General features: G+C 34.7%; 94 protein-coding genes (2 of these 94 running past the window's edge). 45 read left to right on the forward strand and 49 right to left on the reverse strand.

The features are described from left to right. On the forward strand, positions 1-1300 hold the 3' portion of the coding sequence (gene mtaB / locus ACQY44_RS07740) for a tRNA (N(6)-L-threonylcarbamoyladenosine(37)-C(2))-methylthiotransferase MtaB (protein ID WP_428229810.1). The gene continues 35 nt to the left of window position 1, outside the view; 1300 of the gene's 1335 nt are visible here — the last part of the coding sequence; its start codon lies beyond the left edge, outside the window; the stop codon is at positions 1298-1300. 225 nt (positions 1301-1525) lie between these two features. On the opposite strand, the gene ACQY44_RS07745 is transcribed toward mtaB, so the two are convergent. The 7 genes from ACQY44_RS07745 to ACQY44_RS07775 form a co-directional block, all read right to left on the reverse strand. After that, complete coding sequence (locus ACQY44_RS07745) at positions 1526-2035, reverse strand: hypothetical protein (protein ID WP_428229811.1); 510 nt, start codon at positions 2033-2035, stop codon at positions 1526-1528. A 127-nt stretch (positions 2036-2162) separates the two neighbouring features. Then, complete coding sequence (locus ACQY44_RS07750) at positions 2163-2879, reverse strand: 3-ketoacyl-ACP reductase (protein ID WP_428229812.1); 717 nt, start codon at positions 2877-2879, stop codon at positions 2163-2165. Between the two features lie 112 nt (positions 2880-2991). Beyond that, positions 2992-3579 carry a phospholipid scramblase-related protein gene (locus ACQY44_RS07755; protein ID WP_428229813.1) on the reverse strand — a complete coding sequence of 196 codons (588 nt, stop codon included), beginning with the start codon at positions 3577-3579 and terminating at the stop codon, positions 2992-2994. A gap of 136 nt (positions 3580-3715) precedes the next feature. Further along, on the reverse strand, positions 3716-4036 hold the full coding sequence (locus tag ACQY44_RS07760; protein ID WP_428229814.1) for a TonB-dependent receptor plug domain-containing protein: 321 nt from the start codon (positions 4034-4036) through the stop codon (positions 3716-3718). 89 nt (positions 4037-4125) lie between these two features. Further along, positions 4126-5100 carry a hypothetical protein gene (locus tag ACQY44_RS07765; RefSeq protein WP_428229815.1) on the reverse strand — a complete coding sequence of 325 codons (975 nt, stop codon included), beginning with the start codon at positions 5098-5100 and terminating at the stop codon, positions 4126-4128. 2 nt (positions 5101-5102) lie between these two features. Continuing rightward, entirely contained in the window at positions 5103-5603 is a 501-nt protein-coding gene (locus tag ACQY44_RS07770) for an RNA polymerase sigma factor (RefSeq protein ID WP_428229816.1), read from the reverse strand. A 359-nt stretch (positions 5604-5962) separates the two neighbouring features. Beyond that, on the reverse strand, positions 5963-6799 hold the full coding sequence (locus ACQY44_RS07775) for a DUF6929 family protein (protein WP_428229817.1): 837 nt from the start codon (positions 6797-6799) through the stop codon (positions 5963-5965). 208 nt (positions 6800-7007) lie between these two features. On the opposite strand from ACQY44_RS07775, the gene ACQY44_RS07780 reads away from it, so the two are divergent. The 6 genes from ACQY44_RS07780 to ACQY44_RS07805 all read left to right on the forward strand — a co-directional run bounded on the left by ACQY44_RS07780 (position 7008) and on the right by ACQY44_RS07805 (position 14454). Further along, positions 7008-7889 (forward strand): PPK2 family polyphosphate kinase, encoded by an 882-nt coding sequence (locus ACQY44_RS07780; RefSeq protein ID WP_428229818.1) that lies wholly within the window; start codon positions 7008-7010, stop codon positions 7887-7889. 196 nt (positions 7890-8085) lie between these two features. After that, positions 8086-9540, forward strand: a complete 1455-nt coding sequence (locus ACQY44_RS07785) for a hypothetical protein (RefSeq protein WP_428229819.1) — start codon at positions 8086-8088, stop codon at positions 9538-9540. 96 nt (positions 9541-9636) lie between these two features. After that, a complete protein-coding gene (locus ACQY44_RS07790; RefSeq protein WP_428229820.1) occupies positions 9637-11418 on the forward strand; it encodes a cytochrome-c peroxidase in 1782 nt (593 codons plus the stop codon). A gap of 336 nt (positions 11419-11754) precedes the next feature. Next, positions 11755-12351, forward strand: coding sequence for a porin family protein (locus tag ACQY44_RS07795; protein WP_428229821.1), 597 nt, complete (start codon positions 11755-11757; stop codon positions 12349-12351). Positions 12352-12548: 197 nt separating this feature from the next. Beyond that, positions 12549-13517: a sensor histidine kinase gene (locus tag ACQY44_RS07800; protein WP_428229822.1), complete on the forward strand. Its 969-nt coding sequence runs from the start codon at positions 12549-12551 to the stop codon at positions 13515-13517. 223 nt (positions 13518-13740) lie between these two features. After that, positions 13741-14454, forward strand: coding sequence for a LytR/AlgR family response regulator transcription factor (locus tag ACQY44_RS07805; RefSeq protein WP_428229823.1), 714 nt, complete (start codon positions 13741-13743; stop codon positions 14452-14454). A gap of 2 nt (positions 14455-14456) precedes the next feature. Here the strand turns inward: ACQY44_RS07805 and ACQY44_RS07810 are convergent, their stop codons facing one another. Next, positions 14457-15392, reverse strand: a complete 936-nt coding sequence (locus ACQY44_RS07810; RefSeq protein WP_428229824.1) for a DUF6268 family outer membrane beta-barrel protein — start codon at positions 15390-15392, stop codon at positions 14457-14459. A 168-nt stretch (positions 15393-15560) separates the two neighbouring features. Continuing rightward, positions 15561-16076 (reverse strand): hypothetical protein, encoded by a 516-nt coding sequence (locus tag ACQY44_RS07815; protein ID WP_428229825.1) that lies wholly within the window; start codon positions 16074-16076, stop codon positions 15561-15563. 188 nt (positions 16077-16264) lie between these two features. On the opposite strand from ACQY44_RS07815, the gene ACQY44_RS07820 reads away from it, so the two are divergent. The 3 genes from ACQY44_RS07820 (at position 16265) to ACQY44_RS07830 (ending at position 20029) form a co-directional block, all read left to right on the forward strand. After that, positions 16265-17650 carry an MATE family efflux transporter gene (locus ACQY44_RS07820; protein ID WP_428229905.1) on the forward strand — a complete coding sequence of 462 codons (1386 nt, stop codon included), beginning with the start codon at positions 16265-16267 and terminating at the stop codon, positions 17648-17650. A 132-nt stretch (positions 17651-17782) separates the two neighbouring features. Continuing rightward, a complete protein-coding gene (locus ACQY44_RS07825) occupies positions 17783-18010 on the forward strand; it encodes a hypothetical protein (protein ID WP_072961795.1) in 228 nt (75 codons plus the stop codon). Between the two features lie 84 nt (positions 18011-18094). After that, complete coding sequence (locus ACQY44_RS07830; RefSeq protein WP_428229826.1) at positions 18095-20029, forward strand: LTA synthase family protein; 1935 nt, start codon at positions 18095-18097, stop codon at positions 20027-20029. Between the two features lie 69 nt (positions 20030-20098). Here the strand turns inward: ACQY44_RS07830 and meaB are convergent, their stop codons facing one another. The 3 genes from meaB to ACQY44_RS07845 form a co-directional block, all read right to left on the reverse strand. Then, positions 20099-21196, reverse strand: coding sequence for a methylmalonyl Co-A mutase-associated GTPase MeaB (meaB, locus tag ACQY44_RS07835; protein WP_428229827.1), 1098 nt, complete (start codon positions 21194-21196; stop codon positions 20099-20101). A 260-nt stretch (positions 21197-21456) separates the two neighbouring features. Then, on the reverse strand, positions 21457-22098 hold the full coding sequence (locus ACQY44_RS07840; RefSeq protein ID WP_428229828.1) for an NAD(P)-dependent oxidoreductase: 642 nt from the start codon (positions 22096-22098) through the stop codon (positions 21457-21459). Positions 22099-22155: 57 nt separating this feature from the next. Beyond that, positions 22156-22563: an RrF2 family transcriptional regulator gene (locus tag ACQY44_RS07845; RefSeq protein WP_428229829.1), complete on the reverse strand. Its 408-nt coding sequence runs from the start codon at positions 22561-22563 to the stop codon at positions 22156-22158. Positions 22564-22738: 175 nt separating this feature from the next. Between ACQY44_RS07845 and ACQY44_RS07850 the strand changes: the two genes are divergently transcribed. The 3 genes from ACQY44_RS07850 to ACQY44_RS07860 all read left to right on the forward strand — a co-directional run bounded on the left by ACQY44_RS07850 (position 22739) and on the right by ACQY44_RS07860 (position 25544). Beyond that, positions 22739-23821 (forward strand): serine hydrolase domain-containing protein, encoded by a 1083-nt coding sequence (locus ACQY44_RS07850; RefSeq protein ID WP_428229830.1) that lies wholly within the window; start codon positions 22739-22741, stop codon positions 23819-23821. Positions 23822-23880: 59 nt separating this feature from the next. Then, positions 23881-24792, forward strand: coding sequence for an AEC family transporter (locus ACQY44_RS07855; protein WP_428229831.1), 912 nt, complete (start codon positions 23881-23883; stop codon positions 24790-24792). 113 nt (positions 24793-24905) lie between these two features. After that, complete coding sequence (locus ACQY44_RS07860) at positions 24906-25544, forward strand: peroxiredoxin (RefSeq protein ID WP_428229832.1); 639 nt, start codon at positions 24906-24908, stop codon at positions 25542-25544. Positions 25545-25648: 104 nt separating this feature from the next. Here the strand turns inward: ACQY44_RS07860 and ACQY44_RS07865 are convergent, their stop codons facing one another. The 3 genes from ACQY44_RS07865 to ACQY44_RS07875 form a co-directional block, all read right to left on the reverse strand. After that, positions 25649-27898 (reverse strand): cation:proton antiporter, encoded by a 2250-nt coding sequence (locus ACQY44_RS07865; RefSeq protein ID WP_428229833.1) that lies wholly within the window; start codon positions 27896-27898, stop codon positions 25649-25651. A gap of 279 nt (positions 27899-28177) precedes the next feature. Continuing rightward, positions 28178-29524 carry an adenylosuccinate lyase gene (purB, locus tag ACQY44_RS07870; protein ID WP_428229834.1) on the reverse strand — a complete coding sequence of 449 codons (1347 nt, stop codon included), beginning with the start codon at positions 29522-29524 and terminating at the stop codon, positions 28178-28180. Positions 29525-29757: 233 nt separating this feature from the next. After that, positions 29758-30459: an SIR2 family NAD-dependent protein deacylase gene (locus ACQY44_RS07875; protein WP_428229835.1), complete on the reverse strand. Its 702-nt coding sequence runs from the start codon at positions 30457-30459 to the stop codon at positions 29758-29760. A 184-nt stretch (positions 30460-30643) separates the two neighbouring features. On the opposite strand from ACQY44_RS07875, the gene cysC reads away from it, so the two are divergent. The 4 genes from cysC to ACQY44_RS07895 all read left to right on the forward strand — a co-directional run bounded on the left by cysC (position 30644) and on the right by ACQY44_RS07895 (position 33585). Then, complete coding sequence (gene cysC, locus ACQY44_RS07880; protein ID WP_428229836.1) at positions 30644-31174, forward strand: adenylyl-sulfate kinase; 531 nt, start codon at positions 30644-30646, stop codon at positions 31172-31174. Positions 31175-31197: 23 nt separating this feature from the next. Continuing rightward, positions 31198-31881 carry an aspartyl/asparaginyl beta-hydroxylase domain-containing protein gene (locus ACQY44_RS07885; protein WP_428229837.1) on the forward strand — a complete coding sequence of 228 codons (684 nt, stop codon included), beginning with the start codon at positions 31198-31200 and terminating at the stop codon, positions 31879-31881. Between the two features lie 10 nt (positions 31882-31891). Further along, positions 31892-32851, forward strand: a complete 960-nt coding sequence (locus ACQY44_RS07890; RefSeq protein WP_428229838.1) for a sulfotransferase family protein — start codon at positions 31892-31894, stop codon at positions 32849-32851. A gap of 71 nt (positions 32852-32922) precedes the next feature. Beyond that, entirely contained in the window at positions 32923-33585 is a 663-nt protein-coding gene (locus tag ACQY44_RS07895; RefSeq protein ID WP_428229839.1) for a TrmH family RNA methyltransferase, read from the forward strand. A gap of 93 nt (positions 33586-33678) precedes the next feature. Here the strand turns inward: ACQY44_RS07895 and ACQY44_RS07900 are convergent, their stop codons facing one another. The 11 genes from ACQY44_RS07900 to ACQY44_RS07950 form a co-directional block, all read right to left on the reverse strand. Then, positions 33679-35274 carry a PepSY domain-containing protein gene (locus tag ACQY44_RS07900; RefSeq protein ID WP_428229840.1) on the reverse strand — a complete coding sequence of 532 codons (1596 nt, stop codon included), beginning with the start codon at positions 35272-35274 and terminating at the stop codon, positions 33679-33681. A 115-nt stretch (positions 35275-35389) separates the two neighbouring features. Then, the gene (locus tag ACQY44_RS07905) at positions 35390-37549 is read right to left on the reverse strand and encodes a TonB-dependent receptor (protein WP_428229841.1); all 2160 of its coding nucleotides are present in this window, start codon (positions 37547-37549) and stop codon (positions 35390-35392) included. A gap of 93 nt (positions 37550-37642) precedes the next feature. Further along, positions 37643-38020 carry a hypothetical protein gene (locus tag ACQY44_RS07910; protein ID WP_428229842.1) on the reverse strand — a complete coding sequence of 126 codons (378 nt, stop codon included), beginning with the start codon at positions 38018-38020 and terminating at the stop codon, positions 37643-37645. 244 nt (positions 38021-38264) lie between these two features. Next, positions 38265-39224: a transporter gene (locus ACQY44_RS07915; RefSeq protein WP_428229843.1), complete on the reverse strand. Its 960-nt coding sequence runs from the start codon at positions 39222-39224 to the stop codon at positions 38265-38267. 273 nt (positions 39225-39497) lie between these two features. After that, the gene (locus ACQY44_RS07920) at positions 39498-40538 is read right to left on the reverse strand and encodes a cytochrome-c peroxidase (protein WP_428229844.1); all 1041 of its coding nucleotides are present in this window, start codon (positions 40536-40538) and stop codon (positions 39498-39500) included. A gap of 247 nt (positions 40539-40785) precedes the next feature. After that, positions 40786-41589, reverse strand: a complete 804-nt coding sequence (locus ACQY44_RS07925; protein WP_428229845.1) for an MbnP family protein — start codon at positions 41587-41589, stop codon at positions 40786-40788. A gap of 118 nt (positions 41590-41707) precedes the next feature. Then, the gene (locus tag ACQY44_RS07930; protein WP_428229846.1) at positions 41708-42085 is read right to left on the reverse strand and encodes a hypothetical protein; all 378 of its coding nucleotides are present in this window, start codon (positions 42083-42085) and stop codon (positions 41708-41710) included. A gap of 180 nt (positions 42086-42265) precedes the next feature. Next, positions 42266-45610 (reverse strand): preprotein translocase subunit SecA, encoded by a 3345-nt coding sequence (secA, locus tag ACQY44_RS07935; protein ID WP_428229847.1) that lies wholly within the window; start codon positions 45608-45610, stop codon positions 42266-42268. Between the two features lie 88 nt (positions 45611-45698). Beyond that, entirely contained in the window at positions 45699-45920 is a 222-nt protein-coding gene (locus ACQY44_RS07940) for a DUF2795 domain-containing protein (protein WP_007138072.1), read from the reverse strand. Between the two features lie 252 nt (positions 45921-46172). Then, complete coding sequence (locus tag ACQY44_RS07945; RefSeq protein ID WP_428229848.1) at positions 46173-46742, reverse strand: cob(I)yrinic acid a,c-diamide adenosyltransferase; 570 nt, start codon at positions 46740-46742, stop codon at positions 46173-46175. 88 nt (positions 46743-46830) lie between these two features. After that, positions 46831-47517: an ABC transporter ATP-binding protein gene (locus ACQY44_RS07950; protein ID WP_428229849.1), complete on the reverse strand. Its 687-nt coding sequence runs from the start codon at positions 47515-47517 to the stop codon at positions 46831-46833. A 312-nt stretch (positions 47518-47829) separates the two neighbouring features. Between ACQY44_RS07950 and ACQY44_RS07955 the strand changes: the two genes are divergently transcribed. After that, positions 47830-48489 (forward strand): DUF6565 domain-containing protein, encoded by a 660-nt coding sequence (locus ACQY44_RS07955; protein ID WP_428229850.1) that lies wholly within the window; start codon positions 47830-47832, stop codon positions 48487-48489. Between the two features lie 101 nt (positions 48490-48590). Further along, positions 48591-49109, forward strand: coding sequence for a hypothetical protein (locus tag ACQY44_RS07960; RefSeq protein ID WP_428229851.1), 519 nt, complete (start codon positions 48591-48593; stop codon positions 49107-49109). Here ACQY44_RS07960 and ACQY44_RS07965 read toward each other — a convergent pair. After that, the gene (locus ACQY44_RS07965) at positions 49106-49885 is read right to left on the reverse strand and encodes an O-methyltransferase (RefSeq protein WP_428229852.1); all 780 of its coding nucleotides are present in this window, start codon (positions 49883-49885) and stop codon (positions 49106-49108) included. The two genes, ACQY44_RS07960 and ACQY44_RS07965, sit on opposite strands and share 4 nt — an antisense overlap. Before the next feature lie 171 nt (positions 49886-50056). Between ACQY44_RS07965 and ACQY44_RS07970 the strand changes: the two genes are divergently transcribed. Next, entirely contained in the window at positions 50057-51607 is a 1551-nt protein-coding gene (locus ACQY44_RS07970; RefSeq protein WP_428229906.1) for an SDR family oxidoreductase, read from the forward strand. A gap of 97 nt (positions 51608-51704) precedes the next feature. Here the strand turns inward: ACQY44_RS07970 and ACQY44_RS07975 are convergent, their stop codons facing one another. From ACQY44_RS07975 to ACQY44_RS07985, 3 genes are all read right to left on the reverse strand, one after another. Continuing rightward, positions 51705-52247 carry a hypothetical protein gene (locus ACQY44_RS07975; protein WP_428229853.1) on the reverse strand — a complete coding sequence of 181 codons (543 nt, stop codon included), beginning with the start codon at positions 52245-52247 and terminating at the stop codon, positions 51705-51707. Positions 52248-52467: 220 nt separating this feature from the next. Further along, positions 52468-52929, reverse strand: a complete 462-nt coding sequence (locus ACQY44_RS07980) for an FKBP-type peptidyl-prolyl cis-trans isomerase (protein WP_428229854.1) — start codon at positions 52927-52929, stop codon at positions 52468-52470. Positions 52930-53066: 137 nt separating this feature from the next. After that, positions 53067-54929, reverse strand: coding sequence for an ABC-F family ATP-binding cassette domain-containing protein (locus ACQY44_RS07985; protein WP_072961700.1), 1863 nt, complete (start codon positions 54927-54929; stop codon positions 53067-53069). Positions 54930-55400: 471 nt separating this feature from the next. Here ACQY44_RS07985 and ACQY44_RS07990 point away from each other — a divergent pair, with 471 nt between their 5' ends. Further along, on the forward strand, positions 55401-57698 hold the full coding sequence (locus tag ACQY44_RS07990) for a hypothetical protein (protein WP_428229855.1): 2298 nt from the start codon (positions 55401-55403) through the stop codon (positions 57696-57698). A 25-nt stretch (positions 57699-57723) separates the two neighbouring features. Beyond that, positions 57724-58512, forward strand: a complete 789-nt coding sequence (locus ACQY44_RS07995; protein WP_428229856.1) for a histidine phosphatase family protein — start codon at positions 57724-57726, stop codon at positions 58510-58512. Between the two features lie 226 nt (positions 58513-58738). On the opposite strand, the gene ACQY44_RS08000 is transcribed toward ACQY44_RS07995, so the two are convergent. From ACQY44_RS08000 to ACQY44_RS08035, 8 genes are all read right to left on the reverse strand, one after another. Then, positions 58739-61690 (reverse strand): FAD-binding and (Fe-S)-binding domain-containing protein, encoded by a 2952-nt coding sequence (locus tag ACQY44_RS08000; protein WP_428229857.1) that lies wholly within the window; start codon positions 61688-61690, stop codon positions 58739-58741. Positions 61691-62003: 313 nt separating this feature from the next. Further along, the gene (locus ACQY44_RS08005) at positions 62004-64301 is read right to left on the reverse strand and encodes an aminotransferase class III-fold pyridoxal phosphate-dependent enzyme (RefSeq protein ID WP_428229858.1); all 2298 of its coding nucleotides are present in this window, start codon (positions 64299-64301) and stop codon (positions 62004-62006) included. 133 nt (positions 64302-64434) lie between these two features. After that, positions 64435-66570 (reverse strand): beta-galactosidase, encoded by a 2136-nt coding sequence (locus ACQY44_RS08010; protein ID WP_428229859.1) that lies wholly within the window; start codon positions 66568-66570, stop codon positions 64435-64437. A gap of 226 nt (positions 66571-66796) precedes the next feature. Further along, positions 66797-68803, reverse strand: coding sequence for an MGH1-like glycoside hydrolase domain-containing protein (locus ACQY44_RS08015; protein ID WP_428229860.1), 2007 nt, complete (start codon positions 68801-68803; stop codon positions 66797-66799). A 215-nt stretch (positions 68804-69018) separates the two neighbouring features. Then, positions 69019-70518 (reverse strand): RagB/SusD family nutrient uptake outer membrane protein, encoded by a 1500-nt coding sequence (locus ACQY44_RS08020; protein ID WP_428229861.1) that lies wholly within the window; start codon positions 70516-70518, stop codon positions 69019-69021. Between the two features lie 18 nt (positions 70519-70536). Beyond that, on the reverse strand, positions 70537-73659 hold the full coding sequence (locus tag ACQY44_RS08025) for a SusC/RagA family TonB-linked outer membrane protein (RefSeq protein ID WP_428229862.1): 3123 nt from the start codon (positions 73657-73659) through the stop codon (positions 70537-70539). A gap of 161 nt (positions 73660-73820) precedes the next feature. Further along, positions 73821-75374, reverse strand: coding sequence for an L-piperidine-6-carboxylate dehydrogenase (gene amaB / locus ACQY44_RS08030; RefSeq protein ID WP_428229863.1), 1554 nt, complete (start codon positions 75372-75374; stop codon positions 73821-73823). Between the two features lie 110 nt (positions 75375-75484). Further along, the gene (locus tag ACQY44_RS08035; protein WP_428229864.1) at positions 75485-76300 is read right to left on the reverse strand and encodes a DUF1338 domain-containing protein; all 816 of its coding nucleotides are present in this window, start codon (positions 76298-76300) and stop codon (positions 75485-75487) included. 188 nt (positions 76301-76488) lie between these two features. Between ACQY44_RS08035 and ACQY44_RS08040 the strand changes: the two genes are divergently transcribed. Further along, entirely contained in the window at positions 76489-76959 is a 471-nt protein-coding gene (locus ACQY44_RS08040; protein ID WP_428229865.1) for an Lrp/AsnC family transcriptional regulator, read from the forward strand. A gap of 137 nt (positions 76960-77096) precedes the next feature. On the opposite strand, the gene ACQY44_RS08045 is transcribed toward ACQY44_RS08040, so the two are convergent. Further along, a complete protein-coding gene (locus ACQY44_RS08045) occupies positions 77097-78065 on the reverse strand; it encodes a T9SS C-terminal target domain-containing protein (RefSeq protein ID WP_428229866.1) in 969 nt (322 codons plus the stop codon). A 147-nt stretch (positions 78066-78212) separates the two neighbouring features. On the opposite strand from ACQY44_RS08045, the gene ACQY44_RS08050 reads away from it, so the two are divergent. Continuing rightward, the gene (locus tag ACQY44_RS08050; protein WP_428229867.1) at positions 78213-79631 is read left to right on the forward strand and encodes an undecaprenyl-phosphate glucose phosphotransferase; all 1419 of its coding nucleotides are present in this window, start codon (positions 78213-78215) and stop codon (positions 79629-79631) included. On the opposite strand, the gene ACQY44_RS08055 is transcribed toward ACQY44_RS08050, so the two are convergent. Continuing rightward, the gene (locus ACQY44_RS08055; RefSeq protein WP_428229868.1) at positions 79628-80368 is read right to left on the reverse strand and encodes a tyrosine-protein phosphatase; all 741 of its coding nucleotides are present in this window, start codon (positions 80366-80368) and stop codon (positions 79628-79630) included. The genes ACQY44_RS08050 and ACQY44_RS08055 overlap by 4 nt on opposite strands. Positions 80369-80485: 117 nt before the next feature. Between ACQY44_RS08055 and ACQY44_RS08060 the strand changes: the two genes are divergently transcribed. Further along, entirely contained in the window at positions 80486-81676 is a 1191-nt protein-coding gene (locus ACQY44_RS08060) for a DUF5009 domain-containing protein (protein ID WP_428229869.1), read from the forward strand. Between the two features lie 297 nt (positions 81677-81973). Here ACQY44_RS08060 and ACQY44_RS08065 read toward each other — a convergent pair whose 3' ends face one another. Then, complete coding sequence (locus ACQY44_RS08065; RefSeq protein WP_428229870.1) at positions 81974-82375, reverse strand: hypothetical protein; 402 nt, start codon at positions 82373-82375, stop codon at positions 81974-81976. A 7-nt stretch (positions 82376-82382) separates the two neighbouring features. Further along, positions 82383-82973 carry a hypothetical protein gene (locus ACQY44_RS08070; protein ID WP_428229871.1) on the reverse strand — a complete coding sequence of 197 codons (591 nt, stop codon included), beginning with the start codon at positions 82971-82973 and terminating at the stop codon, positions 82383-82385. 218 nt (positions 82974-83191) lie between these two features. Between ACQY44_RS08070 and ACQY44_RS08075 the strand changes: the two genes are divergently transcribed. The 13 genes from ACQY44_RS08075 to ACQY44_RS08135 all read left to right on the forward strand — a co-directional run bounded on the left by ACQY44_RS08075 (position 83192) and on the right by ACQY44_RS08135 (position 93607). Next, complete coding sequence (locus ACQY44_RS08075; protein WP_428229872.1) at positions 83192-84295, forward strand: hypothetical protein; 1104 nt, start codon at positions 83192-83194, stop codon at positions 84293-84295. Between the two features lie 30 nt (positions 84296-84325). Continuing rightward, entirely contained in the window at positions 84326-85489 is a 1164-nt protein-coding gene (locus tag ACQY44_RS08080; RefSeq protein WP_428229873.1) for a glycosyltransferase family 2 protein, read from the forward strand. An 84-nt stretch (positions 85490-85573) separates the two neighbouring features. Continuing rightward, on the forward strand, positions 85574-86899 hold the full coding sequence (locus tag ACQY44_RS08085) for a dihydrolipoamide acetyltransferase family protein (RefSeq protein ID WP_428229874.1): 1326 nt from the start codon (positions 85574-85576) through the stop codon (positions 86897-86899). Positions 86900-87116: 217 nt separating this feature from the next. After that, entirely contained in the window at positions 87117-87887 is a 771-nt protein-coding gene (locus tag ACQY44_RS08090; RefSeq protein WP_428229875.1) for an exonuclease domain-containing protein, read from the forward strand. A gap of 89 nt (positions 87888-87976) precedes the next feature. After that, positions 87977-88588, forward strand: coding sequence for a fumarylacetoacetate hydrolase family protein (locus tag ACQY44_RS08095; protein WP_428229876.1), 612 nt, complete (start codon positions 87977-87979; stop codon positions 88586-88588). Next, a complete protein-coding gene (locus tag ACQY44_RS08100) occupies positions 88588-88932 on the forward strand; it encodes an Hpt domain-containing protein (RefSeq protein WP_428229877.1) in 345 nt (114 codons plus the stop codon). The genes ACQY44_RS08095 and ACQY44_RS08100 overlap by 1 nt, the downstream gene beginning before the upstream one ends. 218 nt (positions 88933-89150) lie before the next feature. Further along, positions 89151-90404, forward strand: coding sequence for a CinA family nicotinamide mononucleotide deamidase-related protein (locus ACQY44_RS08105; protein WP_428229878.1), 1254 nt, complete (start codon positions 89151-89153; stop codon positions 90402-90404). Positions 90405-90475: 71 nt separating this feature from the next. Next, complete coding sequence (gene rpmB, locus ACQY44_RS08110; protein WP_008468080.1) at positions 90476-90712, forward strand: 50S ribosomal protein L28; 237 nt, start codon at positions 90476-90478, stop codon at positions 90710-90712. 27 nt (positions 90713-90739) lie between these two features. Beyond that, complete coding sequence (gene rpmG / locus ACQY44_RS08115; RefSeq protein ID WP_047778459.1) at positions 90740-90922, forward strand: 50S ribosomal protein L33; 183 nt, start codon at positions 90740-90742, stop codon at positions 90920-90922. 102 nt (positions 90923-91024) lie between these two features. Next, positions 91025-91177 (forward strand): DUF4295 domain-containing protein, encoded by a 153-nt coding sequence (locus tag ACQY44_RS08120; RefSeq protein WP_072961632.1) that lies wholly within the window; start codon positions 91025-91027, stop codon positions 91175-91177. 259 nt (positions 91178-91436) lie between these two features. Continuing rightward, the gene (gene ftsY, locus ACQY44_RS08125; RefSeq protein ID WP_428229879.1) at positions 91437-92390 is read left to right on the forward strand and encodes a signal recognition particle-docking protein FtsY; all 954 of its coding nucleotides are present in this window, start codon (positions 91437-91439) and stop codon (positions 92388-92390) included. 502 nt (positions 92391-92892) lie between these two features. After that, on the forward strand, positions 92893-93333 hold the full coding sequence (locus ACQY44_RS08130; RefSeq protein WP_428229880.1) for a lipocalin family protein: 441 nt from the start codon (positions 92893-92895) through the stop codon (positions 93331-93333). Further along, complete coding sequence (locus tag ACQY44_RS08135; protein ID WP_428229881.1) at positions 93314-93607, forward strand: DUF721 domain-containing protein; 294 nt, start codon at positions 93314-93316, stop codon at positions 93605-93607. The genes ACQY44_RS08130 and ACQY44_RS08135 overlap by 20 nt, the downstream gene beginning before the upstream one ends. A gap of 162 nt (positions 93608-93769) precedes the next feature. Here ACQY44_RS08135 and ACQY44_RS08140 read toward each other — a convergent pair whose 3' ends face one another. The 3 genes from ACQY44_RS08140 to bshC form a co-directional block, all read right to left on the reverse strand. After that, entirely contained in the window at positions 93770-94189 is a 420-nt protein-coding gene (locus ACQY44_RS08140; protein WP_428229882.1) for a nucleoside-diphosphate kinase, read from the reverse strand. Positions 94190-94459: 270 nt separating this feature from the next. Beyond that, positions 94460-95731: an acyltransferase family protein gene (locus ACQY44_RS08145; RefSeq protein ID WP_428229883.1), complete on the reverse strand. Its 1272-nt coding sequence runs from the start codon at positions 95729-95731 to the stop codon at positions 94460-94462. 204 nt (positions 95732-95935) lie between these two features. Continuing rightward, entirely contained in the window at positions 95936-97525 is a 1590-nt protein-coding gene (gene bshC, locus ACQY44_RS08150; RefSeq protein ID WP_428229884.1) for a bacillithiol biosynthesis cysteine-adding enzyme BshC, read from the reverse strand. Between the two features lie 271 nt (positions 97526-97796). Between bshC and ACQY44_RS08155 the strand changes: the two genes are divergently transcribed. From ACQY44_RS08155 to ACQY44_RS08170, 4 genes are all read left to right on the forward strand, one after another. After that, positions 97797-99074, forward strand: a complete 1278-nt coding sequence (locus tag ACQY44_RS08155) for an MFS transporter (protein ID WP_428229885.1) — start codon at positions 97797-97799, stop codon at positions 99072-99074. A gap of 108 nt (positions 99075-99182) precedes the next feature. Continuing rightward, complete coding sequence (locus ACQY44_RS08160; protein ID WP_428229886.1) at positions 99183-99437, forward strand: autorepressor SdpR family transcription factor; 255 nt, start codon at positions 99183-99185, stop codon at positions 99435-99437. 2 nt (positions 99438-99439) lie between these two features. Then, the gene (locus ACQY44_RS08165; protein WP_428229887.1) at positions 99440-100102 is read left to right on the forward strand and encodes an SdpI family protein; all 663 of its coding nucleotides are present in this window, start codon (positions 99440-99442) and stop codon (positions 100100-100102) included. 26 nt (positions 100103-100128) lie between these two features. Continuing rightward, the gene (locus tag ACQY44_RS08170; protein ID WP_428229888.1) at positions 100129-101493 is read left to right on the forward strand and encodes an alpha/beta hydrolase family protein; all 1365 of its coding nucleotides are present in this window, start codon (positions 100129-100131) and stop codon (positions 101491-101493) included. A gap of 55 nt (positions 101494-101548) precedes the next feature. Here the strand turns inward: ACQY44_RS08170 and ACQY44_RS08175 are convergent, their stop codons facing one another. Continuing rightward, a complete protein-coding gene (locus ACQY44_RS08175) occupies positions 101549-108094 on the reverse strand; it encodes a T9SS type B sorting domain-containing protein (RefSeq protein WP_428229889.1) in 6546 nt (2181 codons plus the stop codon). A gap of 124 nt (positions 108095-108218) precedes the next feature. On the opposite strand from ACQY44_RS08175, the gene ACQY44_RS08180 reads away from it, so the two are divergent. Beyond that, on the forward strand, positions 108219-110423 hold the full coding sequence (locus ACQY44_RS08180; RefSeq protein ID WP_428229890.1) for a B12-binding domain-containing radical SAM protein: 2205 nt from the start codon (positions 108219-108221) through the stop codon (positions 110421-110423). A gap of 1 nt (position 110424) precedes the next feature. Here the strand turns inward: ACQY44_RS08180 and ACQY44_RS08185 are convergent, their stop codons facing one another. The 3 genes from ACQY44_RS08185 to ACQY44_RS08195 form a co-directional block, all read right to left on the reverse strand. Next, positions 110425-111189, reverse strand: coding sequence for an MBL fold metallo-hydrolase (locus ACQY44_RS08185; RefSeq protein WP_428229891.1), 765 nt, complete (start codon positions 111187-111189; stop codon positions 110425-110427). A 115-nt stretch (positions 111190-111304) separates the two neighbouring features. Continuing rightward, on the reverse strand, positions 111305-111988 hold the full coding sequence (locus ACQY44_RS08190) for a response regulator transcription factor (RefSeq protein ID WP_428229892.1): 684 nt from the start codon (positions 111986-111988) through the stop codon (positions 111305-111307). Continuing rightward, on the reverse strand, positions 111985-113247 hold the full coding sequence (locus ACQY44_RS08195) for a sensor histidine kinase (protein WP_428229893.1): 1263 nt from the start codon (positions 113245-113247) through the stop codon (positions 111985-111987). Before ACQY44_RS08195 ends, ACQY44_RS08190 begins: the two co-directional genes overlap by 4 nt. 159 nt (positions 113248-113406) lie before the next feature. On the opposite strand from ACQY44_RS08195, the gene ACQY44_RS08200 reads away from it, so the two are divergent. Then, positions 113407-113823: a DUF1573 domain-containing protein gene (locus ACQY44_RS08200; RefSeq protein WP_428229894.1), complete on the forward strand. Its 417-nt coding sequence runs from the start codon at positions 113407-113409 to the stop codon at positions 113821-113823. A gap of 187 nt (positions 113824-114010) precedes the next feature. Beyond that, a protein-coding gene (locus tag ACQY44_RS08205; RefSeq protein WP_428229895.1) for a L,D-transpeptidase family protein crosses the window boundary here: on the forward strand, positions 114011-115343 show its 5' portion. The gene runs 248 nt beyond the window's last position; the window shows 1333 of its 1581 coding nt (coding positions 1-1333); the start codon lies at positions 114011-114013; the stop codon falls past the right edge of the window.

Genomic DNA, 115343 nt, shown 5'->3' on the forward strand with positions numbered 1-115343 from the left:
TGGTTGCAAACTGAATTTTTCAGAAACTTCTACAATCGCCAGAAACTTTAATGACGAAGGTTTTGATCGTGTTGATTTTGAAGAGATAGCAGACATTTATGTCATTAATACCTGTTCTGTTACAGAGAATGCAGATAAGCAATTTAAGCAGGTAGTAAAAAAAGCAATGAAACTCAATGATAAGGCCTTTGTTGCTGCAGTTGGTTGTTATGCACAATTGAAACCGGAAGAACTGGCTGCGGTTGATGGTGTTGATTTAGTTTTAGGAGCTACTGAAAAGTTTAAAATTACCGATTATATTAATGATTTGAGTAAAAACGATATGGGTGAAGTGCACTCATGCGAAATTGCTGAAGCTGATTTTTATGTTGGAAGTTATTCAATTGGAGATCGTACCCGTGCTTTCCTGAAAGTTCAGGACGGTTGCGATTATAAATGTACTTATTGTACGATTCCGTTAGCAAGAGGAATTTCGAGAAGTGATGCTTTAGAAAATGTCCTGCAAAATGCCAAAGAAATTTCAGCACAAAACATCAAAGAAATTGTTTTAACCGGAGTAAATATTGGTGATTACGGAAAAGGAGAATTCGGAAATAAAAAGCATGAACATACTTTTCTTGATTTAGTTCAGGCTTTGGATGAAGTAGAGGGAATTGAGCGCTTGCGAATTTCATCGATTGAACCTAATTTATTGAAAAACGAAACAATAGAATTTGTTTCTAAAAGCAGGACTTTTGTACCTCATTTTCATATTCCGCTACAATCCGGAAGTAATGATATTTTAAAATTAATGAAACGTCGTTATTTACGTGAAGTGTATACAGAACGAGTAAATAAAATTCGTGAAGTAATGCCGCATGCGTGTATTGGTGTTGATGTAATTGTTGGTTTCCCTGGTGAAACGGATGAGCATTTTTTAGAAACTTACCATTTTCTTAATGAAATGGATATTTCGTATTTACACGTATTTACGTATTCAGAAAGAGACAATACCGAAGCTGCCAATATGCAAGGAATTGTTCCGGCAAATGTGAGAGCAAAGCGCTCTAAAATGCTACGCGGATTATCCGTTAAAAAGCGACGTGCTTTTTATGAAGGTCAATTGGGATCTAACAGAACGGTTTTGTTCGAAAGTGAAAATAAAGAAGGATACATTCATGGTTTTACCGAAAATTATGTAAAAGTAAAAACGCCATGGAATCCTGAATTGGTAAACACCTTACAAGAAATCAATCTGACTAAAATTGACGAAGACGGAAGTGTTCGTTTAGCATTTTTAAATAAATTGGCGGAAGCTTAATTCAATATTTAAGACACTGCGAGGAACGAAGCAACCTCACTAATAATAAGCAATGTAATTCGACAGTTTTGTCATTTCGACCAAAGGGAGAAATCGCACTAGAAGTTCTGTAAAGAAAATCGTCAATCTTTGTCGAATCACGAGTGTGATTTCTCCCTTTGGTCGAAATGACAAAAAACAGAAAAGCCCTTTTTATAAAAAAGGGCTTTTCTGTTTTTTAAATAATTATTTCTGATCTTGCGGAATTACCAATTTCAAAGAATTAATATAATCCGTATCAAATTCAATAACTCTTATTTTTTCCGGATTAAAACTCAATTCACCACCAAACTGGCCTTTTATATCCAGGAAATCAATGGTTAGTTCTTCGTCGTTTAGTTCGAGTAGTTTTCCTAAATAAGCTGATTTTGCTGATTTTTTAGAAATTTGAAAAATGCCATATTTGCTATTTACATAATTCAGGATTGTACTTAAATCCCTAATCGGAATAATATCTTCGGCATTTGTCTTTATACCTTTCAGGCGAATAACTTTTTCTGTAAATTCGAGATCGTGATCTCTGTGAACGGCTTCGATATTTTTGTTTTTCAGAATTACAAACCCATCCAGTATAAAATCCTCGGGATTGTTTCTGAGTAAAATCCAGTCATCAGAATAATCAATTAGAAATCCGGTAAAAAGTTCTTTTTTATCTGTAAATTCTATTGAAATTAATTGTCTTAAATATTTTTCCATGCGGTTTTTTATTAAGGCTGTTAAGAACTTTGTCAAAGTTTTAAACTTTGTCAAAGTTTGTTAGAGATTGGAATTTAGAATTTATCCCATCCCGAAGTTTCGGAATTGGAATCTATTATTTATATTTTTAAGGATTTGTAGACCAAATACTACTGTTTTTTATAAAAACTCTACGGCTTAATTTCAATTGAGCAATAATTAGTTCTGCAACATCTTCAGATTGCATTACTTTATCCGGATTACCATCTGTCAGGTTTAAATCTTTTGCCATATCTGTTGCAACAGTACTTGGTGTTAACGCTGTAACGCGAATATTGTGTTTTCTCATTTCCTGCATCAAAGAATCTGTTAATCCTAAAACAGCAAATTTTGAAGCACTGTAAGCGCTCGTTAATGCATTTCCGTTAAGTCCTGCCGTAGATGAAATATTGATAATGTCACCAGTCTGTCTTTCGATCATATTAGGGATAACGGCACGAGTGGTATAATAGGTTCCCATTAAGTTTACCTGAATGATCCTCTCCCAGGCATCTGGTTCTAACTCTAAAAATTTTCCGAAAGAAGCAATTCCTGCACTATTAATCAAAATGTCTATAGTTTTAAATTCAGCTAAAGCTTTTTCTACAGCACTATTGATAGAGTTGATGTCTGAAACGTCAGCAGATAATGCTAAAGATTTTACACCAAAGGCAGCAGTTTCAGTGGCCAATTGATCAACGTCAGACTGAGTTCTTGCTACTAAAATTACGTTTACACCTTCTTTGGCAAGTGCTATCGCAATTGCTTTTCCAATTCCTTTTCCTGCGCCTGTAATTAGGGCATTTTTATTTTTTAAGTCTGTCATGATTTATTTTTTAGAAATGCAAAAAGCATCATTTTAGTTACACAAAAATACAGTTTTTGCTTCCTAAAATGATGCTTTTAGCTATTTTCTTAATCTAAGTTTAACAACTTATTTATTCTTTCAGAACCATATCGATACACATTACTGCCGCCAGAATTAATTGTCTAAGCGGACTATCGGCTGCAACAGTTTCTTCGATTTGTAATACATAATTATCAGCGCTGGTAAAAAACTCTTTGCCAATTCCTGCCCATTTTTTATTGACCTGAGCCAGTTGTTTGTTTTCATGACTGAATTTAAAATCCCAACCGGTCCACTTTCCCTGAAGCGTTGCAGCTGTTCTTTCGTTTTTATCCAGAATTTCAAACTTTCCTCCAATGGAAAATATTTTTTGTTTAAATGTTCCCACTAAACGATCTTTTTCATCAAAAACGGAAACAGTTGAACGAAACCAGGCAATACCACGTTTTACAGAAATCAATTTTTCACCCGAAGCTGTAGTAATTTCAATATCAAAAGGGGTCATTCTTTTATAATCTGTAAAACGGAGTACTTTAGTAAAAAAGCCCAGATTATTTTCTCTGCAATTCATTATAATCTGATTGCTTTCGGGATCATAAATATCATAATTATTAGCGGCTTTGAACATCCCGATGTGTTCTTTTACAAGAAATATGTTTTGATTTAAAATAGGGTTCATTAAATTTTATTTGATATTGATTTGTATATTTTTTACTTGAATAAGTTTTGAATAATTTTCAAAAGGAGGTCAAATGTAAAAATAATTTTGTTAATAAATCAACATTAAATCAATAATGAAAGGACAAATTAGAACCTTACTTTTTTTCTTTTGTGGTAATAATGATTGCTCCGTTTATAGCTTTATTTCCGTATACAGATGTTGCATCGATTCCTTTTAGAACTTTAATGCTTTCTATATCATTAGGGTTTACTTTCGAAAATTTTTTGGCATCTATTGTAATTCCATCGAGAATGGTTAATGGTTCATTGATTAAAGGTCTGGATGGTGCACAGATTACTATTTTATTATTTAAGGTTGATTGTAAGGTATCTTTTGTAGTGGTTTTTTCCTGTGCTTTTGCTACGAAACATAGGAGCATAGAAAAGGCTAATGAAATAAACTTTATGTTTTTCATGATTGAAATTTTAAAAAAAAATGAGTTAATCTTTGTCACAGTTTACAACTTTGACAAAGATTAATAATACTGAGTTTTGAGTTTTTATTCTATTTTTTAGGAGTTGGTTTACCTGTTTTAGTCGTAATTATTACAACACCTTTTTTGCCTTTTTCGCCATATTTTGACGTCGCTTCTAAGTCCTGAAGAACGGTAATTGCTTTAATTTCCTGTTTATTCAAAGGTGCATAAGGACTTGTAGGATTGGTATCAAATAAATCATTTTCAGTATAATAAATACCATCAATAATATATAACGGAGCATCTAAAACCACTAGAGAATCTACATTTTCAGGTTGCAAATTAGGAAGTTGTTTATGCATCATTTGATCTCGTTTTTCGTCGTCGCTATGAGAAATTGCATTTCCGTTGAGAACAATTAACGGCGCACTTTTTTTAGCCATTTGTGGTTGGCTGTCAGCAAAAGCAACTTTAGCCGATTCTCTGGCTGGGGCTCTTGAATATCCAACGTCTAGAATAGCTTTGTCTTTATTAGAACCAAAACTTTCTTGTTCCTCGTCAGCATAAGTAGGTTCTACTGGTGCAGCGACAATAACTTCGGCTCCCATTTTTGCAACTGGAGCATGAACTGTGGCAGGTGCACTGGATAGAGAACCTTGTACGTTATATGCAACGACTTCTTGTTGCTGTTTAATTTGTTTGTCCAAAATTTTAGCAGCTTCGGCTTGCGGTACTATTGGCGATTCTGACGAAACAATGGCATTATTTTTTTCTTTTCCAGGATTTTGAATCATTTTTTCTTCAGATTCATGAACGACAACTTTATCATCTGAAGTATGAACCGTTTTATCTGATTTTATAAACTGAAATCCTATCGAAATTAATAATAAAAGAGAAGCGGCAATGGCAATTTTTTTCCATAACGAAATGTTTTTTTTGTCTTCTTTTTTATCGAGTTTGTCTTCAACGCGTGCCCAGACTTTATCCATTCCGGGAAAGTCTTTTTGTTCCGAATTTTGTGCGGCTTCTTTAAATTTATCGAATATTTTATCTTGATTGTCCATGACTATTTAGCTTTTTGGTAATACAATTTATTTACTAATTCCTTTAGCTTGGTTTTTGCGGCATTCAATTGTGATTTTGATGTGCCTTCAGAAATGTTCAGCATTACGGCAATTTCTTTGTGTGCGAAGCCTTCGATAACAAACAGGTTAAAAACAGTTTTACAGCCGTCCGGAATATGGTTGAGTAAATTGAGTAAATCTTCTTCTTCTAATGTATTAATTTCATCTGTAAAAGGTTGCGAAAGCAATTTGACATCATCAAGATACATGTTGAAGTTGGTCTTTTTCTTGATGGTGGCCAAACAATGGTTAACGGTTATTTTTCTCGCCCAGGCCTCAAAAGCCAAAATTTCTTTGAGTTGTTCCAGTTTTGTAAATATGGTATAGAAAGCGTCAGCCATAGCTTCTTCTATTTCTTCTTCCTTTTTTAAGTATCGTTTGCAAAGGCGATACAGCTTTGGAGCCATGTGCTCATAAACCTGACGCTGCGCATCGCGGTTCATTTTTTTGCAGTTAGAAATTAGTGTTTCGTTTATCACAATTGTTGTCTTTATACTAAAGAGGGTTAAAAAGATAAAAAGGTTGGGACGGGTTTAAAAAAATTTTTTTTTAAAGGTTCAAAGTGGCAAAGGAACAAAGGAACAAAGATTTTATCGTGTAGACCTACAGCTATGCGTTTTCGTTTGGTACATCTTCGTTCTACTGTTTTACTGGCGGATATTCTTTGTGGGAGACGCACTGCTGTGCGCCTCTGCGTTATTTAGGAGTGTTTAATGCACTAATCTTTGTGTATCTCTCTGAAAATTTTGAGAATCTTTGTGTTATAATTATGTCATAGAGGTTTACAAAGTTTTGCAAAATTTTATTTAAGCGGCAAAGTCAATTTAAAAATCTTCGTCTCTAACAACTCCGTATCATTATCCTCGCAAAGTAAAAACTCAATTTTATCATTTGAATTTTTATATAAAGTCAGACCTTCGAATTTGTTTGTCGATGTTATTTTTTGAGTAAAATCTATTTTCATGGATTTAAGATCGATTCTGCCAATAAAACTTCCAAGGATTTCACCGTCATCGTAAGTTGATTTGATATCTTCTGCAGTGGATAGAAAATAGATTTTGTCTTCGACCAGAATAGCGTCGGTAAAACTGGAGCGGACGCCTTTTATTTTTGGCAGTTTATAATTGGTTGCCACCAATGCAAATTCTTCCCCCAGATTTTTAGCATGAATGGTAAAAATGGTGTTTTTGTTGGTGATTCCGTTTCCCCGATTGAATAAATACCAGTTTTCCCCATCGAAAATGGAGCCTTCCAAGTTGAAATCTGCCGGTTTTATTTCGCCAAAACTTTGCATTAAACCGTATAAATCAACAAGATTATTTTTCTGTAAAACAGTTTTGTTTTTCAGATCAAAGGCAATCATTTTGTTTCGCTTTTCTGTAGAACCGGAACCAAAAACATAAAGTGTATCGTTATGATTGGTTAGAGACTCAAAATCGGGTTTTAGGTTTTTGGGAATGTTTTGTGTTGGATTGTCAATTAAAGCGTGTTGGTCTAATTGCTGATTTTGCATATTGTATTCGTATAGAAATCCGCTGTTGTCGCCAATGATATACAATGAATCATTATTTAAAAATAATCCTGATGCCGAACCGATTCCGATGATTTGAAATAATATCTCTAATGTAAATTTTTCCATGAATGTTGTTTTGAATACTAAAATCTAGCCCTGATAGTAATGAAAATCCTTTGAGAAGAAATTGTATTTTTTCCTGACAAAACAAAGCGACCGGAGGAAGCTCTTGTTGTGGCTTGGAAAAAAACGATTTATCGAAAAGTATTGCAATGAATAGCAGGAATATGCTTCGTAAAATTAGTATATTTACTATTATAAAAACTCATAAATTATGAAATCTATAGACCCGGACCATTTTAAAGTTACAGATAAAATAAAATTATCAAAGATTCCGACTTTGTTGGAGACTCATGCGGATGATAAAGAGAAAGTAGTGAAACTGGATAAGGTGCAATCTAAATTGAGTAAACTGCAAGATAAAATGTATGCGCATAACAGGTATGGGGTTTTGATTTGTTTGCAGGGAATGGATACTTCGGGAAAAGACAGTTTGATTCGTGAGGTTTTTAAAGAGTTTAATCCGCGTGGTGTTGTGGTTCATAGTTTTAAAACGCCAACTTCGACGGAGTTGGAACATGATTATTTGTGGCGACATTATATGGCTTTGCCTGAAAAAGGAAAATATGCGATTTTTAATCGTACGCATTACGAGAATATTTTGGTAACGCGTGTGCATCCTGAATTTATACTGAATGAGAATTTACCGGGGATTGAGACGGTAGAAGATATTCCGAAGGATTTTTGGAAGAACAGAATTGAGCAAATTAATAATTTTGAAAAGCATATCACGCAAAACGGAATTATTGTCTTCAAGTTTTATTTGCATCTCAGTAAAGAGGAGCAACGCCAAAGATTATTGCGACGTTTAGAGAAAGAAAAGCATAACTGGAAATTTTCAGTGGCAGATTTGAAAGAACGCGGACATTGGGATGAATATCAGGAATATTATGAAGAGGCCATTAATAAAACGTCTACCAAAGATGCTCCGTGGTATGTTGTTCCTGCTGATGATAAACAAATGGCACGTTATATTGTGGCTAAAATCATTTGGGAAACTATGCAGAAGCATACGGACATTCAGGAGCCAGAACTGCCTGAGAATATAAAAGAGAATATTGGAATTTATAAACAACAATTAGAAAACGAGTCTTAGAAATAAGGCTCTTTTTTTTTGCTTTTATGTTATTGTAAGTTTATGAGTATTTCGTATTACTAATTTAATGTTAATTTTTTTTAGCATTTTGCGAATTTTTGATCACAGTATTGTTTTTTTGATAATATCAAAATCATTTTAAGTTAAAGAGTAGGGATTTACTTTGTAAAAAAAAATAAAACCAATTTTTAACAAAATGAAAAAAATTATTCTACCCCTAATTTTTTTAGGTTCGTTACTTACATCTTGTAACAACAACGACTCTAAAGATGAGACAGAACCAACAAGTGTTGTATTGAAGGATCAATCTGTAACGCCAAGTTTATTGACGGCAAAAGCAGGTTTTGAGAGTCTGAAGATTTATTCTCTTTTTAGTTCAGACGATGTTTTTGCAGACAGTCCAAAATTTGTTTTTGGAGGTTCTGCAGATGGTTCAGGTTTGTTGAAAAACACTGACGGAACTTTTACTTTTTTAGTAAACAACGAAGACAACTTTGCAGTTTCGAGAATTACACTAGACAAAACATTCAAACCTACTAAAGGGGAGTATTTGTTGAATTCCAGCGGAGGAACCTGGAGATTGTGCGGTGCTACTATGGCTACAAAGGAAGAACATGGTTTTGGTCCGGTATATTTGACTTGTGGAGAATCGGGAGAAGAATCTCGTACACATGCTTTAGATCCTTACGGAAGTGTTGGTTCAGCATCTGTATCTAAAGAATTGGCTGGCTTTGGACGTTTAAGTGCTGAAAATGCCCTTCCATTGCGCTCTACTGCTTATAAAGGTAAAACAGTTGTCGTAATTGGTGATGATGATTCAGGTACTTACGGTGGACAGGTTTTTATGTATGTAGCGAACTCTGTTGGTGATTTAACCAGTGGCGCTTTGTACATGCTAAAAAGAAATGACGACAACCAAAGAGAAAAAGATATGGAAGTAAGCAAAACTTATCCTGTTTCTTTTGTGAAAATAGACAATCATACAACTCTTACAGGTGCTCAAATAAATGCGTCTGTAAATACGTTAAAAGCCATAAAATTTGGACGTGTAGAAGATTTGGATTACCGTAAAGGTGGCGCTAATGCAGATCGTGAATTGTATTTTAATGTAACCGGACAAAATACAACCGGAACAAACGCTGATGGTTCAAGAACGAAATATGGTAGAGTGTACAGATTAAATCTTGATGCTGCTGACCCGCTAAAAGGAACTCTTGAAGTGATTTTGGATGGAGATAATCGTTCTGGTATTGCTGGTAAATTTCAAAATCCGGATAACATTTGTGTGACTAAAAACTATGTTTATGTTCAGGAAGATGCGAACGGATACGGTGATGAAACGCATGACGCTTATATCTATCAATACAATATTGCAACAAAAGAGTTGAAAGTTGTAGTAGAATTAGACCACCGTCGTACTCAGGCTGATGCTGCTAAATACAATGTAGGCGGATTATCTAAATTTGGAGATTGGGAATACGGTGCCTTGATTGATGTGTCTGATCAGGTTGGTATTCCGGATACTTTTATGTTAAGCGTACAACCACATACCTGGACTGGTGAAAAATACAGAGGTGTTGATGGAGGTACAAATCGCCCTAAAGAAGAACAAGCAAGTCAAATTTTAGTACTTAAAGGTTTAGCGAGATAAATTTTTAAGTCATTATAAAACAGTCATCCACTATTTCAATTTGAGGTAGTGGTTTCTGTTTTTCTGAGTATTCCCCTTTTTAATTGTTAGTGTACCATGAAAAAAATATACTGTTTGTTGTTGCTGGTGGCCTTTGTTGCTTGCCAGAAAAAAAGCAAACATCAGGAAGTCAATAAATTGTTTCAGTCTGATATTACTTTATTGATTGAAAAAGTAGCCAAACTCAAATATTCGGTACAATCAGATTCTACCGAAGTACAAATTCAAAGACAATTTCTCGAAGCCCATAAAGCTTATAAAAAAGTCGAGATGATAGGGGAGTATTACTCGCCCGCAGTTTCTAAAGCAATAAACGGACCTGCGATACCTGAATTTGAAGAAAATGATAAAGTGACTGTTCCGCCCGAAGGTTTTCAGGTTATTGAGGAATTGGTTTTTCCGAAATACCATAAAGAGAGTAAACAAGAACTGCTTGAGGAATTAGGCGTTTTATCGGCTAATTTAACCCGGTTAGAAAAAGTTTCGAATTCTAATGAACTGACCGATGCCCATGTTTTTGATGCGATGCGATTAGAAGTATATCGAATTATTACTTTAGGCATTACCGGATTTGATTCGCCTGTTGTACTGAATTCAATCCCCGAAGCATCAGTATCTGTGGAAACGATCGAAAAATATTACCGCATTTATGCTGAAGATAAAAAGGTTTCGAATGCGAAACAAGTACTTGATATTCTAGAGAAAGGAAAAAAATATTTAAAAGCAAATAACAATTTTAATGCTTTTGACCGGGCACATTTTATCAAAGAAATTTTAAATCCGTTAAATAAAGGACTTTTTAAAACACAAGCCGAATTAGGAATTTCGTTGATGAAGGAACAAAGAGGTTTGAAAGTAACGGCACAAACCTTATTCGATAAAGATGCTTTTGATGCAGAAGCGTTTTCCGGGTTTCCTGATTATAAAACAACGCCTGAAAAAATTGCTCTAGGCAAAAAGTTATTCAATGATCCTGTTTTATCAGGCAACAATACACGTTCTTGTGCTTCGTGCCATCATGCGGAAAAAGCGTTTACCGATGGATTGGAAAGGGCCGTTGCATTGGACGGAAAATCGATGATTCAGCGTAATACGCCAACATTGACCAATATCGCTTTTCAGCGGGTATTTTTTGCAGATTCGCGCGTAAGTTATTTAGAAGATCAGGCTGTTGCGGTTATTAAAAATGAAAATGAAATGCACGGATCTCTGGAGAAATCGGCTTTGGCCATTCAAAAGAATCCGGATTATGTGAAAGATTTTAAAAAGGCTTTTCCGAAAGGGGAAATTAATGAATTTGAAATCAAAAACGCTTTGGCATCCTATATTCGTTCGCTGAGTCATTACGATTCAAAATTCGATGCTTACATGCAAAACAAAACAAATTTTACAACAGATGAAAAAGTAGGATTTAATTTATTTGCCGGCAAAGCCAAATGTGCAACCTGTCATTTTATTCCGTTAACGAACGGAACTGTTCCTCCAAATTTTGACCGGTCTGAAAGTGAAGTTTTAGGTACTCCAAATAAAGCTAAAAAACTGGATGGAGATTTAGGAAAGTTTGTCATCACGCAAGCTGCAATTCATAAATATTCATTTAAAACTCCTACGATAAGAAACATAGAACTTACCCCTCCGTACATGCACAATGGTGTTTATAAAACTCTCGAAGAAGTAATAGATTTCTATAACGAAGGAGGAGGACGAGGTTTAGGATTTGATCTACCAAACCAAACTTTACCCGAAGACAAATTAAATTTATCAGATAAAGAGAAAAAACAACTAGTCGCTTTTATGAAAACGTTGACGGATAACAGGTATTTGGAGAATAGAGAATAGAGAATAGAGAATAGAGAATAGAGAATAGAGGAAAGAGGAAAGAGGAAAGAGGAAAGAGGAAAGAGGATGAGGAAAGAGGATGAGGATGAGGAAAGAAAGTTTTATGGAGTTTTGCCTTAAATTTTACGCATAGCTTTGTGAACTTTGCGTAAATCTTTGCGCACTTTGCGGTTAATTTTTTCAGCCAGAGATTTCACAAATTAATTCGTGCTAATTCGTGAAATTTGTGGCTAAAAAAAAATCCGTTGGTCAAAACACGAATGTAGTTCATCAAACTAATTTTAATAGCGTTTTTGGTTTTTGCTCTTTTGCATCAAATTAATAAAAACTATTATCATGAACATGAACAAATTATTATTGTTGACTACCATTTTCTTATTAGGATTAGCTTCTAAAATTAATGCGCAATCTCCGCTTCCAATTCATATTGGTATAAAGGGAGGATCTAATTATTCTGAATTGCCGGTTTCAGATGACTTTAGTTCAAAATATGCTATTGGTTACTTTGGTGGAGCTATGGCCCGATTTGATTTTAAAAGGTTTTATATTCAGAATGAACTTTTATATAGCGAGAAATCTTCTAAAATTGAAAAAACTACAATCTCAGGATCTAAAAATGCAAAATGGAGAAGTCTTGAAATGCCTTTAGTTATTGGGTACAAAGTAATTGATCTTTCGGCTTTGAACGTAAGGGTTTTTGCAGGCGGAATTTACTCTTATGTTCTCGATGAAAATTTTTCATCTGTAAATCAATTAAAAGACTCCTATACCAAATTTGATAAATCGAATATAAGTTATCAGGTTGGAGCAGGAGTTGAGGTATTGAAGTTTACTGTTGATTTGACGTATCAGGGCGGATTAAACAATGTAAACAAAAATTTCAGTTCTAAACCCAATTCTTTTACCGTTGGGGTTGGTTATTTTTTCTTATAACTTCAAACTTTATTGTTTAAGACTATACGCAGCAAAGAATCTTTTTGGTTCTTTGCTGTTCGTTTGAAAAATATAAGGTTAATTTTGAATATAAATTTTCTTATAAATTATTTTAGATGATTGCAATTAATAAAAATAGACATTGGATATTTTTAATCTTTTTTTGGTGCTTATTGGGTATCACAATCTGGGCACAAATGATCGAAGACTTCGATTTTTGGTCGGCTACTTATCAGGCCGTTTTAGTGTTAATATGCTCTGTTTTTTTAGCTCATTTTTTGAGCGATGTTATATTACCAAATGCATTGAAAAAAAACAAAATGAATTGGTTTGCTATACAAAGCGTTCTTGTTATACTACTTTTATCATTTTGTCTCGCTTTGATTTATACTATTTTTTCAGATGAAATTTCAAGGGTTCGGGCCTATCCTGGTGATGGTGATTTAAGCTCTTTTCATTTTTTATGGTCACGATTTTGGGGCAGTATTCCGGCAGCTATTTTAATAAACGGAACTGCTTGCGGACTTCGGTTTTATCAGGAACATAGTGTTATTGAAAAAGATCACGCACAATTACAACAAGTTCATCTGGAGGCTCAAATCAAAATTTTACAAGATCAGATCAATCCGCATCTGATGTTTAATGTCTTAAATCATATTCATATTTTAATGCAAAGTGACGTACAATTGGCTTCGGTTTTATTGGTTCAGTTTTCGGATATTTTACGTTATCAATTGTACGAATGTAATAAAGAATATGTACCCTTACATCTTGAAATCAAATACCTGAAAGATTTAATTGCCGTTGAAGAAACCCGTTGGGGGAATGAATTAGAGGTAAAAAGCAAATGGAATATCGAAGACGGGCAATTGCAAATCGTTCCGTTATTGTTGGTTCCATTGATCGAAAATGCCTTTAAACACGTTTCGAGATTGCCCAATCAAAAAGGTTATGTGCATTTATCATGTGAACAATCAGGGAAACAATTGCATTTTAAAATCGAAAATTCACATACGGAACAATATAAAATCCCCTCTAAAAGCCAGGGATTAGGGCTTGAAAACGTAAAGAAAAGACTCGCAATTCAGTATCCTGAAAAGCATCAGTTAAGTATCAACAAAACCGATTCTGATTTTACAATTACTGTAGGTTTAGATTTAAAATGATTTTTTTAGCCACGAATTACATGAATTGTCACGAATTTTTTATCTGCAAAATCTTAACATATTGCTTTGTGATCTTAGCATCCTAATAAAATTAAAACTTTGCGAACTTTCCGTAAATCTTCGTACTCTTTGCGGTTAAATTTTTTTTGCCACAGATTATAAAGATTAAAAGGATTTGTTCATTACCCTGAAACAAAGAAAACCTGAAACAAAATATAAAGACATGAACATGAAATGCCTCGTTATCGACGATGAACCCATTGCAAGAAAAGGAATAGTAGATTTTGTTTCTAAAATTGATTTTCTGGAAGTAATAGGTAGCTGTGCTTCTGCATTAGAAGCAACATCATACATTCAGGAAAAGCAGGTCGATTTGTTATTTCTGGATATTAATATGCCTTATCTCTCAGGGCTGGAATTTTTAGAATCGCTGGATAACCCGCCTTTGGTTATTTTTACAACAGCTTATTCTGAACATGCTTTAGACGGATATCGTTTGCAGGTCGTAGATTATTTATTGAAACCTATTACGTTTCAGCGTTTTTATCAGGCTTCTTTAAAAGCAAAACAATGGTACGAAATGCTTCATTCTTCGAAAAAAAAACAATTAGATCCGTTTTTATACGTGCGTCAGGAAGAAGGATTTCAGAAAATTTCCTGGGTAGATATTCTTTATATAGAAGGAATGCAGAATTATGCTAAGCTTCATTTTAAAGATAAGGTTATTGTGATTCATCAAACCATGATTTCACTGGAAGAAACATTGCCAAAGGAGATTTTCTTTAGAATTCACAAATCCTTTTTAGTAAACATTACCCATATCGATTCCGTTTCAGGTGGGCGATTGTTTATAAAAGGACAAGAACTACCTATTTCAAGAACCCGTCGTGAGGAATTACTGAAAGAGGTAGTCTATAAAAATCTTTTAAGCAGATAGCTCTAGAATTTCCATTTTAGGGCTAAAGCTCCATAAAAAGTAGTAGTGAATCTTGGATCTGCAATATCTTTTTCTTTAAAAATATCTTTAATTTTTCGGTTAGTGGTAGAAAAAGATCGCACTAAAGTCGTTCCGGCAGTAGGCTCTAAGGTCCAGTGTTCACCAAACTTTAGTTGAGGTTTTAGGCCTGCAATAATTTGTTGATATCCTAATAGCATTGATTTATTTCCGACTTTAGTTTCTGCAGTCATTCCGCTTAATTCTACAACAGCTTTTAAATCGAAAGTATCAGACATTCGATACCCTACTTCTAAACCTTCTGGAAAAGCGACCTTAAAATGCAAAGCTCCTTTAGATTCCCAATTAAAATAAATTCCGGGAAGTACCATCGGAACACCAAAACTATTGGTTAAAACTGGTCCTAAACCTAACGCCAGATTAGGATTGAATTGTTTGATAAAAAGCACACCACCTTGTATCAGCACATCATCCTTATTGATCTCAACCATATCGGTATAAACCCCAACAGATGCCATTATCAACAAAGACCAGGAAGGAGAAATCGATCGTAAATGTTTAACTCCAATTTGTGCATTCAATAATTCAGTCGGAAATCCGTCCTGAAATTGTACCGGAAGATCTTGAATTTCGTAATTTTTGTTTTCCATTCTGGCATAACTTCCATTGAGAAAAACAGACCAAAGTCTGGGATGATTGTATTTGTCCATTTCTAAAGAAAGTGGAATTTCAAAAGCGATTTGAGCTCTTTTAAAATTACTTTCCGCATTTGTTTTAGTACTGTCCATTGGCCGTACGTATTTAGAAAAAGGAACGTAATCGACCTTGAATTCACCTGAAATTCCGGATTGTGATCTTGCAGTAATTGTAACTAATAAAAAAAAGAAAAGTTGCGAGAGATAAAAAACTGTTTTGTTCATGATTGGATTAATTTTTCTGCGAATTACCGCGTTCTAAATCAATCCTAAAAAATCATTTGACTAATGACACTTTTGTTTTGACCAATGGTATAAAAACAACTAAACCCGAGAGACTATGCGATCTCTCGGGTTTATACCAAAAACAAAAAAATAAAATAAACCTAAATTTTATAATTTAAAACCATAGGCTAAACGTAAAGCCACCTGATTGGTATTAAATTTATCATAGTCCTCATAACGGACACTAATGTCAATGTATTTGTTGGCATACCCAATTCCAGGCGCCCATAAAAAAGTAGTGTCATCATAACCGTTCGTCACGGCAAAACCAGCACCAACTTCTCCTAAAAGATAAAATTGATCTTCCCAAACAAAAACTTTAAAACCAGCTTTTGCCGGAATAAATCCAAGATCTTTGGCTTCAACTCCATCTTTATCTTTCATAAACAAGTTAGTGAAACCTGTAGTTAAGGTCAATGAAGTTTTTTTAGATAAATCATATTGTAAACGAACATCTCCACCAAGGGACCATCTGTAATCATTGTCAGTTGGAATTCCACCATTCACACCAAAACCTAATCTAAAACCCTGATCATAATTTTTAATTTCACTTTCCTGAGCGAAAGTTGTATTGGCGTATAATAAAGCGAAAGCTGCTAGGCATATAATTTGTAATTTTCTCATGACAGTTTTTTTATGATTTTTAATATTGTAAAAATACTTTCAAGGTCTTAGGGGCTTGTTATATAATTTTAAAAATTTGTTATATAATATCAGGGTTAATGAAAAAGGCCTTAATATTTGCTTATGTTTTTAATAATATCAAAGAATCCAAAGCTTCTGATTATCTTTGCCGACTAAAAAGAGTAGAATTGAATTTAAAGCAGTATACCAAAGAGTTTTCATATAATTTAAGATTAGCATATCCTATTATATTAGGAATGGTAGGGCATACTTTAATTGGTATTGTCGATAACATAATGGTAGGGAAATTAGGAAGTACAGAGTTGGCAGCCGTTTCATTAGGAAACAGTATGATTTTTATAGCGATGTCGTTAGGAATTGGCTTTTCTACAGCCATTACTCCAATTGTTGCCGAAGGTGACGCTGAGAAGAATGACAACAAAATTCGTTCTGCCTTTCATCACGGATTATTTTTGTGTACCGTTTTAGGATTGGTACTTTTTGGTGTAATTGTTTTGGCAAAGCCAATAATGGAATTGCTACAACAACCTGCTGATGTAATTGCGCTTGCCAAACCGTATTTGGATTGGGTGGCTTTCTCGTTGATTCCGCTTATCATGTACCAGGGGTACAAACAATTTGCTGACGGATTATCGTTGACAAAATATTCGATGTATGCGATGATTATGGCCAATGTGCTACATATAGGAATGAATTATGTACTAATTTATGGTATTTGGATTTTTCCTAAAATGGGAATTATCGGCGCAGCGCTTGGAACCGTGATTTCAAGAATATTCCTGGTGATGTTCATGCATATAATGTTGTCAAGAAGAAATGATTTAAAACGCTTTTTTAAAAATTTCAGTTTTGATGAAATAAAAAAAGAAACTATCAAAAAAATAATAAGTATAGGATTTCCATCTGCCATGCAAATGCTTTTTGAAGTGGTGTTGTTTACCGCATCGATCTGGCTTTGTGGTAATATTGGTAAAACCAGTCAGGCAGCCAATCAAATTGCGTTGAGTCTGGCTTCACTTACTTTTATGTTTGCGATGGGATTAAGTGTTACTTCGATGATTCGGGTAAGTAACCAAAGAGGTTTACAGGATTTCAAAAACTTAATTGTTGTGGCTCGTTCTATTTTCTTACTCGCTATTATAATAGAAACGATTTTTGCCATTCTGTTCGTGGCTTTCCATAATTTCCTGCCTCATATCTTTTTGAATATGGAAAACGGAGGACAAGTTCTGGATAATACAGAAGTAATAAGTATTGCATCAAAATTACTTTTGATAGCAGCCGTTTTTCAAATTTCTGACGGAATTCAGGTAGTGGTACTTGGTGCTTTGCGCGGATTGCAAGATGTAAAAGTCCCAATGTATATTACATTTGTGGCCTACTGGATTATAGGTTTTCCTATTTCGTATTACTTGGCAGAATATACTGATTTAAAGGCTCAAGGTGTCTGGATCGGACTTTTGGCAGGATTAACAACAGCTGCAATTTTCCTTTATATTCGCTTTCATTACCTAACTAAAAAATTAATCCAAAATTCACTTTCAAATAGTTAAATTTGAAACTTGTAAAATAAATAGATAGACAAAAGTTTACATGGATTCGCACAGATTATAAAACTCTTAATCCAGAGATCCCGATAGCTATCGGGATTGGCAAGAAAAAATAAAAACAAAAAATAAATAGAAATGGAATTACCTAAATTTTTACTCGGAGATAATACTGATTTTGCAGATGATATTTTCATCATTCACCTTGATTATCCAAGATTTATAATCAACTTAAAAGATGATGAGGTGGAGTTTATGGAAGAAGCGGAAGATCTTGACGAAGCAGAATTAAATGCTGAAATGGAAGGTTTAATTGTTCAGGCAAATGAGTTTTACGACAGAGAAATAAAGCGTTACGAGGAGTAAAGGCGAATTGCAGTACATCTTAATTAATTGTATAATAGCCTGCTTTTACCTTATTTCTGAACAAAAAACATTTAAATCTTTCTAATGAAAAAATTAAGTTTTTTAAACCCTATTTTTAATTTCATAGCAATCGGATTGCTAATTACTACTTTAAGTAGAATCTTTTTGTTTTTTCTTTTTAAAGACAGAGTAGTAGAAACACCAAATTTCTGGTATATTTTTCCAATCGGACTTCGAATGGATTTGATCTTATTGTGTTATTTATCATTTCTACCTGCCGTTTTAATTACGTTTCTGCCCAATAAAGCGCTGAAGTTTACCAATAATTTTTTGGTGATTTATAGCTTTTTATTCCTGTTCCTGATACTCTTTGTAGAATTGGCAACGCCGGATTTTGTAAAACAATACGACACACGTCCAAATAAGATTTTTTTAGATTATCTGATTTATCCTAAAGAAGTAGTTGGGATGCTTTTAAAAAGTTACCTGACTTCTATTATTGTTACTTTTTTAATTTTAGGAGTTGTCCTGTATTTTGCTTTCAAAAAAGGAAAGAAATATTTCTATACGACAAGTACGGAGTATAAATTCAAATTGATGGTTTTTCCATTAGTGGCTTTTTTATTATTTTTTGGGGCACGTTCCAGTCTTACTTCAAAACGTCCGATAAATGCCAGTAATGCCGTTTTCTCGACAGATCAGTTGACTAATACGCTAGGATTAAATTCATTTTATACGGTAGCTTTCGCGGCTTATTCAATTAAAAACGAAGGAAATACCAAGATGTATGGTAAAATGGATGAAGCCGAAGCGATTGCTCGTGTAAAAAAATACATGATTGCCGGACCAAATGATTTTACAGATGCTGAAATTCCGTTTCTGCATGTACAACAGCCGGATACAATCCTGAAGAAACCTTACAATCTGGTGATTTTTTTACAAGAAAGTTTAGGAGCGGAGTACGTTGGAATTTTAGGCGGAAAACCATTAACCCCGGAATTTGACAAATTATCAAAAGAAGGTTTATTGTTTACCAATTTATATTGCACAGGAACAAGAAGTGTTCGTGGAATTGAAGCTGTTGTAACCGGATTTTTGCCGTCACCATCAGAAAGTGTGGTCAAGTTAGGAAACTCGCAACAAGGATTTTTTACTTTGGCTGAAGCTTTAAAACAAAAAGGATACGACACCAGTTTCATTTATGGCGGAATGGCGAATTTTGATAACATGGCTTCGTTTTTCAACGGAAATGGTTTTGAAGATATTGTAGATCAGGAAGATTTTGATTCTGATGGAAACAAATATGCTTTCAAAGGAACCTGGGGGTATTCTGATGAAGATTTAGTGACCAAAGCCAATGCTTATTTTAAAGCTAAAGGAGATAAGCCATTTTTTTCACTAATGTTTTCGACTTCCAATCATGAACCTTTTGAATATCCTGCGGGAAGAATCAAACCTTATGATGTGAAACCTGCAACGGTAAACAATGCGATGAAATATGCTGATTTCTCGATTGGGAAATTCTTCGAAATGGCGAAGAAAGAACCTTATTTTAAAAACACTGTTTTCATCGTAATTGCAGATCATAATACGAGAACTTACGGAAAGAATTTAGTACCAATAAATAAATTTCATATTCCGGCTTTAATAATAGGGCCTGGAGTTCAAAAAGGAGTTTCTTATAGTAAACTGGCAAGTCAGATTGATATTCCACCAACATTATTGAGTTATTTGGGACTTCCGTTTGAAACACCTATGGTAGGTAGAAATCTAAATAAATTAGATCCAAAAACGCAAGGAAGAACGATCATGCAATTTAATGATATCAATGCGTTTAGAGTAGAAAATCAGGTTGTAATCATGCAGCCTAATTTGAAACCTTTACAATTCGAAATTAAAAACGATACCACTTTAATTCCAGTAAAGTTAAACGAAGAATTAGCAAAAGATGCTTTGGCACATGTTATAACTGCAGGCAATTTGTATAAGGAGAATAAATATAAACTTAGGAAGAAATAGGTTCAGAGCGACAAAGTAACAGAGGTTCAAAGAAACAGGGTGCAGAACCTTTGTTGCTTTGAACCTTTGTTACTTTGAACCTTTTTCAAAATAAAATTTTAATAAACTCTGAGCGGCAGCAAAAGGTGATATTTCATCATTTTGTACCGCTTTTTTAATTTGTTCCAATTGGGCAATAATCCCAGGCTGATTGTAAAAGTTTGATTTCAAATGTTCATCGATAGTTTCCATCATCCAGAACTGATTTTGTTCTTTTCGTTTTTCGGGAAAGAAACCGGATTCATTTGTCTGTATGAAATATTGAGAAATAGTATCCCATATTTCTGAAATCCCATCTTTTGTAATGGCGCTGCAAGTTGTAACTTTTGGCTGCCAGTTTGATTTTTTGGGAGGAAATAAATGCAAAGCTCTGTTGAATTCCAGTTTCGCCTGATTGGCTTTTTTGATATTATCTCCGTCCGCTTTATTGATAACAATAGCGTCTGCCATTTCCATAATACCGCGTTTAATACCCTGAAGTTCATCGCCGGCACCGGAAATTTTTAATAATAGAAAAAAATCTACCATACTGTGAACGGCAGTTTCGCTTTGTCCAACACCAACCGTTTCTATAATTATAGTATCAAAACCAGCGGCTTCGCATAAAATAATAGATTCGCGTGTTTTGCGCGCCACACCGCCCAAAGTATCTCCCGAAGCACTTGGTCTGATAAAAGCATTTTCATCTTTTACCAATTCTTCCATACGGGTTTTATCGCCCAAAATACTTCCGTGAGAAAGTGAACTACTTGGGTCAACCGCCAAAACAGCGACTTTTTTACCTAATTGTGTCAGGAAACTTCCAAAAGCTTCAATAAAAGTACTTTTTCCAACGCCGGGAACTCCCGTAATTCCTATTCGGATTGATTTATTGGCGTAAGCTAAACAGCCATTTATCACTTCATTTGCTTTTGCGGCATGTTCAGGATTTGTACTTTCAACCAAAGTAATAGCACGGCTAAGAGCAGTTCGGTTTCTGTTTAAAATTCCATCAATTAATTCGGTTGAAGAGGGCTGTAGCCTTCTGTTTTTCTTAATTTGATTGATTGCAGAAACATTGGTGATTTCAGGAGGCGAAATTCCGGCTTTTTCTTGTAAACTACTGGATTGTTTTTTTGAACTTGACAAAATGTACTTTTTGATAGTGTAAAAGTACAGAAAACAAAAACAGTTTCAAAAAGTTAGTTTGCCACGAATTACACGAATTTTCACGAATTTGTAGCGCATTTTTGTCATCCTGATAGAGGAAGGATCTTCGCAGGAAACTCCGATTCAAAATCTCCAATCTTTGTCGAGCTGCTTACGGAGATCCTTCCTCTATCAGGATGACATATAGTACTGAAGTCTAATTCGTGAAAATTTGTGTAATTCGTGGCTAAAAATAAAAATTAATAACCCGCAGTAAATCGAACCTGGTGATGTTTTGGAGTTTCGGTTTCATCAGCTATAACAACCGCTAAATCTTCTACAGAAAGAATACTTCTTTGTTCGTCATTAAAAACCGGATTTTCTAAACCTAAACGGTATCTTCCTGTTCTTCCGGTTGTAATACCAGCGTGCATTTCGAAAGCAGGACTAAAAAAGGCCCAATCCAAATCTTTTTCTTCCTTAATAACGTTGAGGTAATCTCTCGCAGCAGATGCCGCATCATGATATTCTTTTGGGAAATCAGGAGTATCAACTGCTTGTACGCCTGGAGCAACGAATAAACTTCCGCCACCTCCAATAGTGATAAAACGTTTTACGCCAGATTTTTTTGCAGCTTCCTGAATTGCTTTTGATCCATTCTTGAAATCATCAGTATAGTTAGGATTTGTCCAACCCGGATTATAAGCGTTAATAATAACATCATTTCCTTTAAGAGTTTCAGCCAAAGAGTCTATATTAAAAATATCTGCTTTTACCCATTTAACGTTTTTGGTATCGTTTGGAGTTCTGGCAATGGCAGTAATGTCGTGATTTCTGCTTGCTAATTCATTTAAAATGGTTGAGCCAACAAATCCTGTTGCTCCAATAATTGCGATTTTCATAATATATAAATTTAATTAGTAATAAAAAACGTTACAGTTTTATGTAAAAAAATAGTTTTAGAATTGATTTGAAAAATCTTCTAAGGAAATACCTTCTAATTGTAAACTAACTTTTTGATTCATATCAGCATATAAGGAACTTAAGTTCTCATTTATTTTTTTTCCAACGGGACAAGCCGGATTGGGCTGATTTTTAGCATAACCTAAATTAATGGTTTCAAAAGTCATTTCAAATATTTCTTTTAACGTAATATTCGAAGGATCTACTGATAGTTTAGTACCGCCGTTTTTACCTTCTTTACTTTCTACAATATGATGCGCTTTCAGGTTTGCAATTTCTTTTCGAACCAAAACAGGATTTAAATTTATACTTCCCGCAATATGCTCAGATGATAAATAATCATTTGGGTATTTAGTGAGTAAAGTTAGAATGTGAATCGTTATGGCAAATTTACCTGAAATCATACTGTAATAAAATATGTTACAAATGTAGTTAGGTTTCACTCGATAAAAAAAGATTTTAACGAAAAATTAATTTTTGTGATTAAACTTTAAAGAGAAAGAAAATAAAACAACTTCAACCCGTGCTTCTTTTTTATTAATATTAGATTTGTAGTCGGTAAACTAATCACCTCTTAGAATGAAACTTAAATTAGGATTTATTTTTTTCTATTGCTTGTCAACTTTTATGTACGGGCAGGACCATGCTCAATATGCTGATTCAGTTCGCATATCAAATGCTATTCCCGAACTAAGCTATGCAGTCGTAACCGGAGACAAGATTTTAGAGATTAATACTGCGGGACGGCATTCTGTAGATTTAACGGATGCAGCCACTTTAAATGATCGGTTTCATATAGGTTCAAATACAAAAGCAATGACTGCTTTTATCATTGCTAAATATGTTGAAAAAGGAAATTTGAAATGGGACACAAAATTCTTTGCTGTTTTTCCGGATTTGAAGAAAACATCAAAAGCTGTTTATTATGATATAACACTCGAAAAATTAGTATCGCATCAGGCCGGTATTCAGCCTTTTCAGGGCGAAAATGATCCTTTGGTTCCTGATTTTAAGGGAAATAGTCAGCAAAAAAGAAATCAGTTCGGGAAGTTTGTATTAACATTAAATCCTGCCGAAATTGATTCAGAACATAAATATGTGTATTCTAATGCAGGCTACACGCTGGCTACCATGATGCTCGAAAAAGTGACCAGAAAAAGTTGGGAACAATTAGTTGATAAAGTGTTTAATGAGGATTTAAAACTGGATGTTAAATTGTCCTGGCCGGAAAATATTAGTGCCAAAGATACCTGGGGACATTCATTTGAGAATAATAAATTAAGCCCCGTTCCTTCGAACACAGATTATCGTTTAGATTATACAGAACCTGCCGGCGATATTAATGTAAAACTGACTGATTATATAAAATTTATTCAGCTTAATATTCAAGGACTTCAAGGTCATGATAATTATTTAAAAGCAAGTACTTATCATTTTATTCATAAAGGAATAGAAGGATATTCGCTGGGTTGGTTTAATAGTTATGAGAATAATCAGGATTTCTCGACGCATTCAGGAACTGCCGGAACCTATTATACAATTGCTGCTATTGACAGGAAAAAGTTTATTGGTTATATTATTTTTACCAATTCCTTTAATGAGGCTACTGTCAATGGTGTCAGAATGGTAATGAGGAAATTAAAAAAAGACTATGGAAGCTAAAATGTTTGGTTGCTTTAATCTTGCAATTTGTATAACGTATTTTTGATGTTTTTGGCGCCATGAACAATTTTATTCTGATATTTTTCTTTCTTGCCCTGGGTTTGATTCTGCAACATATTAAGCAATTTCCAACCCATATTTATAAGGTGTTAAATAAGATTGTAATTTACATCTGTTTGCCGGCAATTACTTTATATCACATTCCGAAGATAAAATGGAGTAATGAATTACTGTTTCCCATATTAGCGGGGTGGATTAGTTTTTTATTGGCCTTTGTCTTTTTTCATTTTTTAGGAAAGAGATTGGGTTGGTCTAATAAACTCATTGGTTGTTTAGTCCTGACAGCAGGATTAAGTAATTCATCCTTTCTTGGATATCCTATCATCGAAGCTTTATTTGGTAAGAAAGGTTTAGAAACAGCCATTCTTGTGGACCAGCCCGGAACTTTTGTAGTGGTCTCAACTTTAGGAGTATTTGTAGCGGCTTTTTATTCAAAAGGAAGTCCGGACACTTTTAGCATTTTAAAAAAAATAATCTTTTTTCCGCCCTTCATTACTTTTGTTGTCGCGTGTTCAATGAATATTTTTCACTACGATTTAGATTTAAATCTTCAATCTGTTTTACTGAAAATCGGAGGTTTGGTAACACCGCTGGCTTTATTATCCGTAGGATTGCAATTGACTTTTGACCGAAAAAGCCAACATTGGCGATTTCTGCGACTCGGACTTTTCTTCAGACTTATAATAACGCCATTTATAATTTTGGTTTTGTATGTTTTTGTTTTTAACCAACATTCTGAAGCGATTAAAATAACAATTATAGAAATGGCCATGGCACCCATGATTACCGGTGCAATTTTGGCATCGACTTATGGGTTAAAGCCAAAATTAAGCAGTATGATGATAGGTTTTGGAATTCCGATTTCCTTTATAACCCTCGCTATTTGGTACTTTGTGGTACGTTTTATTTAGTTTTAAAATATTAATTCGATAGAGAAAATAGAATTTTAACTTTTTTTTTTAAAATCCGTGTTTTCTTTATGCCTTTTTTGACTAATTTTAGAGGAACTAAAAAAAATATACTTATGTCAACCTTAAGATTAGGAGATATTGCTCCGGATTTTCATGCAGAAACAACCGAAGGCCCAATTCAATTTCATGAATGGTTAGGCGATTCCTGGGGTGTTTTATTTTCACATCCTGCAGATTTTACACCTGTTTGTACAACTGAATTAGGGACAGTTGCCAATTATGTTCCTGAATTTAAAAAAAGAAATACTAAAGTTATTGCTTTAAGTGTTGATGGCCTGGAGTCTCATAAAGAGTGGATCAAAGACATCAACGAAACCCAAAATACAGTAGTTAATTTTCCAATAATTGCTGACGAAGATAAAAAGATAGCAACTTTATACGATATGCTGCATCCTAATGCAAGCGAGAAGTTTACAGTGCGTTCTGTTTTTGTAATTGGGCCAGATAAAAAAATAAAGTTAACACTGACTTATCCGGCTTCTACAGGAAGAAATTTTGACGAATTGCTTCGTGTTATTGATAGCTTGCAATTAACGGCAAATTATAGCGTGGCAACTCCTGCGAATTGGAAAGACGGACAAGATGTAGTCATTACACCAGCTGTTCCGGATAGTGATATTCCGGCAAAATTCCCAAAAGGACATACACCTATAAAACCGTATTTGCGAATGACACCGCAACCGAATAAATAAGTTTATAAGTTGCTGAGGTATTAAGTTTCTAAGATTTAAACAGTTTTTATATAAAAAAACGTAGTGTCTTAGAAACTTAATACCTTAGCAGCTTTATATGCATGTTATAATGCTACATGTACACTGCCTTTCATCAAATCGTTCATTCGTTTTTTATCTCCAACGACCCAGATAATATCATTTTTCTCTAAGATCAGGTGCGATTCCGGATTTAAAATTCGATTACCGTTTCGCTCAATTCCAACAACAAGCCCACCCGTTTTTTCTCTAAATTGACCAATGCTTTTTTGAATAAAATTTTCATTAGAAATCTCTAATTGACGTAATACAATTTCTGATTCTTCAAGGTTTTTAGTCGCTTCAACTTCACTTTGAAGATAATTGGTAAATTGTGCAATTTGCTCATCTGTACCAATAACACAAATTTCATCGCCAGGAAACAAACGTTCGTTTTTAGTCGGAATTGGGATTGTGATTTCACCACGTCTGATAAAAGCAATGTTGATTCCCATATTTTCACGAATGCGTAGTTCCTGCAAAGTTTTCCCGGCGAGGTTAGATTCTTTTCCAATATCAAAAATAGACATGTGACCGTCCCACGGCATTAAATTGGCATATCTTCTGTCGATTTTTTTGTTTTCACGATCGTTAAGATTCTTCAAAAAATGATTCTCAATTTTATGGTACTGCTCGTTCAGTTTTTTAGGAAACAATTGATACGCTCCAATAGCAATTATCAAGGCAACAAAAGCAACTAAAGGAGAGAAGAAAATATTCAGTAAAAATCCAACGAAAAATAAACCAAGGCTCATTCTGATTAAAATCAGCATCAAAAGAGCGCCACGATATTTTCGTTCTTCCCATAAAGTTTCTACTTCGTTTACTTTTACACGGCGTAACGAAAGTGCCCATAAAAATGGTGCAATTATAACCAGGGTTATTAATGCTGCCAAAGTATTTCCAAATCGTGTGTCAGCAACCAGCGGAGCAACAAATTTTGATGATAACAGGATTATCGCCGTAATAATTATAGTGTGCAATATAATTTGTGTAACAGAAGCGCGAAGAACAACTTGCCAGGTACTAACTGATTTGATTGCTTGTGCATTTACACTATAGCGATTGATATTTTTAACCCATTTTTTAGGTAATTTTCGCTCTAAATATCCGGAAAAGGGATCAGAATATTTAATCAGAAACGGAGTTGTAAAAGTTGTAATAGCAGAAACCGCTACAATTATGGGATATAAAAAATCACTGGTCACCTTAAGCGTCATACCTAAAGTAGCAATGATAAAAGAGAATTCCCCAATTTGTGCCAAACTCATTCCGGTTTGAACAGACTGTTTAAGAGGTTGTCCTGATAACAAAGCTCCAATAGAAGAACTAATGGCTTTTCCAAAAATAGTGATAAGGGTAATAAGAGCAACCGGCAATGCATAAGTAACCAAGGTATCAGGGTTGATCAACATCCCAACCGATACAAAGAAAACAGCACCAAATAAATCTTTTACAGGCTGAATCAGGTGCTCTATTTTTTCTGCCTGAGTTGTTTCAGCAATAATAGAACCCATTATAAAAGCACCCAAAGCAGGCGAGAACCCAACATTGGCAGCAAACATCACCATCATCAAACAAAGTGCTAACGAAATAATCAACAGCATTTCGTCTGTCAAAAGATGTTTTGCTTTCTTCAGGATTGTCGGAATAATAAAAATTCCGCCTAAAAACCAAATGATTAAAAAGAATATTAATTTTAAAACGGATTGCAATAACTCAGCACCGGAAACCTGATCGCTAACTGCAATTGTAGATAGTAAAACCAACATCAGGATTGCTACAATATCTTCGACAATTAAAGCGCCAAATACAATACCAACAAACTTTTTTCCTTTCACTCCCAGCTCATCAAACGCACGAATAATAATGGTTGTAGACGAAATAGAAAGTGTAGCTCCAAGAAAAATACTGTCCATTTTTTCCCAGCCCATCCATTGACCAACACAGTAACCAATAAGGGTCATGGATAAAATTTGGGTTATGGCGGTAATAGAGGATGTTCCTCCAACTTTCATTAATTTCTTAAAACTAAATTCGAGCCCCAGACTAAACAATAAAAAGATTACCCCAATTTCAGCCCAGACCTCAACACTTTTCATGTCAGTAATTGAGGGAAAAAAATCAAAGTGGTTTCCAGCCAAAAATCCGGCAATCAAATAGCCTAAAACGAGCGGCTGTTTCATTTTTTTAAATATTAAAACAGCAATTCCTGCGGTCATCAGGATTAATCCCAAGTCGCTTATAAGTGGTTGTAAGTGGTGTGTAGTTTCTGCAGCGGCGCTTAAGGCAATCATAAAGTGGTATTTAGTATTAAGGAGCTAATCCGGTTTTTTATTTCAAGCTTTTGCTCAAAAAAAATATTTTTAACGCAGCTACAAGAGCTTCCGTTTGTCGCTCTGTTTCTGAAAAAAAATAGATTTTTTTGAGCAAAAGGCTTTTCATTTTAAATATATTGACTGAACTCCTATAAAAATAAAAGTCAGGTGAAATAATCCGGGCTAATTTCACAGTTTAAATAAAAAAAGCTATCTCGATAAAGATAGCTTTTTTTGAGAAAATATTTTTATTTTTCTTTAAATTCCTACATAATTGCCAGGAGTTATGGCCATTAATTCGGCTCTGACAGCGTCAGAAACTTCTAAAGTTGCAATAAAATTGTGAATCGCTTTTTTATCAATAGCTTCGTTTGTTCGGGTTAAACCTTTCAAAGCTTCGTAAGGATTTGGATAGGCTTCACGACGTAAAATCGTTTGAATAGCTTCTGCTACCACAGCCCAGTTTTTTTCTAAATCTTCAGCAAATTTAGCCTCATTCAGAAGCAATTTATTCAGTCCTTTTAGAGAGGCTTCAAAAGCAATAATAGTATGCCCGATTGGCACACCAATATTACGTAAAATAGTACTGTCAGTCAAGTCGCGTTGCAATCTGGAGATTGGCAGTTTAGCTGATAAGTGTTCAAAAATAGCATTGGCGATTCCTAAGTTTCCTTCTGAGTTTTCAAAATCAATAGGGTTCACTTTATGAGGCATGGCCGAAGATCCAATTTCTCCCGCTTTGATTCTTTGTTTAAAATAATCCATTGAAACATACGTCCAGATATCGCGATCTAAATCGATAATAATCGTGTTGATCCTTTTTAAAGCATCAAAAAATGCAGCAAAATGATCGTAGTGCTCAATTTGAGTTGTTGGAAACGAGTGGTGCAGGCCAAGATCTGTTTCAACAAACTTACTACCAAATTTTTTCCAGTCGATTTGCGGGTATGCTACATGATGTGCATTGTAGTTTCCGGTTGCACCACCAAATTTAGCAGCGAACGGAATGTTAAACAACAAACGTAGTTGCTCTTCTAAACGTTCTACAAATACTTGTATTTCTTTTCCTAAACGAGTAGGAGAGGCTGGTTGTCCGTGTGTCCGTGCCAACATCGGAATGTCCTTCCATTCTACGCTTAATTCTTTTAATTTAGAAATTAAAGCAATTAAAGAAGGCATATAAACTTGCTCAAAAGCATCCTTTGTAGAAAGCGGAATCGCAGTATTATTAATATCCTGAGACGTTAAACCAAAGTGAATGAATTCTTTGTATTGAGATAAACCTAATTTTTCAAAAGCATCTTTGATAAAATATTCAACCGCTTTTACGTCGTGGTTGGTTACTTTCTCTGTTTCCTTTATCCAAAGAGCATCTGCTGTAGAGAAATTTTTATAGATATCACGTAAACTGTCAAATAAATTTGGGTTTACACCTGCAAGTTGTGGCAAAGGTATTTCGCACAACGCAATAAAGTATTCAATCTCAACTAATACACGGTATTTGATTAAAGCTTCTTCAGAGAAAAATGGTGCTAATGAAAGGGTCTTACTTCTATATCGTCCGTCGATTGGTGATATAGCATTCAATTCGTTTAAAGTAGTCATTGTTATGTTGTTTTTCGAAAGGCACAAATATAAACAGAATTTGCGGATTAAAAGTAATCAGGTAGTCAATTGTCAGGCGAAAAAGACTAAAAAGTAAAAAATAGTAAACACGAATTTCAGAAATTTTAACGAACTTGATTTGTTTTAATTTTTTACGATTAAATATTTAAAAAAGAAGTCAGTTAATATAATTTCTAGATCAATATAATACTGTCAATTCGTAAAATTTGTGTTTAATTTTTGATCTCAATTAATTTTAATCGTTCTCTTAATTCAGCTACACCTTCAGAAGCTATTTTAGCAATAATTTCTACCTTATTCTGAATATTCGGGATCGCAACAGGCTTTGGGTCAATATAAAAAACCGGTGTAATGCTATAGGTGTATGAAATTAATCCTGCTGCGGGATATACTTGCAGCGACGTTCCAATTACAGCAAAATAATCAGCGGTTTCAGTAATTTCAATTGCTTCTTCAAGTGCGGGAACCTCTTCGCCAAACCAAACAATATGGGGTCGCAACTGATGTCCGTTTTCGTCCAGGTCACCCGTATACAAATCATCGGTCCAGTCCAGAATTAAATCCCGATTTCGGGTACTTCTTACTTTGAGTAATTCTCCGTGCAAATGCAACACTTTGGTACTTCCCGCCCGTTCATGCAAGTCATCAACATTCTGCGTAATAATGTGCACATCAAAATCCTTTTCTAATTCGGCCAGAATTTCATGTCCTAAATTGGGCTTTACTTCTTTAAGTTGTTGGCGTCTTTTGTTGTAGAAATCCAAAACCAATTCCTGATTTTTCCGCCAGCCTTCAGGAGTAGCAACTTCCATGACATCATGACCTTCCCATAAACCGTCGCTGTCGCGAAAAGTTTTGATGCCGCTTTCGGCACTTATACCAGCTCCGGTTAAAACAACCAATTTCTTTTTCATTTTATTCAATTAAAAAGATAAAAATAATGATTTATGATGATAAAAAAGTGAAAGACTATATTATGTACCTAAAGGCATATTATAACTTTTACTTTTTGCAAAAAATAAAAGCGTAATTATACTTATTGTAAGAGTCTTACAAAATGTTTATTTTTAATGCGCTACAAATCAAATCAGAGTTTCAATGATTTTAATACAGTTTACAGGATTATCAGGTTCAGGTAAAACAACATTGGCTCAAAATGTTCGTCATTTGTTAACGAATAAAAGTTATAAGGTCGAAATCGTTGATGGAGATGTCTATCGCAAAACCATTTGCAGCGATTTAGGTTTTTCCAAAGAAGACAGATGCGAAAATATCAGGCGTTTGTTTAAGGTAGGGCAAAACTTTGTTGACGAAAATACAATAGTTTTAATGTCAGTCATTAATCCTTATGAAAATCTGCGCAACGAATTAAGAACTTATGAGTTTGTGAGAACCGTATATTTAGATTGTTCCATAAATAATCTCATTAAGCGAGATCCAAAAGGATTGTATAAAAAAGCGTTGCTGCCTGATAGCGATCTTAATAAAATTAATCATTTTACCGGAATAAGTGATGTTTTTGAGATACCGGCAAATGCAGATTTAGTTTTAAAAACAGATATAGAAACGGAAATTTTTTCTACCAATAAACTCTATAATTTTATCATTAATAATTTATCTGAATATTGAATAATTTAATCTTTTAAAAGTATATGAATCCTTCTTCAAGTCAACTTCCCATTTCTTTTTCTATAGATAAATTACAAAAAGACCTCGCCATTTGCGAAAATGATTTATGGACACCTCATTTTAATACAGGTCGTTATGAAGGAAATTGGACAAGCGTTTCTCTGAGATCACATTCCGGTTTGATAAATGACATTACATCTTTTCCGGACATGGAATATAAAAACACGAATCTCCTGGATCGCTGTCATTATTTCAAAGAGATTATGGATGGGTTTGAATGCGAAAAAGAGGCAGTGCGATTACTTCGATTAGGACCCCAAAGCGAAATCAAAGAGCATGTTGATAATGATACTTCTTATGAAGATGGATTTTTTAGAATTCATATTCCTGTTATTACGAATGATGAAGTATTCTTTTATGTAGATAAAAAAAGGGTTCCGATGAAAATGGGCGAGTGCTGGTATGCTAATTTTCAGCTTCCGCATAGCGTAGAAAACAAAAGTAAGGAGCCTCGTATTCATCTCACAATTGATTGTATCCGAAATGATTGGTCTGATAGCGTATTTGCTGCAATGGGTTTTAATATAACGGCATCGCCACATGAAAATCAATATTCAGATGAAGTAAAGCAAGAAATTATTGCAGAGCTTAGGCGCAATCCATCAGAAGCAACGGATAAAATTATTGCCGATTTATTAGCAAAATAAAATAGAAATAATGGAAAATGTAAACCATCCCCTTTTAAATTGGATTCCTTATAAGTTAGTAGAAAAAGATGGCGAAGTTTATGTTGAATGGCTTTATCTGGCAGATATAAAATACACTGATCCTTTTTTTGATGAAACGATTGGTAAGTGTAAAAGTCATGCTTATAATTCACAATCCTTTAAGGTAGTGAGTACAGTAGAAAATCTGATCGATTGGTCTTCAACAATATTTACGGTAGAATTAAAAGGATTTGTCTTTCATGTATCGCGATGTGGTTCTACGATGCTGAGCCAGTCTTTAGCTACTTCTTCTGAGAACATTATGGTTTCAGAGGCATCAATTATCGATGAGATTCTAAGAAGCGATCTTTTTAATTTAGATAAAAAAGCTGTCTTTTTAAAAGCTGTAATTGCATTTTTGGGCCAAAAAAGATTTTCGGAACAACAATATTTAATTATAAAACTGGATGCCTGGCATATTTTTAAGGCCAATTATCTAAGGGAATTATTTCCTGAACTGCCTTTTGCCTTGCTTTACAGAAATCCTTCAGAAGTTTTAAAATCTCATCAGAAAATGAAGGGAATGCATATGGTTCCAAATTTGTTACCTCCCGATGTTTTTGGTATTACTGCTAATGAAGTCAATGTGATTGGTTTTCAGCAATATGGAGCATTAATTTTAGAGAAGTATTTTCAGGGATTTTTGGATTTTTATGAAACAGATCAAAATGTGACAGGGCTTAATTATAATGACGGAATGAGAAATGTCGTAGCAAAATTTGTATCTTTTATTGATGTTAATTATCCTGAGGATGAAATTGAAAAAATGTATGAACGTTTAAAAAAACATTCTAAAAATGAAAATGCTCTTTTTGAAGGAGATTCTTTTAAAGATGAAGCGTTACCAATAGATTTTGCAAAACTTAATATGCTGTATGAAAAATTAAACAATACTCTTGTTGCAATTTAAAGCATTGAAAATTCAGGTGAAATTTCTTTCTGTTTTATTTATGGTGTATTTTTGCGGAAAATACAAATAAAATGATTGATTTAGATTACCTCGCCTTTCTTGAAAATATACTGACAGATAACCGCAAAGAAAAATTCTTAAAAGTACTTGGAAACCGAACGAAACATTTTACAGTTGTTGTAGAAGATGTTTTTCAGATGCACAATACAAGTGCTGTTATGCGTAGTTGTGAGGTTTTTGGGATTCAGGAACTGAGCGTCATCGAACAACGCTACGGAAAAAAAATTGATAAAGAAATTGCAATGGGCGCCCAAAAATGGGTAGATATCAATCAGTTTGATTCAGTTACGAATTGCATTTCGACTTTAAAAGATCAGGGATATCAAATCATTGCTACAACACCTCATGAAAATGATTGTTTGCTCGAAGATTTTGATATTTCAAAACCAAGTGCCTTATTTTTTGGAACAGAAAGAGACGGATTGTCAGCTGAAATATTAGAAAGAGCAGATGGTTTCCTTAAAATACCAATGGTAGGATTTACAGAGAGTTTAAATATTTCCGTTTCTGCCGCCATCATCATTCAGAACCTGACAAACAGATTGCAAAAATCAGAGATCAACTGGCATTTATCAGATGATGAAATTCTGGAGAAACGTTTGGCCTGGGCTAAAAATTCGATAAAAGATATTAAGCGAATTGAGGCCAGATATTTTGAGGAAAATCCTCGATAAGTTGCTAAGAGGCTATTACTTTGTCAGGTTGAGCGGATTCGAAACCCTTATAAATTCAAAAGAATCCCAACTCCGCTCGATTTGACAATAGTGTTATTTTTTCAAAAACAAAATAAACCCCAGAACACTAACAATCAAAATTGTCAAGGCCGCTAAAACCATGGTCAGATCCCGGATGTTTTTCCCTGCCCAATCCATAAATAAAAATTTATGAAGGATGGCAAACGAATAACCTTCGATCATATCCCCATTCTTAACTACAGCAGCCAGTCTTGAAGTCGAAGTTTCGATAAAATACGTTGTTTTTTCAGGTGTATCATACGCCAGTTTTATCACCGGCAATCTTTTGTTGACAAAACCATATTCGCGACTATTAAAATCAGTTAAGAGCTTAGATTCTAGTAATTTTACGTTTTCTAAAGAAGTATGAGGTTCATCTGAGCTTTGATCCATTTCGCAACAGGCGGCTTTTGGAGCTCCGTCTGTAAAATAATAAGCAAGAAATTCAGCGTATTGAAAATCGAGATTGGGTGTAACTTTATTGTTTGCGGCATTAATGTAAACGACCTCGGATTTTGGATCTTCTTTTTTATTCCATTTTGAATTTGAATCTGATTTCGATGTTTTGAATTTTATATTTGCTACAAGTTGACAACGGTAATATGTGGTATCGTTTAGCGTAATAATACTCACATTTTGAAAACGACTCCAGTCTAAATTCAGCTTATTATTCGCAACTGGAAGTTCTTTTGTTTCGAATGTAGGTTCGTAAACCATTTGCGATAAAGTATACGGATTCCATTTTGTTGTGGCGTGATACGCTCCGCTAAAGGCGAATGTCAAAGTAAAAAGCGAAACCCAAATCCCAATTTGGCGATGGTATTTTCGAAGTCCTTTTTTAGGGGCTAAACTATCTGTTTTCTTAAATTGTTTCCATAATAAACCATAGATTAAAATTCCGCTCAGCGCAGAAAATCCAATGATAGACAATAAGAAAATCATTGTAATGATTCGGATGCTGTTATTTGATATTGCATCGATAAACGACCAGTTATGAAACGTGTCAAAGAACCAGATAAACGCTTGTCTAGAGGTTGGATTATAAGTCGCCAATTTACTCGAAGACGTTTCGACATAAACCTGCATGGCATCCGGACGATCAAAACTTAGTTTGTAAACTGGTAAATAACGATTGACGTATTTGTATTGTGAAGTAAATTCAGTTACAACTTCACTATTTTTTACAACACTTTTTTGGTCATCCAGAAAATATCGCGAAAGCCATTCGGCATATTTTTGATCTCCGTTCTCCAATTTTTCAGCTGTTGAAGCATCGAAATACCATAATTCACCAATTATAGTTTTTAGCTGATAATAGGTTTTATGGTTAAAAGTAACGATTCTGAAATTTTTGAATTGCGTTAGTTCATTTTTCTGTAAAACCTCCTGAATCGAAAAGTGCAACTGACTTTTGTCAATGATCTGTGTTTCGAGTTTTTCGTGCGCAATTTCAGGTTTAAAAAAATGCGCCATAAACGGGTGCATCAAACCTGATAAAGTCCATAAAACAACAGGAATAATGGTAATTAAACCAATAGTTCGATGCCATTTGTACATGTGCTGCTTGACTTTCTTGACAAACTTTGAATCTTTCTTTCTGGACTTTTTATTTTTTATTTCTTTGCTCATAATTGAGTTTTTATGATTTGTCTAATTGAAGTTTTTAGTGCCACAGATTTCACAGATTAAAATGATTTTTAAAATAATTTTTTTTAATCCTTTGAATCTGTGGCATAAATTTCATCTATTTTTTTAATGAAAAATTATACTGTATTCCAAATACAAATGTTCTTGGAGCCGCTGCGGTATAGGTTGATTGTGCGTTTGCTGTGTTGGCTCTTGAAACATTGTATGCATATAATTTATCAGTTAGGTTAAGCACGTTTCCATATACTTCAACTTTTTTCCATTGGTATCCTACTCTGGCATTGAAGATGTTGTAACCGCTATATTTTACCGTATTGATCTGATCCTGATAATAACTCCCAACAAGTTGCCATTCTACAGAAGTTCTCAGGTTTGGAAGCCAGTTCGGGTAATAACTTACCTCAGAATTTCCAGACCATTTAGGGGCAGCAGGCATTTCTTTTCCGTTTAAGTCCTGAACCGGATCGCTTGGTTTGTCTGAAAGTTTAAAATCGATATAAGTGTGTTGTGCATAAGTGCCGCCAAGACGAATGTTGAATTGTTTTGAAGGACGATACGAAGCGCCAAATTCGATTCCTTTATGACGCGTTTCTCCAGCCGAACGATAATCGGTTGAATTGTCTGCCAGTTTAATGTTTAATAATTCATTTTTACCTTCCATATAATACAAAGCGTAGTCAAAATTTAGTTTGTTTTGAAGAAAAGAAAACCATCCGCCCACTTCATAATTATTGAAGGTTGCAGGGTCTAAATTATAATAGAAATCAGCAGGAACACCCGTTGTTCCTCCAGTTCCGGGTTTTGTTCTAAAAATAGACGTGATTCCGGGAGGTGCAAAACCTTGTGAATAATTGCCATAAAAACCAGCAAATTCAAACGGGTTGTAATTGGCACCTGCTTTAAAAGTCATTTTGTCATAAACTTTGCTTCCTGTAGAATGGTCTAAGGCGTTATTATAATTTACCTTCATATTATCGTAACGTCCGCCAACAGTGATAATCAGTTTTTCGATCGGGTTAAAACTCAATTGCGCATATCCCGCAGCGTTGAAGATATCAGCCGTATAATCGGCTAGTTTTGAGTCGGGATGTTCTGCCACAATCTCATAAGAACTAACAGTTTGTTTTCCCGCTTCTCCGGGATTTAAATTGGCTTTTAAATCAATTACATAAGACCAATACGTTACCGGAGAGTAATCGTATAAGGCTCCTGCTACCAGTTTGGTGTTTAAAAAATCGAATTTTTGAGTGTGTTGCCCAATGGCTCCATAACTTTTAAAGTTGTTTGAGTTTACTTCTCCTTTTGCTGTGGCAGGATTTACAGTCGGGCTCCATCTGATTCCGTATGAAGGATTTTGGCCTAATTTATTATCACGTAAATATCCTGTAATATAGCTGCTAGAATTGCTGTTCCAGTCGTGTTCAAGTGTTAGTCGGGTTCGTAAAGCATCAGATTTTCTATAGGTAAAATTAGAAGTACTTTGGTAGGTTCTGTTATTAAAAGCATCTTCATTCACCGTTCCGCTCATGTCAGAGTAATATTTTCCATACATGGTAGTACTAATTAATCGGGTAGAAGAGGAGATGTTATAATCGATTCTCGCATTCAGATTGTCTTTGTTATAATCAGAATAGGTCATCCAGCCATTTTCCTGCAAACTTGAAATTCCGGCAATATGAAAACCAACTTTCCCGATCGTAGCCCCACCAGCAGCCTGAAATCGTCTGTAACCATAATTATCCGCCTGAACACCAAATTTAAATTCCGGGTCAACGGGTGGTTTTAGTGAAATTAAATTAATCGTTCCGCCAACCGCTTCCGGACCGTACAAAGAAGAAACGGGACCTTTTACAACCTCGATACTTTGTATATTGAACTGATTAATTTCTAATAAAGCATTGTGGTTAAAGATTCCCATTGGACGAATAGGCAAACCATCTTCGAGATATAAATAATAAGCATTGGTTGTCATAGGCTGACGAATAGACATCATATGCTGCTCGTTTCCTAAATTAACCATTAAGACTCCCGGTGTTTTATTGATGATTTCATAAACGGCTGTAGCTTTCGTTTCGTTGATGGTTTTTGCTGTAATTTTGCTAATGGCAACCGGAGTTTCTTTACGTAAAGTAGCCGTACGATTGGCAGTTATAAAAATGTTATCCAGTTCTTGCGATTTTGTGGTGTCTTTTTCTGCTTTATTTTGTGCTAAGACACATTGCCCAATGATTAAAAGGGTAAAATATATTTTTTTCATTTTAAATGATATAAATTTTAAAAAGTAACTGGTATTTTTTGGTAGAATACAAGTAAAAGCTTTTCAAAAGAATTGAAAAGCGGGACTAAAAATTTATATAAAACAGGAGGGAGGATGAAAAGTTGCATTGGAAACCGAAATAGGTTTTTTATCAAAATAAGCGAAAATGGCTTTTCTTGATTTTATTGTTGTGACTAATTTGAAATGGCTTACAGCAATGTTTTGTATATAAATTACCTCTGCCTTTTCTTTCAGATTGTCCTGCATTTTTTTTTCGTTGTCAGTATATTTCTTAAGGCTTTTTTGAAGCTCACAACGACCATTACAAGAATTAAAAACCATTTTGCGCTGTATACAAATCGTTTTTGAAATTTCTTCCTGATTGAGTTTGAATGTGGTATAAACGCAGAAACTGCCAAATGATGGCATTAAAAGCATAAAGGAAAGAAATAGAATGACGATTTTTCTCAAAGCTTGTTTCGTTGTTTTTTGAATCTTTATTTTAAATACAAATTAAAAGTTGAAATGTACCTTTAGCTACGTAATATTGGTAGCTTATTTAATTTGAAATTTCGTTGGCGTGCCGTAGGTACGCAATGATTCTCGTTTTGTTGCCTACCTACGGCACGCTAAATTTATTTCTTGATTAATATTTTCTACCAATATTTAGTTGCCTAAGGGCACAAATTGTGAAATTTTATGCTTTAGTATGAAACTATAAAGTATAATTTAAGTTGATGCTCCATCTGTAATTTGCCTCCATATTACCACTTGATAAATTTTGGTTAATAGGCAACATTACATTTAACCCAACAGATAACTTATCTTTTCCGGCTTCAATACCAAATTTGCTAAACAAAATATCACCTGCTGTATTGGGTAAATCCAGACCGTATTGCTTGTTGGTTTGGTAAACTTCGCCTGCCAATCCAGCTTGCGGAACAATCTGAACTGATTTTAAATCGAACAAATAAAAGAAGGTTCCGGCATAATTAAACTGATCACCGTATTGGTAATTTTTACTATTTTCCGTTTTAAAGATATAGTTCAATGTTGTGTTTAACCCCAAATTTTTATGTTTGATTACATATTCAGAAATCACAGGAAAATCCCAGCTTCCGGTTCCTAACTGAAAACTCTGGTTCACGCTTCCTAAATTATTTGCTTCTTTAAATTTCCCTGTCGGAAGTTTGACACCACCGCCCAGATTTATTTTATGGGTAAAAAAGGTACTGTCTTTTTTTGTTTCAAAAACCGTATACAAAGCCATTACGGTAATGTCGCCTAAACCTTCAATATTTTCAGTTCCGGCAGTTAATGCTCTTTCATTAAAATGATACGGGACCAGAGCTGAAATCTGGATTTTCTCTGTAATCGGAATTCGCGCCCAGGCCTGAATGGTGTTGAAGTTTTCATCAATCCAGGGAGAATTGGCAAAGATCCCATCGCGGCTTGTGTAACTTTGTTTCATGTATCTTAGTCCCACAAAATTATTGTTCAGCATAGAACCAAAACCCATGCTTCCACCACTTGCAGAACAACCGCAAGCATCACAGTCAAAATCTTCCATCATGGCCAAACGCTGAAAAGTAAAGGCTGAAATACTATCTTTTACGGTAAAACTAAAGGCCGAAAATCCAGCCAAAAGGGCAAACATTACTATTATTTTTTTCATTTTCATTTTTTTTAGAAGCTGATCCCGCTTTCCGTTGCAAGCTTTTCTCAAAATCCCATTTTTCTATAAGTTTACAAAGCTTCCGTTGGTCGCTTTATAAACTCAAGAAAAATAAGGTCTTTTTTCAAAAAGGCTTTCCACTTCAATCGGGGCTGGGACTCCGGTTTTTATTATGTTTTTTGCCACTCCCGGTAACTATCGGAATAAACAGATTTAAATGATTCTTTTAATCTGTGAGAATCTGTGCAATCTGTGGCTGTTTTTTTTCTAATTTTAATATTCTGAGAAACGTTTATCAGTCAGATATTGATTGTCAGTTAGCGTTTTCAGGAAAGCTATTATTTGTTTTTTATCAGTATCAGAAAGCGAAATTCCAAATTTTCCGTTTTGTTTTAATATCGGATCTAATGTTGCCGAGTTTTCTATTCCACTTGCATAATGATCCAGAACCCCTTCTAGGGTTCCAAATCTTCCGTCGTGCATATAAGGACCTGAAACTTCTACATTTCGTAAACTTGGCACTTTGAATTTGTAATAATCATTGGCTAATTCGGTTACTTTATAACGCCCAACATCATTTACCATTGGGTTTACAGCTAAACCGTTATTACGGAAAGAGTTATCTGTCTGTAGATCCGTCGCATGACAAGACGCGCATTTTGATTTGAATAAATCGTAACCTGCCAATTCCTCTGAGGTTAAATTCCCGCCTGACTCATTGCGTCTGTATTTATCAAATCTGGAATTCGATGAGGTAACCATCACCATAAATTGCGAAAGTGCTTTTAGCATATTTTCAGTTGTAATCGCACCATCGTCAAAAGCTAATCCAAATAGTTTTTGATACTCTTTGTCCGCTTTCATCATTTTTAAAATGGCGTTCAGATCTCCGTTCATTTCGATACTACTCGTAAGCGGGATTATCGGTTGCAAGTCTAAATGATCTGCGGCTCCGTCATACATAAATGTAGTCTGATACGCCAGATTCTGAATAGATGGCGTATTTCGGGTTCCTTGCGCATTGTCGACACCATGGCTTACAGTATGTCCGTGATGTGTAAACGCATTGGCTTGTATATGGCAAAATCCGCAGGAAACTACTCCATCTGACGCTAAGCGTCCGTCGTAGAATAGTTTTTTACCCAGTTCAAATCCTTTTTCTGTTGGCGGATTCAGTGCAATATTGTACGCTAAAGCAGGAAAGTTTGACGGAACGGTAAATTCTAAGGGAACATTTACATATTCGTCATCCTGATCAGAGCAGCTCCATAACAACGGAATCATTAGCCATAGAAAATGTTTTATTTTCAGCATGATTTTTTATTTATAAAGAACAAGCAGATTTGTTTTTTACCACTAATTGCCCAAATTGGCACAAATTATAAATGGAATAATGCTTTGTCGCAATTGTTCTTTGGATTATTAGAAGTACAAAAAGTTCTTGTTTAGCCCCGATAGAGGCGATATCCTTTTTTGTCAGCCTCGGCTGATAAAAAAGATAAAGCCGAAAGCGGGACGTTATTTCTGGTAAACTGAAACTTTTGTGCTCCTTAAAATAAAATTAGTCGTTGTGTACGTGATCAACTTTAAACATAGTCGAGATGTTCTGAGTAATTAGCGGTAAGTTCGCTCCGCCCATAATCATTGCGCCCATTCCGCCTGCGTTATTGTCAGAAAGTTTGATTTTGTTTGTTCCGTCAATAATTTTAGACAAATCGATTTTGAAGTGAACTGTTGGGGTAATGGTAGTACGAACCAATGCTTTTGTTGGTAAATCAAGTGTAACCTCAGTATAATTATAATCAGTTCCTGTTTTACCGGTATGAATCATAAAAGGCGTTGGTGTAGTAACGGTTGGCGATGTAAATGTACCTTCTAGCGCAAAGAATTTATATCCTGCAGCCCAAGACCATAACATGCCGGCTTTATCAGCTTTAGCCAAAAAATCGCCTTGTCCGGCAGCACCTAATTTCCATTGGTCTTCATCAACTCCAATTCCAAATTTTACTTTAGTATAATCACCGGCAGGAATATCGGTAAGTTTAAATTCGTGTCCGTCTGCAGAACCTTCGTCGGCAATAAAATAGCTTTTACTTTTTGGGTAGACTAAAGTAGTTCCGTCTGCTTTTGTCAAAACTACATTGCTAACGATATATTTTACTAAGCTTATTTTTAATACTTCATTGTTCGAAGTTGTATTGCCTTGTGTGTTTAGAATCAAATCGTTTGCTCCAAAACCGTTGTCGTACTCCAGGACCAGGCTTCCGCTTCCTGAAGTGTCATTTTTATTATCGTCGTTTGAGCATGAAATTAATGCTATAGAAATTGCTGCAAGAGCAAGTGCTTTGTATAAAGTATTTTTCATTTTATGAATTTTTATATAATTGAATTTTAAATGTATGGAGTGCGTAAGCACGATTTCATTGTTTTTGGCACAACGAAATAATCATCTCAATAGGAAAATTGAAATGCGATTTAAAAAATTATATAAAATAGGAGGGAGGACGAAAAGTAGCGATTGAAACCGCAATAGGTTTTGCATCTAATGAAGCAAAAAGTTTAGCTTTAGATTCTATTGTTGCTACTAATTTGAATTCGTTTGTAATAGTATTTTGAATGTAAACCACTTCTGATTTTTCTTTCAGGTTGTTTTGCATTTTCTTTTCATTGTCGGCGTATTTTTTTAAACTTTTTTGAAGTTCACAACGGCCGTTACAGGAATTAAAAAGCATTTTGCGTTGTACACAAATGGTTTTCGAGATTTCGTCCTGATTTAATTTGAATGAGGTATAAACAAAGAAACTGCCAAATGATGGCACTAAGAGCATAAAAGAAAGTACTATGATAATAAACTTCTTCAAGAATTGATTTCGTTGTTTCGGGAGCAAAAATACATCTTATTCGTTTTATAACGAATGATTTTCGAGTTTTTTCTAAAAAAAAAATCTCCAATTGCATATTTGTGCTATTGGAGATTTTTTTATGTAACAAAACCTAACAGGTTTTTAAAACCTGTTAGGTCTGATGTTTATCCTAATAATTTATTCTTTAACAATAACCCAGGCTCCTGAAGCCAATAGTGTTTCTGCTTTTTTGAACTTCATTGTTTCTGTTTTACCAGTAGCCACTTCCTGAACTGTTACCGTATCATTACGGTTGATTTTTGGATTGTCTCTTACAATGGTTTCTGTAACCTGACGTTGTTGTGTTTCTCCAGCTTCGCGGTTGATGTCTTCGCTGTTTACAATTTCGTCTTTGCTTAATTTGAAGTTTTCTTTTTGGCGAACTTCTTTTGCTTCGTGAATTTCAGGAACGTTTTGAGCCGGTAAATCACCTTTGAACAAGAATGAAATAACTTCTTTATTTACGTTGTCTAACATTCCTCTAAACAAATTAAAAGCTTCTAATTTATAAATAAGCAATGGGTCTTTTTGTTCGTGAACGGCTAATTGAACTGATTGTTTCAATTCATCCATTTTACGTAAATGCTTTTTCCAGGCTTCATCAACAATAGATAATGTGATGTTTTTCTCGAAATCAGCAATCAATTGAGTCCCTTCACTATCGTATGCTTTTTTCAAATCTGTAACGACATTCAACGTTTTGATTCCGTCAGTAAACGGAACTACGATACGCTCAAACTGATTGTTTGGCTCTTCGTAAACTCCTTTAATGATTGGGAAAGCTTCTCTTGCACTTCTTTCTGTTTTCTCCGTATAGAAAGCTAAAGTCTCTTTGTATATTTTTCCTGTAATCTCAATATCTGTTAGTTTTGCAAAATCAGCCTCAGAAATTGGAGACGTGATAGAGAAATAACGGATCAAATCAAATTCGAAATTTTTGAAATCATTTGTAGGCTTAGTCTGACTTACGATTAATTCGCAAGTATCATAAAGCATATTGGCGATATCCAGTTTCAAACGCTCACCAAACAAGGCATGACGACGACGTTTGTAAACTACTTCACGTTGAGAGTTCATTACGTCATCATATTCTAATAAACGTTTACGAACACCAAAGTTGTTTTCTTCTACTTTTTTCTGAGCACGCTCGATAGATTTAGTCATCATAGAATGCTGAATAACTTCACCTTCCTGAAGTCCCATTCTGTCCATTACTTTAGCTACTCTTTCAGAACCAAATAAACGCATTAAGTTGTCTTCAAGAGAAACATAGAACTGAGAGCTTCCCGGATCTCCCTGACGTCCTGCACGACCACGTAACTGTCTGTCGACACGACGGGAATCATGACGTTCTGTACCAATAATGGCTAAACCTCCGGCAGCTTTTACTTCTGGAGTCAATTTAATATCCGTACCACGACCAGCCATGTTTGTTGCAATAGTTACAACTCCGGCTTTACCTGCTTCTTCTACAATCTGAGCCTCTTGTTTGTGCATTTTAGCATTCAAAACGTTATGGGTAACGCCTCTCATTTTCAACATTCGGCTTAATAATTCTGAAATCTCTACAGAAGTTGTTCCAATTAATACTGGTCTTCCTGCATTTGATAATTCAGTTACATCATCAATTACAGCGTTGAATTTCTCACGTGTAGTTTTATAGATATAATCTTCTTTGTCTATTCTTGACATCGGACGGTTGGTTGGAATCTCAACAACGTCTAATTTATAAATCTGCCATAACTCTCCGGCTTCTGTAACCGCTGTACCTGTCATACCGCCTAATTTGCTGTACATTCTGAAATAATTCTGTAATGTAACGGTTGCAAAAGTTTGTGTAGCAGCTTCAATTTTTACATTTTCTTTTGCTTCGATCGCCTGGTGTAAACCGTCAGAATAACGACGACCATCCATAATACGACCTGTTTGCTCATCGACAATCATAATTTTGTTGTCCATGATCACGTATTCTACATCTTTTTCAAAAAGGGCATACGCTTTTAAAAGTTGAGTAAGGGTGTGAATACGCTCGCTTTTTACTCCAAAATCCTGGAATAATCTTTCTTTAGCTTCTGCTTCACCATCTTTATCCAGTTTTTGTTTTTCGATTGCTGCAATTTCAGTTCCGATATCCGGAAGTACGAAAAAGTCAGGATCGGTATCTCCTGAAAGGTATTGGATACCATTGTCAGTCAATTCAACCTGATTGTTTTTTTCTTCAATTACAAAATACAAAGCTTCATCCACTTTATGCATTTCGCGATTGTTGTCCTGCATGTATTGATTTTCGGTTTTTTGAAGCAATTGCTTGATTCCTTCTTCACTCAAAAATTTAATTAATGCTTTATTTTTAGGTAAACTTCTGTACGCTCTCAATAATAGGAATCCACCTTCTTTAGTATTTCCTTCTTTGATTAGTTTTTTAGCTTCAGCTAAGAAACCATTTGCCAACTGACGTTGAAGGCTTACTAAGTTTTCGATTTTTGGTTTTAGCTCATTAAATTCGTGACGATCTCCCTGAGGAACCGGTCCTGAAATAATAAGTGGCGTTCTTGCATCATCAATTAATACAGAATCGACCTCATCGACAATAGCGTAGTTGTGTTTTCTTTGTACTAAATCTGCTGGCGAATGTGCCATGTTATCTCTTAAGTAGTCAAAACCAAATTCGTTATTGGTTCCGTAAGTGATATCAGCGTCGTATGCTTTTTTTCTTTGTTCTGTACTTGGCTGGTGATTATCGATACAATCAACGGTTAAGCCGTGAAACTCGAATAAAGGCGCTTTCCAGGTACTATCACGTTTTGCCAAATAATCATTCACAGTTACTAAGTGAACACCATTCCCTGTCAAAGCGTTTAAGTAAAGTGGCAATGTAGCGACTAAAGTTTTACCCTCACCCGTTTGCATTTCTGCAACTTTACCTTCGTGCAAAACCATACCACCAATTAACTGAACATCGTAATGAATCATGTCCCAGGTGATTTCTTTCCCGGCAGCATTCCATTTGTTCGCCCAAACTGCTTTGTCACCATCAATAGTGATATACGTTTTGTTTGCTGAAAATTCGCGATCTTTAGGAGTTGCAGTAACTTCGATAAAAGAATTGTCTTTAAAACGACGTGCTGTTTCTTTAACAACAGAAAAAGCTTCCGGAAGAATTTCCAGTAAAGTTTTCTCAGAGATTTCATAAGCCTCTTTTTCAAGAGAATCTATAGCATCATAAAGATCTTCTCTTTTGTCGATGTCTTCAATGTTTTCTACTTCTGCTTTAAGCGAAGCAATTTTAGCATCTTTATCAGCTCTGGCTTCTTTTATTTTTTCTTTAAAATAAACGGTTCTGGCTCTCAATTCGTCATGAGACAAGCTCATTAAGCTAGTTTCGAATGTTTTAATTTTATTTAAATAAGGCTGTAAAGCTTTGACATCTTTCTGTGATTTATCACCTACAAAGACTTTTATAATACTGTTTATGAAACTCATGATTTATGGTATTTCTATTTTTATGTAAATGTGTATTTGAACCAAAAAAAAAGCCTCGGTGATGAGACTTTTTCCTTTGGTTTATTTTTTAATATTCATCCTCATTCCAAAGATAATCTTCGTCTGTTGGATAATCAGGCCAAATTTCTTCCATTGATTCATATATCTCTCCTTCGTCTTCGATTGACTGAAGGTTTTCTACTACTTCTAATGGAGCACCAGCTCTAATGGCGTAGTCTATAAGTTCATCTTTGTTAGCAGGCCATGGCGCATCACTTAAATAAGATGCTAATTCTAATGTCCAATACATCTGTTATCTGTTTAGTTTGTGCAAAAATAAATTTTTTACTGAAAAAGACAAGTAAATTTTGATTTATTTTAATAAAATTTAAGAACGTCTCCTTAAAATTCCAGAAAATAGATTCCAAATTCCAAAAAAGGAACCTAAAATTGCCAATATTTGGAACTTTGTATATTATTTAAATTCGCGGAATTTTTAAATTATTTCTTTGGAATTTGATCCCGATTACTATCGGGATTAAAAATTGGAATTTAAGAAAGTTTACTTTCTAGGAATCCATTTCACTTCATCCGCTTTTAAGTCTGAGGACAACTTCCGTGCCAAGACAAAAAGATAGTCAGAAAGTCGGTTTAGGTATTGAATTGTGATTTCAGGAACATGCTCATTATGGCTTAAATGTACTGCCAAACGCTCTGCGCGACGACAAATACAACGTGCAATATGACAATGTGACACGGTTGGATGTCCTCCCGGTAATACAAAATGAGTCATTTGCGGAAGGCTTTCTTCCATTTTGTCAATTTCATTTTCCAGCAGTTCAATGTCGGTATCGATGATTCCAAGATTTTTTAATCGAAGTTCTCCATTTTTTAGAACTTCTTTTTCAGCAGGAGTAGCCAAAATTGCCCCTACTGTAAATAAGCGGTCCTGAACTTCGATTAAAATATTTTTATAATGGGAATCTATTTCCTGATCGCGAATGAGTCCTATATAAGAGTTCAATTCGTCAACAGTTCCGTAACTGTCAATTCTGATATGATCTTTAGGAACACGGGTGCCTCCAAAAAGAGCTGTTGTTCCTTTGTCTCCGGTTTTTGTGTATACTTTCATTTTTTTTGAGTTGCTAAGGTTCTAAGCTGCTAAGTGACTAAATCTTTCTTTTGTTTCGATTAAACAATTAACCAAATACACGATTCACCTATTTTGTCGTATCACTTTCTATCACGCCATCACGCAAACGAATGACACGATGGGCGTAAGCTGCGATATCTTCTTCGTGGGTTACCAAAATTACGGTATTTCCCTGTGCATGAATGTCTCCAAAAAGCTTCATGATTTCTACAGAGGTTTTGCTGTCTAAGTTTCCGGTTGGTTCATCGGCTAAGATAATCGAAGGCTTATTGACTAAAGCCCTTGCAATGGCAACACGCTGACGTTGTCCTCCTGAAAGCTGATTGGGCTGGTGGTCCATTCTATCGGCAAGATTTACTTGTTTCAGTACTTCGATCGCACGTTCATTACGTTCGGATTTTGAATATCCAGCGTAAATCATTGGTAGCGCCACGTTGTCTAAAGCAGTTGTTCTGGGTAAAAGATTAAAAGTTTGAAATACAAATCCGATCTCTTTGTTTCGAATTTCGGCCAATTCATCATCTTTCATTTGGCTCGCATCTTTACCGTTTAGAACATAATGACCGGAAGTAGGCGTATCCAAACAACCTAATAAGTTCATTAAAGTCGATTTTCCGGATCCTGATGGCCCCATTAAAGCAACATATTCCCCTTTGTTGATTTCTAAATCTATTCCTTTTAAGACATAAACAATTTCGTTGCCTAATACAAAATCTCGTTTGATATTGGTTATTTTAATTAATGGGTTTGCCATTTCGATTTACAATTTTGGATTTAAAAGTACAAAACACTTTTCAATAAACGATAAGTAGACCAAAATTGATTTTTGTTACAGAAATAGCTGTGTTTAAGGAATCACTTTTGTGTGATTACTGTTTCTTTATAATATAAATCAATCATCGAAAAAGTTGTTATATAGTTTTGGAATGTTTTTGTATAATTACCATTTTTTCATCATTTTATTGAATTATAATATTTTAAATATTATAAAAGTGATAATTATGTAATGTTAAGCGCTTTTTTGTAGCCTATATTTGTTAATATCTAATCGTAAATAATCAGAATTATGAAAAACATACCATTATTATCAGGAATTGCATTAATTGCATTAGCTTTTACATCGTGTAAAGATGAGAAACAGGAAAAAGCTCAAAAAACGATCGACTCTTATGTAGCCTACGTCGATTCAGTTAAAAATGTGAAAGCAGACGATTTAAAAGCAGACTGGAAAAATGTTGAAGCGGAGTATGACAGAAAAGCTGCAGAAGCTCAAACTGCACTTGTAGATATTAAAGATAACTCAGCAGCAACAGAAAAAATCAATGCGAGTAAAATCAAATACGAAGAATTTAAAAAAGAAATGACCACCGTTTTTGCCCCTCCGGCTCCAAGCCCGCAACAACAATTAAGGAATTCCTTATTTGGTGAAGGAAAAATTGGCGAGGATATGAATTTTGATTGGGTAAACGCTAAAAATATTCACAGTGTATACCAACAATTTGTTCATACCGTAGAGAATAACAAAGATAAATATTCCCGTGAAGACTGGGATAAAATTAAAATCATGTACGAAGCCCTTGACAGCCGAAAAAATACGGTTGAAAAAGAAGGCCTAACCTCTGAAGACAATAGAAAAATTGCAGGTTTAAAAGTGAAATTTGCTCCAATGTATACGCTTAACAGAATGGGAGCTAAATCTGAAGAAAATAAAGAAGCTAAAAAATAATTAGGTATTCTTGAATTAGTATTAAAATGACAATCAGAAATGGTTGTCATTTTTTTTTATAAAATAATTTTACTTTAGCCATTCATAAAAATAAATGATAAATGGATTTCTTTTTAGATCTTGGTACTATTTTAAAAGTTATAATAGTACTATTAATAGCAGTATTGATTTTTCGCTTATGTTATTTTTTTGAAGGATTTTCTACAATTAACTTTCCGAACTTAGTGGGTATTTTTATTTTTTTACTGATTGCAGTTTATATGTTTTTTAATGCCGTAATTGAAACCCATTATGTTATGAAAATAAAAGACAATTATGCTTTGACTGAAGGTAAAATAACATATTATAAATCAGGTAGAGGAAGAAGATCAACAGGAAAGGTTGAATTTGAATATATGGTAAATAATGAAATAATATCTAACTCCGTTATTGAAAATTATTTTGTCGAGATTCCTGAAACAAAACCAGATACTACTTCAAGTTATTTAGTTATCTATGAAGAAGGTCTTCCTGGAAATAGCTATCTTCTTTTTAATTATCCGATAAAAGATGCAGATGATCTGCGTGAATATGAGGAGTTGTTTAAAAAAGGAATTCCTGAAGATGTTTTTATGAATTAAACCCTAATCACAAAGTGCTCTTTTTCCTGCTCGTACCTAAAAAATACAAATCCCCATTGAAAAGTATCAATAGTTACGGTAACTTTTGGATGTTTTTTAATGTCTTCCCAGGCTTCTTCCATTTCTGGTGACCAATGAATGTCATCAAAAACCCAGACTGAATCATTTGTAATAGTCGTTAATAAAAGATCGAAATAAGCCAGAGTGGCTTTTTTAGAATGATTGCCATCAAAATAAATCAGATCATAGTCTGTAGATTGAAGATTTGTCGAAACTAAAAAGTTCTCAAATTCGGTTATAATGGTATCAACATTTTTGCAATCAAAATTGTTTAAATGATTTTTTGCAACATTTCCGGTTTGCGGACAACCTTCTAATGTAATTATTTTTGCTTTTGGATTTCCTAGTGCTAATGCGGAAGTGGCTAAACCTAATGAAGTTCCTATTTCTAAAACATTTTTAGGTTGAAAATAATTCGTAACTCTAAAAAGTAATTCGGCACGTTTTGGCGAAATTCCTGCAGTTTTGGCTATTTTCGAGATCTGTCTTCTATTGGATTTAAAAACTTTAGATCCTGCTCCAAAATCAGTTACTTCTATGAAGTTTTTATTTTCTAAAAGCGATTTTCTGTAATTCTTAAGAACCAGATATTCAGGTTTTGATTTTTTGTCGTAGAAACATTTCGTCAATAAATTAAACACAAATGGCGAATGTACACCGTGTTCGTTTTTGGAGTGCCAAAGAAATTTTAAATAGGATTTTATTTGAAATAGCATAGTAATATTTACATCTGGATGCGAAGATACAAAAAAGTCGAAAGTCGTAAAGTCGAAAGTTTTAAAGACATAACGTAATACTTTGCGACTTTTGACTTTGCTCTTTAGGACTTTTAAAAAGACTATATTTGCTGACTTTAAATTTAAGCTAATAGTAATACGTTTTTTATGATGTTGAAGGAAGAAAGAGAAGATACAGGAAAGATATCTTCTGAAGAAATTAATCGATGCATTGCTATTTTGGCACAATTGAATAGCGATACGGATCAAATATTTGATATTCCTAAAGAACAACGGATCGCTCTGATCAAAGAAGCAGGGATGTTTTCAAGACCTGATCGGGATGAATTTTCGAGAAGAGTTAAAGATGGATTGCAGGCTGCCAAACGTAAAAAAGAAAAGAAAGACAAAACGGCACGTAAAGAAACCGGAATTCGCCATGCACGTGAGGCGAGTATTTTTGTTGCTCCTAAATTATTAGCTTATACTGATCTCGCTCATAAAGAACAATTAGAATTAGAAACTCCAAGAAATTGCTACGTTTGTAAAACCGAGTTTACTAAAATGCATCATTTTTATGATACGATGTGTACAGACTGCGGTGATTTTAATTATGCCAAACGTTTCCAGACTGCAGATGTAAAAGGGCAAATTGCCATTATTACAGGTTCTCGTTTAAAGATTGGATATCATATTACTTTGATGCTTTTGCGTGGCGGGGCAACTGTTATTGCCACAACTCGTTTTCCGGTAGATTCGGCTTTGCGTTTTGCTAAAGAAGAAGATTTCATGGAGTGGGGGCATCGTCTAAAAATTCATGGTTTAGACTTGCGTCACATTCCGAGTGTAGAGATCTTTTGTAATTTTATTGAACAAAAATACGAACGCTTGGATATTTTGATTAATAATGCCGCACAAACGGTGAGAAGACCAGCAGGATTTTATTCACATTTAATGGAGAACGAAGAGTTGCCAATAAGCGAACTTCCCAAACAAGCGCAGGAATTATTAGGAGATCATCTTAATTGTCTGGATGAATTAAAAATCCTGACAACAGGAGCGTCTTCAAACGAAAATATGCCTGTTACCTGGCATGGGCCTGAGCCCGGAATTGGTTTGCGTGCTTCGGCTCAATTATCGCAAATTCCGTATTCTTTTGATAATGCGTTAGTCGCAAATGAGGTTTTTCCGGAAGGAGAACTTGATGCTGATTTACAGCAGGTCGATTTGCGTAAAACAAATAGCTGGCGTTTGCGTCTGGGACAAATTGAAACTACAGAAATGATCGAAGTGCAATTGGTGAATTCTGTTGCGCCTTTTGTATTGTGCAATCGTCTTTCAGAAGTTATGAAAAAAGACAATACGGGGAAAAAGCACATCATTAATGTTTCGGCTATGGAAGGGAAGTTTCATCGTTTTTTTAAAGAAGATCGCCACCCTCATACCAATATGGCAAAAGCAGCTTTGAATATGTTAACGCATACGTCGTCCGGGACTTTAGCCAAACATGGTATTTTTATGAATGCTGTTGATACAGGCTGGGTAACCGATGAAGATCCTGCCGAATTAGCCAAAAAGAAACAGGAATTAGAAGATTTTCAACCGCCATTGGATATTGTTGATGGCGCTGCACGTGTTATGGATCCTTTGTTTGACGGCATCAATACAGGAAAACATTGGTGCGGAAAATTCCTGAAAGATTATAACCCGATTCCTTGGTAGTTTTTAGTTTAAAGTCTCGGTCTCAGTTTCTGATTTAAAATAAAAAACCACAACAGAATTAAATTTTGTTGTGGTTTTTTATTGAAAAACAAATAGATTATCTGTATATATTTACACCATTATTTGCTTGCCATTGCTGTTCAAAATATTCAGCATCTTCACTATTACGTGGGTGAACGCCTAGAACTACGTGACCATTTTTAATCCCGTCTTCATATACTTTTGCTCTGTCTTCAGGAATTCCGGATCCTACCAGCGCTCCAATTAAACCTCCAGTGATACCACCTGCACCTGCACCAGCTAATCCTGCAGCAAGCGGACCAGCAATAATTAGTCCTAGTCCGGGAATAACCAGACTTGTTCCCAAAGCAGCTACAACGCCCACAATGGCACCAATTGTTCCTCCAATGGCAGATCCAGTTCCGGCAGTTTCGGCTGCTTTTGTTCCTAATTCTGAATGATCATCTTTGTCAGAATAGTGTTTTTTTCTCGTTTCATCTGACATGATCAGATTGATTTCATCTTTTGTATAACCTCTATCGTTCAAAGTGCTGTAAGCTCTTTCTATACTGTCGCGATCAGAAAACATTCCGGTTAATACTTCGCGTTTTGTTCCGTCAGGATTATGTAAATTTTCCATTTTATATATATTTAAAGTGTGAATTTATTTTCACTTTAACAAAGCTCGTAAAATAGATTAATTATCATTTACACAATTTTTCAGAATCATTACATAATAAAATTCTTATTGTTATAAAATTAACAGCTCTTTTTTTGATATTGTTTTATTATCAGAAAAAAGAAAGCCACAACAAAATTTAATTCTGTTGTGGCTTTTGTATCAATTGTAAAGTTATTGTTTAGTTCACTTTGATTAATTTAATGTCAAAGATAAGTACTGAACCTCCAGGGATTCCATTGTAATCGTATGGCCCATAACCTAAATGTGATGGTATCAATAAAGCCCCGCTTCCCCCTTCTTTAAAATAAGGAATGCCTTCTGTCCATCCTTTAATTACCTGATTTAGTCCAAAAGAGATTCCAGCTGCTGTACTTTGATCAAATATTTTACCATTGGTGTAGTATCCTCTGTAAGATACAGTTACATTTGAGGTTGCTGTAGGTTTAGCGCCTGTGCCAGGCTCATTGATAATATAGTACAATCCAGAATCGCTTCTTGTAGCCGTTAATTTATTTTTAGCGATATAATCTGTGATTTCTTTTTCATTTTCTACAGTGTAATCTGTTTTTTGTGGTTCTTTATCGCTTGAACAAGAAATAAATAGAGTCATTGCAAAAAATGCTGATAAAAGGTATTTCATAATGATGTTTTTTTAATGTCGTAAGTATAATAAAATTGAATGTTTTTGTCTCACAGAGATTCACAAAGAAAATGAAAAGATTCACAAAAAAAAAATAGAATAGCTCTGTGTTTTCTTTGTGAATCTTTACGTAATTATTATCCCTCAATCTTAGCTGAAAGCTCAAACCAACGTTCTTCTTTTTGATCTATTTTATTGATGATATTTTGTAATTCGTTTGCTTTTTTCTCGATATCAGCATCTGCAACTTTTCCATCAGAAAATAATTGCTCGATTTTAGTTTTATCAATTTCTAAATCTTTGATTTCTCTTTCAAGTTTTTGATATTCTTTTTGTTCGTTGAAAGTCAGGTTTCCTGTTGGATTATTTTGTTTCCAGTCTTTCTTTTCGGCTTTGTTTTCTTCTTTTTGAGCGACATCTGCACTATCTTCATAAGCTCTGAAATCAGAATAGTTTCCAGGGAAATCTTCCACAACACCCTGTCCTCTAAAAATGAATAAGTGATCTACGATTTTATCCATAAAGTACCTGTCGTGAGAAACTACTACTAAACATCCGGGATAATCCAAAAGGAAACTTTCCAATACGTTTAATGTTACAATATCCAAATCGTTTGTAGGCTCATCCAGGATAAGAAAGTTAGGATTCTGGATTAAAACGGTACATAAATACAAACGTTTTAATTCTCCACCACTTAGCCTGTCTACGAAATCGTATTGTTTTTTGGCATCAAAAAGAAAACGCTCCAACAATTGTGAAGCCGAAATAATCTTTCCTTTCATCAACGGAATATATTCTCCGTATTCTTTAATAACATCGATAACACGTTGTCCCGGTTTTGGGTTGATTCCGCTTTGGGTGTAATATCCAATCTTGATGGTTTCTCCAACAACAACTTTTCCGGAATCGAGCGGAAGTGTTCCCGTTAATAGATTAAGGAAAGTCGATTTTCCGGTACCATTCTTACCAATAATTCCGATACGTTCTCCACGTTGGAAATCAAAACTGAAATTATCTAAAATAACGTGATCCTTGAATTTTTTAGAAATTTTGTGAAGCTCGATAATTTTGCTTCCCATACGTTCCATATTAATTTCAAGCTCGACTTTATTTTCACGACGGCGACTTTGTGCTTTTTCCTTGATTACATAAAAATCATCCTGACGCGATTTAGATTTTGTCGTTCTCGCTTTTGGCTGGCGGCGCATCCATTCCAATTCTTTTACAAATAAGTTTTGGGCTTTATCGACACTAGAATTTTCAGAAGCAATTCGTTCTTCTTTCTTTTCTAAGTAGTACGAATAATTTCCTTTGTACTGGTATAATTTTCCGTTGTCTAATTCTATGATTTCATTACATACGCGCTCCAGGAAGAAACGGTCGTGTGTTACCATAAACAGCGTAATGTTTTCTTTTGCAAAATAACTTTCCAGCCATTCGATCATCTCAAGATCCAGGTGATTGGTAGGTTCATCCAGAATTAATAAATCAGGACGATTGATCAAAATAATAGCTAATGACAAACGTTTTTTCTGACCACCCGAAAGACTTTTTACTTTTAGTTTAAAGTTTTCAAGTTTTAGCTTAAACAGAATTTGCTTGTATTGTGTTTCAAAATCCCAGGCATTATGTTGGTCCATTCCGTCAAAAGCTTTTTGATAAGCTTCTTCGTCTTCCGGATTTTCTAATGCTTTCTCGTAAGCTTCAATAACTTTCAGCGTTTCATTATCCGATGCAAAGATGCTTTCTTCAATAGTCAGCTCTTCTTGTAAGTTATTATTTTGCGAAAGAAAGGCCATTTTGATTCCTTTTCTTAAAACTACCTGACCTGTATCCGGTTCTTCTAAACCATTGATAATACTCATAATAGTTGTTTTTCCAGAGCCATTTTTGGCAATGAAAGCAATTTTTTGATCCTTATTTATCCCAAAAGAGATGTTGTCAAATAAGGTTCTTTCGCCAAATGATTTGGATATATTTTCTACAGACAGGTAATTCATGGAAAGTTGTAACTGAAAATCAGTTTTTTATTGTTTAAAAATAGCAACTCAATTTAGTCTCTAAATTTTATAAAGGTTTCTAAAAAAAGTTGCCGCAAAGATAGCTTTTTGAAGCAAACAAAAAAAGTGCCTTTACAGCTATCTTTTTTATTGCATTTAAAAGCTAATCTACCGCTATTTTGAATAAAATAAATTCGTAATCGGGTGTAGATTTAAATTATTCAATACGATAGTTTTAGTAATGACTTTGGTCTAAAAAGCTTTTTAAGAACGTTTTTATTTGTTTAATTTAAAAATTTAACAGTATTAAAGTTACAATGTGAAATTTTTATTCTATTATTGCTTCTTATAGAAGCAATGAAAAATTAAAATAATTTGCTCTTCAATAAATCTCTTAACGGGATAAAAATACCAGAGTTAGAATTTTATAAAAACAAGAATAGGAGTAGTAATAAATAAAATTTTTTAAATATGAGATGTAAAATTATTTATGGAATTGTTGTTGCAAATATGATGTTGTGTGTTAACAGTTATTCGCAGGTAAAAAAAGACAGTATTGTAAAGGTCGAAAAGAAAGTAACAAAACTAGTCAAAGAAGAAGCACAAAATATGATGTTGAATGCCTCTAATGATAATGGACCCAGAAATGTAAATATAGGTTTGCCGGCCAGTATTGGCGGGACTACTATTTTAGAAAACGGGCTTCCGGTTGTTTACAATTGGCAAGGTCAAGGTCCTACGAGTGCCTGGCGGGCAGGATCCAGTTTTAGTAAATTTCAGGTACTGACAGTTGGCGAAACAGCTATTTCTATCGGAGATGTTGGGGTTTCTGTAAGTACATATAGCAATAGAGGAACAGAGAAACAAGAATATAATGCTGCTTTTAATTCTAACAGTTTTGGGCTTTTACGTGGAGATGTGAGTTTTAGTGGCCCCATAAAAAACAATTGGTATTATGCTGTAAGTGCATTTTTGAATTTTGACCCTGGAACTTTCAAATCTGATTTCACAAATTATTTTGATAAAACACAAATCTATAAAGGCGTAATTACTAAAAAATACAATGACGGTAAGGGAGAAATTTCTGTTCAGTATAAGTTTGCAAATTCTGAATCTATTACTTCAAAAGTAAGTCCATATATCTATAATCTGGACGGAACCATAAGTCAGTTTGGCGATTTTAGAATAGGGAGAGATTCTTATTTAGAAAAATCAGGAAAGTCAACGATAATCAATCCTATAACCGGGCAAAGGGAAATACTGGACCAAATGAAGGATATGGGATCGACAACAAATGTAATAGATGTTATGGGTAAAAATGAACTGAGTAATGGTATGAAACTGGATTATATTGTTCGTTTTCAAAATGCTAAATCAGGGTTGTATAATCCTTACTATACCAATTTAGGGAGAATCGATACTGAGAAAAATCGCTATGTATACGCAGGTAATCAGGATGAAGTATATCAGGGAGATTATGTGCAAGGGGTGTCAATGTTGGCGACGCCAAAAATCTCTCAGAATACGATTATGGGGAAAGCCGATTTAAGTAAAAAAACAAAGAATCACTATTGGGTAGTAGGGCTAAGCGACTATTACTATGATATAGATAATTATTATCAGGCTACCTATAATATGGTTCAGGAAGTAGCGCCAAATCCTGCAAAATTAATTACTCAGATAAAAGATGCTAATGGAAACTGGACCAACGCTGGCGGAGTTGATGATTACGGTAATTCAGGCTATAACAGTGCTTTACAATATTATACAGGAAAGGAAAATAAATTAGCACTTTATGGCACAGAAAAGTGGACAGTGAATAATAAAATTGATCTTAATTTTGGTGCCCGTCTGGAATGGCAACGTATTGATGGTATGTGGTATCCTAAATCCAGCAGAGATGCAGCAAAAGCAGATGGATTTGTGAATAATCAAATTGATATGTCGAAAAGACAAAGTATTCAAAAAGATTGGTTTAATAAAGCTTTTACTGCCAGTTTTCTTCATAAAACATTTAGTAATGTAGGTTTCTTAGCAGATCTTTCTTATACAGAAGTAGCCGGAAATCTCAGCAGTTATTCTGGTGCTGACGATCCACATGTTACTCCGTCACAAATTCCCGGAGCGTCTGTGGGAACTTATTTTAATCATCCTTTGGTAAGTTTGGTTTCTAAAATTACTTATATACAACGTAATAATTTTAAGAACAACTCTTCTTTTCAAGGTGGGCACAAACAAACCATTACTTATGATATTCAGACAGTAGGGTGGACCACTGATATGGAAGTAAAACCTTTTAAAGGGTTCAAATTTCATGCGCTGTTAACGTTGCAAAATCCGGAATATAAAAATTTCATTGTTGATTTAAGTGAAGTAGCTGCAGAAGGAAATAAAGTATATGATTTTAGTGGCGGAACTGCCCGTAGTGTTTCAAAAGTACTGGTAGAATTAGACCCAAGCTATTCTTATAAAAACTGGAAATTATGGGTCAGTACGCGTTATTTCAGTAAAGAAGCTGCGAATTATCCCAATACATTATTTTTTGCAAGTCGTTGGGAAACTTTTGGCGGGGTCGCTTGTAAGTTGAACAAAAAAATAGATTTAAATCTTAATGTGGTCAACTTTTTAAATCAGAAAGGAGCACAGGGATCTATTTCGGGATCGAATACTACAAGTATAGAACAGGCACAATCTTATGACGGAAAACCATTGGTAGGAACTTATATACGTCCGTTTACAGTAGAGTTTGGTATAAAAGCAAAATTATAATCATTAATTAAAGAAACCTATCATTATGAAAACACAGAAAATTCTCTTGTTATTCGTCCTTTTTTTGGGAACAACTTCAATCATGACCGCTCAAAAATCTAAAAAGGAATCCACAACACAAAATAAAACAGTAACGTTTTATATTGCGCGTCACGGAAAAACAATGCTTAATACGCTTGATAGAGTACAAGGTTGGTCTGATGCGCCTTTGACTCCTGAAGGAATTGCAGTAGCCGAGTATTTAGGTAAAGGTCTTAAGGGGATCGAGTTTAAAGCAGCTTATACAAGTGATTTAGGACGTGCGACGCAAACTACTAATATTGTGTTGAAAGCAAAAGGAGAGAAAAAAATCCCGATTACAGAAACAGAAGGATTGAGAGAAACCAATTTTGGAAGTTATGAAGGCGATCTGAATTCGAAAATGTGGGGAGATATTGCGTTGTATTTGCACTTTAAAAATACGGATGATCTTTTTGCAAATGTCAAACTAAGTGGGGTCGAAGAACCGTTGAGAGTAGTAAAGATACTTGACAAATTAAATATGGCCGAAGACTATGAACAAGTAAGAACACGTACTCAAAATGCATTAAGAGCGATTGCCGAAAAAGAAGCGGCCAATGGTGGTGGAAATGTTTTTGTAGTAGGACATGGAATGGCGATAGGAACCATGTTGTCGAATATTACGGGAGTAGAGGTAGCAACCCCTCATATGGCAAATGCTTCTGTATGCAAGGTGGTTTATGAAGAGGGTAAATTTACGGTAGTATCTTTTGGAGACACCAGCTATGTTGAAAAAGGGAAAAAAGAATTGTAATAATAAAATAAATATTTTTTTACCATTAGGGAATTAAGAAAATTTAAGTGTAGACTTACTAAAACTTAATTTCTTAATGGTTTATTTTTTGTACTGTAGTGTTTAAAAAGATACCCTTTTGAAAATACAAAAAAAGATAGCGTAGCGCTATCTTTTTACTTCTTAAAAAACGATCAATCCTTTGTATTGACAAATTGTTTAGTTTACAAAGACACTCAATTTAATTTTATTTTAAAGCCTCATACAGGATCTCTACCGGATGTTGTGCTTTTCGTCCTGTACCATCCGAGATTTGGTGCCTGCAACTTGTTCCGGATGCCGAAATTAATGTTGCAGCTTCTTCAGAACGAATGGTTGGGAATAAAACCAATTCGCCTATTTTCATCGAGATATCGTAATGTTCTTTTTCGTAGCCAAAAGAACCTGCCATACCACAACAGCCACTCGGAATATTCAGCACGGTATAATTCTTTGGCAAAAGCAAAATTTTCTTTAACGGAACCAATGACGACAAAGCTTTCTGAAAACAATGTCCATGCATGCGCACTCGTTCTTCTTTATCCGTAAAACTAGCCGGGGAAATTCTTCCTTTGTCAAGTTCTTTAGCCAAAAACTCCTCTATTAAAAAGGTCTTTTTAGCAAACACTTTTGCTTTTGCTTTCAAATCTCCACGACATAAATCAGGATATTCATCACGAAAACTCAATATTGCCGAAGGTTCAATTCCGATTAAAGCACCTTCTTCCGGAATTGTTTTCTCAAAATCTTTAGTGTTTTGTTCCGCAATTTCTCGTGCTTCTTTTAGCATTCCTTTCGAAAGATAGGTTCTGCCGCTGATTCCAATTTTAGGAATTTCAACCTGATATCCTAAGCGATTCAAAAGCATGACAGTTTTCTGTCCTATTGCTACATCATAATAATTCAGAAATTCATCATTATACAGATATATTTTACCATTTACAAAATCTCCATTCTGAAGATAACTTTTCATCCATTTAGCAAAAGTAATTTTGTGCATTAACGGCAATTTTCTTTGTATAGCAAAACCGGATGCTTTTTTGATTACATTTCCTAAAGCACCTTTGACAGATAAATTGTATGCCCAGGGAATTGTGGCAAATAAATGGTTTATTCTGGGTGTATTTCCTATCAGTCTGGAACGGAATTTTACACCGTTTTTATCATGATAGTGTTGTAAAGTTTCAGCTTTTAATTTTGCCATATCTACATTCGACGGACATTCGGATTTACATCCTTTACAGCTCAGGCACAAATCAAGTACATCAAGAAGATTTTTATCATCAAACTTATTTGCTTGTGTCGAGTTTGTTATGGTTTCTCTCAGCATGTTTGCTCTCGCACGTGTTGTATGTTTTTCGTCACGTGTTGCCATATAACTCGGACACATTGTACCGCCGCTTTTTTCTGTTTTTCTACAATCTCCGGATCCGTTGCACATTTCAGCAGCACGCAGGATTCCGTTATGTTCAGAGAAATCAAAATAGGTATCCGGCATTGGCGTATCCTGGTTCGGAGTGTATCGTAAACTGGTATCCATAGGGGGCGTGTTGACAATTTTACCCGGATTAAAAACGTTCCAGGGGTCCCAAACTTGTTTTATCTGAAGAAACAATTGATAGATTTCTTCGCCTAACATCAGCGGAATAAATTCTCCTCGAAGCCTTCCGTCACCATGTTCGCCACTTAATGAACCTTTGTATTTCTTTACCAAATGCGCAATATCGCTAGCTATGGTTCTAAAGAGTGCTGTTCCTTCTTTTGTTTTTAAATCTATAATAGGACGCAGGTGCAATTCTCCTGTTGCAGCATGTGCATAATGCACACAGTTTAAATTTCGTTCTTTTAGAATAGCATTAAAGTCTTCAATAAACTCCGGTAAATCATTAACATCTACAGCAGTATCTTCAATGACAGCAACGGCTTTTGCATCTCCCGGAATATTCGATAATAAGCCCAATCCTGCTTTTCGCAATGTCCATACTTTATTGGTATCATCACCGTAAACAATCGGGAAATGATATCCCAAATTTTTAGAACGCATTAACGCTTCCATCTCTTTTGCAATAGCATCAATTTCTGCCTGTGAATCTCTTAAAAATTCGACAGCCAAAATTGCCTGAGGATCTCCTTTTACAAAAAAACGATTCTTGCTTTGTTCAATGTTTTCTTTGGTACATTCCAAAATATAATGGTCGATTAACTCCACACTATCCGGATTAAATTTTAAAGCTTCAATGTTTGCTTTTAAGGCTTCCTTTATACTTTCAAAATGAACGCAAACCAAAGCTGCGAAAGGTTTTAAAGCGTCAGCCAAATTCAGTTTTATTGCTGTAGAAAAAAATAAGGTTCCTTCAGATCCAGCTATTAATTTACAAAAATTGAATTTTTCATCTGAATTTCCAAAAGGCATAGAATCAGCCAATAAATCTAAAGCGTAACCTGTATTTCTTCTTGGAATTGATTTCTTGGGAAAATTATCTTCAAATAAAATTCTATTTTCTGTAGACGATAATATGTTTTTTGCCTGTACATAAATAGCTTGTTCCAATTGACTGACGACATTGATTCCGTTACATTTATCTTCAAATTCAGCGTTAGTCAAAGAACCAAAAGTAACCTCATTACCATCTGCCAAAAAACCTTTGATTTCAAGTAAATGTTCGCGTGTAGATCCATAAATAACGGATCTTGCACCACAGGCATTATTACCGACCATTCCGCCAATCATACAGCGATTACTGGTAGAAGTCTCGGGACCAAAAAAAAGTTTATAGGGTTTTAAATGAAGATTTAACTCATCGCGAATTACCCCTGGTTCTACCCAAGCCGATTTATTGGCCTGATCTACTGAAATAATTTTTGTAAATTCTTGCGAAATATCAACTATAATTCCGTTCCCTACAACCTGGCCCGCAAGCGAAGTTCCTGCCGCACGCGGAATTACACTACTTTTATTTGCTCTTGCAAAGGCAATAATTCTTTGAATGTCTTCTTTTGTTTTTGGAATCGCTACCGCCAAAGGCATTTCTTTATAAGCACTGGCATCTGTTGCATACAGCAAACGCATGGTAGGATCGTAAAATAATTTACCCTCTAATTGTTTTTCTAAACCTTCAAGATCAATAGAACTCCTGGAAAGGATATTATTATCATTCATTTTAATACTTATTATATAAGTCTGCTTTTATCTGAAAAAGATAAGAAGTCAGGAATAGTCTCGTTTGTTGATGTTTACTATTGTTTTAACACATAGAAACATAGGTTTTTATTTCTGTGAAAAGGTTGCAAAAAGAAACACATTTCTTTACATATAGCTATGTGTATTATGCTAAGTGAAACGCCTTTTTATGTTCAAAATAAAGCTATGTTTCTATGTGTTGTTTTTTTGCCACAGATTATTAGATTAAAATGATTTTATAACCTTCTCAATCAAATAATTTAAAGCTACATTTCTATGTGTTTAAATTTTTCTACAATTCGCTTAATGCGATATCTAATAATCGCACCATTTCATCCGCATTTTGTTTGCTGAATGGCATTGGTGGTTTTATTTTTAAGACATTATGCAAAGGCCCGTCTGTACTTAATAAATAACCGTTTGCTTTCAATTTTTCGACTATAATATCTATTTCAGGAACGGCAGGTTCCATCGTGATTCTGTCTTTCACCATTTCTGCTCCAATGAATAAACCATGTCCGCGAACGTCACTTATGATTGGATATTTTTCCATTAGACCTTTCAGGCCATTCATCAGATGATTCCCGACTTCTAAGGCATGTCGTTGCATTTCTTCTTGTTGAATAACATTCAGAACTGCTAATCCTGTTGCCATAGAAACCGGATTACCGCCAAAGGTGTTAAAGTATTCTAGTCCGTTATTGAAAGCATCAGCAATTTCTTCTGTAACAATTACAGCTGCCAACGGATGACCGTTACCAATTGGTTTTCCCAAAACCACAATATCCGGAACTACATTTTGCAATTCAAATCCCCAGAAATGATCTCCAATTCTACCAAATCCAACCTGAACCTCATCTGCAATACAAACACCTCCGGCAGCTCTTACATATTGGTAAGCGGTTTTTAGATAATTTTCCGGTAACGGAATTTGTCCTCCAACTCCCAACAGGGTTTCGCAAATAAATACGGCCGGTGCTTTGTCTTCTTTCTTTAGATTTTCTATGATTCGTTGCACGTCTGCTGCGTATTTTTCGCCAGCTTTTGTATCTCCGTATTTATAAGGACCACGATACAAATCAGGATTAATGGCTTTGTGAATCCAGGGCATCTGACCGGAACCGCCTTTGCTGTCAAATTTATAAGGACTCATTTCCATTGCTACGGTTGAAGTTCCGTGATAAGCATGATCCAGTACGATAATGTCCTTTTGTCTGGTAAAATGACGACTCATTCTGATGGCTAAATCATTGGCTTCACTTCCTGAATTTACAAAATAGCAAACACTTAATTTTGAAGGTAATGTTGCTGTTAGTTTTTCAGCATATTCGGTTATGGCGTCATTTAAATATCTTGTATTCGTATTTAAAGTTGCAATTTGCTTTTGCATTTTTCTAACCACAACAGGATGACAATGCCCAACATGCGAAGGATTGTTTACACAATCTACAAAGGTTTTTCCTTTATCATCATACAAATATTGCAAAGCTCCTTTGACAATTTTTAATTTGTCTTTGTAACCTATACTTAGATTCCTGCCAATTTTCTTTTTACGAACTTCAAGTAAATCGCTATAATCATCTTCATTGATTAATCCCGTAAAACCGCAAGCTTTTCTAAAGGTATCCTGTGCCTTGATTGGGTTTATTTCGATTAGCTTATACAATAAATCCCAAGCTGGTTTCTCAGTAATAAAATGATGTTCATTATTACTGTCTAATGATGCATTGTATGCTGATTGCGTTACACTGATGCAAAGTCTTGCAGCAATTAAATAATATAATAAATCTAATTCCTGTTTTCTCAATGCATATACTTTATGATAGCCTTCGACAATAGTTGCAGCAACAGCCAACGGATCTTTCTCATCCAGCATTGCATAGGTACACGCTATTGCAAGGTTGTTAATAAGGGCAGTATAAACCATATCGCCAAAATCAATCAAACCGCTAATGCGATTGCCTTGTACTAATATGTTGTAATCATTGGCATCGTTATGTATGTAAGCATGTCTCAGACGATGAATTTGTGGTAATACTTCTGTATCAAACTGCAACAGAAAATAACCAGCAATACGTCTTTTTTCGTGATTTAGAATATGTTTTAAATTATCATCTGCTTCACTGGCACGGCTTATATCCCAGGTATAACCGCGATGCATTGCGGGATGAGAAAAATCCTGTAAGGCATGATCCATATTGCCTAAAAATCTACCTAAATTATGGTGTAATTCGGTTGTTTTTGTTTTTACATCAACCCAAAAAGTGCCTTCCAGAAAATTTAAAATCCTGATATAATAGGTTTTGGAAGCTCTTATTATTTTGGTTAATTCTTCACCTTGTTTGTTGATACTAAAATGCTGAAAACAATCTGAAATACTACTTTTTTTAAGGTGCTGGATAATATTAATCTGCGCTTCTAAAAAAGGAAAGGGATGACTCTCATTGGATACTTTTAGAATGTATTTTTCATTTTTCTCATTCGATAAAAGAAAATTCAATTCATCATACCCATTTAATGCTTTTACGGTTACATCTAATCCGTAATGTTCTTTTACTAAATCCTGAATAGTTGCTTCTGAAAAAGTCATTGCTATTATATTAAATTGTTTTTGTTTTCTTCTTTTTTTCGCCACGAATTGCACGAATGAGCACGAATTTTTTCAAATAGCATGCGCATGGTAATAAGTGAATTCGCGGCAAACTTTTACTTCATGTAAATCTTTATTTCCAAATAACAGCCTGAGCCGGCTGCAATGGATTTTGCCCTACCAATATTTTGCTTCCTTGAGGTATTGGCAAGGTTGCAGGCTCGTTGGTATAGTTTACACCAACATAAAAACCATCTCTCCATTCTATAAAAACTCCTTTTGGCAAGTCTTCAATGGCTGTTTTTGTACGTTCGTAAACCGTTCGGACTACTTGTCTTTCTAAGTTTCCGTCTTTACTTTCTGCACCAATATACGTGATTGTTCCTTTGCCTAATTTTCTGGTAACAGCTGCTGCTTTGCCTTTATAAAATTGATCTGCATAAGTTGCTAAAACTTCTGTTCCTTGTTTTGGTGTTAGCACATCTGCCCACGTATTCCATTTATAAGTATTCGTTCCGGCAGTAATTGTTCCGTTTACGTCTTCAACAAGCATGTCAAAGAATTCGACGTCGGCTCCAATTAACGGAATAATCGGTGCACTCCATTTGGCTTCAAAGAAATGCCCGTTTCTATCCTTTTGACCTGTACGGCAGGAAAGGATTAGATTTCCTCCGTTTTCAACGTATTGAGTCCATTTGTCAATTAGTTTTTGATCGATAAGCTGGTAAGCCGGAGCAACAATAAACGGATAAGCAGAGAAATCATCTTCTTCTGTAATAAAATCCATTGGCGCGCCAGTCGATTTTATAGCTGATGTATAGGTATTTCTGTGTTTCCAGGTATTCCAAAATTCCGTTTGTTTTTGGTTTTCTAAATCCCAAAGGTTTTCATGACTCCATAAAAATCCTGTTTTTCTTTTTAAAAGATCCGCAGGGATTACCGCTTTTGGGTTGTATTCTTTACGAAGCATTTTCATGTCTTCGATAGATTGTATAAATTCTTTTCCGCCTTGAGTCAGTGTTACACCGTCTGTTCCTACGATTCCGTCATGATACATTTCGCTGCTTCCCAGTGGGTGTCTGTATCTGTAGGTACACGTAAACGAACATCCTCCGCCAAAAGCTTGCGAGATCCACATATGAACCGTTCCGGGAAGTAATTGCGGATTTATTCCTGCCCAGTTTACTTGCCCTGGTTGTAATTCCATAACACCGGTAACACCCGTTATAGATCTGTAATAATCATCGGCTTCGGAGATTTTGTTAGGATGTCCTATTCTAAAACTATTTCCTCCTAGTGGATTTCTTCCGCTTACCGGGTACATGGTGTAGGTGATAAAATCCATTTTGTTTGCACTTCTTGGATCTGCGTCATAAATTACATTGGTAAAGTTGGTTGTTATCCATTGTTTGGGGTCAACATACTTTCTGAGTATTTCGGCTTGTCTGTTTAAATATTCGCCCTGTGCATCCGAGGTAAATCTTTTAAAATCCAAAGCAGCATGAGGACTTAGTTTGTCTTCAACATACATTTCTGCATTAGGTATAACAATTTGTTCAAAATTATTGTAACGTGTGCTCCAGAAATTCCCGACCCATTCTGTATTTAGTTTTTCGATTGTTCCGTATTTGGCTTTAAGCCAAATTTGAAATGCTTTGCGGGCTGAAGGACTAAAATCAGCAGTACCCAAAGGTTCATTGTCGATTTGCCATCCCATGATATTTTTATTTTTGCCGTATCTTTTTCCTAATTCGGTTACGATCTGATCTGTAAATTCACGGTATTTTTCATTTGTGATAGATACATTAGCTCTGTTACCGTGTTCCCTGCGGCGACCGTTTGCATCTACCAGATAAATTTCAGGATATTTATCGCCCATCCATGCCGGAGGGGTTGGGGTTGGTGTACAAAGAATCACTTTTAAACCTTCTTTTTCGGCAATTGCAAGCGCATCGTCCAGCCACTTAAAGTCATATTTCCCTTGTTCAGGTTCCATATAAGTCCAGGCAAACTCAGCAAAATGTGTAAATTCAAACCCTAGCTTTTTTATGTTTTTTAAATCACGTTCCCATTGTTCTCTTGGCCATTGTTCCGGATAGTAATAAACCCCGATTTGCATTAAATCCGGTTTTGAGAAAAAACGCTGTGGATCTTTTTTTTCTGTAGCTGTAGTTTTTTTGCTTTGAGCAAAAAAAGGCGTCGAATTGCAAGTTGCAATAAGCAAAGTCGTTAATAAAATTTTTGTGGGTGATATATTTTGGTTGAACATATTTTATATTGTTGTATTAATCAAATTTAGATAATTAGCTTTAATCTGCTGGATGTTCTCTTAAACACATATAGACATAGATTCTATTCTTAAATAAGATATTCTCAAAAGAAATATATTTCTCTCAAATAACCAGCGATGTGTATTAAAAATAAATGAAACGCCTTTTTAGATGATCAAAAGCTATGTTTCTATGTGTTAAAAATCATTAGATCCGGCAATTTCATTATTTATCTTCTAAAAGCAGCATTAAATAATGAGAGGCCGACCAGCTAAAACTAAAGGCTTCTAATCCTTTTCCTGTTACTGGTTGGTAGTTTTCTCTAATTGTGGTGCCTTTGTCTAAAACTCCTTCGGCGTTATGAATTAATTTATGAGCCAATTCATTTGCTTCGTTTGTGTAGCCGTATTTCTCTAATCCGTTTATCCCAAAATAACTTTGGTCCAGCCAAACCGGCCCTCTCCAATATCCACCTTCCGGTTTAAACTTAGGATGATTTGCTGCTAATGTTGGTAACGGAACAAAAGTATTTAGAGACTTAGTATCCAGCATGTTTACTTTTGCTGCTTTCGCTTGTTCCGCTGTAGCTACCTCTGCCCAAATTGGCAAATATCCTTCACATCCCATTGCCTTTATCCGTTTTTTCCCGTCGATTGTTGTGTCGTAAAACCAACCCGTTTCAGCATCCCAAAATTGGTTTTGAATTTTAGCTTTTAAGATTATACTTTCGTTTTTCCAGTTTTTAGCTTCTTCAGTCAATTTTAAAACCTCAGCCATTTTATTCAAATAGTTTTTCTCAGCGTATAAAAACGAGTTCAAATCGACACTTTCCTGATCTAATGAATACGCTTTCTCTCCATTTTTCAGGATTTTGCTATCATCAAAACGAACTGCATTGTCCATTCCGCTTTCCCATTTTGCTGCAAGCACAGTGCCATCTGTTGCGCCAAATTCACATAAACCATCCTGATCATGATCACGTTCTTTGTACCACCAATTGTGATATAATTTCAGCTTTGGATAAAACTCTTTTATAAAACTGACATCTTTCGTTTTTTCATAAATTTTCCAGATTGCCCATGCTGCAAGCGGTGCCTTTGTGTTGCGGTAATTGTTTTCTTCAAGAAGATTGTTTCTGTAAATACAATCCGGAATAAATCCGTTTGGTTCCTGGTAATCGAATAAAGCACGCATTTGGTTTTTTGCCAGCTCACCGTCGTAATTGGCTACGGCAACTGCATGTTTCCAACTGTCCCAAGCCCAGAAACCATGAAACCACTCATAATTGTAGCTCGGAAAAAGACCTCCGTGTTTTAATCCTTCGGCAGCAATTCGTGTATTGTTTTGTAATGTCAATACTAGTTTTGCTACTAAATCAGAATAAACTCCGTCTTTGTAAATACTTTTCTTTTTAGCAATTAATTGTGCCAATTGCTTTTCTTTTTCTTTTTGTGTGTTGTTCAATACTGTATTGAATGTTGCTTTTGCAATTGCTTCACTTTCATTCTTCCATGAATATTGGGCAAAAATAAAAGTTTGGGCCACCACAATTTCTTTCGTTTCGTTTGGTTGCAATACCAGTTTTTCTGTCTGCGTTTGGTAGCCTTGTTTTGTAATTTCGATTTCAGGGTTACTATTCAAAAACTGGATATATCCTGTTGCCGTACTTTTTGTGGAAACGATTTTTAACGTTTTTCCTTCTTTTGATAATTGTAAATCATTTAAAAAGATTGTCGAATTATAAGACGCGAATAGTGGTATGACTTTTCCTGATTTATTGGTAATACTTGTTTTTTGTAATGCTGAATGACCTGATAAAAACACCAGTTGTTGCTTTATCTCTAATTTTTCATTTTTAAATTCTTGTTCCAGATGACTGTTGTAGCTGTTTTGAGCAACCAAGGCATTTTTCCAGTTGATGACTTCCTGCCTGTTTTCGTCTTTAAGCTGTAGCGAAACAAACGAAGGGCTTAACCAGACGCCGTTTTGTTCTGTCATTAAAAATGGCCCTGAGAATCCTGCCTGAACTTCTGATGGTTCTAAAAAACCGAATCCGAACCACGCGCCTTTATCTGAAAAAGCCAATGATTTTCTGTCTGTAGCATTTGTTGGGTTTCCTTTATAATCTATGCTGTTTTTAGCAGATTCTAATATGGGAAAGTTGTTTTGTGACCAACCCAATTGGACTATAAAAAAGGATGCAAGAATAAAAAGTATTTTCTTTTTGCCCATGTTATTTTGTTTTTATGGTGTGTTTCTGTTTAGATAATATACTAAATGTTTCTTTATGTTAAATAAAAAAGTTCGCCACGAATTCCACAAATTCCCTCGAATTATTTTTAAAATAATTGACTTTATTAATTAGTGTAGATTCGTAGAATTGCTTTGCTTGTTCGCTATCGCTCGATTCGTGGCGAAAAAAAAACTTTTATTTATATGGTAAATGATTAATTCGCTTGTAATTCTGTCAGGGGAATTGGGTAAAAGTTGTTTTTCGATGCATCAAAACCAGTTCTTCCTACGGCATCAAGTGCAGCTTTTGCTTTTCCCCAACGGCGCAAATCGTAAAAACGGTAGTTCTCGAGTGGAAATTCTAAGATTCTTTCATGCTCGATCTGTGCTTTTACCTCAGCTGTGGTTGTACCTGTCATTGCCGGCATATCTGCTCTGTTACGAACTTTGTTGATGTACGGAATAGCTTCTCCGGTGCGTCCTAATTCATTTAATACTTCGGCTTGCATTAGCAATACATTCGAATATCTCATCAGCGGAATATTGATTGCTGTAAATTCCTGATTCATTTTGTCCTGAGTACTTGGTATGTATTTACGGTACACAGGTTTGTCTGTGTCTCCAAACCTTTCATCGTACGTTTGTTCTAGTACCAAAGGATTATTTGGGTCATTAAAATAAGGATCTTTGAAGAAAATGGTTGCGTAAAAACGGGAATCGTAATTTCCTGTAGTGGCAATTTTTCCTTCTTTTTTGAATTCGCTTACAAGCATTGTACTCGGAATAATTTCGTCCCATCCGCCAAGTTCAGCTGCTGCCATCCAATAGTGAAGTGCATTACGGTAGAAAGCACCATTTGCTGTAGTTTCTGAGAATTGTAGTTCAAAGATTGATTCTTTAGTGTTTTTCGTAGTTCCGTCAAACATCGAAACATAATCTTTTACCAGCTCATATCCTTGCACTTTATTAAGTGCAGTAAGTGCCTCGTTTAAGAAGGCTTGCTTTTGAGCCGTTTCTTCATAAGCTCTGGTCATAAAAGCAAATCCTAAATAACTATTAGCTGCGCCACTTGTGGCACGACCAGTTTTATCCTGAGGTTGTTTTGCAGGAAGTACATCGGCTACAGCCTTAAATTCACTTGTAATAAAATCCCAGGCTTGTGCACGTGTGGATAACGGCACGCTTAGATCACTTTCTTTAGTAATGTATTTGTTTCTAATATAGATCTGGTCCCAGTTCAAAAGCAATTTCATGTGATAATAAGCACGTAAAAAACGCGCTTCTGCTTCGATTTGTTTGCGATCCGCATCATTTAATGTTGACGCCGGAACTTGTGGTAATTTATCAATTACCTGATTGGCATTACTGATTCCTCTGTAATTAATTTTCCAATAACTGGTAAACTGACTGTTTCCGTTAGTATAAGTAAATGTCGAAAGTTCTACCCAGTTTTGATAGTTCAAAGCGTCGCTTCCTAATTCGTTTATGTCTTCACGATAAGCCTCAACCGGCCATTTTACTTCGGCGAAAGCCCATTTATCAACGGCACATTCAAGCTGGGAATAAGTAGATGCTAAAGCAGATTCGGCATCGGCTTTATTTCTCCAGAAATTTTCTGAAGTAAGTTCGTCCGGAGATTTTTGGTCCAGATAATCACTACAGCTTGTGATAGTGAACAGACCTATAGTGGATAGCAATAAAAATATCTTTTTCATGATAATGTCTTTTTAGAATTAAAATATATACTGTATACCAGATACAAATGATCTTGTAAAGGGATAAACAAAACGGTCAACACCAGTGTCAATTACTGAAGCACGTGAGAATTCCGGATCGATACCTGAATAATTGGTGATGGTAAACAAGTTTTCAGCGCTTACATAAAATCTAAGTTTGTCTATTTTTGCTTTACCTAAAATTTTGGTCGGAATAGTATATCCCAATTGTATTTGGCGCATTCTGATAAAATTACCACTCTCAAGAAAACGATCAGATTCACGGCTGTTTCCGTTAGGATCCTGTAATACTGCACGAGGAATATTACTGTGATTTTCCGGTGTCCATGAATTTAGTGTCGAAGCGAGCATATTGGTTCCTGAATTCATAGATTCATAAAAATACCTGTTTCCGTTGTATAATTTATTACCCCAGCCGCTTCCTATCAAAGCAGAGAAGTCAAAACCTTTATAACTTGCTCCTAAACTAAGGTTTACTTCTAACTTTGGTAATCCCGTTCCTGCATAAGCTTTGTCATTTTCGTCTATAACACCGTCTCCGTTCAAATCTTTGAAACGAATATCACCCGGCTGCGCATTTGGCTGCAATAAAACACCATTTTTGTTATGCGCATTTACTTCTTCTGCAGTTTGGAAAATACCATCTGTTTTGTACAAATAGAATCCACTAATCGGACTTCCTACACGAGCCTGAGTAGGGAAGTGTTCGTCTCCATATTTCAAACCTTCTCCGTAAATCTTCTGTCCTTGGTTTGCCAGTTCTTTTACTTTGTTTTTAAGTGTACTAAAATTTAAACCTGCGTTGTATTTGAATTCATTAACCTGATCGCGGTAATTTACTTCAAATTCAAATCCGCTGTTGCTAATTTTACCTACGTTAAGAATCGGGTCGTCAATTCCTGCAGATGGAGCCAGTTTTTTTGTAATCAGTAAATTGTCAGTTACATTATGATAGTAGTTCATCGAGCCGCTTATTTTTCCTTTCAAAAGGGTATAATCAATACCAATGTTCTTAGAATCTGTAGTTTCCCATTGCAGGTTTCTGTTTTCTAATGCTGTTGCAATACTTCCCGGCCAAGGGTTGCTTCCGTTTCCTTGTACATAACCTGAACCTAAAGTATTACCAGTTTTAATTAATGTATTTGCTGAATAATAGCCTAAAGCGGCTTCGTTACCCAATTGTCCCCAGCTTGCACGTAATTTTAAAGTAGAAAGGATCATATCCTTCGCGAAAAAATCTTCCTGTTCTATTTTCCATCCTAAAGCAATAGATGGGAAAGTTCCCCAACGGCTGTCTTCTCCAAATTTAGAAGAGCCATCTTTTCTAATCGTCATCTGAAGTAAGTAACGGTCTTTGAAAGAGTAATTTAACCTGCTAAAGAAAGAAAGCCTGTTGTATTGGTATTTTGAACCATCTGCAGCGTATGTTCCTCCTTTTCCGGCACCAATAGTTTCAAAACCAGGATCTAAGAATCCGGATGGACGGTCGATAGAAAACAATTGCCCATTGTCTACAGCATAATCTGTTGTTTTTCCTTCAACACTTACCTGATTCCAGTTTGAGGATTGGCTGTTGATCGTATTACCAAGCATTAAACCAAAAACGTGTTTTCCGAAAGTTTTATCAATTGTAATGATATTGTCTAAAATTTGCTCGTCCCAGGTCGTTCTCAATTCTGTTTGCATTGGGTAAAGGTGTACTTCTTTTGGGTTTGCAATATAAGGAGGAAAATGTGCCGTTTGCTGGCTGTTTTTTACACGGTAAGAGTATCCTAATTTATATTTTATCCACGGAGCAATATTTGCTGTTACTGCAATATTTGCCGTTATATCTTGTCCTTTTTCATTGCTATCTCTAAAATGTTCCTCGGCAACCGGATTTGTTCCCGCCGGAAGACCGTTTTTGTTTGATAATCCGTAACCGTATTTTTCATTTTGGTCATAAACCGGAACTAGCGGAGACATTGTGTATACCTCTTTTAATTGAAAATTTGGCAATGCATTTTGTGTTGCCTGATACGCTATTTTTCCATCAATATCAAAAATTGATTTCTTAAAACTAATTCTTGCGCTAGCCATTTGCTGACCGTATTCATTGTCAATTACGATACCTTTTTGCTTTACGTAATTACCATACAAAGCAAATTTAAAATCACCCTGTCTTCCCTGAACTCCTAAGCCGTAGTTTTGAGTAAGTCCTGAACGGAAAACCTCATCCTGCCAATCTGTATTGTTATCAGAAGGAGCCGTTATATAAGCGGGAAGCGGTTTTGGTGAAGTTGCATATTTGTTGTACTCATCATACATTCTTTTATTTACGGTACGATATCCGTCGGCATCTAATAAATCTAAAGTTTTTGATGGATTTGTGATGCTTAAAAATGAACTGAAATCTACTTTTACGCCTTCTTTCTGACCATTTTTAGTAGTAACGATAATTACACCATTGGCAGCTACAGATCCGTAAATTGCAGCCGCAGCGCCATCTTTAAGAACCTCCATAGATTCTATATTTGTTGGGTTTACTGTATTGATATTTCCTTGAAATCCGTCAATAATATAAAGTGGTTCTGTTGCTCCAAAGGTATTTACCCCACGAATTTTTACTTTTACATCGGCTCCTGCAACTCCACCGCTTTTTTGCACATTTACTCCGGCAACTAAGCCCTGAAGTGCTTCGGCTGGATTTGTAGTCGCTCGGGTTTCGAGGCTTTCTTTTTTAACGGTAGCAATAGCTCCGGTAACGTTGCTCTTTTTCTGTGAACCGTAACCAATAATAACCACTTCATTCAGTTTATTGGTTTCTTCCTGCATCACCACATCAAATGCTGTGCGGTTATTTACGGCTTCGCTTTTTCCGATGAATCCCATATACGAAAAAACGATAACAGGATATGTAAGGCTTGACGAATATACGAGTGTATAATTTCCGTCTATGTCTGTTGCGGTATTGTACTTAGAATCTTTAATAGAAATACTTACGCCTGGCAGCGTATTGTTTTTTTCGTCTGTAATTTTTCCTGAAATTGTTTTTTGCGCTTGTGCAAAGTTGATGTTTGGTAACCACAAGCATAACAGTAGAGGAATAAAATTTAGCTTCCTAACTAGTAGTTTTTTCATTTTGGTAATGTTTTGGTTAATTAAAATTTCGCTTTTTAGTTTTTTTTTTTTTTCATTGTAAGGCAAACATTTTATTTTGGCAATGGTGGAAACAATGCCTAATAAAATGCGGTATTCTCTTTGTTGGGATTTTTTTCTTTAAGCTTTAGTTTTTATTAAGCTTATAAGTCAAATTTTATTCCTTGTGCTAATGGCAAACTAGTAGTGTAGTTAATGGTATTGGTTTGTCTTCGCATGTAAACTTTCCAGGCATCAGAGCCTGATTCTCTTCCTCCGCCTGTTTCTTTTTCGCCGCCAAAAGCGCCACCAATTTCAGCACCGGAAGTTCCGATATTTACATTGGCAATACCGCAGTCAGATCCAGTAGCAGACAGGAACAATTCGGCTTCTCGTAGATTATTGGTCATGATTGCAGAAGACAGTCCTTGCGCTACACCATTCTGGATTGCAATTGCCTCAGTAACAGCTCCTGAATATTTTAGTAAATACAACACTGGAGCAAAAGTTTCGTGTTGTACAATTTCAAATGTGTTATCCGCTTCCGCAATTGCCGGTTTTACATAACAGCCGCTTTGATATTCTTCTCCGGAAAGTACGCCTCCTTCAACCAGGATTTTTCCGCCTTCTGCTACTACTTTTTCCAACGCCTGACGGTACATTTCAACTGCATGTTTGTCAATTAAAGGCCCAACATGATTGTTTTCATCTAATGGATTTCCGATACGCAATTGTTTGTAAGCAGAAACTATTGCATCTTTTACTTTATCATAAATACTTTCGTGAATGATCAGGCGACGTGTTGAAGTACATCTTTGTCCTGCTGTTCCTACAGCACCGAAAACGGCTCCAATAACCGTCATTTTAATATCTGCATCCGGCGTAACGATGATGGCATTGTTTCCGCCTAATTCTAATAATGAAGTTCCTAAACGTCCTGCGACTACCTGCGCCACAATTTTGCCCATACGAGTAGAACCTGTAGCAGATATTAAGGGCACACGTTTATCGTCTGTCATTAGTTCTCCTATTTTATAATCACCATTGATTAAAGAAGAGATACCTTCCGGAAGATTATTTTCTTTGATAACCTCTGCAATGATATTTTGACAGGCGATTGCACAAAGGGGGGTTTTCTCTGATGGTTTCCAAACGCAGACATCTCCACAGATCCAGGCCAAAGCAGTGTTCCAGGCCCATACCGCTACCGGAAAGTTAAATGCTGAAATAATCCCAACAACTCCCAAAGGATGATATTGTTCATACATTCTATGTCCCGGACGTTCAGAGTGCATCGTTAATCCGTGTAATTGGCGCGAAAGACCTACAGCAAAATCACAGATGTCGATCATTTCCTGAACTTCACCGTAACCTTCCTGCAAAGATTTTCCCATTTCATAAGAAACCAGCTTTCCTAAAGCTTCTTTATTTCTGCGTAATTTTTCTCCAAACTGACGTACGATTTCTCCTCGTTGCGGCGCTGGCATTACTCTGAATTGCTTGAAAGCAGCCATCGCCGATTCCATTACTCTTTCGTAATCTGCAGCAGTTGAAATTTTAATTTTCCCGATTAATTGTCCGTCTACCGGTGAATAACTTTCTAAAATTTCTCCGTTCGAAAAATTGTTACGTCCTGTTGAAGTTCCTTCGTTAATTTCCTTTATGCCCAATTGATTTAAGGCCTCTTTTATTCCGAATTGTAATTCTGTTGTTGTCATCGCGACTTTTTTAAATTTATTATGCTGCTTTTATCAAAAAAACAAGACAATACTATGGACTCAGAAAAGCTTGTCTGCCGTCCTGTTTTTTTATAAAAGATTGATTTTTATTATTTTATTTCCTGCAACTTTACATCTGTACTTTCAAAAATCTTGTCTGCAGATGAGGCCACAAAGCCCTGATACAATTCTCCGTTCGTCATTGGGTAACGAAGTGCAAATTCATAATAACAAGAAGGAATCTCCAACGCTCCTTCTTCAAAATCTACCTGATACAAATCTGCAAGTGTGCTTGATTGTTCCAGTAGTTGTTCCGGTGTTCCTTTAATTTTTCCTCCTGATGCATTTAGTTTCCATCCGTTTGCTTCGAGAAAATTGTTGAGTTCTTCTAATGTTTTAAAGTCTTTTAAAGCATTTGTATTTATTGTAAAGTGATTTGCTCTAAAACCATAAACGTACATCCACGCAGCATATTCAGATTCTTCAAGTAATGATTTGTAAACTGCCTGGGAATTTCCTTTCCAAAGAGATCCGCTTAAAACCAGTTCAGGGTGATGAAATAAATTCTGATCACAATTGTTCAATAGATCCTGTACGATTTCTTGCAATGCAGCAGAACATTTTTCTAATTCTAATTCAGAAATAAAAATTCTTGGTGCATTTTTATCTGTAGCATGCTCATAATGTTTTGCGTATAATTTTTTTGTCTCAAAATTATACTCGCCTTTAGATTCGTAACCAACATGCAAAAACGGTTTTTCTAATACCTCTATATTCACACGCTTATCATTGAAAGTACGGATTGCTATATGATCGTTTATAATTTCTTCACCTCTCTCTTGCAGCAATTCGTGTATTTTTCCTGCGGATGGAGTAATAGCAGCATATTGCTCCCACAATTTCGTAAGTAGTTGATCTTTATTCATTTTAGTTTCGTTAAAATAGTGTTATTATGACACAAATCTATGTATAATAGTGTTATTATAACATTGTATAGGTTCGATTATTGAGAATTAGACACGATGTGTAGTTTTTTTTGTAATTTTGACACTTTAAAATCAAGTTTTATCATAAGAATTGTCAAAATAATAGAATCATCAAACAAGAATTGACTATGGCGGGCATTAAGAAGAATGAAAATACTGATTATTTAGATAGGGAAATCCTTCAGAAATTAAGCAAAAATGGGAGAATACCATTTTCTGACCTGGCGAAAGAATTAAACATTTCTAATTCATTGGTACATTTAAGAGTTCGAAAATTGCAGGAAGCTGGAATAATTACCGGTTTTTCTGTGAAAATGAATCCTAAAGAACTTGGTTTTGAAACTATTACCTATACTGGAATAGTGACTAAAGAGGCGCACTTTTCTTATTCTATTGCTGAAAAACTTAAAGAAATCCCAGAGGTAATAGAATGTCATTGGGTTTCCGGGAAATATGCCTTGTTTATTAAAATTGTAGCAGAAAACAACGAGGAGCTCCGCAAAATTTTATATGAGCAAATTCATCAAATTGAAGGTGTTGGAAGTACAGATTCGTTTTTTTCTTTTGGTTCTGCTTTTGAAACAAACCTGCCGGTTTGATAACAAACAAATTAGAGAAGATAAACGAACTCTTTTAAAACCGTTTTGCTTATTTATAGAGTATAAAATTGAATGAATACCATGGCGACACAAAACCTGTTTGTGGCTGTTGATTATGCTCGCAAAAGAGAAAACAATTACTGTTTATTAAGATATTGGCTTAATACTGAACTCAAATCTAAATAATGAATTTGCTGCGGAACATTAATAACGGGTCTTCGAACCAGAGATTCATTAGTCAGATAATAATGCAAACCGTCTTTGGTTGCGATTCCTTCAATTTGAAGAATGGTATGTTTAATAGTAATCCTTCGTTTATTTCCGGATAAAAAATCATTGTTTTTATAATCGTATAAAAGATAGAGAAACGGTTTTCCTATTTTAGAATAACCACAAAGCACAATTAGCTTTTTCGATTCCAAATATGTGGCACCCGTTACTAAACCTTGAGTATTAAGAGTATGTTTTAGCTGTGCAACGTGATTGCCGGATTTGTTGGCTACAGCATAAATACTGGTTTTAGAAGAACTCCATTGTTTGGTAAATAAATAGATACTGTCTTTTGAAACGATGAAAGCTTCGCAATCAAAATTGGTGGTGTTTTGTTTTTTTAGATTGAGATCCTTTTGATCAGAATAGTGAAACGAAATGGTTTCAATATTTGGATGTCCTTCTAAAAAGGATTTTTTTTCGATTTTCAGAATGTTTAAATCTGTTCTGTTTCCGGAGTAATTGTTTCCAAAATCGCCAATATATAAGTGCGTGCTGTCCTGAGAAATTTCTTCCCAGTCACGATTTATCACTTGATCCAAAACTATTTTTTTTCGAATATTTCCTAATGAATCTAATCCGTAAACAGTTTTGTCATGATCGTCATTGTGTGTCCACAACAAATTGTCAAAAGCAATTAGTCCCGAGGTTTCTTTGATTGAGTCGCTTATCTTAATTGAATATTCAGGCTTTAATTTTATGTTTTTATAAAGACAGCTTCCATTATTTACTGTTGCCTTCGGATTATAATTTTTAGAAAGAGGATCTGTACATCCCTGAATTTGTGCATAACCTGAGCAAACAATCAGGCAAAATAAGAAAATAGTTTTTATCATGAGCTGCAATATTAAATTTGCATAAGATAAAAGTAAAGTTTTAAAGAATAGCTTTAAATACTATTGGAAAATATAATTAAAATGCTATTTTGCGGTGCTTTTACTTGATTGAATTTTCGTTCTTTTGATGAAGTATAAATTCCAAATATGAAAATTTTACAAAAACTGTCTCATTACCGTTTTTCGCGCTATTTTAAACTTTTGTTTATTGTTGTGGATTTGGTATTGTTAAATTTAGCCACGATTCTTTCGGCATTGGCTCGATTCGGGAGTTTAGAGAAGCTTTTGTCTAAAGAAGAAAGAACAGTTTGGTTATTAGCTGTTTTAGTTTGGGTTGCATTATTACTACAAAATGACTCCAATAGAAGTATAAGGGTAGAGCCTTTAGAATCTATATTGGTGAGAACGATAAAGAAGCTGGTTATTCATGCTGCTTTAATTTCCATTTTTGTTGTTTATCTAAAATATACTGATATTTCCAGACTTAGGTTGCTTACTTTTTATTTGATTTTCTTCGCATTATTAATGATCTCGCGTTATTTTTCGATGAAACTTCTCAAATACATTCGGGCAAAAGGCTACAATTTTAAAACGTTTATTGTAGTTGGAGCTAATGAATCCGGAGAAAGAATCCGTAAAATATTAGCCAAAGATTTAACCTATGGTTATCGTTTTTTAGGTTTTTTTGATGAAGGATACAATGATGCAATTGTTGAGCCCGCTTCGGTTATAGGGGGATTTGGTGGAATTAAGAAATTTGTGATTGAAAAAAAAGTCGATGAAATGTACGTGGCTTTACATATTGATAATATCGCAATAATCAACGAACTAACCCGAATTTGCGAGCAAAATATGGTGCGAATCAAGTTTATTCCTGATTTCCAGTTGTACACAAAATCAAGTAAAGTTGAGGTTACTTTTTATGAAAATACACCTGTATTAATGTTTCGTACAGAACCTCTGGAGTTTGCGGTAAACAGGCTTGTAAAGAAATTATTTGATATTTGTTTCTCAGCTTTTGTTATTTTACTCATTTTTCCGTGGTTGTTTCCAATAATAATGCTGATTATCAAAATAGAATCTCCCGGTCCCGTTTTCTTTAAGCAAGAACGTTCAGGCCGTGATAACCGGTCTTTTATGTGTTTTAAATTCAGAAGCATGTATGTTAATGGTTTGGCGCATAGAAAACAAGCTGAAAAAGGGGACAGCCGTATTACTAAATTTGGCGCTTTTATACGGAAAACCAGTATCGATGAACTGCCACAGTTCTTTAATGTTTTATGGGGAGATATGTCTGTTGTGGGGCCAAGACCCCATATGGTAAATCTTGCTAAAGAATATAGCGACTTGATTAATAATTATCTAGTACGTCAATACGCAAAGCCCGGAATTACAGGATGGGCACAAGTAAACGGTTATCGCGGTGAAACAAAGGTTCTGAGCGACATGGAAAATAGGGTTGAGTACGACATTTGGTATATCGAGAATTGGAGTTTACTATTAGATCTGAAAATCATTATAAAAACAGTCATTAATATATTCAAAGGCGAAGAGAATGCTTATTAGTGCAATTTAAAAAACTGATTATTAGCAATTACTTCCTTTAGATTAGAAATGCTATTCATTTTTATTTTTTGATCAAAGCCTGAAATATGTTTCATATGGTGCACATCAGTTCCGGCAAAATCATACATTCCTTTTTTAAGAAGTTCTTCAGCAGTTTTAGAAATCCTTTCTCCGTAATACCCAACTGTAGACAATAGATTCAGTTGAAATAAACAACCTGCTTTTTTTAGTTTTTTGTATTCATCAAAGTTTTTATGAAAATATAAATAACGTTCCGGATGCGCTAAAACCGGAATATATCCGGCAACCTGTAATTCAAAAAGGGTTTTGTACAATTGAATAGGCGCATTTTGATAAGAGATTTCTACCAGTACATAATTGTCTTTTATGGTCAAAAGCTTTTCACTTTTAAAATGATTTTCAAACCAATCATCCATAAAATATTCTGCAGCCGCCTGAAAATGGAATTTGGGATTGTTGTCTTCTAATAAAATGCTCGTTTGTGCATATTTAGCAGTAATAGTTTCAGCAGAATTATTCCAGACATAATGACTGATGTGGGGTGTGGTAATAACTTGATAAATTCCAATTTCCTGAAATGCTTTAGTCAGTTGTATAGTGTTGGCTATAGTTTTTGCACCATCATCAATACCCGGTAATAAATGCGAATGGATATCAACATAATTATCAGAGAGAAGATCTTTTAAAAGCGGTTTTGATTTCAAGAAGGATAGCATGTTGCAAAAGTATACAAATAGAAAAGAATTTGTTAGAGTTTAATTTTAATGTAACAAAATGTAACTTGGCTTTTCATAATTATCTTATATTTGGGATTGTTAAAAAACTGGTATTTTATGAAAATTAAAGAAAATTTATACAATCAAAGGATTATTTCTATTGATGCTTTACGAGGAATTACAATTTTTGTTATGATTTTTGTAAATGAACTTGCCAGTATCAAAGACGTACCACAATGGATGAAGCATATGCCGGCAGATGCTGATGCAATGACTTTTGTAGATGTGGTTTTTCCGGCTTTTTTATTTATTGTTGGAATGTCGATTCCGTTTGCTTTTAATGCCAGGTTATTAAAGGGTGACAGTCCCAGGACCATCTGGATGCATACTTTAAAAAGAGCTTTTGCATTAATTATTATTGGTGTTTTTATGGTGAATGCAGAAGATGGTTATGATGCGTCAAAAATGATCATTGCACCTGTGTTCTGGGCGCTTTTAGCATATGCGATGCCAATTCCGATCTGGAATAAATATCCCAAAAATTTTCCGGTTTGGTTAAAAAACACACTTCAATATGGTGGAATCCTCGTTTTAGTAGTTTTATATTTTTTATATGTTCAGGATACCGGTGCAATAGGGATGACGCCAAAATGGTGGGGAATTCTGGGCTTAATTGGTTGGGCGTATCTTTTTTCGGTAGTTTATTATTGGATTGCTTGCGGCAGATTATGGGCAATGATTGCTTTTTTGGTAGTTTGTGTTACTGCAAATGCTATAAATCTAACTGAAGGAGCTCCTTTAAGACATCTGCCTTGGTTTAGTTTTATTGCCGGGCATTTAACGCATGCAGCTGTTGTTTCTTCCGGAGTAATAATATCATTATTGTTTTTTGACCGAAAAATCGCGGCAAAAATCAATTGGGCAGTACTAGGTTTTGTAATCTTGTTTTTTGCAACAGGATATTTATTAAGACCTTATTACGGAATCTCAAAAATAAAAGGAACTCCCTCCTGGACCATGTTTTCGGCTGCAATTTGTACCGTTTTATTCTATTTTTTGTATTGGCTGATGGAAATCAAAAAACAAACCAAATGGAGTAACTTCTTCATGCCGGCAGCAGCAAATCCGTTATTGATCTATATTTTACCGGGCGTAATTTATTATTTCTGCAAAGCTTTTAATATTCATATTATTCCGGGATACTTCCGTGTAGGAATTCCGGGAATTATTTGGTGCTTAGTTTTCTCAACGATCATGTTGTTTGTAATGAAATTATGCAATAAGTATAAAATTCAACTGCATTTGTAATGGTAGTCTAACCGTGAAGGCCGCTAAAATTGACGCAATGTTTGCGAAGTTTTTTTTAAGTTGGATTTTAATATGCTCACAAAGTTGCGAAGACGCTAAGTTTATTTTTTACAATTGCAGTTTAAGAAATCTTTTTTCATTTTAATCTGTGGTAAAAAATTATCGCTAAGTACGCTAAGATTTACTCAAAAGTTATCAATAAAAGGCTTTGCGAACTCGTTTTTATAAAATCCAGCATATCTATAAACTTAACGACCTTTTCGGTTAAATTCTCATTTTAACCTGAAACAATTTTTCTTACCTCACGCGCTTAAATACAATGGTGCCGGATCTTTTTTTATTATCGATGAATGTGCCTTCAAGGGTATTGCCGTCTTCGGATAATGTTAAGGTATGAGTTCCTGCTGTTGCCCAGCCTTTAATAGGTAAAGTAACATCTACGGTATAACCAATTGTGTTTCCAATTCGTTTTCCGATACCGCTTTCTACAAATTTTTTCCCTTTCCATTCTAAATAATGCGAGAAAATGACTTTTCCGTTTTGTTCTGAGATAATAGCAACTGCATTCTGAACATCTGGATTGACATCTTCCCAAACCCCATTAATGTCTATTTTTGAGCTGGCAGATTTTTTTTGGCTGTAGCCGAAATTTGAAAATAATGCGGTAACGAAAAATAAAAGAAAAAGTCTTGTTTTCATATTGATTTTAATTTTGAACGATAACAGATCTTATTTCTAAAAATGCCCCTGAAACCGGATTATAATTCACAAAATTAAATTTACAAAGGTTGTGAATATTTAAACGTTTTCCATCAGGTAATCCATCTTGTTTGAAATCAGACCACGGAATTTTAATGGTTGTAAATTTATTTGGTGAGGCTGCTAAATCAACTCGGGGATGTGAACCTCCATGAACGCAACCAGTTCCTTCTTTATTGCCTTCCCGGGCTTGCAATTTTATAAGTTGTGATGATTTATAAGTGATGCTTACAAATTTAGAGTAATCCGATAAGTTAGTCGGAGCACCGTCATTTGAATTTGAATCTGTAATCAAAACATTCAATTCAATTTCTCCAACAGGATTGTCCTTTGCGGTTACCTTAATAATACCTTTTTCTTGTCGAGTTTTATTTATGACTTCCTGACTCTCTACAGCCGGACCGGCGATAAACCATGTTGAGGTTTTTACTAAGTTTTTATCTGAATTTGTTATAATAGAAGTAAAACTAAGTAAAAAAAATCCGACTGTAAGAATTAAAAGGAATAGTTCAATCGAAACTGATGTTTTGTTTTTCATCTAAATAAAGTTTTATTAAAACCAAAAATATGCTTTTTTCCAGTCTGTTATAATTTTGTTTTTTTATTATTTCTAAAATAAGCTTTCGTTTTAAATTTAATTTTAAATTTGTAAGAAGTTGTCTCTTAAAGTTTTATGAAATGAAAAAATTAAAATCTCTAATTATTTTATTTTTCTTTTTTCAAATGTCGCTTTGTTATTCGCAAAATGATTCCGTTATGAATAACAAAAAAGACATTTTAGATGTTTTATATAAACTCTTTCATAAAAATGATTCTCTTCGAACAAATCAGGATAAAAAAATAGCGTTCTCTTTACTTCCTGTACCCATAGATGCCAATAAAAATGCCGGATTAGTAGTTTCTTTCCTGACTACATTTTATCTTGGGGATCGTAATACGACCAAAATGTCCCAGGTCTCCTTTTCGCCATATTTTAGTTTTACCAAACAATACGTTTTCCCTATTCAATCCTATATTTATACCAAAGACAATAACTGGAATTTTATCGGAGATTACCGTTTTATGATTTATCCGCAGGACACTTATGGTCTGGGCGGACACAATACAGATCAAAAGATGTCAACGCTTGATTATCAGCAATGGCGTTTTTACCAATTTGCGACCCGAAAAGTAATTGGTGATTTTCGTTTAGGATTGGGTTTGCTGTTAGATAACTATCAGAATATTTCTGAAGATTCTGATATAGAGGATGAAACCGATTATGTGAAATACATGAATGGAGATTTCTCTGATGAAAATTCTTTTGGAGTGGCGATTCAGGGATTGTATGATTCCCGAAAGAACAACGTAAATCCGGAACAAGGTCTGTATGTCGAGGCAGATTACAGAATGAATACAAGTGGAGTAGACGGTAAAAAATGGAATTCTATCTATTTTGATGCCCGAAAATACCATTCGTTTAATCAATACAAACACAGGGTTCTGGCGTACAGGGCTTTTTACTGGTCTACTTTTGGCGGAAAACCCCATTATTTGGACTTGCCAAGTATTGGTTGGGATCGTGACGGAAAAACAGGTCGGGGCTTTACCAGAAACAGGTTCAGAAGCAATGCTTTGATGTATTTTGAAACTGAATATAGGACAGATATTACCAAAAATGGTTTTGTAGGAGCTGTATTTTTTACCAATATTTCTTCGGTCTCAAAGTTGGATACTTATGATTTCAGAAAGTGGAATCCCGCTGTTGGAACCGGATTGCGAATCAAATGGAACAAACAAAACAATAGCAATTTGGTGTTGGATTTTGGAGTTAGTAAAAACGATTGGTCATTGCGATTAGGTTTGGCTGAAAATTTTTAACTTTCGCAAAAATCAATCTCTTTATTTTTCATGCAGTTATCGGTAATTATTCTTAATTATAATGTGCGTTACTTTCTGGAACAATGTGTTTTAAGTGTTCAAAGCGCCCTTTCAAAACTTGATGCCGAAATTATTGTAATCGATAATAATTCGTCAGATGAGAGCTGTTTGATGATGAAAAGTAAATTTCCAAATGTGAAATTAATTGAAAACAGCTCCAATTTTGGTTTCCCTAAAGGAAATAATATAGGAGTAGAGCAAGCTTCCGGAAAATACATCTGTATTTTAAATCCCGATACCGTTGTTGCTGAAGATACATTCATTAAGATTGTGGCTTTCGCAGAAAGGCAAACTAATCTGGGAATTATTGGCTGTCAGTTAATTGACGGAACAGGAAGTTTTCTGCCGGAAAGCAAACGCGGAATTCCAACGCCCTGGGTCGCATTCACAAAGATTTTCGGATTGTATAAGATTTTTCCAAGATGGAATCTTTTTAATCAATATTATGCACAGCATTTAGCAAAGAATCAAACTGGTAAAGTTGATATTCTGGTTGGAGCTTTTATGTTAATGCAGCGTGATTTGTATTTAGAATTAGAAGGTTTCGATGAAGAATGTTTTATGTATGCTGATGATATCGATTTGTCGTACCGTGTTTTACAGAAACAAAAGTCGAATTATTACTTTCATGAAACGACCGTTCTGCACTATAAAGGTGAAAGCACGGTGAGAGACGAAAAATACATGAAACGTTTTCAGGAAGCAATGCATTTTTTTTATCAAAAACATTTTAAAAAATCCTGGTTTTTTGAATTTTTTATTCAAATTGGAATTTGGGTTTTTTCTTTTATAAAAATGTTTGAGGGAAAAAAGAAAGCAAAACCCCTAGCGGAAAGTATTGTTTTTTATTCTTCAAATAAAATTTTGTCTGAAAAATTACCTTCTATTTTAAAAAATAAAGTCGCCTTTATGGATTTAAAAAAAGAAAAAATGGTAAATTCGTCCCTGATTTTTAAGGGTAAAAAGGTTGAGATTATTTTGGATAATCAGTATGTTTCGTTCAAAAAATGTATCAAAATCATAAAAACTCTTAAAGATAAGAACGTTACTTTTAAGATTTTCCCCAAAAACACAAATTTTATTATTGGGAGCAATTCCAGAAATGACAGGGGGCAAATTATAAAAATTGAGTAAAAAATTATATTAAGTGTAATTTATATTTAAAATATTCAGTAATTTCGCAATCAGAAAATCAAAATCATCCTTTAGATTAACAATATGGCAAGATTTGAATTAAAACTTCCTAAAATGGGAGAGAGTGTCGCTGAAGCAACTATTACCAACTGGTTGAAAGAAGTAGGAGACAAAATTGAAGCTGATGAAGCAGTACTTGAAATTGCGACTGATAAAGTTGATAGTGAGGTGCCTAGTGAAGTATCAGGAGTTTTGGTTGAACAGTTGTTTGGCAAAGATGATTTAGTTCAGGTAGGGCAAACCATTGCGATTATCGAGACAGAGGGTGATGCACCAGCTGTAAAAGTAACAGAAGAAGTGGCTCCGTCTGCTGAGGTTGCTGCGATTGAAGCAACAATTGAAACAGCGAAAGAAACAGTTGCTGCTCCACAAGATTTTTCAGGATCTGATAAGTTTTATTCTCCATTAGTAAAAAATATTGCAAAAGAAGAAGGGATTTCTGTTGCTGAATTAGAAAATATTGCCGGTTCAGGAAAAGATGGCCGAGTAACAAAAGAAGATATTTTAAAATATATTGAAACCCGTAAATCGGGCGTTGAAGCTCCTAAAGCGGTTGTTGCTACTCCAAAAGCAACAGAACCTGTAGTTCAGGCAGCTCCGGTGCAAAAAAGCCAACAAGCAGTTCCGGTTTCTGTAAATGGAGGTGATGAGATCATCGAAATGGACAGGATGCGTAAACTGATTTCCGGTTACATGACGGCTTCGGTGCAAACTTCGGCTCACGTACAATCGTTTATAGAGGTTGATGTGACGAATATTGTAAAATGGAGAGAAAAAGTAAAAACGGCTTTCGAAAAGAGAGAAGGCGAGAAGCTGACTTTTACGCCAATTATGATGGAGGCAGTTGCAAAAGCGCTGAAAGATTTTCCGGGTATGAATATTTCTGTAGATGGTGATTATATCATCAAAAAGAAAAATATAAATTTAGGAATGGCGGCAGCTTTACCAAACGGAAATTTAATTGTTCCTGTAATTAAAAATGCAGATCAGTTGAATCTGGTCGGCATGGCAAAAGCGGTAAATGATTTAGGAAACCGTGCAAAAGCCGGAAAACTAAAACCGGACGATACACAGGGCGGAACTTATACGGTAACGAACGTAGGTACTTTTGGTAGTGTTTTTGGAACGCCAATTATCAATCAGCCTCAGGTTGGAATCCTGGCTCTGGGGGCAATTCGCAAAGTGCCGGCGGTTATCGAAACTCCTGAAGGCGATTTCATCGGAATCCGCCAAAAAATGTTCTTGTCACATTCTTATGATCACAGAGTCGTTGATGGAGCTTTAGGTGGAAGTTTTGTAAAAAGAGTTGCAGAGTATTTAGAAGCTTTTGATGTAGACAGAGATTTCTAAAATCAAATAAAAATAAATTCAAAAACCGGGAGATTTTAATAATTTTCCGGTTTTTTTGTTTGTAAGAAAAGGTTAAGAAAATGAATGTGAGCTTTCGTTCAGAATGAATTTAAAAGTTAAAATCGCAAAATTGAGTCCGGTTTTGTTTAAAAAAATCAAGAATAAAAGAGGAAATTCCGCTTTAAAAATTACATTTGTAATCTTATAAAATTAAAAAATGGAACTGAAACTGAACAAACCAATTTGCTTTTTTGATCTTGAAACAACTGGAATTGATATCGGAAAAGATCGAATTGTAGAAATTTCAATATTCAAAGTTTTTCCAAACGGAAACAAAGAAAGTAAAACCTGGTTAGTGAATCCTACGATTCCAATTCCGCCGCAAACTACTGCCGTTCATGGTATCACAGACGAAAAAGTGGCCAACGAACCTACTTTTGCAGAACTGGCGCCCCAAGTTCATAATATGATAAAGGATAGTGATTTAGGAGGTTTTAATTCAGATCGTTTTGATATTCCGTTACTGGCTGAAGAATTGCTTCGCGCCGGAGTTGATTTTGATATGAAAAATAAAGTGTCAGTAGATGTGCAGACTATTTTTCATAAAATGGAAGAGCGTACTTTGAGTGCGGCATTAAAATTCTATTGCGGAAAAAATCTTGAAAATGCCCATTCTGCCGAAGCGGATACGATGGCGACGTATGAAATTCTAAAAGCACAATTAGATCGTTATCCGGATTTAGAAAATGATATGAAATCATTGTCTGAATTTACAACCCGCAAAAAGATAGCTGATTTTGCCGGAATGATTGCTTTTGATAAAGATAACGAAGAAATTTTTACCTTCGGAAAACATAAAGGTGCTAAAGTCGATAAAATTCTTGAAACAGAACCGGGTTATTTCAGCTGGATTCAAAATGCTGATTTTCCGTTGTATACCAAAAAGGTTTTAACGGCGATTAAACTAAGAAAGTTAAATACTAAATAAGGAGCTAAATTGCTAAGGCTCTGAGTTGCTAAGTTTTTTGCATAGTTCTTAGGGCCTTAGTAGCTTAGTAACTTAGTAACTCAAAAAAAATGAAAATAATCTGTATCGGTAGAAATTATACCAATCATATTGAGGAGTTAAAAAACGAACGTCCTGCAGAGCCAGTGGTTTTTATGAAACCGGATTCAGCAGTTTTGTTGAAACAACATCCGTTTGTTATACCTGAATTTTCTGAAGAGATTCATCACGAAATAGAGATAATTGTTAAGATTAACAAAGTAGGTAAGTATATTGATCCTAAGTTTGCGCACAAGTACTACGATGAGATAAGTGTAGGTATCGATTTTACTGCCAGAGATTTACAAGATAAATTAAAAGCAAAAGGATTGCCCTGGGAAAAAGCAAAAGCCTTTGATGGTTCTGCGGTTATTGGAGACTTTTTACCAAAAACCGATTTTATTTCTATGGAAAATCTTACATTTGAGTTGACAAACAATTCTCAAACAGTTCAAAAAGGAAATACAAGTTTTATGCTTTGGAAAATTGATGAGCTTGTTTCGTATGTATCGCAATTTTTTACCTTGAAAATTGGAGATATTATTTTCACAGGAACTCCTGAGGGGGTTGCTGCTGTGAAACCAAATGATGTTTTAGAAGGCTTTTTAGAAGATAAAAAATTATTCAGAATACAAGTAAAATAATGGCTTTAAAATACAACCTTTCGAAAGTATATGCGCTTTCAGACAATGATCCTGAATTTGTAAACGAAATTCTTAAATTATTTGTAACCGAAGTTCCTGAGGATTTAAAACAAATCAAAGAGGGAATCAAAAAAAAGGACCATAAATATGCCTATTCTTATGCGCACAAAATAAAGCCAACATTAGATTTAATGGGTTTAAATGTCGCTTTTGAAGAAATTCTGCAAGTCGAAGCCTGGACGAAGGTCGAAGGTAAGAAAAAAGAAATTATCGAAACTTTTAAAAGTATTAAACTACAGGTAAAAGAGGCGATCAAAGAAATTAAAAAAGATTTTGATTTGTAAAATGCGGGCGTGTCCCTGTTTTTGCCCTTTTTTAATTTAAGGCAAAAACAGGGTCGGGTTATTCGCTATATCTTTTGTTCCATAAAATTTTCGGTTAACGATACGTCTCTTTTGTCACAAAAGGATGCCGCTGCTACCCCTCACGCAAAAAAATCGTTACGACAATAACCTGCTTTATAATAATGACTTAAATAAGTAAGTAAAAATATTCTACAGCTATGAAAGCAACTATCATTACTATTGGAGACGAAATTTTAATAGGTCAAATTGTAGATACAAATTCAGGTTTTATCGCAAAATCTCTTGACCGAATCGGTGTTGAAGTTCATGAAATGATTTCGATAAGCGATGATAAAAAACACATTTTAGACACGTTTGCGCAATTGCAAAATAAAGTCGATGTTGTGATTGTAACAGGTGGTTTAGGGCCAACAAAAGACGATGTCACAAAAAAAACTTTCTGCGATTATTTTGATGATGAGCTAGTCGTAAATCCGGAAGTTCTGGCGCACGTGACGGAATTGATCGAAGGGTTTTATAAACGACCAATTTCACAATTAAATAAAGATCAGGCCTTAGTTCCTTCAAAATGCACCGTTTTGCATAATAAAATGGGGACGGCGCCGGGAATGTGGATGAAGAAAGAAAATACCGTATTTGTTTCGCTTCCGGGAGTTCCGTATGAAATGAAATATTTGGTCGAAGAAGAGATCATTCCTAAAATTGTTCGCGAATACAAACGACCTTATATCATTCATAAAACTATTTTAACGTGCGGTCAGGGCGAGAGTCTGGTTGCGGAACGTATCGAACATTGGGAAAATAATCTGCCTGAATTCATCAAGCTGGCTTATTTGCCAAATCCCGGAAGAGTACGTTTGCGATTGTCTGCCAGAGGAACGAATAAGGAGTTGCTCGAAGCTGCGATAGAGGAGAATGTAAAATCATTAGATGCTATTATTCATGATATTATAGTAGGCTATGAAGAAAATGAGACAATAGAATCCGTAGTAGGGAAAATTCTTTCAAGAGAAAATAAAACTATTGCAACTGCAGAAAGTTTTACGGGCGGAAAAATTGCATCTGTTTTGTCAGCTGTTCCCGGAGCTTCTAACTACTTCAAAGGTAGTATAGTTTCGTATGCAACAGAGGCGAAGGTTAATGTTCTCGGTGTCTCGCAGGATTTAGTAGATCAATTTTCAGTAGTTAGTGCAGAGGTTGCATCGGCTATGGCTTTGAATGTGAAAGAGATACTTAAAACAGACTATGCAATTGCTACAACCGGGAACGCCGGACCGACAAAAGGAGACTCTAATGCTGAAATTGGAGCTGTTTTTATCGCTTTGGCAACTCCAAACGGAATAATTGTGGAAGAATTTAATTTTGGCCAACCACGTGAAAAAGTGATAGATAGAGCCGTGATTAAGAGTTTAGAAATATTACAGAAAGAAATTTTAAAAAATGTGCTTTAATTTTTTGTTTCAATCGTTTATTTTTCTTTTCTTTGCACCCTGATTTTGAATAACGATAAAAGATAAGTATAATGTCAAGAGTTTGTGACCTTACAGGTAAAAGAGCGATGGTAGGAAATAACGTTTCTCACGCTATGAACAAAACTAAGAGAAAATTTTCTGTAAACTTAGTTAAAAAGCGTTTTTATCTTCCAGAAGAAGATAGATGGATTACTCTTAGAGTAGCAGCATCTACGATAAAAACAATTAATAAAAATGGAATCACTGCTGTTTTGAAAAAAGCACAGTCAGAAGGATTTATCAAATAATCTTTTCCTAAATAAATATATAGCAAGATGGCAAAGAAAGGTAATAGAATCCAGGTAATTTTAGAATGTACAGAACACAAGACTTCTGGTGTTTCAGGTACTTCAAGATACATAACAACTAAGAACAAAAAAAATACTCCGGACAGATTAGAGATTAAGAAATTTAATCCAATCTTGAAACGTGTAACTGTTCACAAAGAAATTAAGTAATAATTTAGAGATTTTAATACAATCTTATAATGTCGATTATTAAGTAATACTTGTAATACGATAACATTTAAAGATTTATTGAATTTCAATAACATTTAAATCATGGCAAAGAAAACCGTAGCATCGTTACAAACAGCTTCTAAGAGATTATCAAAAGCCATCAAAATGGTGAAATCTCCTAAAACTGGTGCATATACATTCGTAGAATCTATTATGGCTCCTGAAGAAGTTGATACTTTCTTGAAAAAGAAATAATAACAATTACAGTATATAGAAAAGCTACTTTCATTCGGAAGTAGCTTTTTTATTTTTTATATTTGTCTAAAATTTTATAGAAATATAACAATTGGCTTTTTTTTTAGCTAAAGTTCCTGATAACCTCTCTATCTTTACTGTCCCAAAGGATGTAGATACTATCAAGGATCAGGTAGAAAAAGTTGATCTTCTATAAATATTAGGATTATTTAGATGGTCAAAGAATCGGATAGTCTAAAAAACTAACAACCTATAAAAAATGAGTTTTTTTAAAAAATTATTCTCTACTGATAAAAAAGAGACTTTAGACAAAGGTCTTGAAAAATCAAAAACTACTTTTTTCTCAAAGTTAAGCAAAGCCGTTGCCGGAAAATCTAAAGTCGATGACGACGTTTTAGATGATCTGGAGGAAATTCTGGTAGCTTCGGATGTTGGTGTAAATACAACACTGAAAGTTATTTCAAGAATTGAAAAACGCGTCGCTGAAGACAAATATTTAGGTACAGATGAGCTGAACCAAATTCTGCGTGAAGAAATTGGAGCTTTATTGTCTGAAACAAATACTGGAGAAGCCACCGAATTTGAAATTCCGAAAGATAAAAAACCATACGTTTTAATGGTAGTTGGTGTCAATGGCGTTGGTAAAACAACTACAATTGGTAAACTGGCTTATCAGTTTAAAAAAGCAGGTTATAAAGTAGTTTTAGGAGCTGCAGATACTTTTCGTGCCGCTGCTATCGATCAATTGCAAGTTTGGGCAGATCGCGTAGATGTGCCAATTGTCAGACAAAATATGGGGAGTGATCCTGCGTCTGTTGCTTTTGATACTTTACAATCAGCTGTAGCTCAAAATGCCGATGTGGTTATTATAGATACTGCCGGACGTTTACACAACAAAGTCAATTTGATGAACGAACTTACCAAGGTAAAACGTGTTATGCAAAAAGTCGTTACTGATGCACCTCATGATGTACTTTTGGTTTTAGACGGTTCGACGGGTCAAAATGCTTTTGAACAAGCCAAACAATTTACTGCGGCAACTGAGGTTACTTCGCTTGCGGTAACTAAATTAGACGGAACTGCAAAAGGTGGTGTTGTAATTGGTATTTCAGATCAGTTTCAGATTCCTGTAAAATACATTGGTGTTGGTGAAGGAATTGAAGATTTGCAGGTTTTTAATAAATATGAATTTGTAGATAGTTTTTTTAAATAGTTTATAATGAGTTTTTCTTCTTTAAAAAATATAACGCCTCTTACTTTTTATTTTGGAAGCGTTATTTGTTTCGTTTTGGCAAATGTAATCAGGGATCAAACTCTGTCTTTTTACTATGTTTTATTAGTATTGGGATTAGTCTTCTTTTTTATGGGAATACTGAAGAGACTACGTACGAAACGATAATTAATAATAATAAATTTCTTCTGTAAGATTGCATCAATTGCATTGTTGATTTTTTTTGATAATGTTTATAACTTGATGGTGATCTTATTTTTTGTTTTCTTGAATTTTTATTTCTTTTGAATTTTATAAAGTTAACTTTGTATCACAAAATATTCTTTTGAAAACCGGAACCCTAGCCCTGATGGGAGCGGTATCCTTTTTCTTGCTCCTTTAGCAGGAAAAAGATATAGCGGACAGCAGGAAATAGCTTCTGACTCTTGTCCTGAAGCTTTGGGATGTTCAGGGTGTCAGTTATTTAATTTTAATAAAATATAGTATGAAAAACACTTTTATGATTTTGGTTCTATCGCTCTTGTTTTTGGGGTGCAGGCAAGAAATTAAACCGGCTGATATTGCGAAATTAAATGGTTATTGGGAAATCGAAAAAGTAATTTTTGATAAAGGTGAAGAGAAAGATTACGGAATGAATGAGAGTTTTGATTATTTTAATATAAAAAATAACAAAGGGATTCGAAAGAAGGTAATGCCTCAGTTTGACGGCACTTTTTTAACGAGTGATTCTTTTGAAAGTGTTTCAGTTCGATTTAAAGGCGATCAGGTTTTTCTGGATTATAAAACAGATTATGCAAAGTGGAGCGAGGAATTGATTTCGATTTCAGAGGAGAAGATGGTGGTGAAAAATCAGCAGAAAAAAGAGTATCATTATAAAAAAGCAGGAGCAATAAATTTATTAGAAGATGGCAAAAAGACTAAATAATCAGACGATTGGGGCTGTTTTGCAACAGATTATCCAGGTGAATAAATTGGGTGCAGGAATGGACCAAATTGATGTAAAAGAGGCATGGAGGCAACTAATGGGAAATGGTGTGAATACATATACCAAAAACGTTGTTTTGAAAGGAAGCACACTTTACGTTGAATTGGGATCTGCGGTTTTAAGGGAAGAATTAAGCCATGGAAAAACTAAAATCGTGAAAATGATTAATGAAGAGTTGGGGCGTGAGGTCGTAAAGGATGTAATTTTGCGTTAGACTTCTCAGATTATTTAGACTGGCTTAGATCTTAAGTTTTTTGAGATGAGAATTACTTAGCAATTTAAGGATATAGTATAAAAAGAAAACCCACTTCAGGCGAAGTGGGTTTTCTTTTTATAAGATTCAGTAATCTAGAAGTCTGTATCTGGAAAACTAATATTAGAATTGCTCTCTTCCAGCAAAGTGGAATGCACCTTCGATAGCAGCGTTTTCGTCGCTATCAGAACCGTGTACTGCATTTTCTCCGATAGAAGTTGCATATGCTTTACGAATAGTTCCTTCAGCAGCTTCAGCAGGATTTGTAGCTCCAATTAAAGTTCTGAAATCTTCTACTGCGTTGTCTTTTTCTAAAATTGCAGCAACAATTGGTCCACGAGACATGAATTCAACTAATTCTCCGTAGAAAGGTCTTTCTGCGTGAACTGCGTAAAATGCTTTAGCATCAGCTACAGTTAATTGAGTTAATTTTAATGAAACGATTTTGAATCCTCCAGTAGTAATCATTGCTAAGATATTTCCGATGTGTCCGTTTTGAACTGCATCCGGCTTAATCATTGTAAACGTTCTATTTGTTGCCATTTTATTGCTTATTTTTAATTTTGTGCAAAAGTATACTTTTTTATGAATTGATTTTAATTAATTCATAATTAAAACACGATAGAATGATGTTTTTATTAATAGAATCTGTTTTTTAAACGATATATGTAGAGATACACTGCAGTACATTTAACACAAGGCGTGTAATAATAAAAAAAGACACATTGCTGTGCGTCTCTACTTTAAGTTTTGTCAGTTTGAGCGGAGTCGGGAACACGCAAAGCATTTCAGCTCCGCTCAATGTGACAATAATTAAACTTTAAAAATTAATTTGTTTTTATAGAAAATCCACAAGATAAACGTCCAGATTCCCACATACACCAGTGCTCCGGCTAAAGAAGCCGTCATCGGATTACTGAAAAATGGTGCAATTCCGAAAGTATACAAATAATTTAAAAGATTGATTTTCTCAGAAGGATTGTGTGGATTTTGAAATTCAATCATTACTAAGGCTTGCGGAATAATCTGTGAGCTAAAGAAAACAATCATTGGATTTACGCCCCAGATCAAGAATGGTTTGAATCCTTTTTTATAATCAGCAATATCAATGATGTAATATAACAGGGTTAGAAATACCGTTGCTAATCCTGTAGTGTATAGAACATAGCTGCTTGTCCAGAGTGATTTGTTTATTGGGAAGATGAGATCCCAGAGGAGACCAAAAAAGATAAGTATCGTACCGATAATCCCCATTTTTTGTGCTTTTTGAATTTTGATTGCGTTAGTTTGTAGAACTTGTCCAATCAATAAACCAATGATTCCGTTTACGATAGATGGAATTGTACTTAAAACTCCTTCAGGGTCCCAGGTTACAGTTCCGCGATACATATGACCTTTTAGCAGGACACTGTCAAGCCACGAAGCTAAATTCGTTCCTTTATCAAGATTTGCAGCCCCAATTCCTGGAACGGGAATTAAGGTCATTATTGCCCAATATCCTAATAATAAAATGATTCCGGTTATGATTTGGGTTTTTTGAGATGTTTTTAAATACAAAAGGGAAACTACAAAATAAATAATGGCAATTCGTTGTAAAACTCCCGGTAAGCGTACATCATGATACGCTTCGATACCGCTATACGCTAAAAACAGATAAATAGCGAGAATTGAAAAGGCCAGAATATTTTTAACTTTTGAACTAAAACTCCCCATTAATGCATAGCCAACAGCAATGGTAATAATTAAACGACCAATTAAAAGTGGAATTCCCTCAAGACCGAATAATTGTATTTTTCCAAAAAAGTTGAAGAAAATCCCCAAACAAAGCATTCGCAAAGAGCGAACTAAAATTTTATTGAAGGTAGTCCCGTCATAAAATTTATCAGGCATTGCCAGCGGAACTGCCACTCCCATAATAAAGATAAAAAATGGAAAAACTAAATCAGTGGGCGTGCAACCATGCCATTCTGAATGTAATAAAGGTCCGTAAACATGTCCCCAATCTCCGGGATTATTTACAATTGTCATTAGTAAAATGGTTAATCCTCTAAAGACATCTAAAGATATCAAGCGCTCTCTGGTCATAATTTTGGTAAATAGGTTAATTTTTGTTTTAAAAGTTACTATTTGGTTTAGAGAGGCAATAATTTCAGAAGAGGTGGTTATTTGTTTCTGAGGATTACTACTTTATTGTCTGTCTGCCATGAATTGCACTAATTTTCACGAATGTAAAAAAGTATAAAGAAAAGCAGATAATTAGTGTAAATTAGTGCAATTCGTGGCGAAAACTTATATCATAATTATATTAAAATTCGTTTCTAATGGTTTTAATTTTTGAATTAAAAGTGGAATTAATTGTTCCCCTTTTTCTAAATAAAATTCAGAAAAATTGGTCTGGCGTTCCTGCAAACTTTGATTAGGGAATAACTCGAATTGTAAATCTGTCACGCGTTGTAATTCGTTATCTAATTTTCGTTTTTGTGCTTTTAATAATCTTTTTTCAAGATTATCTAAACCTTTCTTTTGTTTAACTTCCTGTGCTTTTACAGCGCCTGTAAATGACTTATCCGTTTGTTGTGCCAATTCGTAAAGATATTCAAATTGTTTTTCTAATGCTTGTTTTTGAGGTGTTAAATCAATTGGAAAAGCAGATAATTTGTGTGTAATCGCATTAATCAAATCAGATGGTTTTGTAAAAAGATCAGCCCAGCTTAAACCTAAGTTATCAGCTTTTTTAACTTGTTTTTCAGTTGCTAAAAGTACCGAGTTACGAACTAAAAGCATCGGAAAAGTAATATTTACGGCTTCAAAGAATGACTTTAATTCTAACCAATAGGCAATTTCGCCACCTCCGCCAATGTAACATAAATTGGGTAAAATGATTTCCTGATACAACGGACGCATAATTACGTTTGGACTAAATTTTTCCGGATTACTTTCTAATAATTTGAAGATCTGGTCTTTTGAAAATGAGATTTTGGTATTGTTGACAAAGTATTTATTGTTCTCAAAAATAATTCTTTCGCGTAAATCGTCTTCAATATAAAATAAATTGATTTCACGAGGATTTACCTGAACGGTATAAGTTGCAAGCTTTTCGATGGTTTCCTGAACCGCTCTGAAAGAAGTTTGTTGTTTTAATTCTTCTTTTATGTACGGAATAAAAGCTTGTTTTAAATTCGAATCATCGGCATCTAAAATCACTAAACCATAATTGGCAAATAAACTATTGGCTAAAAAACGGGTGGCATCTGCTAAGTTTTCGTGTTTTATATAGGCTTCTTCAAACAGTTTTTTTATGAAGCCGGCATTTGTACTTGATCCTAATTCTGCAGCATAAATTTCAAAGAATTCAGCTAAACCTTCAGTAGAAAGTCTTCCGACAGGACCTGTGCTTTCTTTATTCCAACGGAACTTCTTTCCTTTAAAATTAAAATAATTGATCTCTTCAAAGTCATGATCCTCGGTCGCCATCCAATAAACGGGAACGAAATTATTCGCAGGATATTTTAGTTTTAATTCCTTCGTCAGATTAATTGTCGAAATGATCTTATATAAGAAATACAACGGGCCACTAAATAAATTTAATTGGTGCCCGGTTGTTATTGTAAACGTATTTTGAAGTGCTAAAAGCTCGATGTTTTGTTTTGTCGAATCAGAAATTTCGATATTCTGATACTGCTTTTTTAAAGTTTCAACCAAAGGGATTCGATTTTGATTATCGAAGTTGGCTTGTTTTTCAATGATTTGTTTTTCAAAGTTTTCCAGGGTTGGAAAATGATTGTACAGCGGTTTTAATTCTGATTTTTGATCTAAATAATGTTGCATTAACTTAGAGAAATATCCTGAAGTTTGGTAGCTGATACAGTCGGTTGGCATAATTTTAAATTTATTTTTGACAGCTGTAAATTTAATGAAAATATGCAGTTAAATTCAGTTTTAACGATTGCTTATGATTTGATTTTTGATTTTTATTTTAAAGTACCTGTAATCAGGTTTTTAATTTTGATTGAATTGATGTTGTGTAAAATGTAAAACACATGAAATTTGTTAAAAATACAGAGGGGTTTTAAAACTAATTGTTCTAAATGTGAAATATTAACAACGAAACTATATTTTTGTAACCAAAAAAAAGATATATCTATTTTATATGGAAACTAACCCGAAAAAGAAGAACTCATTAAAACATGTTCTTTTTGGTTCTTTAATTGGAACTACAATTGAATTTTTTGATTTTTATATTTATGCCAATGCAGCCGTATTGGTTTTTCCGCAATTATTTTTTCCGGGTTCTAATTCGACTATGGCGACTCTGGAATCTTTAGCGACTTTTTCAATAGCTTTTTTATCGCGTCCTTTAGGTTCTGCCTTTTTTGGACATTACGGAGACAAAATCGGACGTAAATTTACTCTGGTTGCCGCTTTATTAACGATGGGTATTTCGACTGTTGCCATTGGTTTTTTACCAAGTTATGCCAGTATTGGCGTTGCAGCTCCTTTATTATTAATGCTGTGTCGATTTGGACAAGGTGTAGGTTTAGGTGGTGAATGGGGAGGAGCTGTTTTATTGGCTATCGAAAATGCACCGCCAAATAAACGTGCCTGGTACGGAATGTTTCCGCAATTGGGGGCTCCAATAGGATTGCTACTTTCAGGAGGAACTTTTTTATTTTTGACCGATTCAATGAGCAATGAAGATTTTATGGATTATGGATGGAGAATCCCGTTTATTGCCAGCTCTCTTTTGGTAGTAATTGGTTTTTACATTCGAACAAAAATAACTGAAACACCTTCTTTCGAAAATGCTAAAAAAGAACAGGAAGAAGTTAAAGTTCCTTTTTTAACACTTGTAAAATCGTATAAAAATCAATTGATTTTTGGAACTTTTGCCGCTATTACCACTTTTTTGGTTTTTTATTTAATGACTGTGTTTACGTTGAGTTGGGCGACTTCAGATTTAGGAATTGTCAAAAGAGACGGATTATTAATACAATTGTTTTCGGTATTGTTTTTTGCCATTTTTATTCCGGTTTCGGCTGTAGTAGCAGATAAAATTGGCCGCCGTAAGATGCTAATTACAGCTACAGTAGCTATCGGGATGTTTGGATTTTTCTTCTCTTACTTTTTAAGCTCGGGAAATATTGTTTTAGTGACCATTTTTGCCTGTATCGGAATGGCTTTAATGGGATTTACTTATGGGCCTTTAGGAACTTTTTTATCGGAGTTGTTTCCAACAAATGTTCGTTATTCCGGTGCGTCCCTAACTTTTAATATGGCGGGGATTCTGGGTGCTGCTTTTGCGCCTATGATCGCAATTTGGTTAGCCTCTACTTATAGTGTGAGTTATGTAGGTCTGTATTTAACAATTGCGGCATGTATCTCTTTGTTTGCCTTTTTAGTGATTAGCAAAGAGGAGCACAAGTTTTAAAAGTTTAATTTGCAATAATTTTATAAAGAGGCTTTAATTTAAAATTAAGGTCTTTTTTTTTTTTGTTAATTAAAAAAGTATTTAGATATTTGTCTAAATATATAAATGATGAATGATATTTTTAAGGCATTAAACGATGCAACCCGCAGAGAAATTCTTGAACTTTTAAAAGAGAAAGATTTGTCAGCCGGAGAAATTGCTGATGCGTTTAATATTTCAAAACCCAGTATTTCGCATCATTTGGATATTTTGAAACGTGCAGATTTAATTACTTCTGAAAAAAACGGGCAATTCATCATTTACACCATCAATACCACCATAATGGAAGATGTTTTGCAATGGATACTAACCTTTAAAAAATAAAAATGAATTTAGAACTAAAAAAAGAACTTCCAATAATTGGAATTGTTTTGACACCTTTTGTGTATTTAGCTATTATTTGGGACAGCCTTCCTCAGCGAGTTCCAATACATTGGAATTATAAGGGGGAAATTGATAATTGGGGCGACAAGTTTTCCCTTATTTTGATATTGTTCCTCTTGCCGGTTTTGATGTATGTTTTGATGACTTTTATTCCAAAAATCGATCCTAAAAAGAGAATTTCTTTAATGGGAGGAAAATTTTATCAACTCAAATTTTTTTTGGTGCTGTTTATGTCTTTAGTGGCACTATTAATTCTTTATACGACAAAAGAGCGATCAGTAAATAATCCTAATTTAGTTTTTGCATTATTGGGGGTGCTATTAATGATTTTTGGGAATTATTTTAAAGTAATTCAACCTAATTATTTTATAGGAATACGTACGCCATGGACACTGGAAAATAGTGAAGTATGGAAAGCTACTCATGGATTTGCAGGTAAAATTTGGCTTATTGGAGGTTTTATTCTAATGTTAGGAGGATTAGTTCTAAACAATGCATTCGGTAATGTATTTGTTTCTATCATTCTAATTTTGGCATTAATTCCAATAGTTTATTCTTTTATAAAATTCAAACAAATACAAAAAAGAGATCATCAATCAAATTAGTTTACTTACACAATCAATCAAAGAAAATGACAAAAATTATACTTATTTTAATAACAGTTTTAAGCTCTTTTATCATGAGAGGACAAGAGATTTCAGGAAAATGGAATGGTGTTTTAAAAGTACAGGGCACTCAATTAAGAGTATCATTTAATGTTACTCAAACAGAAAATGGTTATAAAGCAACAATGGATAGTCCGGATCAGAAAGTGACTGGGATTCCTTTAGAAAAAACAATCTTTGAGAATTCAATTTTAAAATTAGAAATACCAAGTGCTCAAATTTCCTATTTAGGAACATTAAATAAAGACAATATTATTGTAGGTACTTTTACGCAAGGCGGGCAATCTTTTGAGATGAATTTATCCAAAGAAGAAATTCAAAAACAAGTATTTGCCAGACCACAAGAGCCGCAAAAACCTTTTCCGTATTATACCGAAGAAGTAAAATTTGAGAATAAAACAGATCATGTGACTTTAGCAGGAACTTTGTCTTTACCTAAAAAAGAGGGTAATTTTCCAGCAGTAATTTTAATTACCGGAAGTGGTAAACAAAATAGGGATGAAGAAATACTAAGACATAAACCATTTTTAGTGTTGTCTGATTATTTGACTAAAAAAGGAATCGCTGTTTTGCGTTTTGATGATCGTGGTGCGGGCGAATCTACCGGTGATTATACAAAATCATCAACAATCGATTTTGCCAGAGATGTTCAGGCTGGAGTTGATTATTTAAAAAACAGAAAAGAAATTAATAAAAACAAAATTGGATTAATAGGTCATAGTGAGGGCGGAGTAATCGCTCCAATCATTGCAGGAAATTCAAAAGCCATTGACTTTATTGTTTTATTAGCCGCGCCAGGTCTTCGTGGGGATAAATTGTTATTATTACAAAAAGAAATACTTGAAAAGCAATTTGGAGTTCCTGAAAATGACATTCAAAAAGGTCAGGAAATTTTTAAAGGTGCTTATGAAATTGTCTTGGCTTCTGCTGCAAATGATGAAAAGTTGAAAAATAATTTAAGTAGCTATGCTCAGTCAAAATTTGATGATAAAACGGCAAAATTATTTGTAGATCAAATTACAAATGTATGGTGGTACAATTTTTTAAGAATTGATCCCGCAGTAGCTTTAGCAAAAGTAAAATGCCCTGTTTTAGCTCTTAATGGCAGCAAAGATTTACAAGTTCCTGCAACTGTTAATTTAGAAACGATTAAAAAAGTTTTAATTAAGGCAGGGAATAAAAATGCAACAATCAAAGAGCTTCCTGGTTTAAATCATTTGTTTCAGGAATGTAAAACCGGTTCTCCTCAGGAATATGATTCGATTGAGCAGACATTTTCTCCTATAGCTTTAGAAGAAATATCGAATTGGCTTTTGGTACAAACAAAATAAGATGCATAATCTCTAAATAAAAAATAACCGCAAAATTTACTTTGCGGTTATTTTTTTATCTCTTTAGACTAAAATGACCCCTATATTCTTTTCCGTTTAATCTTGTGGCAGTAAACCAATAATCTGATGCAGGTTCCTGACTGCCCAGATAATTTCCATCCCACGGGTTATTGGAAGTTAATTCTTTGATGAATTTTCCGTAACGATCAAATATTTTTATTCCTGTGTTAGGTTTCAAATAAGCAAAGTTTATTATCCAGGTATCATTATAGCCATCGTTATTTGGTGTAAAGAATTTAGGAAAAGGTAATTCATCTACAAAATTAATGCAATCTCCAACTGTTGCGCCCAGTACATTTATGTCAACTGGAATTCTGTCACTTTCACAGCTATTAATAGTTTGTGAAGCATAATAAGTAATTCCATTTTCGAGAGTTGTTGCTTCAGACAATGTGGTATTTGAAGATGTACTTTGATACCATTTTATATTTTGTCCTATAATGTTGATGCTTTTTATTACGGCATTTTGTTGTATGCAGAATGTCTGTGGCGTGTCTGCCATCGGAATTTGTGTATCCTGAATTTTTACTGTGACAGCAAATCGCGGGCTTTCACAGTTGTTTAATGTTTGAGTTGCATAGTAAATGCTGTTTTGTAATAAAGTTGTTTCGGGTAAAATGACTCCATTTGTTGCAGAATCGTACCATTTAATATCGGTTCCTGTTAAATTTAGATTTTCTAAAGTTGCAATTTCATCGATACAAAAATTTTGAATTTTTGAGCCTGTTGGTGATGATGTAAAATTTGTAAATGGATTGATCGTAACTGTGGTTGCATTTGAAATACAACCGTTATTATTTTTGACCTTAATAAAATAGGTGTTAGGGTCAAGATTTGATTTCATAGCAGTTGTAGTCCAGCTAACACCATTATCGAAACTATATTCTGGTGCAGCGTCGGTAATTGTAATAGTACCTTTAAGATTATTACAATCCGGCTGGGAAATTATAAAAGCAGGATTACTCGGATAATCCGTTGGAGCATTAATGGTTGTAGGCAATGTTGCAGACTCGCAGCCAATACTATTTTTAACACGAACCATATAGATTCCGGCTATTAAATTTCCTGAATTAGGATTGGATGAATAATTTTCACCATTGTCAAAACTATATTGATCAGCTGTACTTGTAATTAAAATCGAGCCAAATGGATTGCTGCAAGTAATAGGCTGGGTAACATTTAAAGTTGGAGTTGAAGGAGCATTTGGCGGTACATTGATGGTTGCTTTGTACGCAATAGATTGGCAGCCATTTGTGTATTTTATTCGGATGAAATAATTTCCGGGAGATAAATTGGCAGTATTGCTGGTATCCCATGTAAGACCATCGTCAAAACTATATAGATTCGCAACCGTAGAAACCATAATATTGCCTAAGGCAGAATTACAACCCAATGGATTTGTGACTACCACTTGCGGTGCTTCAGGAATTACAGGTGCAGCTTGTATAGTGACCGGTGCAGCCAGAGAAATACAACCCGAATTATATTTAATCATCAAATTATAAGTTCCTGCAGAAAGATTAGATTTTGTATTGGATGCCCCAAACGTGATTCCGTTATCAAAACTATAAAAATCGGCAGCAGTATTAATTGAAATTGATCCTGTAAAATTGGTGCAATTGGGTTGAGTCGCTGTAAAGGAAGGAGCTGAAAGCGCTGATAATGGTGAAATCGTAACTGAAGCAGCATCTGAAACACAACCCGCTAAATTTTTAATCTTTATGAAATAAATACCTGGCGAAAGATCTGTTTTTGTATTAGAAAAAACGTAGGTTAATCCGTTGTCATAACTATAAGTTGCTGCATTTGTTGTAATGGTAATAGAACCTTTTGATGAGCTGCAACTTGGCTGAGTACTAGTAAAAGCTGGAGATGCAATTGTAGTGCCAGAACTCAAATTGACAACAGTGGTTGCTGATTCACAACTATATGAATTTGTTTTGATTTTAATAATATATGTACCTGCCCCTACATTTATTTTCGTAGGACTTGTTGTCCAACTGTTTCCATCATTGAAACTATAACTTATGGCCGATGTTGTTATGGTTATACTTCCATCAGTGGCACTACAGGAAGAAGGTTGAACTATCTTTACAGCGGGCGCAGCAGGAATTGACGGAGGAGTATTTATATAAATATAATTGCCTGAAGACGTACAACCCAGAGTGTTTTTTATTACTACAGTGTATGAGCCGCCAGCTAAATTTTTCTTTACAGGATTTGTAGTCCAGGTTATTCCTCCATCAAAACTATATTGATCTGCGGCAGAATTTACTATTATAGATCCGGTAGGAGTACTGCATGTGGGTTGAATAGTAGATACATTTGGTGATGAAAGGTAATATTTGTTTATGTATGTATATTGTGAATTTGATTTACAACCTTTTGCATTTTTAATAAGGATATTATAAGACGAACTCGCAGGATTTAATAAAATTGGATTTGTAGTCCAGGTATTGCCCCCATCAAAACTATAATAATCAGCAGGAGTTGTAACGGTAATACTTCCCCCATTTCCGCAGCTGGGCTGTACTACTTTTATATTTGGATTTGGAAGATAATAAGGATTGATTGATATTGATAAACCAGAAGATTTACAACCTGCTGCATTTTTTATTATAATACTGTAATAACCAGAAGTAAGTCCTGAAAGAACCGGGTTAGTTGTCCAGGTATTGCCATTATCAAAGCTATAAGAACTTGCAACTGTTGCAATAGTAATACTTCCGTTGATACCACAGGTTGGTTGGATTAATGTAAAATCCGGATTAGGTAAATAATCCTGTTGTAGGTAAGCGTATGTACCGTAGGGGTAAGATGTGCACCCAGAAGCATTTTTTATTAATAAATTATAAGAGTTTGGACTTAGGTTAGTAAATACGGGATTACTACTCCAGGTTGTACCTCCATTTATACTGTATTGTACTCCAGTTGAAGTAAAGGTTATGCTTCCGCCAACTCCACAAGTAGGTTGTGTTGTTTTAAAAGTAGGAACTGGAAGATAGAATTCTTGAAGTGATACAGAGTTTGAGTTAGAAACACAACCTTGAGCATTTTTGATCATTGGGTAATAATATCCTGCTGAAAGGTCTGAAAAAACAGGATTTGTCACCCAATTGGTACCGTCAATACTATAAAAGCTTGCAGTAGTATTAATTTTAATACTGCCCTTTGTTCCACATCCTGGCTGAGTGGTGGTTAAATTGGGCTGTGCTAACTTCGAGGGATCCATATAAATGGAAATGTAATTGGATGTACAATTATCTTTTTTTATCATTAAATAGTAGGATCCCTGACTTAAATTATTAAAAACATTACTTGTACTCCAGGTTGTACCATAATCGATACTGTAATAATCTGCAGTAGTTTTGAATGTAATATTGCCAATATTTCCACAACTTGGATTGGTAGCTGTATAATCTGGATCTGGAAGCCTTGCGTTATTAATTGAAACACTTACAGAGTTAGAAACACATCCTAAATTGTTTTTTATTGCAATGTTGTAATATCCATAAGAAGTAAGATTTGATAAGGTAGGAGAAGTTCCCCAAGTATAGCCTCCATCAAAACTATAGAAACTAGCAGTTGTATTTATTGTAATACTGCCCGAGGATGTACAAGTGGGCTGAACAACTGTATAATCGGGTATATTTATATTTGGATTATTTAAATAAATAGTATTTGGATAAGACATACAGCCAAGATTGTTTTTTATAATTACGGTATAAATACCAGGAGGTAATGATTTAGAATTGAGAGTTGTCCAAGTTACACCATTGTCAAAACTATAAAAATCGGATAATGAGTTGACGGTGATTTTTCCGTTTACACCACAAGTTGGCTGTTCCTGGGTAATAATTGGCGCATTCAAATAAGGCTGAGATAAATAAACATACGCAGCAGCACTGATACATCCCGCACTGTTTTTTGTTTTTATTTGATAGGTTCCGAAAGGTAAAACTTTAACATTATTACTAGTCCATGTTGTACCATTATCAAAACTATACGAATCTCCTACTGTAGTAATAGTAATACTGCCATCTGTTCCGCAAACAGGTTGTTCAGATGTATATTGAGGATATGAATTTTCGTAATTATTTAAATAAGCATAAGTATAGAAAGAAGTACAGCCTAAAGCATTTTTAATTCCTAAAGAATAGCTTCCTGCATTTAAATTACTCATTGTATTGTTTGTAACCCACGTAGTTCCTCCGTCAAAAGTGTAAAAATCCGAAAGAGTATTAATGGTAATACTTCCTTTTGCAGTACAATCAGGCGATACGGTTGTATAAGTTGGGGTTTCTAGCGTATTACTGCTAATAAGTACATTGTTTGCTGACGATATACAACCTTGTAAATCTTTGATACGAATTTTATAATTTGCAGGTAAAAGATTGGTAGCCGTAGAGTTATTTCCCCAGGTATTACCATCATCAAAACTATAGTATACAGCTGGAGTTGTAATGGTAATACTACCGGTATCTCCGCAAAATAAAGGATTGGTATAAGTGTAATTTGGATACAAAGTAGAAGCAGCTGTAATAATTACACTTTGAGAATAGGAGGTACATCCATTTACGGTCTTTATTTTTACTTGATAAGTTCCGGGATATAAATTACTCTTTGTGTTGCTTGCACCCCAGGTTAAGCCATCATCAAAACTATATTGTGATGCCGCCGAGGTTATTTTTATTGTTCCTGTGGAGACAAAACAAGAAGGTTGTGTAATCTGTAAGATAGGAGAAACGGCAGTTTGGCTTGGTTCGATAGTAACACTTGCATTGCTGGTGCATCCAAAAAAATCTGTGACAGTAACAGAATAATCCCCTAACGAAGTTATCGTAATACTTTGCGTAGTTTCTCCAGTATTCCATAAATACGAAGACCCTGGAGAAGCAGTTAATACAGTGCTTCCGGAACAAACATTTAGGATACCTGTAATATTTGCAGTGGGATTTCTTACCTCTAGATTTGCAGAAATTATTTTATAACAAATCGCATCCCTGCTCACCCTTACAAAAACAGAAGCACTTGAACTTGGGTAACTTGTAAAATTGGTGATAGCATTTAAGTTGGAATCTGCCTCGTTATAATTTTTGAAATAACTAAAATTTAAACCCGCTGTAGAAGCAACCACTAAAGAATTTAATGTAGACAAATCAAAATTTTCACTCCCGTCACGGTTTGCATCACATTGAGATATTGTGGCGGTCGTTACATTAATGTTACAACTTGAAGAGCAATTCAAAAAAGAAATATCCCAGCCAGGATTTGCATCTGGATCTATGGCAGAATTAAATGTGGTTCCTGCGCAGGAACTTCCGGAAATGTCATAATCTATTTGTACGCCTACATTATAATTAGCATTTGTAATATTTGGAAAATCACTGGTTTTTAATGTAAAACAAAATTTTTTATTTGTTGTGTCTAAACTTGAAGTAGTTGAGGTACTGTAAACTGACACGTTATTGCTGTTGTAAACATTTAAAGTGATTTTTTTTACTGAGGCAGAAATTCCTCCAGAATTAGGAATCGTATAACTGCCGCAAACTGAAATCGGCAAAGTTGGACAAACTTTATACAAAGGATCTAGTTCTATAGAGCCTTGCAGATTTTCTGCGGAATGTAGGGTACAAACATCATCAATATACATATACCCGAAATGTCCGCCCAATCCACATCTTGAAGCCATAAATTCAACGGTAAATTCTTCATTATTAGGAATGGATGAAATGTCCAATAATCCTGATTGCCAATTGGTAGTATATAAAGTAACAAAATCAGAAGTTTGGCTAGGAACCTTGCTGAAAATGCAATTTTTTTCATCTCCTACCAAACAAAATTCACTAACAACGGTCTTGTTTTTATCTAAAATCCGTGCTTTTACAAAAGCTTGATTATCAGTATGGCTATTGTCATATACACTTTGTAATACCGCTTTGTAGTTAAATTTTAGATAATTTTCATTATTTGTTTTATACCTTTTGCCCTGAACAATAGAGCCATAAGTGGAGGAGTTCTCATAATTAATTTTAAGAGCATATTGATCAAATGCTTTAATGTCTCCTATATATGGGTCAACCAAATTGGCAGAAACACCGGTTGCCATAATGTTCATATTATTAGGATTAAAGCGATTGATGTATGAGTCGGCAGTATTGGTGATCGATTGGCATTGTGTAGGTCCGGGAGGATCGCCTATTGTGCAAAGAAAATTCTTAAGGTAGCTGTTTCCGTTTATAGTTTCATATTGCTCAAAACCTCCGTTAGTGCACATTTCTACTCCTTGAAGAGTAGCGGCTGTTTTTGAAGTTAAATTTCCATCTTTTGAATTTAAAATTACTTTTTTTAAATTCAGTATTTCCGCCTTCATCTTTTCTTCCCTAATTTTCAAAAATTGTTTTTGTTGTTCCAAATTTTGAATGAGATGCCCATTTTTATCTTCTAATAAAAAATTATTGGACGAATTAGGATTAATTTCTTGCGCAAAAACACAAGTACATTTGATAAAAACAATAAATAAGAGTAAAATTTTCTTCATATAGGATATTTAGCGGCGAAGCAAATGTAATTAATTATCTACAAAAGAAAACTAAAATCAGAACTTGAATCTTTTCCTGAAAAGTCTCTAAATATCCCGTATTTTTGCAAAAAAATATCTTGCCTTGAAAACCAAACTTTTTGTCGTTACGCCGCCTTTTACCCAACTGAATACTCCGTATCCGGCGACAGCGTATATAAAAGGATTTCTGAATACCAAAAATATCGAATCAGTTCAGGCGGATTTGGGTATTGATGTGATTTTGGAATTGTTTTCGAAAAAAGGATTGATTGATTTGTTTCAGGTTTCAAGTTCAAAGTTTCAAGTTTCAGGTTCTGAAACATCTGATAATTCCAAACGTATTTTTGCTTTACAGGACGAATACATCAAAACGATTGATGCTGTAATTCAGTTTTTGCAGGGAAAAAATCCAACATTGGCTTTGCAAATTTGTCAGGAAGATTTTCTGCCCGAAGCTTCTCGTTTTGCGCAATTAGAAGAACTCGACTGGGCTTTTGGAACCATGGGAACCCAGGATAAAGCAAAACATTTAGCGACTCTGTATCTTGAAGATATATCCGATTATATTGTAGAATGCGTCGATGAAAATTTTGGCTTTAGCCGATATGCCGAACGTTTGGGACGAAGTGCCAATTCGTTTGATGAATTGTACGAAGCTTTACAGCAGGAACCAACTTATATAGATGCGATTCTAATTTCTATTTTAAAAGCGAAGATTGAAACGATTCAACCTACATTTTTTCTGATTTCCGTTCCCTTTCCGGGGAATTTATATAGCGCTTTTCGTTGTGCACAATGGATCAAACAACATCATCCCGAAATTAAGATTTCGATGGGGGGTGGTTTCCCCAATACAGAATTGCGTTCCCTTTCGGATGCCCGTGTTTTTGAGTTTTTTGATTTTATTACTTTAGATGATGGTGAAGTTCCGATAGAAGAATTAATATTCAATCTCAAAAATCCAAATTACAATTCCTATAAAAGAACCTTTCTTTTAGAAAATGGAAAAGTAGTTTACAAAAATAATTCCTTAAAACACGACTATAAACAAGCTTACGTAGGAACACCTGATTATTCTGATTTATCTTTGGATAAATACATTTCGGTAATCGAAATCGTAAATCCGATGCATAGAATGTGGAGCGACGGACGTTGGAATAAACTTACTATGGCACACGGTTGTTACTGGGGAAAATGTACTTTTTGTGATATTTCATTAGATTATATCAAAGTATACGAACCTGTTGCGGCCAATTTATTATGTGACCGAATGGAAGATATGATGCTGCAAACAGGTCAGAATGGTTTTCATTTTGTTGATGAAGCAGCTCCTCCGGCTTTGATGCGTGCTTTGGCATTAGAAATTTTACGTAGAAAATTAGCCGTAACCTGGTGGACAAACATTCGATTTGAGAAAAGCTTTTCTAAAGATCTTTGTTTGTTGCTAAAAGCTTCCGGTTGTATTGCTGTTTCAGGTGGTTTAGAAGTGGCTTCTGATCGTTTATTAAAATTAATAGACAAAGGGGTAACGGTAGAACAAGTAGCAAAAGTAACCCGAAATTTTACCGAAGCCGGAATCATGGTTCATGCGTATTTGATGTACGGATATCCAACACAAACGATTCAGGAAACCGTAGATAGTCTCGAAATGGTGCGTCAGTTGTTTGAAGCGGGGATTTTACAATCCGGATTTTGGCATCAGTTTGCCATGACGGCACATAGTCCGGTTGGCTTATATCCGGAGAAATTTGGCGTAACCAAAACAACTGAAGCCATTGGAACCTTTGCCAACAATGATATTGATTATACAGATTCAACAGGAATCAATCACGATAAGTTTAGTTTCGGGTTAAAGAAATCGCTCTTTAATTTCATGCACGGAATTTGTTTTGATTATGAATTGCAAGATTGGTTTGATTTTAAAATTCCAAAAACAAAAATAGATCCTGATTTTATTTTTAATGCGCTTGAAGAAGGAAATGACTTCAATACAAAACCAAATGCAAAAGTAGTCTGGTTAGGAGGAAAGCCTTTTACGGAACATTTTACAAAATCGAAAAAAGGAAGATCCTGGGAAATGATGACTTTTACTTTTCATGATAAAAAAGAAAGTTTCAACATTCAGACCAATAAGGAAGAAGGCGAATGGCTGATCGAAATTTTAACCAAAATCACGATTTCAAATACTAAGAATTATACTTTTCAGGAAGTAAAAGCTGACTTTGAATCCAATTTAGATGATTTTGAATTGTTTTGGTATTCAAAACCAATCAATACGTTGCGTGAATTTGGATTATTGGTTTTATAAATCAATATTCAACACTGTTTCCGTCATTTGGAATGGCAACTTTATCCAGGAGATTATGTTCAGAAAGCGCTAATTTTAATTCTGATCTCTTGGTTGGACAATGATTTAACGCTTCTAAATGATTGGCGAAAACTTTCCCTGGTGCCAATGCCGCAAACTTCAAAATATCATTCATACGCATTAATAAGGGCTGACCAATATCTAATCGGGCCGTTCCACAGGCAACTGTAGCAATGTCCGGTTTAAATTCAATTAAAACTTTTTGAACGTGTTCTGTAAAAATCGTATCAGAACTGACATAAATCGATTTTTGGTTGGGTAATTCAATATAAAAACCCATCACATTGCCCATCAGTTTTGCAATAAATCCGTAACCGTGAATGGCGGGAATGCCTGTAATTTTACCTCCTAAAAATTCTTGTGGTTCCCAGTAATTTAAACTTTGAATGATGTTTAATCCTCTTTTTGTCAAAGCATTTTCATCTTTAATGCTGCAAACTACAGGAATACTTTTTCGTCTTAGAAAAATTTCACCAGCTTTATCAATATGATCAGTATGTAAATGTGTGATCAGGCAAATGGTGACTCTGCTGAGAATATCTCTGCTATTTTTTGGTAAAGCTACAAGTGGGTTTCTTTTAGGTTTATAACGAAAGAGGGTAAAAGGCGGAATTGTTTTTCTCTTTCCTAACATAGGATCAACCAATATAACATCGGTTTCAGTTTCGATAACTAAAGTAGCATTGCGTAAGTGATGTAATTTCATATCGAGGGAAATTTATATCTTAAAATTACAAAAGTTTTTAAAACTTATTTTACAGATTTTTTTTAATTTGTTGCAAATAAGAAATGCACAATTGTATTTCGATTACCACTACAAACTACATCGTAAATCGAAATCCAATTCCATGAAGGTTTTCTATGGCAATCCCTGTTTCGTTAATCAGAATTTTACGCAGACGCGAAATAAAAACATCCAGGCTTCGTCCCATAAAATAATCATCGGTTCCCCAGAGCGAGGTTAAAATCTGTTCTCTTTTTAAAACCAAATTCTTATTGTCGAGAAACAATTTTAGTAAATCCGCTTCGCGTTGGGTAAGGCTGATTTTTTCATTTTCATTAAAAAGAATAAAATTATTTGTGTCAAACTGATACTTTCCAATTTCATAAACAGATTTGTCTACGGGAGTATTTTTCTGAGAACGCTTGAGGAAAATCTCAATTTTCAAAAGCAATTCTTCGATACTAAAAGGTTTTACCAAATAATCATCGGCCCCTAATCGCAATCCTTTAATGCGATCTTCTTTTAAAGTCTTAGCCGAAAGGAAAATAATCGGAATATCAGTATTCATTTTTCTGATTTCAGTTGCCAATTCAAAACCATCCATTTTGGGCATCATGATATCGAAGATGCAAATGTCAAAATTTTCTTTTTTAAAAGTCTCTAAACCCAGTTTTCCGTCGCAGCAATGCACTACTTCATAGTTGTTTTGTTCCAGATTATCTTTGGTTAGAAAAGCCAATGTTTCATCGTCTTCGGTATAAAGTATTTTGAATTGTTTCATTTTTTATAAGGAATTGATAAAGTTATAGTCATGCCGTTTGTTGAATTATTTGCGGCTTTTATTTTCCAATTGTGCAAGTGGCAAATCTCTTTTACGTAATACAAGCCAAGCCCAAAGCCCGCTACTTCATTGCTTTTTTCATTTTTTGCCCGATAGAATTTATCAAAGATAAAAGAAATATTTTTTGGAGAAATTCCAATTCCGTTATCGATAAAAGCCAATTTTAGGCAAGTATTTTCTATTGCAATCGTAATGGTAATTTCGGGTTTGTCATTGCAGTATTTTACGGCATTATCCAGTAAATTATAAACCAAATTAGTAAAATGAAAAACATCTGTTTCTATTTGATATTCATTAGAAAGTGTTTCAATTCTAATACTCGCTTCCGGATACTTTAACTGAATGTTTTCGATTGTTTCCTCAATGACCGGAACAATTAGAGTCGTTTCTTTTTTTAATTCTAAAGGAGCAGAATCTGATTTGGCAATATTTAAAATCTTCTCAATATGGTTGTTCAGCTTATAACTTTGATTGATAATAATATTGGTATAAGTGTGCAGTTTTTTATCTTCTTTAATTGGAGTTTGTTCACTTAGATATTTCGAAGCAATTAAAATAGAAGATAACGGGGTTTTGAATTCATGCGTCATGTTATTAATAAAATCCCGTTGTAATTCAGAGTATTTTTTTTGTTGTAAAAGCGTAAAAATCGAATACACATAAATCAATAAAATAAGAATTAAAGCAATCGAAAGTATAAACCAAAATCGCATCGAACTAAATAGATAGGAAGTTTCATTAGGAAAACGAATCGCAAAATAATATACGAGATTCTTGTGTTTCGGAAAATGTACGGATTGTTTTCCTCTGCCCTTTTCAGACAACGAAATGTAATTGCCATAGATCATTTCATCACTCTGGCAATTGTACATCGCATATTCAAAATCAGTCGTAATATTCATTTTTTTGAATTCCGTTTTTAGGTAAAATTCTAAAATATCGGGTTCAAAATCATTGTCGATGTTTACGATATAATAATCGTTGGCAATTTTTTGCACCGGGTTTTGTGCCGGCAATTCATGATTGGTGCCTTTATATAATTTTCTGGCAACTTCCAGTAAAGCAATATGGGTTTTCTGACTTAGTTTTTTTTGTTCTAAAGTAAAAGCCTCTTTAGTCCAAAGCAATTGCGCTACCAATATGCTTATAATGGCTATAAGTCCCAGAAGAATAATACTATTGAGTTTATTTATTTTCAAGAATGCGGTTTTAGAATGTAATATTAATCAAATTTAGATTTAAAAACATCGATTAACAAGTCATTAACAAAGATTTGAAAGTGGTTAACAGCGATTAGAATTTGTCTGAATTACCTTTGTAAAACAAAATTAGAACTATAAACCATTAAATATATAACTATGAAAATGATCAAAATTTCGATGTTAGCCTTAGCCTTAAGCTTAATGTCTTTTTCAGCAATTGCACCAATACAATCTTTAACTTCTGAAGAAAAAGTGACTGAAGCCACAGCTTCGACAATTGTATGGAAAGCAGAAACTATCGATGTAGGACAAATTCCGCAAGGAACACCAAAAGCGATTGTTTACGAATTTAAAAATACAGGAAAAACATCTGTAGTCATTACAAATGTTCAGGGCTCTTGCGGTTGTACTGCAACAGATTATACAAAAGAACCAATTTTACCTGGTAAATCAGCAAAAGTTACGGCAACTTACAATGCTGCCAATAAAGGTGGTTTTACAAAAACAGTTACTGTTACTACAAGTGCAGAAACGACTCCTAAAGTACTTACTTTAAAAGGAACAGTAATCTAAAAATAAAGGTTGGTTATAAAGTGAAAACTCCAGTTAAGTCATGTTTACTGGAGTTTTTTTATGCATTATATTTAAGGAAATTAGAACTTGCTTTTGATTTTTTTTAAGGCTTGTAAAGTCAATATTAATTTTTGTAGAAATACTTTGTTTTCACTAAAACTTTTTTATTTTTATTAAAAAAATTATTATGAAAACTTTGTATCCACTTATTGCTGCTGTCCTTCTTTTTTCTGCGATTTCTTGTAATAAGAAGGCTGAAAAGAAAGAAGAAGAATTGAAAAAGACAACAGAAAAAGTGGTGCCTGAGCTTAAAATCTCAATTGATAGTACCGGTATTACTGCTTTTTATCAAACTTATCCTAAACTGGTTAAATTTCAGGATCAGGTTTTGGCTTTGTATAAGAAAAACCATTCTACTCAATTATGGCTGGATAATAAAGGTGTAGTAGAGTTTGCAAATACATTATTTAATAAATACAAAGGATTAGATGAGGAAGGTTTGAAAGCCAATTTTCCTTACAACGATAAGATCAGTGCTGTTTTTGAACATACTCCTGAAAACAAATTATCTCAAGTGGATACAGATCTGATGATTACGAATTTATATTTTTACTATGTTCAGAAAGTTTCCGGTGTAGACGAAAAAACGACCAAATCATTAGAATGGCTTTTACCGCGAAAAAAAGTCAATTACCAGGTATTTTCAGATTCTATTTATAAAAAATCTACTATTAGTGATGATAAAAAGAGCAAAATGTTCAGCCAATATTACAAGCTTCGTGATGCCCTTCATCAATATAGGGAAATTGAAAAAAAAGGAGGCTGGAAAGCAATTGAAGTTGGAGACGACTTTAAAAGTTTAAAAAAAGGAGATTCCGTTACGGCAATAGGTCAGATAAGAGAACGATTATTTATAACCGGTGATCTTAAAGAAGATACTAAAAGTAATGTATGCGATTCGACTTTGATTACCGCCATCAAAAACTTCGAATCACATCACGGATTAACACCAAAAAATACAATATTGCCCGAGCATATTGCCGAATTGAACATTCCTGTTTCGGACAGGATCAAAACGATTATCGTCAATATGGAACGTTGCCGATGGATTGATCCTGAACTCGAAAAAGGCAAAGAATATATAGAAGTTAACATTCCGGAATTTAAATTGTACCTGATCCGTGATCACGAAATTGCTTTTGTATCACCGGTTGTTGTTGGTAAAGCCATGACCCAGACGGTTATTTTTAGCGGAATGATGAATAATATTGTTTTTAGCCCTTATTGGAATGTTCCCACAAGTATCATCAATAAGGAGATCAAGCCCGGAATGGCAAAAAACAAAAATTATTTGGCTCAGAAAAATCTGGAATGGAATAATGGAGCCGTTCGTCAGTTACCGGGAAAAAACAACTCGCTTGGTCTGGTGAAGTTTTTGTTTCCAAATTCGAATAATATCTATTTACATGATACGCCTGCAAAAAGTTTGTTCGAGAGAGAAAACAGGGCTTTTAGTCATG

The sequence above is a fragment of the Flavobacterium sp. genome, assembly GCF_965277525.1.
GTDB lineage: Bacteria > Bacteroidota > Bacteroidia > Flavobacteriales > Flavobacteriaceae > Flavobacterium.

Coding starts and splice junctions, on each gene's coding strand:
- ACQY44_RS07745 (WP_428229811.1), bottom strand. CDS start 2,035: ATGGAAAAATATTTAAGACAATTAATTTCAATAGAATTTACAGATAAA.
- ACQY44_RS07750 (WP_428229812.1), bottom strand. CDS start 2,879: ATGACAGACTTAAAAAATAAAAATGCCCTAATTACAGGCGCAGGAAAA.
- ACQY44_RS07755 (WP_428229813.1), bottom strand. CDS start 3,579: ATGAACCCTATTTTAAATCAAAACATATTTCTTGTAAAAGAACACATC.
- ACQY44_RS07760 (WP_428229814.1), bottom strand. CDS start 4,036: ATGAAAAACATAAAGTTTATTTCATTAGCCTTTTCTATGCTCCTATGT.
- ACQY44_RS07765 (WP_428229815.1), bottom strand. CDS start 5,100: ATGGACAATCAAGATAAAATATTCGATAAATTTAAAGAAGCCGCACAA.
- ACQY44_RS07770 (WP_428229816.1), bottom strand. CDS start 5,603: ATGAACCGCGATGCGCAGCGTCAGGTTTATGAGCACATGGCTCCAAAG.
- ACQY44_RS07775 (WP_428229817.1), bottom strand. CDS start 6,799: ATGGAAAAATTTACATTAGAGATATTATTTCAAATCATCGGAATCGGT.
- ACQY44_RS07780 (WP_428229818.1), top strand. CDS start 7,008: ATGAAATCTATAGACCCGGACCATTTTAAAGTTACAGATAAAATAAAA.
- ACQY44_RS07785 (WP_428229819.1), top strand. CDS start 8,086: ATGAAAAAAATTATTCTACCCCTAATTTTTTTAGGTTCGTTACTTACA.
- ACQY44_RS07790 (WP_428229820.1), top strand. CDS start 9,637: ATGAAAAAAATATACTGTTTGTTGTTGCTGGTGGCCTTTGTTGCTTGC.
- ACQY44_RS07795 (WP_428229821.1), top strand. CDS start 11,755: ATGAACATGAACAAATTATTATTGTTGACTACCATTTTCTTATTAGGA.
- ACQY44_RS07800 (WP_428229822.1), top strand. CDS start 12,549: ATGATCGAAGACTTCGATTTTTGGTCGGCTACTTATCAGGCCGTTTTA.
- ACQY44_RS07805 (WP_428229823.1), top strand. CDS start 13,741: ATGAACATGAAATGCCTCGTTATCGACGATGAACCCATTGCAAGAAAA.
- ACQY44_RS07810 (WP_428229824.1), bottom strand. CDS start 15,392: ATGAACAAAACAGTTTTTTATCTCTCGCAACTTTTCTTTTTTTTATTA.
- ACQY44_RS07815 (WP_428229825.1), bottom strand. CDS start 16,076: ATGAGAAAATTACAAATTATATGCCTAGCAGCTTTCGCTTTATTATAC.
- ACQY44_RS07825 (WP_072961795.1), top strand. CDS start 17,783: ATGGAATTACCTAAATTTTTACTCGGAGATAATACTGATTTTGCAGAT.
- ACQY44_RS07830 (WP_428229826.1), top strand. CDS start 18,095: ATGAAAAAATTAAGTTTTTTAAACCCTATTTTTAATTTCATAGCAATC.
- ACQY44_RS07840 (WP_428229828.1), bottom strand. CDS start 22,098: ATGAAAATCGCAATTATTGGAGCAACAGGATTTGTTGGCTCAACCATT.
- ACQY44_RS07845 (WP_428229829.1), bottom strand. CDS start 22,563: ATGATTTCAGGTAAATTTGCCATAACGATTCACATTCTAACTTTACTC.
- ACQY44_RS07850 (WP_428229830.1), top strand. CDS start 22,739: ATGAAACTTAAATTAGGATTTATTTTTTTCTATTGCTTGTCAACTTTT.
- ACQY44_RS07855 (WP_428229831.1), top strand. CDS start 23,881: ATGAACAATTTTATTCTGATATTTTTCTTTCTTGCCCTGGGTTTGATT.
- ACQY44_RS07860 (WP_428229832.1), top strand. CDS start 24,906: ATGTCAACCTTAAGATTAGGAGATATTGCTCCGGATTTTCATGCAGAA.
- ACQY44_RS07865 (WP_428229833.1), bottom strand. CDS start 27,898: ATGATTGCCTTAAGCGCCGCTGCAGAAACTACACACCACTTACAACCA.
- purB (WP_428229834.1), bottom strand. CDS start 29,524: ATGACTACTTTAAACGAATTGAATGCTATATCACCAATCGACGGACGA.
- ACQY44_RS07875 (WP_428229835.1), bottom strand. CDS start 30,459: ATGAAAAAGAAATTGGTTGTTTTAACCGGAGCTGGTATAAGTGCCGAA.
- cysC (WP_428229836.1), top strand. CDS start 30,644: ATGATTTTAATACAGTTTACAGGATTATCAGGTTCAGGTAAAACAACA.
- ACQY44_RS07885 (WP_428229837.1), top strand. CDS start 31,198: ATGAATCCTTCTTCAAGTCAACTTCCCATTTCTTTTTCTATAGATAAA.
- ACQY44_RS07890 (WP_428229838.1), top strand. CDS start 31,892: ATGGAAAATGTAAACCATCCCCTTTTAAATTGGATTCCTTATAAGTTA.
- ACQY44_RS07895 (WP_428229839.1), top strand. CDS start 32,923: ATGATTGATTTAGATTACCTCGCCTTTCTTGAAAATATACTGACAGAT.
- ACQY44_RS07900 (WP_428229840.1), bottom strand. CDS start 35,274: ATGAGCAAAGAAATAAAAAATAAAAAGTCCAGAAAGAAAGATTCAAAG.
- ACQY44_RS07905 (WP_428229841.1), bottom strand. CDS start 37,549: ATGAAAAAAATATATTTTACCCTTTTAATCATTGGGCAATGTGTCTTA.
- ACQY44_RS07915 (WP_428229843.1), bottom strand. CDS start 39,224: ATGAAAAAAATAATAGTAATGTTTGCCCTTTTGGCTGGATTTTCGGCC.
- ACQY44_RS07920 (WP_428229844.1), bottom strand. CDS start 40,538: ATGCTGAAAATAAAACATTTTCTATGGCTAATGATTCCGTTGTTATGG.
- ACQY44_RS07925 (WP_428229845.1), bottom strand. CDS start 41,589: ATGAAAAATACTTTATACAAAGCACTTGCTCTTGCAGCAATTTCTATA.
- secA (WP_428229847.1), bottom strand. CDS start 45,610: ATGAGTTTCATAAACAGTATTATAAAAGTCTTTGTAGGTGATAAATCA.
- ACQY44_RS07940 (WP_007138072.1), bottom strand. CDS start 45,920: ATGTATTGGACATTAGAATTAGCATCTTATTTAAGTGATGCGCCATGG.
- ACQY44_RS07945 (WP_428229848.1), bottom strand. CDS start 46,742: ATGAAAGTATACACAAAAACCGGAGACAAAGGAACAACAGCTCTTTTT.
- ACQY44_RS07950 (WP_428229849.1), bottom strand. CDS start 47,517: ATGGCAAACCCATTAATTAAAATAACCAATATCAAACGAGATTTTGTA.
- ACQY44_RS07955 (WP_428229850.1), top strand. CDS start 47,830: ATGAAAAACATACCATTATTATCAGGAATTGCATTAATTGCATTAGCT.
- ACQY44_RS07960 (WP_428229851.1), top strand. CDS start 48,591: ATGGATTTCTTTTTAGATCTTGGTACTATTTTAAAAGTTATAATAGTA.
- ACQY44_RS07965 (WP_428229852.1), bottom strand. CDS start 49,885: ATGCTATTTCAAATAAAATCCTATTTAAAATTTCTTTGGCACTCCAAA.
- ACQY44_RS07970 (WP_428229906.1), top strand. CDS start 50,057: ATGTTGAAGGAAGAAAGAGAAGATACAGGAAAGATATCTTCTGAAGAA.
- ACQY44_RS07975 (WP_428229853.1), bottom strand. CDS start 52,247: ATGGAAAATTTACATAATCCTGACGGAACAAAACGCGAAGTATTAACC.
- ACQY44_RS07980 (WP_428229854.1), bottom strand. CDS start 52,929: ATGAAATACCTTTTATCAGCATTTTTTGCAATGACTCTATTTATTTCT.
- ACQY44_RS07985 (WP_072961700.1), bottom strand. CDS start 54,929: ATGAATTACCTGTCTGTAGAAAATATATCCAAATCATTTGGCGAAAGA.
- ACQY44_RS07990 (WP_428229855.1), top strand. CDS start 55,401: ATGAGATGTAAAATTATTTATGGAATTGTTGTTGCAAATATGATGTTG.
- ACQY44_RS07995 (WP_428229856.1), top strand. CDS start 57,724: ATGAAAACACAGAAAATTCTCTTGTTATTCGTCCTTTTTTTGGGAACA.
- ACQY44_RS08000 (WP_428229857.1), bottom strand. CDS start 61,690: ATGAATGATAATAATATCCTTTCCAGGAGTTCTATTGATCTTGAAGGT.
- ACQY44_RS08005 (WP_428229858.1), bottom strand. CDS start 64,301: ATGACTTTTTCAGAAGCAACTATTCAGGATTTAGTAAAAGAACATTAC.
- ACQY44_RS08010 (WP_428229859.1), bottom strand. CDS start 66,570: ATGTTCAACCAAAATATATCACCCACAAAAATTTTATTAACGACTTTG.
- ACQY44_RS08015 (WP_428229860.1), bottom strand. CDS start 68,803: ATGGGCAAAAAGAAAATACTTTTTATTCTTGCATCCTTTTTTATAGTC.
- ACQY44_RS08020 (WP_428229861.1), bottom strand. CDS start 70,518: ATGAAAAAGATATTTTTATTGCTATCCACTATAGGTCTGTTCACTATC.
- ACQY44_RS08025 (WP_428229862.1), bottom strand. CDS start 73,659: ATGAAAAAACTACTAGTTAGGAAGCTAAATTTTATTCCTCTACTGTTA.
- amaB (WP_428229863.1), bottom strand. CDS start 75,374: ATGACAACAACAGAATTACAATTCGGAATAAAAGAGGCCTTAAATCAA.
- ACQY44_RS08035 (WP_428229864.1), bottom strand. CDS start 76,300: ATGAATAAAGATCAACTACTTACGAAATTGTGGGAGCAATATGCTGCT.
- ACQY44_RS08040 (WP_428229865.1), top strand. CDS start 76,489: ATGGCGGGCATTAAGAAGAATGAAAATACTGATTATTTAGATAGGGAA.
- ACQY44_RS08045 (WP_428229866.1), bottom strand. CDS start 78,065: ATGATAAAAACTATTTTCTTATTTTGCCTGATTGTTTGCTCAGGTTAT.
- ACQY44_RS08050 (WP_428229867.1), top strand. CDS start 78,213: ATGAAAATTTTACAAAAACTGTCTCATTACCGTTTTTCGCGCTATTTT.
- ACQY44_RS08055 (WP_428229868.1), bottom strand. CDS start 80,368: ATGCTATCCTTCTTGAAATCAAAACCGCTTTTAAAAGATCTTCTCTCT.
- ACQY44_RS08060 (WP_428229869.1), top strand. CDS start 80,486: ATGAAAATTAAAGAAAATTTATACAATCAAAGGATTATTTCTATTGAT.
- ACQY44_RS08065 (WP_428229870.1), bottom strand. CDS start 82,375: ATGAAAACAAGACTTTTTCTTTTATTTTTCGTTACCGCATTATTTTCA.
- ACQY44_RS08070 (WP_428229871.1), bottom strand. CDS start 82,973: ATGAAAAACAAAACATCAGTTTCGATTGAACTATTCCTTTTAATTCTT.
- ACQY44_RS08075 (WP_428229872.1), top strand. CDS start 83,192: ATGAATAACAAAAAAGACATTTTAGATGTTTTATATAAACTCTTTCAT.
- ACQY44_RS08080 (WP_428229873.1), top strand. CDS start 84,326: ATGCAGTTATCGGTAATTATTCTTAATTATAATGTGCGTTACTTTCTG.
- ACQY44_RS08085 (WP_428229874.1), top strand. CDS start 85,574: ATGGCAAGATTTGAATTAAAACTTCCTAAAATGGGAGAGAGTGTCGCT.
- ACQY44_RS08090 (WP_428229875.1), top strand. CDS start 87,117: ATGGAACTGAAACTGAACAAACCAATTTGCTTTTTTGATCTTGAAACA.
- ACQY44_RS08095 (WP_428229876.1), top strand. CDS start 87,977: ATGAAAATAATCTGTATCGGTAGAAATTATACCAATCATATTGAGGAG.
- ACQY44_RS08100 (WP_428229877.1), top strand. CDS start 88,588: ATGGCTTTAAAATACAACCTTTCGAAAGTATATGCGCTTTCAGACAAT.
- ACQY44_RS08105 (WP_428229878.1), top strand. CDS start 89,151: ATGAAAGCAACTATCATTACTATTGGAGACGAAATTTTAATAGGTCAA.
- rpmB (WP_008468080.1), top strand. CDS start 90,476: ATGTCAAGAGTTTGTGACCTTACAGGTAAAAGAGCGATGGTAGGAAAT.
- rpmG (WP_047778459.1), top strand. CDS start 90,740: ATGGCAAAGAAAGGTAATAGAATCCAGGTAATTTTAGAATGTACAGAA.
- ACQY44_RS08120 (WP_072961632.1), top strand. CDS start 91,025: ATGGCAAAGAAAACCGTAGCATCGTTACAAACAGCTTCTAAGAGATTA.
- ftsY (WP_428229879.1), top strand. CDS start 91,437: ATGAGTTTTTTTAAAAAATTATTCTCTACTGATAAAAAAGAGACTTTA.
- ACQY44_RS08130 (WP_428229880.1), top strand. CDS start 92,893: ATGAAAAACACTTTTATGATTTTGGTTCTATCGCTCTTGTTTTTGGGG.
- ACQY44_RS08135 (WP_428229881.1), top strand. CDS start 93,314: ATGGCAAAAAGACTAAATAATCAGACGATTGGGGCTGTTTTGCAACAG.
- ACQY44_RS08140 (WP_428229882.1), bottom strand. CDS start 94,189: ATGGCAACAAATAGAACGTTTACAATGATTAAGCCGGATGCAGTTCAA.
- ACQY44_RS08145 (WP_428229883.1), bottom strand. CDS start 95,731: ATGACCAGAGAGCGCTTGATATCTTTAGATGTCTTTAGAGGATTAACC.
- bshC (WP_428229884.1), bottom strand. CDS start 97,525: ATGCCAACCGACTGTATCAGCTACCAAACTTCAGGATATTTCTCTAAG.
- ACQY44_RS08155 (WP_428229885.1), top strand. CDS start 97,797: ATGGAAACTAACCCGAAAAAGAAGAACTCATTAAAACATGTTCTTTTT.
- ACQY44_RS08160 (WP_428229886.1), top strand. CDS start 99,183: ATGAATGATATTTTTAAGGCATTAAACGATGCAACCCGCAGAGAAATT.
- ACQY44_RS08165 (WP_428229887.1), top strand. CDS start 99,440: ATGAATTTAGAACTAAAAAAAGAACTTCCAATAATTGGAATTGTTTTG.
- ACQY44_RS08170 (WP_428229888.1), top strand. CDS start 100,129: ATGACAAAAATTATACTTATTTTAATAACAGTTTTAAGCTCTTTTATC.
- ACQY44_RS08175 (WP_428229889.1), bottom strand. CDS start 108,094: ATGAAGAAAATTTTACTCTTATTTATTGTTTTTATCAAATGTACTTGT.
- ACQY44_RS08185 (WP_428229891.1), bottom strand. CDS start 111,189: ATGAAATTACATCACTTACGCAATGCTACTTTAGTTATCGAAACTGAA.
- ACQY44_RS08190 (WP_428229892.1), bottom strand. CDS start 111,988: ATGAAACAATTCAAAATACTTTATACCGAAGACGATGAAACATTGGCT.
- ACQY44_RS08200 (WP_428229894.1), top strand. CDS start 113,407: ATGAAAATGATCAAAATTTCGATGTTAGCCTTAGCCTTAAGCTTAATG.